Genomic DNA, 111,115 nt, shown 5'->3' on the forward strand with positions numbered 1-111,115 from the left:
CGTGCTGGATACTTTTACAACAGAGATCTCTGGGAACACGTTAGCGGTGAACGCGCGACCGAAACTGTCGGAGACAGTTCGGTCGCGTGCGTGCGCGGGGACGAGGAAACCGACCTCGATATCTGGTACTTCCCACCAAAATTACCGGAGCTCAATCCAGTCGAAGGATGCTGGGATCGTCTCAACGAGTGGTTCAAGCATCGACTCATCCCAGATCTTTCGACGCTAAAACAGCAAATCCAGCGAGGCCTTCCAACTGTTGATGAACCGAATATCTGGAAGTATCTCTGTCGTTAATTACCAGTAAAAACTAATGTACGACCGTATCAGGAAGCTTCTGCTGCCCTTGCGGATCTCCCGCCGAGTGTCAAACTCGTTTCGAAAACACTCGAATACGAGGGTGATTGTACGCAGTCGGAGCTAGCTGAGTCGACGCTTCTCCCGCCCTGAACCGTTCGGTATGCCCTCACGCAGCTCGAAGAGAACAAGATTGTCACCTCCCGTATATCGTTCTTGGATGCTAGACAGCGGATCTATTCCCTGGAATCGGGTGACGACTAACGTATTGGCACCGACGACTAGATCAGTCCCAATCCACCGCCGACGAGACGGAATCCGACGACAGTGAGGAGTCCCAAGACGACAAGTCTGCGTGCACGCTCGCTGGCGGTAACTCGCAGGCGCTTCCCGACTGCGACTCCGATGACGGCCGGGATGGCAGCGACGACGGATGCGAGTATGATTATCCGGCTCGGATACAGCCCCAATAGACCTGCCACACCAACGCGGATCCCGTTGAGTCCCAGGAATACGAGCGCGACGACGCCGACGAACAATCCGTGTGAGAGATCGAAGCTCCGAAGATACGCGATGAGCTGTACACCGACGTTTGTTCCGCCGAACAGCAGTCCAGAGATGCCGCCGACACCGAGCATTCCGACTCGCGTTTGAGCGAACGCACCGATCCCACCTGACGACCATTCCGGGAGGGGGATCCGTTGCTGGGCTGTCGCGACGAATCCGAGAGTCAACAGTCCCAGACCGACACGCAATGGGCCATTGGGAATGCTGCTGAGAACGACCATCCCGACAACCGTGCCGACCAGCGCTGCACCGATGAGTGGTCCAAACCGTCGACTACAGGTTCGAAGCTCTTCCCTGGAGAGATCACGTACCAGCGAGAGATTCACCGCGAGAATTGGGATAATCATGAACACGACTGCCGTCGCCGGATCGATTACCGTCGCAAGTGCCATCGTCCCGACGAGAGCGAACCCGAAACCAGCGAGTCCGTTCGTCGTTCCGGCAATTAGAATAACGAGCGTCATCAGCGCGACTGTCGTCCCCCCAATAGCTGAAATCATACATCAGCGCTCGTGAGTTGCTCGTAGAGGGCTGGGAGCGTTCCGAAACTGATGGCGTTTCGAACCAGGGCCTCGGTCGTCGTGTATTCGTCAGTTCCATGCGCCGTCTGGGTGCCGAAACCGAACTCGACCGTCGGTATCCCGTTGTGCCGAAGGACCTTGGCATCGCCACCACCGGTCGCGCTCCGTCGGTAGACCTGGTCGTCGACGACGCGTTCGGCCGCCCACGCGCTCGCTTCGACGATTGGACTCCCAAGTGGTTCGTACGACCCACGGGTCCACGAGATGTCCGTAATCTCGATGCCGTCCATCCCGGTCAAGCAGTTCCGTATCCCGCCGAGTACCTCCCTGGTATCGACACCTGCGGTCAATCGGACATCAACTCTTGCACACGCTGAGGCCGGTACCGTATTGATCGCCGTTCCCCCCTCGATGATGCCGAGATTGATGGTGGGATAGCGGTACAGACGGCGGGTCGAGTCGGCACCGGCCTCCGGTTCGTAGAAGTCGACGGACTCCTCGATGATCTCATCCATCGATGAATCGACGGACAGTTGCTGCTGTCCGAAGTCGTTGCGTAACTGCTCGATTCCCTCCGTCAGTCGGTCGATGGCGTTCTCCCCGATCATCGGCCGCGAGCCGTGAGCGGCAGTGCCCGACGCCTCGAGCGTGAGCCAGATGTTCCCGCGATCGGCGACAGAGACGGAATAGCGCCCGTTCCGAGCGGTCGTTTCGCCGACGACGCAGGCGTCGGGGTCGAACTCCGTGGTCTCCAGCAGCGTCGTGAGGCCGGCGTCGCCGCCCGCCTCCTCATCGCTGACGAACGCGAACTGGAGTGTTACAGGCGGCTCCGTCTCCGTACGAGCGTAGGCGAGCGCGACCTGCACCATTGCAGCGACGGCTCCCTTCATATCGGTCGCACCACGCCCATAGATGCGCTTGTCGTCTCGCTCACCCGACGGATCGTACGTCCAATCGCTCTCGTCGAACGGGACGGTGTCGAGATGGCCGTTGAAACACAGCGTGTGGTCGCTTTGTCCGGGGAGTGTGACGACGAGGTTCGGCTTCTCGGGATCGACCTCACAGCGCTCGACTGTCAGCGCCGGCTCGTCGAGCGTGGTTTCGAGCCACTCGACGATATCGACCGTCCGCCCGGGTGGATTCTGTGTCTCGTAGCCGACGAGCGTCTCTGTGATCTCGTACAGTTCTTGGCGATTGGTGGAGAGATACTCTGCGACGGCCGTCGGTAGATCGGATGTGTCCATGATTGGGTAGGAGGTGTCGCTAGCTCCGTTCTCGCTCCCACTCCTCGAGGGTGAAGTCGTCGTGGAGAGTGCGGTCGACGAGGGTCCACTCCGTCCGATCCCAGTCGGGGAAGTACGTATCGCCGTCGTATTCCCCCGGAATCCGGCTGAGTACCATCTGGTCGACGACAGGCTGGAACAGGTCGTAGATGCCCGCGCCGCCGACGACGTAGGCATGGTCGAACCCGAGTGACTCGACGATCTCGACTGTCTTGTCGATCCCGCTCGCGTGGAGCGCCGATTCGATGTCGTATTCGGACGTCGAACGGCTCAGAACGATCTGGGCAGTCCCAGGCAGGTCCTCGCGCATCGAATCGAACGTCCGTCGACCGAGGACCACCGGCGAGTCTGCGATCCGGGCCCGGTACTGTTGTTTATCCGCGGGAACGCTGGGCCATGGTATCTCGCCGTCCTTGCCGATGACGCCGTTCTCTGCCACCGCAGCGACCACGATCAGCTCAATTGTTGTATTCATCGTGTCTCACTCACAATCCAGTTCACAGCTGTACTCTCGGCTGTAGATCCAGTATCCGTCTTCGGTCGGTGCTGCCGGTTTCGCGTATTCGAGCGAGAGCCGTGGCTCGTCGTCGAGCGCGAGCGTCTCGACTGCGGTCCACTCCCCGCCGGGGCTGGAAACGGTGACGCGGTACTGCCAGACGCTGATCCGCTCGTCGGTCACGTGGATCGCGAACGTCTCCGGCGGCACGTCTGTTCGTTCCGGTGGGGCTGTCGATGACATCGTTTCGGTTCCCATGTGAGTATGTCACATCCCGAGGGGGTTTGATAGTTCGTCAGGTGTGTTACTCTACCGCGACTCTCCGATAGATTTTTAATTGGACCCGCCGCGTCGGGTCGACGCGACGCCGGCGTATTCGACGCCGGTCAAGTCGGCGATGTCCTTCTTCCAGGTCGTCAGATCACGGCGCTCGAACCCGGAGAGACTGTCGTGACCGCAGGCACGGGCCATCACCTTCATCAGTTCGACCGTCGCCTCGAAGAAGTTCTGTAGGCCGTCGGCCGCGGACTCGATCACGAGCCGGTTCCTGAGGTCCTCCCGCTGGGTCGCGATCCCGACCGGACAGTTATTCGAGTCACATGCGCGCATTCCGAGACAGCCGATGGCCTGCATCGCCGAGTTCGCGACCGCGATCCCGTCGGCGCCCAGCGCCATCGCCTTGATGAAGTCCGACTCCGTCCGGAGGCCGCCCGTCGCGATGAGCGTCACGTCCGATCGGTCGCGCGCGTCTAGGTGGCGGCGCGCCCGGGCGAGCGCAACCATCGTCGGGACGGAGATGTTGTCCTTGAAGACGTCCGGGGCGGCACCGGTCCCGCCGCCGCGGCCGTCCAGAATCAGGTAATCCGCGCCGGCCTCCAGGGCGAAATCGATGTCGTCTTCGACGTGCTGGGCGGAGAGCTTGAACCCGATCGGGATGCCGCCGCCGACGTCCCGCACCCGATCGGCCATCTCGGCGAAGTCCTCGGGCGTCTCCAGGTTGTCGAACCGGGACGGACTCACGGCGTCGGTCCCCGGTTCGAGGTCGCGAACCTCGGCGATCCGACCCTGTACCTTCTCTCCGGGGAGGTGGCCGCCAGTCCCCGTCTTGGCCCCCTGCCCGGCCTTGAAGTGGAACGCCTGGACGCGCTCAACCTTCTCGATGTCCCACCCGAATTTCCCCGTGGCGTACTCGTAGAAGTACCGGGAGTTGGCCTCCTGCTCTTCGGGGAGCATCCCGCCCTCACCAGAACAGACGCCCGTGCCGGCCTGGTCTGCCCCTTTCGAAATCGCGATCTTCGCCTCCTCGCTGAGCGCGCCGAAGCTCATGTCGCTGACGAAGATTCAGTCGATCACATCAAGAACTCTCTAATCGCTCCATTAGAGCGTGAATCTGCGTTTTCGATGCGTACTCAGCTTTGAACGTTAGCGTCGGCTGTTGAGTGAACGAAGAGGTGATCGATCTCCTCCATGAGGTCATCGACGCCACGATCATTGTTGTCTCGAACCCACGAGAGGAGGTTGTAAACGGCTTCTTTCAGGGAGTGCTCAAGGTTCGCTCGAAGCGATGACGCTTTCGAGCGAACCGTCCCCAAGGCGCTCGATTCGGGATCAAGACGAACGAGACTGTAGGCAGCCATCAGAAGGTGCCAGTGCCGACTGGCACCTTCGTCGGTCTGCATCTCGCAGTCTCCCAAGCCGAGATCCTGCTTCGAGTCCTCGAAGAACGTCTCGATGCGCCACCGCATCCCGTAGGAGCGAATAATGTGCTCGGTCGGTGCGTCGATCTTGTTCGTAGCGAGGTACTTGACCGGGTTCTCTTCGTCTTCTTTGTCGGTTTCTTTCTCAGCGAGGACCAGCTTCACGTCTCCCAACTGGGAGACGGGAAGCTTCTTCGTCCAGATGTGGTAGATTTCGTCCTCAACGTTACGCTCAACCGTGTCGATGCGCTCTTCCAGCGCATCGACGCGGATCACTTCTCCGCCGTAGGTCACCTGTCGATTGCTCCGGAGCGGGCCAATCCAGTCCTTGTCGTATGATTCGATGAGTTCAGGAAGGCCGGAGTCGTGGGCGAACCACGAGTCGAAGAGGTAGGTGTCCGCCGGGACACCTACCTCGTCTTCGAGTTCTGTGACGATATCGCGGGCGAGGTCGTACTTAGTGTCGTGGTCTTGGCGTCTCCATCCTGTTTTTCGTAGAGGCGGAAAGTGAGCGGATAGGCGGTTTTGTCGTCAGCGTAGAAGGCGTAGATGAGGTCTTGGCCCCAGACAGTGTCGCCTTGGGCGTGATCGTAGAAGCGACCGACGCCGGGGACGTCGTCCCCGGCTTTCTCGGTGATCGTGTCGTCGAGGATGATGTAGCCATCCTTCGACCAGCGCGTTTCACCGTGTTTTTGGAGTTCTTCGAGGCGTTCGTGGTTGAATTGCTGTTCGTCCCAGTCGTACTCGGTGAGGAACTTGTTGAGAGCGCGTTTGTCTCCAGCTGGAAGGACTTCGCGTGCGATACCTGCCACGGTCTTGTTGCTGGCCGCAACAAGACCTGTGGCGTAGGTTTTGGCGTGATAGCGTTGCGCCGGTGAGAGCGACTCGAACTCGTCGAACACACGCATACACGACAAGAAGTCCGTAATCGGCATCATCCGTCTTCGCTACCGCCTATGTCACGCTCCAACTTCAACGTTCAAAGCTGAGATGCGTAGTTAGTTCTCAAAATGACACAGACGGAGAGTCTCGGTAATTCGGAGTCGCTGTCGGCGGCAAATCGCCGCCGACGCGACGGTGTTGCCACTCACGACCACTGTCCTGATCGGCGGACAGCTACCGGAAGAACCGGTCGTCGAGTGGTTGGTTTGCTGGAACTGTCCTGCGCACACCGAGCGCTGTCCAGGCTGCTCGCAGCACCATCTCACAGAATTCCGTGAATGACCACTGCCAGAGGCGGCGCCCCCCTCGGCGGGGCGCCGCCACGTACATCCAGTGGAGATACCGCCAGCTGTTCTGGAGCAGGAGGCTCACTACAAACATCACCAGTCGCAGACCAGCGTCCTGAGAACTGGTGAACGCGAGGCTTTGCTTGGCTAATCGGTAGCTCGATTCGATGCCGAAGCGCTTGCTGTAGTGCTCTCGTGCATCTCGTGGTGTGTCGATAAACGGCGCGTCAGCGGCGTAGCCGTGACGCGCCACCCCGTGTTCGTCGTATCGTCCTTGCTGGTAGACGCAGTCGATGAACACAGGGAACGTCACCTTGCCGGCGAGATCGTGTTCGATCTCGCGGCTCCAGCCGCTGCTAAGTTCGTTCTGAATCGTCTCACCCCACTTGACAATCGGCATGGCGAAAGCGTAGTTGTGCGCGTACAGCAGGCTGAGACAGGTGCTATTGTAGAATCCGCGATCCAGGTAGACGGCCTTGACGCCGAGGTCAAGGCCGTCGAGGAGTTCGAGAAACTCGGCGAGGACATCGCTGGTGGTGTCGCCAGCGACCAGCTGGCGAACCGCCAGCGTGTACCGTTTGTTGCGTACCCGCGCATAGAGCGTTGCATAGGCGTGAAACGTCGTTGTTCCGCGTTTCGCTTGAGACGAGTACAACGCCTCTGTCTCATCTTCGTCGCCGTAGTAGGGATCGAGGTGGAGGTCGGCGACGACCTCCACCGATCGATCCGGCAGTGTTTCAAGAGCATCCCGTTGCAGGAGCGTGTCTCCGACCGCCTCAACAGAGTCAAGGTCGAACTGATCGGTGAGATATCCACGGACGGTATTGGCGTGCGGCGAGTCGTCGGTCGTTTCGCAGACGTGGTTGATCGAGGTCCCGCCGGCGCTGGCGCCGGCGAGGACCTCGTACAACGTCTCCGTCGTGACCTCAACGTCTTCGCCGAGATCTAACGCAAGCTCCTCGTCGAGGCTGTTAACGACAAAATTAAGCAGGTGCTCTTCCTCTATCTCGCTGTCTGCTTGGGTAGGCTTCACACCGCATCCAAGCAGACACTTCCTCTAACCCGATGTGATCGACTGATACTATGAGTGAGGAAGGCAACTCTGGTGACTCCGGATCCTCCGGAGACGGAGAAGCCCCCGACTTGGGGCAGTTCGGATCCAACGAGACATTCAAGGGCAGCGACAGCCCCGACAACACACGGTCCGACGACTCATCGGACGAATAGAATCGCTGGAGACTGTTCTCGAGTTTTTGAATACTGATTAGGAATACGGCGTGGAGGCGAGGTCTGATCCGGGACATAGAACACAAAATACTGCTTAGAAAATCCCTCCGGAGAGTCGGCCCTAGGACTCTAGCTTCACTTAACTAGGCCGATTAGCTGGGGGAGATACTTGCTTATTGAGATATTCTGTGGGGATATGCCCTTCCGCGGTCGTCGTGACGGTCGTCCGGTCGTCCCCGCCATTATCGACGATGGAGAAGAGGTCACCTGTCCGGTATGCGGCGGGACGATGTACCCGCGATCGGCGCCGGGCAGGTCTCGACATTTCTACCATGTATCAGACGATGCCAGCCAAAGCTGTTCGAACGGCGGCGAGTCGGAAACCCACGAACGCGCAGTCGCCCGTGTCGAGGTCGCTCTGCATCAGCAGTTCGGAGAAAACGCCCGCATCGAGACAGAGGTGGACGTCGACGTATCTGAGGAACCGACACCTGTGACTGAACGCCGCGCTGACGCCCTCGCGACGTTCGACGATTGGAACCCCTACTTTGGGGAAGGACTTGCGGTTGAGGTGCAGCACAGTCACGAGGACAAGGATGTTCAGCAGGTGACGCATGACTACTTGGCCGCTGGGTACTCGGTTGTCTGGATACGCGCGGCAACAGTCCTTCTCGATACGTTCAACTACGATACAATCGGTGGGCCGTGTTTAGACGCTAGTAAGAGCGGCTAAATGTCTAACTTACTAGGAAGTGAAGCGGGAAAAGCCGGTTGTGTCTACACAGCTCGCCCGCTTCACTGATCGGGTTGTCTCGCTTGCTCAAAAAGCCGTCGTCGGCGAACCGGATCCAGCGTACGAAGAAGGAGAAAACGGCTACGCAGATTGGGTGATCGTCACGCTTCACGGTCTCCGCGAGTATCTTGATCACACGTATCAGCGGTTGCTGGACGTGCTCCACGAAATGCATGGAATTGTCGCCAAACTCGGCCTAGCAGTGGCTAATCTGCCTGATTTCACGACCGTGTGTACACGCAAGCAGGACCTGGAAATGCGTATCTGGCGTGTCTTGCTGCGGCTGTCGGCGGAGTTGCACGATCTTGGCGATGTTCAGGCGATCGACGCAACCGGCATGGATCGGATAGCCGCCAGCCAACACTACGCAAAACGGACGAATTACACGTTCGAGGCGGTGAAAACGACCCTCCTCAGTGATTGCAAGACAGGTGCGATTCTAGATATACATTGCTCGATGAAACAACCGCACGATTCTAAGATCGGCTGGCAAATGGTCAAACGCAACCTCGACAAACTGAATATTCTTACAGCTGACAAGGGCTACGACTGGTGGCTCCTCCGCCAAAGGCTCCGTGCTGAAGGCGTCAAACCGGTGATTAAGCACCGCGAATTCGGCTGGCACGGCGTCGCCAACAATTTCTTGCAAGATGATATGATCTACCATCAACGCTCGAACGCCGAATCCACGTTTTTCGCGCTGCGACGCAAATACGGCGAGATCGTTCGGGCTCGAACCTGGTTCGGTCAGTTCCGCGAACTCGTTCTAAAATGTGCTGTCAGAAACATCGAACTCAGCGTCAGCCACTCATGACCGTGAAATCACGCGTCTGAACAAGGCCAAGCTGAGTTATACTGTTAGACTGTAGCACCCGATCCATATCAACGGATGCTTCATCCGAGCTTGCACCAACCGATGCCGTCATCCCAATGAGAGATGCAGACCCAGCAGCCGCAATGTTTCCTAGCACTTTTCGCCTGTTGAGGTTGTGATTATCTTCTATCATATCTAGAAATTATTCTCCTTATATATAAATATGTTATCTACCATAAATAATATAATATATTAGTATATAATCATCGGAAAATATCGAGATAAAAATAATAGATGTAGCTTGAACTGGCTTCTCGCGCATCGCTTGTTCCACCAGACAATCTCTCTACAGATTATATCGCATTGATAGGAAACAATCGATAATAGTGAATACACTCTAAGAGACGCTGGACATCAGCGTTCACAGACCGTCAACAATCGTGGAAAGGAACCAGAGATCACCCGTAGTGATGTCAAATCAGACACTGCTGACTTGAAAGACTCACACATCAACACCTTCGGAAGCGGATTCGAATCGTCCCCACTCACGCCCTCGACTACTGGCAGAGACCTTTATACAATCGCTCTTAATCTTGTAAAATTTTGATAGACGTTTGAATTGATTCTAAGTAACCCTGGTGGGACTGCTGCTGAACCAGATGGGTAGGGCCGTGTTTAGACGCTCCTCAACCGGCGAGTCACGGGCCGTTGCGGTTGATCTAAAATCTGTCCTGAGTGCCTCATCGTGTCGATCTGTTCGCGGAGCATACGCCGCAAGAGCCGATTTGTACTGCGTCTAAACAAGGCCGATGGGTAGTGTTCAGATAAGCTGATTCCATGCGAAGTTGAACACTACCGCGCGGAGAGTTTAGGTTGAAGTTCGTCTAGAATATTCCAGTTTCAGAACCGAATGCGTCCTTAAAGACCCTGTAGTTCGAACGTCCGTCCACGAAATATCCCTAAATAGAGATTTATTTAATGCTTAGGATTATGTGCGACGAAGATGTGTCTACCATCGTAGAACAACAGACACACGTGAGTATATCTGCAGAATTTCGAAACATACACCCACAACGATGGCACACAAGAAAGAAGATTGGAAAGACGAGATGTACGGTGACGAGGTCAGAGAGAAGCTCGTCGAGTTCGCCGAGCGCGGCTGGGACTCGATCCCCGAGGAGTGGTTCGCCCGGTTCAAGTTCTGGGGCGTGTTCCACCAGCGGTCGGGCCAAGAGTCGTACTTCATGCTGCGCCTGACCAACTGCGGCGGCGTCCTCGAACCGGGCCAGCTCCGGGCCATCGGCGAAGTCGCTCGGGAGTACGCACAGGGCCCCGTCGGAACCCCGAGTTCGGCAACGGCTACGTCGACCTCACGACGCGACAGTCGATCCAGCTCCACTGGCTCAAGCTCGAAGACATCCCCGAGATCTGGGAGAAGCTGGAGGGAGTCGGCGTCTCCTCCCGGTCTGCCGGCGGCGACACGATGCGAAACGTCTCGGGGTGTCCGGTCGCCGGCAAGGCCGAGGAGTACGTCAACTCCCGTGCGCTCCTCGACGAGATCCAGACGGACATCCGCGGCGACGACGAGCTCTGCAACATGCCCCGGAAGTTCAACATCTCGGTGACCGGCTGTCGACAGGGGTGTGCCCAGGACTCCATCAACGACATCGGACTGGAGCCGGCCCACACGTTCGTGGACGGGGAGGAAGTCGAGGGGTTCAACGTCCGCGTCGGCGGCGGTCTCGGCGGCCGCGAGCCCCGCCCAGCACGCCCGCTGGACCTGTTCGTCCGTCCGGAACACGCCAAGGAGACGGTCCGGGCGTTCGTCGAACTGTACCACGAGGAGGGCGACCGTCAGAACCGCTCGAAGAACCGCGCCCGGTTCTTCGTCGACGAGTGGGGCACGGACGAGATCCGGGCGGCGCTCGACGACCGGCTGGACTTCGAACTCGAACGTGCGGGGACGGACTTCCGGGGCGAGTACACCTACAACGCCGGCAAACCCAGCGAACGCGGCGCACACGATCACGTCGGCGTCTACGACCAGAAAGACGGCAAACAGTACGTCGGTCTCAGCGTCCCCGTCGGCAGGCTGCCCGCGGCCGACGCGATCGAACTCGCGGACCTCGCGAGCGAGTACGGCTCCGGCGAGATCCGGCTCAGCCGCCGGCAGAACCCTCTCGTCATGGACGTACCCGAGGCGGCCGTCGACGGGCTGCTCGACGAGGCGCTCCTCTCGAAGTACAGCCCCGAGCCCAACCCCTTCGTCCAGGGCGCGATGGCCTGTACGGGAACGGAGTTCTGCTCGATCGCCCTGACCGAGACCAAGACCCGGATGGCCGTCCTGTTGCGCTGGCTGAGCGACAACGTCGCCGTCCCCGACGACGTCGACCGAATCAAGATGCACTTCTCTGGCTGTACCGCCGACTGCGGCCAGGCCGTGACCGCCGACATCGGACTCCAGGGGATGCGAGCCCGTAAGGACGGAGAGATGATCGAGGCCGTCGACGTCGGCGTCGGCGGCGGTATCGGCGAGGAGCCCAGCTTCATCGAGTGGGTCCGTCAGCGCGTGCCCGCCGACGAACTGCCCGGAATGGTCCAGAACCTGATCGAGGCCTACGCCGCCCTGCGCGAAGAGGGCCAGACGTTCCGCGAGTGGGTCGACGCGACGGGCCACGAGACGATCGTCGAACTCGCGGAGCCCGAGGAAGTCGAGGGGTACGAGGACCCCTGCCTCTACGACGCCAAGGGCTCGTGGTACCCCTTCGCCGACGGCGAGAGTCCCGCACCGACGGCACCCGACGGGACGCCGCTGTCAGCGGACGACTGATCTCAGCGGCGCATCCGACGACCGCACATCGGTCGTCGACACCAGAGCCGGCGAGGACGACTGATCTCGTCGGCGCATCCGACGACCGCGTGTCGGTCGCTGACAATCGCCGACGGGATCGTGCGGAGAACAAGACGAGTGCAGATCGGACAGGTCGCGCCAAACTGGGGTGAGCGGCGTCGCACGTGACGTACCGTGACGGCGTGTCCGTTCTGGGACGGGTCCCGAGAGCCCGATCGACGATAAGTAGCGCCTACGGCCGCGGGAGGTGCCAGACGGGCACTACAGTAGATCGCTGGCCGTCGTGTCCTCTGCCACGTCGGTGTCGAGGTCGATGTCCTGAATCATCGCCACGAGGTCTTCGAGCTGGGGGAAGGTGTACACCGTCATGTCGATGTCCGCTCCCTCGGCGACGATGTGTGAGTCGACGACGAAGACGAGGTCGGAGTCGGGCCAGCCGCCCATGGAGTCGATGATCGTCGCCGTGTCGTCGACCAGCAGGCTCGGGGTCGTCATGTCGATGGTCGCGTCGAGGACGTTCGCCCACCCGTCGATGAAGCCGCTGGTCATGATGTTGCCGATCTCCTGGAGCGCCGACTCCTCCATCTCGGAGAACCCCTCGTCGGCCCCCTGGATACCGCCCATCATCTGTCCCGCCAGGCGCTTGCCGTGGTCGGGATCGAGGACGAACAGCACGTACCCGCCGGGAGCCTCGATCAACTCGACGTAGATACCGATTCGCTCGTCGTTTCCGAGGTGGGTCTTGACGTCGCCGATGTCGAGAAAGTTGATCTGGGAGGTTCGCACCGAGGCGTCGACACCGGTCAGTTGCGAGAGGTGATCGGCGACGGTGTCCGATCCCTCCTTGGCCATCTTGTTGAAGAGGTCGAGTTTCCGCACGTCGACTTGCAGGCTCATACGCTCGAATCGGGAGCCACTCGCTTAATCGCACCGCCGAGATTTCAGCGTCTGATACTCGGAGCCACCCGTCGTCGCGAGGACGGCACGCCGGTCGAACAGCGCGACGCCAGCGGCGTCGCGGACCGACGTTACTCCCCCTCGACGCGAAACTGCCCGTACTCCGTGACCGTGTTGAGCACGACAGACGTTTCGACGGCGGTGATGTCGTCGTCTGTCATCAGCTCCTTGATCCGTGCGTTCATCGCCGCGGTGTCCGTGAACTTCCCGATCGCGACCACGTCGTGGCTCCCCGTCACCTCGTAGACGCCGATCATCTGCTCGGCGTCGCCGAGTCGCTCCGGGACGCCGGGCAGTCCGTCGCCGTCGATCGTCAGCTGGAAGACGGCCGTCACGTCGTAGCCGAGCGACTCGTAGTCGATGCGGGGCTCGTACCCCTCGACAACGCCGCGGGTTTCGAGCTGGTCGATCCGCTGGGAGACGGTCGACTCCGCGATCCCGGTCGCCCCGGAGATGTCGCGGAGGCTGGCGCGGCCGTCCGCCAAGAGGGCGTTGACGATCCGGCGCTCGGTGTCGTCGACGTTCATCGAGCGATCAGACGGCGTCCGGTCCGCGTTCACCCGTTCGGACCTGGATTGCGTCCTCCACGTCGATCACGAAGATCTTCCCGTCGCCGGGCTCGCCGGTGTGTGCGCCCTCCTGGATCGCATCGACCACGTCGTCGGCCGGGATGTCGGCGACGACACACTCGATTTTGACTTTCTGGTGGAGATCGACGACGTACTCCTCGCCGCGCCACTGGCCTTTCTTGGCCGGCTGTGAACCGCGGCCGGAGACGTTCGTCACCGTCAGCGACGGCGCGCCGACTTCCGCCAGCGACTCCTTGACGTCGCCGAGCTTGTCCGGCCGAACCATCGCGACGACCATCTTGATCTCGTCAGTCATCGCTGGTCACCTCGTTGTACTCGACGGTGCCACCGTCGGCGACGGCACCCTTGCCGCTGCCGAACTCGGGGTAGGTCTCGACGCCGTGCTCCGAGACGTCCAGGCCTTCCTGTTCGTGCTCGGGCGTGACGCGTGCCTGTCCGACCGCCTTGAGAGCGCCCCAAATGAGGCCGGTCGCGGCGACCGTCCAGACCGTGATGATCGCGACGCCGATCAGCTGCGTGACGAAGCCGTCGATCATGAAGCCGACGTTGGCACCGCCGGCCCAGGCGTCGACCGCGACGAAGGAGTACAGCAGGGTCCCGAGGACGCCCGCGCTCCCGTGGACCGGGAAGACTGCACACACGTCGTCGATCTGCAGGCGCTTCTCGACGAACTCGAAGACGATCGGCAGCTGTGCACCGGCGAGCCCGCCGACCAGGAAGGCACCCCACCAGGTCGTCGTGTTGGGGATCGCGGTGATGCCGACCAGGCCGGCGAGGAGACCGTTGGCGACGTACAGCGTATCGACTTTGCTGGTCTTGACCCAGGAGATCAGACCGGCACCGATGGCCCCGCTGGCCATGGCGATCGTCGTCGTCATCGCGACACGCCCGACGTACGAGAAGTCACCGAGCGCGATCGCGCCCTCTTCGATGCTGAAGACGGTCGCGGCGGTGCCGACGTTGAAGCCGTACCAGCCGAACGCGAGGATCAGCGTCCCCAGCACGGCGAAGGTCATCGAGTGGCCGGGGATGACGTTCGTGCTGCCGTCCTCGTTGTACCGTCCCATGCGCGGACCGAGCACGTAGGCCGCCGTCAGACCGGCGATACCGCCCATGCCGTGGACGACCATGCCGCCGGCGAAGTCAGCGAAGCCCAGGCCGGCGAGCAGACCGCCGTCGTACCACGACATCCCGCTGACGACGGGGTAGATCACTGCCGCGATCAGGACCGTGTACGTGACGTACGCCCGGAGCTTCGCGCGGCCGGCGACGGCCCCGGAGACGATCGTCGCAGCCGTCATCGCGAAGACGGCCCCGAACAGCCACGTCACCCAGCCCGACGAGCTACCGTTCATCTGCCAGGAGAGGCCGGCACCGCCGACCAGTCCCTCGACGGTCGCCCCGACGAGGAAAAACAGCGCGACGCCGACACTCCAGGTCAGGAGGTTCTTCGTCAGCTGGTTCGCGACGTTCTTGGAACGGACCTGACCGGCCTCCAGCATCGCGAAGCCCGCGTGCATGAAGAAGATCAGGAACGTTACCACCAGTACCCACAGGAGGTTGACTCCCTCGACAATCGTTTCCGGGTTCGACTGTAGTAGTTCGTACGTCATTGTTTTGGATCGTGTTTGAATTGCGTCTGAATGTCCATCTTTATCTCCACAGCGCCCGTCATCGTCAACTTGCTCACGGAAGTGGTCTTGCCGTAGCCCTACATAAGGATTTGCTTTACAATAACAGAGATAGGAGGGTGTTGCGTAGACGATCGTCCAGATTAAGGTATGATATTATCGATATAAGGTTGTATTCCGTCCAGAAAACCGCCGCCTGTCCGCCCGGATTTCGAACGTTCGTCAACCGGACGAACGGCCGATTGCGGTGCTTCGGGGATATTTCGCTCGCGCGCACCCACTGATACGGTTTATTGTAGTTGCTTACCGGTGATCGTCTACTCCGTGGCGACGATCACCGGTAAATCGCTACAATAATCCGTATGACAGCAGTGTCGCCGCACCGGTCCCCAGTCGTGAGGTGAGCGGGTCGGCGCTGCTCGCCCGGGCTCACGACTGGGGCCGATCGGTCTCGCGGTCGAAGACCGACAGGATCGGCGGCGTCGCGGGGAGATGCGGGAGCAGGTACTCGTCGTCGGGCAGCTCGACGACGACCGTCTCGGTGCCGAGCAGCCGATCGAGGAGCGTCCGTTCGATCCGAACGGCCGTCTCGTCCCACGGCTCGACGCGCCACAGCGAGACGCCGAACAGCCGGTCGTACGCGACGAGGGCGCGCTCGCCCTGTGCGGCGCGGTACTCGACTGCGCCGTATCGCAGCAGGTGATCGACAGAGACGAGCGTCAGCGGAATCGCGACGCCGAGCGCGACCAGGAGGCCGACGACGAGCCAGGCGCTGCCGAAGGCAAACAGCGCCGCGACGGCCAGCAGAAAGACACCGAGAAAGGCGGCCCCCGGGTGCTGTGGGAGACGCGGCGCGCCACCGAAGACGCGACCCGCGAGCGTCGGTCGAACCCGGTCGGCCGCATCGGCGGGCACGCCCGCGACCGACTGGGGCTCGGGCGGGGCCTGGGACCACCCGTACGCCTCGTCGTACGAGACGAAGTAGACGGCGAGTCGGTCGCTGTACACGCCCAGGAAGTCAGAGGCGTACTTCAGACCGATAATCGCGATCAGCAGCGCCGGGCCGACCGCGGTGGGATCGAGCGACCCCAGCGTCGTGTCGGGTCCGGCGCTGACGATGCCGACCATCGAGAGCGTGAACATACCGACGAAGAACACGGTGAAGATGCGAAAGACGACACCGCTGATGGCGGTCTGAGAGTTGTGGTCCCGGTACTCGCCGCGCAGGAAGTAGGTCCGTATCGTCGACACACCAGTGGTACAGAAGATCGCGAGCGTGGCCAGGGTCACGCTCGCGACCGCGTCGTCGTCGAGTGCCGACGTGCCCAGCGGGCCGACGAGGAAGGCACCGGCGAACAGCCAGACCCCCGCGACGACCAGCACCGCGATCGGGAGGGTCAGCAGCGTCACGACGTGGAGGTGGAGGTCGGTCCACGGAACGGCGAGCGTCGGCCGGCGCTGTGCAACCGCCCCGATCAACAGCCCGTCGGTGTCGACCTCGGGCGGTCGGGCGGCAAACAGCGCACGCACGAACGCCCACACCGCGTCGACGCCGAGTTCGAACCAGTAGAGCACGAGGAGGGCGGCGACGTTCCACTCGAAGGCGACGACGCCGACGACCGGCACGGCGTTGGTGACGGTGATCTCTGCGAGTTCGAGCCGGCGACTGTCCGTCGACGGAACGATCCGGCGGAGGGCGACCATCTACGCGTCGGTAGCGACGCTCGATAAATGAATGGCCCGGTAGTCCGCCGTCCGATCTGGAGCCACGGCCGCGTCACAGAGAGCGAGAGCTGGCGAGTGTGGCGACCACACCGCTGGGCAGTCTCAGAGCCGCTGGGCGATGTCCTCGGCGAAGTACGTCAGGATGAGGTCCGCGCCGGCCCGCTTGATCGAGAGCAGCGACTCGCGGGCGACCGCGTCGAGGTCGAGCCATCCCTTCTCGCTGGCGGCGTGCAACATCGCGTACTCGCCGCTGACGTTGTAGGCGGCGACGGGGTGGTCGTACTCGCGGCGAATCGCGCTCACGATATCGAGGTAGGGCAGCGCGGGCTTGACCATCAGCACGTCCGCGCCCTGCTCTACGTCGAGGGCGACCTCCCGCATGGCCTCGCGGCCGTTCGCGGGGTCCATCTGGTAGTGCCGCCGGTCGCCGAAGGCGGGTGCGCCGTCGGCGGCGTCGCGGAAGGGACCGTAGAAGGCCGACTCGTACTTGGCCGCGTAGCTCATGATCGGCACGTCCGAGAAGCCGTCGTCGTCGAGCCCCTCGCGGATCGCCCCGACCATCCCGTCGGTCATGCTGGAGGGCGCGACCATGTCCGCCCCCGCGCGGGCGTGCGAGACCGCCGTCTTCGAGAGCAGTTCCAGGGTCGGGTCGTTGCGGACCGTCAGCGTCGGGTCGTCGACCGCGCCCTCCTCGACGATCCCGCAGTGGCCGTGACTGGTGTACTCACAGAGGCACACGTCGGTGATGACGTAGGCGTCGGTCTCGTCGGTGATCGACCGGACCGCGCGCTGGACGACGCCGTCGGTCGCCCAGGCTCGCGAGCCGCGCTCGTCCTTTGCCTCGGGGACGCCGAAGACGATCACCGCCTCGACGCCGGTCGCCAGCACCTCCTCGACGCGGTCGACGGCCGCCTCGACCGGGACGCGTTCGTGACCCGGCATCGTCTCGATGGGCACCCGCTCGTCGGTGGTGGCGTCGACGAAGATCGGCGCGATCAGGTCCGCTGGCGAGAGAGCCGTCTCGCTGACCAGCCCGCGGACGCCGTCGGTCCGGAGCCGGCGCGGTCGGCGTGTCGGTTGCATACGACAGTCTCGGTGGCTCGGCCCAATGAAGTCACCGCTCCCGGTGACCCAGCAGCGCCGGTCCGGCGAGCCCGTGGCGAACGTTTTCGGTCCCGTCGCCCGAACGGCGAGCTATGGCTGCTGGCACTGTGACCGTCGCGGGTAGCGCGCTCCTGGTGCTCGCCCTCGGCGTCCTGATCAGGTTCGGTCGCGTGACGACGCTGATCGCGGGCGTCGGCCCCGACGACAGCCCGGACCCGTCGGTGGTCGATCTCGTCGGCACGTACACGATCCTCGTCGGACTCGCTACGGGCGCGATGGCCGTCCTGACCTGGACCGGCGACGCGGGCGATCGGCTCTGGATCGCCTACACCGCAGCGATCGTCGCGAGTGCCGTGGTACTCGTCGGCTGGGTGGACCGCGCGCACCGCGGCATCGGCGGGTAACAGAAAGCATTTCCACCGCAGGATCGTTGCCCCTTTCGAATGGCCTCTCTGGCGTTCCCCGCTCGCTCGCGGCTCCGGACGTGGGTCGAGGAGTACGGCCTGCTCGCGATCGCGCTCTCGTTCGTCGTGCTGGCGGGAGCCGGCGTGGCGCTGTTCGTCGTCGGCGACGAGCAGCTGGCCCGCGAGCTGATCCAGCGCTACGGGCTCGCGGCGCTGCTCGTGATCTTCGTCCTCGAAGGGGCGATGTTGCTGTACTTCGCCCCCAGCGAGGTGCTCGTCCCCGCCGCCATCGGCGCGCTGGCGACGACCGACGGCGGCTACGAGTGGGGTGCGATCGTCGCCATCTTCGTGGTGGCCGTCGTCGGGGCGACAGCGGGCCAGACGACCCTGTTCGTGCTGGCCCAGCGGGGCGGCCGCGAGTGGCTCCTCCAGAAGCCGTGGTTCCGGGTCAGCGAGTCGAAGCTCGACCGCTTCGACGGCTGGTTCGATCGCTGGGGCCACGCCGCCGTCCCCGTCAGCAACGCGCTCCTGTTCACCCGCGGCATGCTGACGGTGCCGGCCGGCGTCGCTGAGATGCGTGTCCGTCGGTTCGCCGCGCTGTCGGCCGTCGGGACGCTGGTCTTCGAGACGTGGCTCGCGGTCTCGTTTTACTACCTCAACGAGGCCGGCCTCCTGTGGTTCCTGTGAGAGACCGGCCGCGTCAGGTCGACGACGAACTGGTCGGCTAACAAAGGTAAAGTGTCTCTGCGCTGGAGGTACGGGCATGAGCAATACGGACCTCGACGACGTGGACAGAGCGATCCTGTACGCGCTGCAGGAAGACGCTCGCGACATGTCCTCGGGCGACATCGCGGAACGAACCGGCACCTCTGACAGCACGGTCCGCAAGCGCATCCAGCGCCTCGAAGGCGACGAGATCATCAAAGGGTACAGCGCCGAGGTGGACTACCAGGAGTCGGGCTATCCGCTCCGAATGTTGCTTTTCTGTACCGCGTCGATCCCGGAGCGGGGCGAGATCGTCCCGGAGATCCTGTCGATCGACGGCGTCGTCTCCGTCCAGGAGCTGGTCACCGGCGAGGAGAACCTCCTCGTGACGGTCGTCGGGGAGTCCGACAGCGACATCACGCCGGTCGCACAGGAGCTGCTCGACATGGGCGTGACGGTCGCCGACGAGGTGCTGGTTCGAAGCCACGAGACGACGCCCTTCGGGGAGTTCGACCCCGAAGACGTCTAACAGAGCACGCGCTCGACGTCCAGCGCGGTCGCGCGCCGGACGACGCTCTCGACGGGGTGACGTGAGCCGGCCAGATTGTCCGAGTCGCCGTCGAGGACGGTCAGGGCCGCCCGCTTGCCGGGCGCGACGACGCCACAGTCGAGGCCCGCGATCTCGGCACCGGCCGTCGTCGCCATCCGCAGTACCTCGCGGGCGCTCACGTCGAACTGCCGGACCGTGTACGCCATCTCTCGGAACATCGACGGCGGGTTCAGCATGACGTTGTCCGTGCCGAGCGCGACGGTCGTGTGATCGAGCAGGTCTCGAATCGGCGGCCGGCCGACGCCGAGGACGGTGTTGGCGCGCGGGCACACCGCCACCGGGACGGACTGCTCGGCGACGCGTTCGAGGTGCTCCCCCGCGGCGTGGACCATGTGGACGAGCAGGTCCGGATCCAGATCGAGCGCGGGGTGGATGTCCGTCTGATCCGGTTCTCCGGCGTGGATGGCGAAGGGGACGCCCCGGTCGGCCGCCGCGTCGCGCTGTGGCCCGAAATCGTCGTCGTTGGCACCGCTAGCTCCGAAGCCGTCGGCCACGTCGAGGACCGACGCGTCTCCGCTCCCGAAGACGAACGGATCGATCGACAGCGGCTCGGCGGCCTCACGGAGCGTCCGCGCGCCCTCTCTCCCGAACTCCCGGAAGTCCAGCGTCGAGGCGGTCCCGGTCCGCTGCATGAACCGAAGCGTTCGGCGCATCGCGGTCACGAGCTCGGCCCGGTCGGCGTCGGCCAGTCGACGGTGCTTCAGGCTGTCGGGCGGTGCGACCGCCGCGTCGAGCGAGAGCCCGACGGCGGCGTCTTTCGCGACCGCGTCACCGAGGTGGGTGTGTGCGTTGACGAACGCCGGCAGGATGATGTCCGTCGACGCCGTGTCGGTCTCCTCGACCGCCTCGATCCGGCCGTCTTCGACGACGACACGGCCCGTAACGGGTTCGAACGACTCACCGACGAGAACGGTTCCCTCTAACGCAGGCATACCCGTGGTGGTGTACAGAGAACGATATGGTTTTCTATATGCGATATTCGAACGATTCGGTAGCGTTATGGGCCAAGGTGGGCAAGCCGACGGCAGCGCGGCGGGGAACGCGAGAGCGGTCTCCGCGGCGGTGACGACGTGTGCGAACCGCGTCGGTCCCGTGCTCGAAGCGTCCGAAAACCATCACGTTCTATAATTCACTTCTTCCAGAACGATCTGGTAGTATAGATAGATTTAATAGACAGTCTGTTCGTATATCTGGGTGAAGATGACCGGTCGCTGTGATCGCGTGTGCCACGCGAGGTCACGGTGATCGGTCGGAGACGGGCCAAACGATGACCGGACAAACGCAGGCGACGACCGTAGGACAGCTACCGACGCCAGACGGCGAGGACTCGCGCGTCGCGGCGACACTGACGCGAGTCGTGTGGTTCCTCTGTGTCGTGAGTGTCGGCGTGTTGGCGCTTGGGCTCCGGGGCGGCGGACCCTGGGAGATCGACGGGCTCGTCGCGGTCGACGGCCTGACCGCCGTGCTGTGGGTGACCGTCACCTTCGTCAGCGGGATCGTCCACAGCTACTCGCGACGCTACATGGCCGGCACCCGGGCGATCGATCGCTTCTTCGGACGCGTGTTCGCGTTCACGCTGATCGTGATGGTCCTGGTTGCCGCCGACGCCCTCGCGCTGTTCGTGGCCGCGTGGCTCGGGATGGGGCTGGTGATGGCCGACCTGATCGGCCACGTCGAGGGGTGGCCACAGGCACGCGCTACCGCCGCGCTCTCGCGCCGGTACTTCCTGGCCAGCACCGGCGCGCTCGCGGTCGCGCTCGGAACGCTGTGGTGGCACACCGGCGCGACGACGGTCTCCGGCGTCGCGTCGGCGCTGGGCGAGGCCTCCGGGACGGTCGTGCTGTTTGCCGCCACCGCGCTCGTGCTGGCGGCGATGATCCAGTCCGCGCTCGTCCCGTTCCACACCTGGCTCGTCGCTTCGATGACGGCACCGACGCCCGCCTCCGCGCTGATGCACGCCGGTTTCGTCAACGCCGGTGGCGTCCTGCTGGTTCGCTTCGCGCCGGTGGTCACCGTCGAGGGGTGGTTCATGCTGGCCGTCGCCGTCGTCGGTGCGACCAGCGCGCTGTCGGGAAAGCTCCTGAAGACTGTCCGCACGGACGTGAAGGGGCAACTCGGCTGTTCGACGGTCGGCCAGATGGGGTTCATGATCATGCAAGCCGGCCTCGGCTTTTTCGGGGCCGCCGTCACGCACCTCGTCTTGCACGGATTCTACAAGGGCTATCAGTTCCTGAGCTCGGGGAGTCAGGTGGCCCACGAGAGCCCGCAGTCGCCGACGGCCACCGATTCGGCGGGACCAGTCGGCGCGGTCGTGATCGCCGCCACCGCGCTGGCCGGTGGCGTCCTGTTCGCCGCCCTCACCGGGAAAGGGACGAAGCTGGACAGCGGGCTGGTGCTCGCGCTGCTGGTCGTGCTGACGGTGCTTCACGCCGCGCGCGACCTCGTCACGCGGTCGGCGCTGCCCGCGTCGGTTCGGTACGGAGCCGTCCCGCTGGTGGCGTTGCCGGCGATCGGGATCTACGGCGTCGTCTACGGGACGATCGAGGGACTGCTGGGCGGACTGCCGGGGGTCGGAGCGACCGCGGAGCTGACGGTGGTCCACGGCCTCGTCGCCGCCGCGTTCGTCGCCACGTACCTCGCGATCGAGCGCGGTGCCTACAAGCACAGCCAGCGCCTCTACGTGATGCTTTTGAACGCCACACAGCCACCGTCCGAGACGCAACTGACCGCTACGGAGGAGTACAATGAGTACTGACGACGCGATCCACGAGAGTATCGAGACGGCAGCACAGACGGTCGGCTCCCGCTGGCCGTTGCACTCGTTCGTGACGGCCAACCCCCTCTCGGGCTTCGAGGACCAGCCCTTCCACGAGGCCGTCGCGGCCGCAGCAGACACGCTGGGCAGCGACGGCTACCCCGACGCCGACGTGTTCCGCCGCGCCTGGGAGGACGGACGGATCGACCCCGATGCCCTCCGGACCACGCTGCGCGAACACGGGTACGAGAGCGAGCCCGAGGCGACGCTCGATCGCATGGCAAACGCGGAAGAGGTCGTCACCGCGGAGACCGCGACGACCGCCAGCGAGCGGGTGGACGCGGTGCTGACCAAGTGGCTGTCGGCGTTCCTCGATCAGGGACAGGCCAAGTGGCCGATGCCGGAACGCGAGGACGGCTTCTACGACGCGTTCCGCGCCGTCGCTCGCCACGACGGCGAGATCCCCGACGCCGAAGCGATCGCCGAGCTTCCGGACTGCCCGCTCGACGCCATCCGAGAGCAGCTCGTGAACGATCCCGTCGGAGAGTGGCCGGACATCTTCGAGTTCCACCTGGCCGCGCTACCGGGCTGGACCGGCCTGCTCAAGCAGCGGGCCGACGAGGGGGACGCCTGGCAGTCCGCGTACCCGATCACGATGGCCGGCTATCTGGCGGTCCGCCTGACGCTGGTCGACCTGTTCGACGCCCCGCGCACGCCCGCGGAGGCAGACGGGGACGACGCCACGGCGGACGGGGCCGTCCCGCTCCCCGAGATCTGGCTGACCGCCTGGGAGGCGACCTACCGCTCGGGGCTCGTCGCGGAGCTTACCGACGCAAGCGAGTCGATCGCGGAGACCGACGAGGGGGACAGACCGGACGCACAGCTCGTCTTCTGTATCGACACCCGCTCGGAGATCATCCGCCGCCACGTCGAGGCCGCCGGCGACTACGAGACCCACGGCTACGCCGGCTTCTTCGGGGTCCCGATGCGCTACGAGGGACACGACTCGGAGGTGGCCGTCGACGCCTGTCCGCCGATCCTCGACCCACAGCACCGCATCGCGGATCGTCCCACGGACGGCGAGGCGTCACGCCACGCCGAGCACGACCGCTGGACGGCGACGCGCGAAGCCGCCGAGAGCGTGATCGGGCGGCTCCGGTCCAACGCCGCGACGGCGTTCAGCTACGTCGAGACCACCGGCGCGGGGTACGGGGCCGCGCTCGCGGCCCGGACGCTGGTCCCCGGACGCGTCCACGACCTGCTCGACGCCGTCGACGATCGCACGCCCGACGACCACGCGGTCTGGGAGCCGGCCGTCGATCACGATCCGGACCACGCCCACGAACTCCCGGCGGGGCTGACGATAGAGGAGAAAGTCGAGTACGCCGCGACGGCGTTCGAACTCATGGGCTGGGAGCAGTTCGCCCGCCTGGTCGTGTTCACCGGCCACGCGAGCCAGACGGCGAACAATCCCTTCGACGCCAGCCTCGACTGCGGTGCCTGTGCCGGCAACCCCGGCGGCCCCAGCGCCCGCGTCCTCGCCGCTCTCTGCAACGACGAGGCCGTCAGAGAACGCCTGCGTGACCGTGGCATCGACGTGCCCGAAGACACCTACTTCCTGGCCGGCGAGCACAACACGACCACCGACGAGATCGAGCTGTACGCGGACGCCGTCCCCGAGACACACGCCGACGATCTCGACGCGCTCCGTGGGGATCTCGAAACCGCGCGTGCCGGTGCGGCCGCCGAGCGCGCCGACGACATGGGCGCGGACGGCGACGCGGGCCGTGATACGCACCGCCGCGCGGCCGACTGGGCAGAGACGCGCCCGGAGTGGGGGCTGGCGGGCAACGCCGGCTTCGTCGTCGGCCCGCGCGAACTCACCGACGGGCTCGATCTGGACGCCCGCGCGTTCCTCCACTCCTACGACTGGACGACCGACGACGAGGGCGACGCGCTCGAAGCCATTCTGACCGGGCCGATGGTCGTCACCCAGTGGATCAACGCCCAGTACTACTTCTCGACGGTCGACAACGCCGTCTTCGGCAGCGGCTCGAAGGTGACTCACAACCCCGTCGGCAACGTCGGCGTCTACCAGGGCAACGGCGGCGACCTGCTGACCGGCCTCCCGCTGCAATCGCTGATGGCTGCCGACGACGAACCGTACCACCAGCCGCTTCGCCTCTCGACGGTCGTCCACGCGCCCGTCGAGCGCGTCACCGACGTGCTCGCCGACAACCCCGAGGTCGCCGAACTGCTGGACAACGACTGGCTCCACCTCACCGTCGTCGACCCCGAGCAGGAGCACTGCGCGTTCCACTACGCCGAGGACCTGGAGTGGACGCCGATCTCGGAGGAGACGACACCGGCACAGGCGACCGCTGGGACGCCCTCGCCGGCCGACGACTGATCCGGTCGACTACTCGGGGCTGTCGACGCGTTGTGCGACCCACTCGGCGGCGGCCTCGACCGCTTCCGGGTCGGTCCCCGACACCTTCACCCGACCGTCCGCGTCCCCGTGTGCGGGATAGCTACCGACCGCCACGTCGAACCGCTCGCGAACGCCCGCGAGCACGTCCTTGAGCGCGCCCTCGGGCGTGACCGTCGGCACGGACTCGGCGACCGCGTCGCCACCGAACTCGTCGGCGACGCTGTCGAACATCGCCTGCAACTCCTCCGGGAAGCCGGGGAAGACGTAGACGTTCTCGACCACGCAGCCGGGGTTGAAGCTGGCCGCCGTCTGGAGCGGGCGGGCGTCTGCGGGAAGCGCCGCAGTCTCCTCGAAGTCCAGGTCGAAGTCGTGTTCCTCGTAGCGCTCGGGGTTCTCCTCGCGGTACTCGCGGGCCTTCTCCTCGACGCGCTCGCGGACGGCGGGCTGGACGGTCATCTCGCGGTCGAAGGCGTCGGCGACCGCTTCGAGCGTCACGTCGTCGGGCGTGTCGCCCAGGCCGCCCGTGACGATCACGGCGTCGAAGGCGTCGGCCCACTCCCGGACGTGGCTGGCGATCAGCGCCCGGTCGTCGGGGATCGTGAGCATCCGCGCGACCGTGACCCCGCGCTCGGTCAGCCGACGGGCCAGCCACCCGGCGTTCGTGTTCTCCGTGTCCCCCGAGAGGATCTCGTCGCCGACGGTGATGAGTGCGACCTGCATCGGGCCGTCGTTAGATCCTCGGGGAGGTAAGTGTTGGCGACGGTTAGGCCGCGCTCTCGGCGGCGATCGCTTCGGCCAGCAGTTCGGTGACGCCGACGATCTCGATGTCGTCCTCGTAGTCGCCGGTCTTGCGGCCGTCCTCGTACATCGTCATGCACATCGGGCAGGCGACGACGAAGCGGTCCACGGCCGCGCCCGCCTCGGTGTCCTCCAGGGCCTCGCGCAGGCGCTCCTCGCTGGGTTTCGCCTCCTCTTCGAGGTCCATCCAGAGGCCGCCCCCGCCCCCGCCACAGCAGAAGGAGTCGTCGCGGTTGCGGGGCATCTCGACGCGGTCGACGCCCGTCGCGTCGATCAGCGCCCGCGGGGCCTCGAACTCGCCGTTGTACCGCCCGAGGTGGCAGGGGTCGTGGTAGGTGACGGTGTCGTCGAGCGTCGCCGGCACGGCCAGTCGCCCGGTCTCGACGAGGTCGGCGACGACCTGCGTGTAGTGGGCCACGTCGTCTCCCTCCCACTCGCAGGCCTCGAACTCGGGGTACTCGTGTTTGAACGTGTTGAACGAGTGGGGGTCCGTACAGACGATCCGGTCGAACTCGCAGTCCTGGATGGCGGCCGCGTTGTCCTCGACGAGCATCTCGTAGAGCCCCTCCTCGCCGACGCGGCGCACGTCGTTGCCGTCGGTCTGCTCGTCCTCGTAGAGGATGCCGTAGGAGGCGTCGCTGGCTTCGAACACGCGGGCCAGCGCCTTGGCGATCTCCTGATTGCGGTCGTCGTAGCTGGGGTAGTCGCCGACGTACCAGCAGTAGTCGACGGGCTCCTCGCGGGCGTCGGGCACGTCGAAATCCAGTTCCTCGGTCCAGTCGGGCCGCTTGCGTTCGGGTTCGCCGAAGGTGTTGCCCTGCTGGAAGACGTTCATCATCGCGTCCTGGACGTGTTCGTCCATCTGGCCCGACTCCGTCAGCCGGCGGTTCATCTCGGTGAAGTGGGTGAGGTGTTCGATCTCGACCGGACAGGCGTCCATGCAGGCCATACAGGCCATACAGGACTCCATCGTCGCGCTGTCGATGACTGACGTGCCGCCATCGGCGATAATGTCGACGGTCTCGCCGCCGCCGTCTCGCCGTTCACGGTACTGTTTCAGGTCGAGGATCACGTCGCGCGGATCGAGCGGGCGGCCAGACTCCTTGGCCGGACACGCCGACGAGCAGCGGCCACACTTCGTGCAGGCGTCCTGGTCGAGCAGCTGTTTCCAGGAGAAGTCGTCGATCTCGCTTGGGCCGATCTCCTCGGGGCTGGCGTCTTCGGGGACGCCGGGGAGGCGCTTGCCGGCCTTCTCGTCGCGAGTGACGACGTTGGCAAAGGACGACAGCATGTGGAACGGCTTGGCGTAGGGGACCCAGGCGACGAAGGCCAGCGCCAGCAGCGAGTGACTCCACCAGACCGCGGGGTAGGCGGCGGTCGCCATCTCGGGGGTGACGCCGGCGGCGGCGAGCCACTCCTTGCCCGCCCAGCCGACGAAACTCCACGTCTCGAAGCTCACGTCCCGGACCGCGCTCGTTCCGAGGATGCGGACCGCTTCGGTGACGTACCCGCCGACACCGAGCAGGAAGAGCGCGCCGAGGAAGTAGTCGTCCTCGCGGGCGGTGTGACGGCCGTGGAGTCGGTCCGTCCGGCGAACGTACCGCCGCCACATCGCGACGCCGACCCCGACGACGAACAACAGTCCCATCGCGTCCATCACGAAGGAATAGGAGAGGTAGAAGGAACCGACGAAGAAGGACTCGCCGGTCAGGGGCCGGTAGAGGTCCATGTCGATGCCCAGAATCGTCGTTCCGATCAACAGCGTCAGGAAGCCCCAGAAGACGAACGTGTGCATCACGCCCGCGACGAGGTCGCGGTCGAACTGCTTGGCGTTGGTCAGCGCGAGGCGCGCGCCCGAGAGGATCCGCGAGGGGAGCGCGTCCAGGCGCGGGAACGGCTCGTCACTCCCGCGAGCGTAGCGTGTCAGACGCTCGTACACGCCGAAGGCGAACACGAGCAACGCCAGCGCCGCGAGGTAGTAGAACACCGCCTTCCCGACCGGTCCGATCTGCCAGAAGGTCGGTCTGGTGGTGGTCTGGAGTGGAACTGTCATGTGCTACCACGAACCGCGAGCCGCTTAAATTTTGCTCCGAACCCGCGCCGTCTTGCGAGAACGAGCCAGGCGTTTTGAGTTGTCGAGCTCGTCGGCGATCGCGGTCTTGCCACGTCGTCGACAGGTATAAACGGCAGAAGGCACACCTATACGGTCCGATGGACGAGAAAACCGAGGCACTCCGTGACATCTTCGTCGACGTAGCGGGCGAGGACACCGTCACCGAGCGCCAGGAGGCCGGCCACGGCTCGCTACTCTCCGACGAAGCGGGCGTCGAGGAGCGCCTGCTCGCCGTGATCGACCGCCTGCGCGAGCGCTTCGAGGTGGACACGCCGCTGTCAGACGAGGCACTCGTCACGGTCGTCCGTCGCTACTACGAGGGCGACGACGACGCGGCCATCGCCGACGCCGTCGACGCCGACACCGACGTGGTCACCCGTGCCCGCATCGACCTCCACCTGCTCCGAGACGAGGACACCGACGCCCCGTTCGACCTGGCGCGACTGCGCGAGGCCGACGCCGCCGAGACCGTCCGCGAGGCGTTCGATCTCACGGAGGCCGAACTGGCACGCTACCGGCGCGTCGTCACCGCCCAGACCCGCGCCCGGCAGGTCAGCGGTCGCTTCCAGAGCGAGTACGAAGACGTGCTCCACGACGCCGGGATCGGGACGGTGTTGACCGACGGCGTCCGTGACGACGGGCTCGGAGAAGCGACCGAAGACATCGGCTCGCTGGAGGAAGACGCGGACGTGGACTTCTAACTGCCCGAGATCGGCGACACCTCGACGTGCCCGTCGGCCCGAACCGTCACGTCGTGGCCCGCGTACGCGAACGTGAGCACGCCGAGCGTCTGGCGACCGCTGAACAGCGCGTCCAGCGCGTCCGGGTCGACGACTTCGTACAGCGGCGGGAGTTCCACCACCGGCTGTCCGGTGTGTGAACTGACCGCTCGGACGATCGCGGTACTTGGCTCCCACTCGTCGTCGATTTCGACACCGTTCCGACGTTCGGTCGCTGCCATGTTTCGCAGATATTCACACTAATTAATAAAAGTTCGTCAGACAGTTCAATGGATTGTACGGACGGGTCGGTGCCCGGACATTGTCTTCGAATTATCATTCAGGCAGACGATCGGCAGTATCAGTCCCCAGCCGCCGACTGCCCGCTTCCCGGCTGCCCCGAGGACAGCGGCGTCCGTTCCACGACGGTCCCGTCGTACGTCGGGTGCTGCTCGACGATCTCACCCTTCTCGACGTCGCCGTCCTCGACCATCTCTTCGAGGAGCCACCAGGCGAGTTCGACGTGCTCCGATTTCACGGCGTAGAACTCCTCGGGCACGCCCAGTTCCTGCAGGCGGTCCTCGCCGACCCAGGTCTTGCCGTAGACGAGCGTGCCGTCGTCGGTGACCTCGTCGAACTCGCGGCCGATGTTGCGGGCCATGCGCTTCATCCGGGAGCGGTGCTGGGCGGCGTCCTTGAAGACGCTCGTGCAGAAGTAGACTCGCTCGTGGTCGCCCATCGTCTCCAGGATCTCGTGGCTGCCTTCGACGGCGCTCATGTGGCCTTCCTTGCGCTCGAAGCCCTCCGCTTGCATCCGGCGGAAGTTCCCGTCGGACATCTCGAACTCGTTGATGTTACAGAAGTCGGCGGCTCCTTCGTCGAGAAAGTCGAGGAACTCCTCTTCGGCGCGGATGCCGGGGATCTCGAAGGCCGGGGTGAGACCTTCCTCGCGGGCGATGTAGAGGATCTCCTCCCACTCGGTGCCGTGGAGGTCGCCCCACTGTTCGAGGGGCGGGTGGAAGCGAATCTCGTCGAGGCCCGCCTCGCTGAGGCGGCGCATGTTCTCGCGCCCGCCCGTGATCCCGGTGTAGAGGTGCGTGTGGTGGTCCTCGCCGAATTCGTCTTTCAGCAGTTCGAGGTAGTGACACGTTCGGTCCAGCGCCTCCTGGGGCTCGCCGCCCGTGATGGAGGTCCCCAGCGCGTCCATCAGTTTCGCCTCGGCGATCACGTCCTCGTCGGACTCGACGGGGCGCTCGTTCGCGTACACCTGATCGACGTTCTTGCGGTTCTCGCCCAGCGGACAGTAGAAGCAATCGCGCTGGTCACAGTAGCCGTAGACGAACATGACCATCTTCCCGCCCTCGGCACACTGTTCACAGCCCTTGGAGATCATTCAGTGCCCGGTCTTGTTCGTCCAGCGGCAAAAAGCGTCCGAAACGCGATCGCAGCGCGTCGGTCTCGTATCCAACCATACCCGCCGTCGACAGCCGTATCTCAGCCGCACCCGTCACCTGATTCTCTCCTTCATGAATTTCTTTGTGTCAGCAAGCATCTTATTGCTATAGTCGGGAATAATATTTCTAGAGTGTAGATAAATATGAGTATTTACTACCAGTTTCGAGTTCTTTTTGTTCTTCTTACTCTAAATAGGGTTTTTTAAGACAGATATTTAGAATTACGCACCCAAAACTGTCGTAGTACTTCTGTATTATCCACCAATCGACACAGCGACCACCGCTATCGAACTATCCACAAATGCACAACTGAATCGTACACGAAGCTGGGGGACAGATCGACCACCGCGGATGTGGTGGAGAACGGTTGAGTGTGACGGCGTCGCGGGCCGCGTTACTCGCTGCGAGCGACGAGTTCGATCTCGACGCCGATGTCGATGGGGAGGCGGGACACTTCCATGGCTGCGCGGGCCGGGTACGGCTCGGACATGTACTCGGCGTACACTTCGTTGACCGCGTCGTAGTTGTCCATGTTGGTGACGTAGACGTTCGTCTTCAGCACGTCGTCGAGCGACGCGTCGGCGGCCTCCAGGATCGTCTCCAGATTTTCGAGGGTCTGTGCGGTCTGCTCTTTGATGTCTTCGGAGACGATCTCGCCGCTCTCGGGGTCGACCGGCCCCTGGCCGGAGACGTAGATGCGGTCGCCGTCCTGCATCGCCTGTGAGAACGGTCCGATCGCGCTCGGTGCGTCGTCCGTATGGATTTCTCGCATACCAGAAGCCAGTCACAACACGACATTGAATCTATCGATCTGGTCTGGTCGGGGGCTCGTCCGCGTGATAGATCTCGTTCTGGAAGGACATCGGCAGGCCACTCGTGAGCCCGCCGTCGACGACGATGTTCTCGCCCGTGATGAAGCCGGACCGCTCCGAGGCCAGGAAGAGCGCGGTGTCGGCGACCTCGTCGGGACGGCCGAACCGACCCAGCGGGTACTGATCGAGCCAGCGATCTCGGGCACTGGTCTCGTCGGCCCGCTCGTCGGTGTTTTCCATCTCCTCCTCGCGGCTCTCGGTCTCGATCGTGCCCGCCGAGAGGACGTTCGACCGGACGCCGTACTGGCCGTAGTGGCTCGCGATGTTGCGCGAGAGCGCCAACAGTCCGCTCTTGGCCTCGGAGTAGCCCGAGAGTCCGATGCCGAACAGTCCGTTGACCGAGCCGACGTGGACCATCGAGCCGCCGCCGGCCGCGGTCATCGCCGGCAGGGCCTCCCGAGCCAGCAGGTACGGTCCCTTCAGGTTGAGTTCGAGCATCCACTCGAAGGTCTCCTCGTCACACTGGTGGAGCAGCTCCGCCGACTCGGCGGCTCCCCCGGCGTTGTTGACGAGCACGCGCAGATCGCCGAACTCCTCGATCGCGACGTCGACGAGATCCCGCACCGCGTCGGGGTCGGTAACGTCACACTCGACGGGGACGACCCGACCGTCGTGTTCCGCCGTGAGCCGTTCGGCGACCGGAGCCACGTCCTCGTAGGATCGCGAGCAGATCGCGACGTCGCCGCCGGCCTCGGCGAAGGTCTCGGCGATCTGCCGCCCGATGCCTCGTGACGCACCGGTCACTATCGCTGGTCGGTCCGCGAGGGACAACTCGATCATATCGATCCGACACACGGTCGCGGGTCCCAAGAAGGTTCCCCCGGGCGGCGAGAATAGAGCGACGACCTGTCGACGACGACAGCTATCGGACGCGGTACTCCTCGACGGTGTCGAGGTCCACGTCGATCCCGAGGCCGGGTTCGTCCGGCACGGTCATCCGGCCCTCCTCGACCGTGAAGGGGTCCGCGATGACGTCGTCTTCCCAGCCGTAGTAGGTCGTGTCCGGCGGGAGGGAGAATCCGGGGAGCCCGTGGACCGCGTGCAAGATTGCGGCCGTCCGGATCCCGAGGTCGAACGCGCAGTGGTGGGTGAAGGGAACGCCGGCGTCCTCGACGATGGCCGCCTGCTGGCGCAGTCCCGCGATACCGCCCGCGGGTGTCAGATCGAGGACCGCCACGTCCATCGCACCGGCCTCGACGAGCGAGCGGAGGTTGTTGGGGATGTACGTGTCCTCGTTGGGAGCGATCGGCTGGCGGAGACGCTGGCGCAGTGTCGCCAGCGAGTCGTGGGCGTTAACGCGGATGGGCTGTTCCATGTACTGCAGGAAGATGCCGGACTCTTCGAGGGCGGCCCCGACGCGGACCGCCTGATCGAGCGACCACCCCTGATTGGGGTCGAGCCGGAACTCCAGTTGCCCGTCGACCTCGTCGTGCATCGCCTGGATGCGGGCCACGTCCTGTTGCCAGTCGCGGCCGGCCTTGGTCTTGAGGACGGAGAAGCCGGCGTCGAGGGCTTCCTGGGCCTTCACGCGAGACTCTTCGGGAGAGAGGATACCCAGGCAGAAGGCGAACTCGACCGCGCGGTCGTCGGCGGCGTCGGCACCGCCAGCGGCGGCGTTCATCGCGGTCGTCTGGTACGGTGCAGTCGCCCCGCCGAGCAGTTCGAAGACGGGCTTGTCGAGCGCCTTACCGGCGATGTCCCAGCAGGCCGTCTCGACGGCGGCGAAGAACAGTTCGATGTTGGTGTACTCGATGAACACCTGTCGGCGGAGCCGTTCGACCTCGAAGGGCGACTGGCCTTCGATCAGCGGGCCGATTCCGTCTTCGATGATCGACTCCGTGGCCGCCGGTGAGAGGAAGGTCCGCATCTCGCCCCAGCCGGCGACGCCCTCGTCGGTGTCCACGCGGACGAGGACACGTTCCATCGATTCGACGCGCCCGTGGTTCGTCACGTACGGGCCAATGCCCAGACGTTCGTCGAGGTCCACCAGCGGTACGTCGACAGTCGTCGCTGTCACGTCGGTGATCTCCATGCTCACGTATGCCAGCGGAGCCACAATGAACGTATCGGCTCTGGCCGGCGAGAGAAGGGGCGGGGTCGTTACTCCTTGACCGCGCCCGCAGTCATGCCCGCGACGATGTACTCTTCGAGGAAGGCAAACAGGACCAACAGCGGCAGGATGCCGATCACTGAGACGGTCAGCATCATCCGCCAGTCGGTCTGGAGTGCCCCGACCATCGAGAACACCCCGCGTGGGATGTTGTACTTCCCCGCGTCGGTGAGGAAGGTGAGCACGAACAGCAGTCGGTTCCACGCGTAGAGGAACGTGTAGGTGATGCTCGCGACCAGCGCGGGCTTGGTCAGCGGGAGCACGATCTTGGTGAGGATCTGTCGCTGGCTGGCCCCGTCGATCCGGGCCGACTCCTCCAGTGATTCGGGAATCGTCTGGAAGTAGCCATACAGCATCCAGACGTTGAACGGCAGCGTGAACGCGGCCGCCGGGATGATCACCGCGAAATACGTGTTGTAGATCCCGAACTGGGTGATGACGTCGAACAGGCCGACGATCAGCACCACCGGCGCGAACATCTGCACGACGAGGACGGCAAGCAGGAACGACCGCTTGCCGACGAAGTCGTTTCGCGCACAGGAGTACGCCGCCGGGATCGCCAGCAGCAGCGTCAGCGCGACGGTCCCCAGCGAAATGAGGAAGCTGTTCCCGATCCACAGCAACACGTCGGTCTGGGCCCAGACCTCGATGTAGGACTGGATTGACGCCTCCGCGGGGAACAGCGTCGCCGGACTGGAGAAGATCTCCGACTCCGGCTTGAACGTACTAGAGAACATCGCGTAGAAGGGGAACATCATGATCCCCAGCAGCGCGATCAACACGCCGTAGAGGCGAACTTTGCGGAGCTGGCTGCGCTCCTGGCCGGCCATCATAGTTCGTCACCTCCGCGGGTGTAGATCCGCAGGTAGATCACGGCAAACACCAGCAGGAACAGGAACCCGACGACGCTGTAGGCCGCGCCCCGGCCGAGGTTCCCGTTTTGCAGCCCGACCTGGTAGATCCAGATCACGAGCGTGGACGTGGTGTTGATCGGCCCGCCGCCGGTCATCGTCCAGATGGTGTCGAAGCTGACGAACGTCCAGATCGTCGACAGCAGCGTCGCGATCAGGATGACGCTCTTGAGCTGTGGGATCGTGATGTAGCGGAACTGCTCCCACTTCTCCGCGCCGTCGATGGCTGCGGCCTCGTACAGCTCCTCGGGGATCGACTGGAGCCCCGCGAGGAAGATGATCGCCATGAACGGCGTCCCGATCCAGATGTCGGCCACGACGACGCCGAGCCAGGCGACTTCCGGGTTGCCGAGGATACCGATCCCCTGGTCGATCACGCCCAGCTTGATCAGGATCGCGTTGAGGTAGCCGTACTGGGGGTGCTCGATCCAGCGGAAGACGACCGCCGAGATCGCGTACGGGATCCCCCACGGAATGAGGAACGCGGTCCGGAAGAACTTCCGACCGCGGATGTCGCCCTTGAGGTGAATCGCGATCAGCAGGCCCAGCAGCGCCTTGCCGGCGACGCCGACCAGCACCCAGCGGCCGGTCTGCCAGAGCAACTGATAGAAGATGTCGCTCTGGAAGATCTCCACGTAGTGCTGGAAGCCGACGTACGTCTCGATCGTCGAGTCCGCCGGTGACTCGTAGAACGACAGCCGGAACGTCTCCAGGATCGGCCACCCGACGACGCTCAGCAGGAAGATCGCGGCCGGCGCGATCAGGAGATACGCCTGCCTGTGCTTCCATAGGTACTGCAGTCCCCGTTCGAAACGGGAGCCGGCCGACGGCTCCGTGTACTCTTCTGCGATTCCCATCTGTTATTGCATCAGTTCTTCGAGGTCCGCCTGTGCGTCGTCCAGGGCCTGCTGGGGGGACTTCTGGTCGCCCACCGCTTCCTGGATGGCCTGGACCATGCGGTTGTTGAACTCGTTGAAGTTCGAGAGCTTCGGCCGAGCGCGGGCGTACTGACCGGCCTCGATGAACGGTGCCCAGTTCTCCGAGTCCTGGAAGTAGTCGCGCTCGCCGACCGCCTCGACCGTCGGCATGAACCCCTTGCTGCTCGCGTACTCGAAGTGGCGGTCCTCGTCGAAGTAGAACCGCAGCAGGTCCCGCGCGAGGTCCTCGACCTCGGTCTGGGCGAAGATCGAAACGCCGTCGATCGTGTTCAGGCTGTAGCGGCCAGCGGGCCCCTCCGGCACCTGTGCGATCCCGTAGTCGAAGTCGGCGTCGCTGTCGTCGATGTTGATGCCCGTGTAGACGTGGGCGATGACCATGCCCAGCGAGCCGGACTCGAACAGCTGGCGGATGTCCTGGCGCGTCGAGGACAGCGGCGAGGACTGCGTGACGCCGTGTTCGAGGTGCAGGTCCGAGTAGAAGCTCAGCGCCTCGACGGCCCCGTCGGAGTTGACGACCGGCTGACCCTCGTCGTCGATCAGGTCGGCACCGTGTGACCAGTGGTAGTGGTAGTACTGCGAGCCGGTCTCGATGGCGTCGGCACCGGCCAGCCCCAGCGCGGGGGTGTCGGTCTCCTCGGTGATAGTCTGGGCGGCCGAGAGCATGTCGTCCCAGGTGTCGAGCTGGGGGTCCTCGGGATCGAGGCCCGCCGCCTCGAACACGTCCTTGTTGTAGTAGAAGCACTTGTTGGATGCGGCCCAGGGAGCGGCGTAGTACTCGCCCTGGTACATACAGCCGTCGGCCATGCCCTGGTAGAACTGGTCACCGAACTCGCCTTCCATCATGTCGGTGATGGGGACGAGCGCTTCCTTGCCGACGAGCTGGGGGATCCAGCGGGCCGGCCAGCGACTTACGTCAGGTGCCTCGCCGCCGTCGACGCGGTTGTTGACCGTCTGCTGGGCGTTGCCCCAGGTGACGCTCGTGAAGTCCAGCGTGACGCCGAACTCCTCTTCGAAGGCCGCGTTGTTCTCCTCGAAGAACTCGGCGATGTTGTCGCCGACCCCCATCGTCAGGAACTGGATGGTCTGCTGATCGTCACCGCCGTCGCCGCCGTCGCTTCCACCGTCGCCGCCATCGCCGCCATCGCCGCCGTCGCCGCCATCGCCGCCGTCGCCGCCGTCGCCCATACAGCCGGAGATGGCGATGAGGCCACCGGCACCGATGGCTTCGAGCATTCGTCGTCGGTCGATACGTCCGTCCGAAAGTGAGTCTGGTTGTTCGCTCGGCATCTGACAGCATTGTTCACTCGATAGTATATAAATCCGCCGATTTATCAGGGTCGATTATTAAAAACAACAGCCAGCAAGCGGTCAAGCGTTGTGTTCGTGGATCGCGACCAGCAAGGCAGCGAGTTCGCTCGTGACGGCGTCGTAGATTCGGGCCCCCTTCTCGGCGCTGGCGAGCTCCGGCGCGCCGATGGCACCCGACTCGGAGTACTCGTCGAAGGACCGATACACCGAGACGGGACCGCCATCCAGGAGGTCGCCGCCGCTCCACTCGTAGTGTTCGTCCCAGAGAGTGCCCTCGCGCTTCGCGGCGTCGGCGACGAGGTCGGGCCGCAGGTGGAGCATCAGCGAGGTCTCGTACTCGCCGCCGTGGGCCATCCCGCCGTCCTCGCTGTCCCGCAGCGCTCCGACTTCGTCGGTGGCCAGCGTGAAGTACGTCGTCCCCAAGACCTCGGCGTCGGTCTCGGTGCCGACGGTGCTGACGACGGCGTCGACGAGCGCCGCGTTGCCGCCGTGGCCGTTGACGAAACAGACGGCGTCGAAGCCGTTCTGGATGCCAGTCAGCGCCACGTCTTCGAGCACCGCACGGAGGTGGTTGAGCTCCAGCGACAGCGTCCCACCGAACGAGAGGTGGTGGGGCGAGAAGCCCGTCCAGACCGTCGGCGTCACGAGGACGGGGACGTCAGCGCCCGTCTGTTCGGTGCCACCGTGGACGACCGCGTCGACGAGGATGGTGTCCGTCGCGACCGGGAGGTGGTGGCCGTGCTGTTCAATGCTGCCGATGGGGACGACGAGGACCGACCCGTCGCTGTCGGCGACCTCGCGAATCTCCGCGTACGGTTTGCCGGCCCACTCGCTGTCGGTCGCGCCGATTGAATCGTAGAGCATGCTCAGGCTGTCGGAATCGCTTCGGGTTCGTCGTCGATCGGGACGCGATCGCCCGTCTCGTCGAAGAAGTGGATGTCCTCGATATCGAAGCCCAGCGAAACCGTCTCACCGGGATCGGGGTGGTACTCGCTGTCGACGCGGGCGATGATCTCGCCGTCGCCCTCGGGCGAATGCAGATAGAGGAAGTTGTCCGAGCCCATCGGCTCGACGACGTCGACGGCGGCTTCGAGGTGGCCCTCGTCGGTGCCGACAGTCAGGTCCTCGGGGCGGACGCCGAGCGTGTAGGCACCGGCGTCGAGAGACACCCCGAGCGTCGTCTCGAACCCGTTGCCCGAGAGGTGGACGCCGTCGCCGCTTTCGGTCACGTCGACCTCGAAGAAGTTCATGCTCGGCGAGCCGATGAACCCCGCGACGAACTTGTTGTTCGGACGGTCGTAACACACCTCCGGTTCGGCGATCTGCTGGAGTTCGCCGTCGTTGAGGATGGCGATGCGGTCGCCCATCGTCATCGCCTCGGTCTGGTCGTGGGTGACGTAGATCGTCGTCACACCCAGTTCCTCCTGGATGCGCTGGAGCTCGGTGCGCATCTGGGTCCGCAGCTTGGCGTCGAGATTCGAGAGCGGCTCGTCCATCAGGAACACGTCGGGGTCTCGGACGATGGAGCGTCCCAGCGCCACGCGCTGTTGCTGACCGCCAGAGAGCTGCTTGGGGAGCTGATCGAGCAGCTCCGGGATTTCGAGGAGATCGGCGGCGTCGTTCACCCGCTCGTCGATCTCGGCGTCCTCGTACTCGTCGGAGAGGCGCAGCCCGAAGGACATGTTCTCCCGAACGCTCATGTGGGGATACAGCGCGTAGTTCTGGAACACCATCGCGATGTCGCGGTCCTGTGGTCGGACGTCGTTGACGATCTGGTCACCGATTTCGATCTCGCCCGAGGTGATCGTTTCGAGCCCCGCGATCATCCGGAGCGTCGTCGACTTCCCACAGCCGGACGGACCGACCATCACGAGGAACTCCCCGTCCCGGACGGTGAAATCTATCTCCTTGACCGCCAGAAGATCGTCGTACACCTTTGTGACATCAGAGAGACGTACCTTGCTCATGGCGACGTACACCACCCTGCGTTACTATGGTTAAAAAATCTATCGGCGGTCCGGAGAGCGACGGCGAGCGTGCCGACACAGGATGAAGCACGGTACAGCGGAGAACAGCGCCGTCTGCCGTCGCGTGAGAACGGCCCACAAGATATATTTGACAATGACAAACTTTACAGCCGATGAAGTGGTACGGAGTACATGACGAACGACCGGACGCCACGACGAATTCAGTCGGTGGAGCTGGCGTTCGACATCCTCGAAGTGTTACGCGATTCGGGAGGGGCGACGGTGACGGAGGTCGCCGACCAGATCGATCGCTCGCCGGGCACGACCCACACCTACCTCGCGACGATGGCAGACCGAGGGTACGTCCGAAACAGAGACGGAGAGTACCACGTCGGACTGTTCGCAGTGCCACTCGGAGAGTACGTCAGAGGTCAGTCCCAGCTCTACCGGGTCGGCAAGTCGGAGGTCGACGAGCTAGCACAGGAGACCGGCGAGGCCAGCCACCTCGTGGTCGAGAGCCACGGCCGCGAAATCCCGCTGTACGAGCGGTTCGGCCCAGACGCCGTCGGCGAGACGCTGTACGAAGAGAACAAGGGCCACCCGCGGTGGAACCTCCACTGCTCTGCCGCCGGCAAAGCGATTCTGGCTCACACGCCGCCAGAGCGGCGCGACGAGATCCTCCCGAACTACGAGTTCGCCGAACGGACGCCACAGACGACGACCGACGAGGCGTCGCTGCGCGAAGAGCTCGAAGCGGTCCGACGGCAGGGATTCGCACAGAACGACGAAGAGCAAATCACGGGGTTGCGCGCCGTCGGTGCGCCGATCCGATACGAGGGCCAGATTCGCGGAGCGATCAGTCTCTCGGCCCCGACGAGCAGGCTCCAAGGCCAACAGTTCGCCTCTGAGATTCCGGAGCGCGTCGTGCAGGCGGCAAACGTCGTCGAGATCAATCTCCAGTCCGCATGAGTGATCCATATTCGACAATAGTAAACAGCCGTGGTGACAACGGAATATAATTAACACCGGTACCGTCGTTAGATGAATTATTTATCATCGTATTCATTTCGGAGAGCGATATCGACCTGTATTCGGGGTGAAATAAACACGACGTTTTTTTGACGATGTCAAAGAACAGGACACGGAACGACGATGCCATCTCGCGTTGGCGAGCAAACAGTCACACGCCGCCACAGTGCTCTGAGAGCTGTCCCGGTTCCGCCGAGGGATCAGTTCAGCGTTACACCGTCTCCCCGGCCGAAGGTGCTACTACACCATCGATTTCGGGTTCATAATCCACGCACCTCTGATCGTATTGTCCCAGTTTTGCACTTTTGCGCCCATATTCTCAATACCTGGCCCATATCCGGTATTTCTATTCGCCTATAGGCACCTCTTCGCTACAAGTCCCGCATCTCTTTCGGGTGATAGCCACACGATCTACTGTTTGGCTCTTGTACCGACGAGACCGACACCCGTACTTGCAGCATCGCCGTCTCGACAGAGCCCGAGACGGCGTGCGTGTCTGACGCCGGAGACGATGACTGCGGGCGGAGCGACGGCGGACGACAAAAGTGATTATACGGGTCCCCCTCGTACTCCCGCTCGATGCTGCTGATACTGTGTGTCGACCTCGACGACGACCTCGGCCGCAAGACGGAGTGTGAGACGCCCGTCGTCGGCCGCGACGCCGTCGAGTCGGCCGCAGTCGAACTGGCGACTGCCGACCCCGAAGACTCCGACGTGAACGTGCTGTTCGAGGGCGTCCACCTCTACGACTCCATCGACGACGAGGCCGTCGAGGTAGCGGCCGTCACCGGCGTCGACGGGAGCGACGTGGCAGCCAACCGCGCCGTCGGCGAGGAGGTCGACACGGTACTCGCGTCGCTGACCGCCAGCGAAGACGTGCGCGCACTGCTCGTGACCGACGGTGCTCAAGACGAGTCGGTCGTGCCCGTGATCCGCTCGCGAATCCACATCGACGGCGTCCACCGCGTGGTCGTCCGCCAGGCACAGGACCTCGAATCGATGTACTACACCATCAAGCAGGTGCTCGATGATCCGGAGACCCGCGGGACGATCCTCGTGCCACTGGGGATCTTGCTGTTGATTTATCCGGTGGCGATCCTCGCGAACTTCCTCGAACTCCCGGGGTCCGCCATCGGGATCATCTCCGGTCTGCTTGGCCTGTACGTCCTCGCGCGCGGTCTCGGTGCCGAGGAGACGCTGGACCGGACCGTCGACCGCGTCCGCTCGGGACTGTACGCCGGGCGCGTGACGGTAATCACCTACGTCGTCGCCGCGGCACTAATGGTCATCGGCGGCGTCAGCGGCGTCCGGACCGTCGAGTCGATGGCCGTCGAATCGGTCGCCGAAGCCATTGCCGGCCTCGTCTTCGGCTCCGTCCGGTGGTTCGCCGCCGCCGGCATCACCAGTAGCTTCGGCCGCGTCACCGACAAGTACCTCTCGGACAGCTTCGAGTGGCGCTACCTCAACGCCCCGTTCTACGTGCTGTCGATCGCGGCCGTTCTCTACGGCGTCAGCTCCTACTTCCTCGGTACGGCCACGATCGAAGAACTGGCCGTGGCACTGACGGCCGGCACACTGCTCGGCCTGGGCAGCACGCTCGCGTTCGCCATCGCCGAGACCCGCTGGCAAGGAGCCGATCCGGTGTAGTCAAGCGCCTGGCGTGCCAGGCTGTCGGCATGTACGTCTCCAGAGCCGTCCGGTCGATCCGGGACGACCCCATCAAGGGGGAATCGGTCGGACTCGTCCTCGAACCCGACGACGAGACCGATCCCGACGCCGTCGCCGCGGCCGCTCGGGCCGCCGACGCGACCGTCGAGCGCCGACTCCAGTTCGGCGAACTCGAAGTGCGCGTCCCACACCAGCAGGTCGGCGACATCTGTGCCATCGACGGACTGGCCGCCGTCGAGACCACCAACGCGATCAGGATCCACCCCGACGAAGCCGAAGAAGACATCGACCAGGAAGGATGAGACGGCCGACCACCCGTCGCTGGTCACCGCCCCGGACGACGCGACGGCCACCAGTCCGAGTCGTACCGCTTTTGACTGCCCGGGGAGTACGCGGCGACGAGGGCACGTAGCTCAGTCCGGATAGAGCGTCGGACTTCTAACGCCGTCACGGCCGTGACGGTGGAAGCGATCCGACGGTCGTGGGTTCGAATCCCACCGTGCCCGTTCCAGAACCGTCGGTTCCGTACTTTTCCAGATAACACGGTTATCAAGCCGTTCGTCACCCTCTCTAGACTGTTCTCAGATTCGATTTGAGAGCCAGAATTTGGTGCCCAACACAGGTGCGAACGCACCCCTCCGCCGTCTGGTATACTCCGTTACCGGGAGGTGGTCGGCGTGATCTCTCCCGACGATGGCCCTTCCCGCGAGAGCTGGCCATTCGATCCCGACAAGTTCGTCCGCGCGTCTCGCCTCCTGGAAGCGACTGATCGAGAGGTTCGCCAGGCGATCGAGGAGGTCGAGGACGGTGGTTCCCGATGAACGGGACCGCCTACGTCTGCGACGACTGCGGTGTCACGATCGTTGAGCGTGATCCCGACCAGACTGATCTCTGCCCAGTCTGTCGAACTGGGGGCGATCCCGAGCAGTATCCGCCGCTCAACCAGGAGCGAGGTGACTACCGATGACCTGCTGGTCCGAGTACGTTCACTACGACTGCGAGGACTGCGGCGAGATCTGCATCAACCACGAGGAGAGCGATCCCGCCCAGCTGGGCAAATGTCGCGGCTGCCACATCGACGATCTCGTCGAGGACTACGAGCAGCGACTTCGTAGCCAACACTCGACGAACACCACGAGCGACCGGCCGGAGGGAGCGGCCCCCTCCCATGGGGGTCCGACCGACGCCGGGAGCGCACGCCCCCAAGCGAAGCGCAGGGGGCATTCGTCAGGCGGTCGCGGTAGCGGTCTCGTCTCCGAGGACTCTGCGAACTCTGATTCTTTCTAACATTGTCTACAGACGAACCCACCACCGGCGGCTCTCGGCATACCAACTTGAACAACTCTGTAAACGACTCTGACGGGGGTAACTCACCAAAAATCGGTTCGGAGTTACCTACTCCGTACGAGCGCGTTTCAGAGTTCCACGAGGAGTATTCCGACCGTGCTTACCTCCGCTTGTCGACTACCCACGGCGAACGGCTCCGGGAAGAGTACACCCGCGAATTCACGGAGAGCTACGAATCTCCCGGTCCGCGAGAGTGGGACGACCCGGTGAAAGGCCAGGAGGTCGTCCGCCGCGAGGCCGTCACCTGGGGAACCGTCGTACTTCGCACCCTTAAGGACTACGCCGATACGCGCCGGACGACGGTCAATCTCGAAAGGGGTCGTCCGTCTGATCCGGAGTATCAGGAGTGGTCCGTACAGGCTGAAACGCGCTGGTTCGCCAGCTACCAGAAGCGGTACTACGCCCAAATGATACAGTCGTGCGAAAGTATTTGCTAGTGTAGACTCAATTTGCGGTAATGGGACGGTTAGACGATATCACTCTGGAAGAGCTTCAGGAGCTCCGTGAACAAACAGAGGGTGAGGTTCCTCGAGAACGTGTTCTTGCTGCAATCGGCCGAAAGCAGGGCGATGAACACGAGACACTAGCTGAACGACATGGTGTCGTGGAGAAGACGATCCGCAACTGGCTCGATCGGTTCACTGAAGAACCGATCGAGCAAGCTCCCTACGACGAATCCAGACCAGGCCGCCCCTCGAAGCTCGACAAACACGAACGCAAACAGTTCTTCGAGCGGCTCCAACAATCGCCGACAGAACTCGGCTACGAGCAACAAGCGTGGTCGCCGAAACTGCTCCTTCACCATGTCAAACAAGAGTACGGAGTCGAATACAGCGAAGGCCACGCTCGGAAACTCCTGGGAAAGGCCGGGCTGTCCTGCCGGACAGCACGGCCGCGAAATCACGAGGCTGATCCAGAACAAGAAGCCGAATTTCAACAAACAGTCGAAAAAAAAACGGCCGAAACTGACCAACAAAACCGTTGTCGCTCTTGCTCAAGCTAGCGAAAAGACTCCGTTGGGCCGTGTTTAGACGCTCCTCAACCGGCGAGTCACGGGCCGTTGCGGTTGATCTAAAACCTGTCCTGAGTGCCTCATCGTGTCGATCTGTTCGCGGAGCATACGCTGCAAGAGCCGATTTGTACTGCGTCTAAACAAGGCCCTCCGTTGTATGGAAAGCATCCCGTCTCCTGCTATCAGCTGTGACCAAACAACCAGCATTCGGCGGGATGCTTCAGCAACTTGTATCGCTTGGCGCTTTGGAGTTTCGGCCCGAGCCGCTCGACGTCATCGTCGAGCGGCGTCTCAAGACCATCTGGGAACAGGCACCCTGTCCTGATTGTGGCGCGACAACCATCCGAACCTACGACGATCTCGACCGTATCTGGTGCCGTGGCTGCGGCTTCATGAGTACCTACACGCTCGGTACACCGTTCTACGACGCGGAACTCGCCCCCGGCGAGTTCCTCGTCGCCTTCGTCCTCTACGCTGATTCGTTGCTCAGCATCAATCAAATTGCTTCCCTACGGCCTTGTTTAGACGCAGTACAAATCGGCTCTTGCGGCGTATGCTCCGCGAACAGATCGACACAATGAGGCACTCAGGACAGATTTTAGACAACCGCTACGGTCCGTGACTCGCCGATCGAGGAGCGTCTAAACACGGCCCTTCCCTACTTGATCGGGCGTACAACACGATTCACTCGGCGATTCGTGACGTGGAAGCCGCGTTCCAGCGCGGCTTCCCCGTCGTCTGGGATCGCATCGATCACACTCTCGACGGGCCAACGCAGGTCGATGAAACCCAGCAGGTCTGCTCTGGGTACAAGGGACGCGACCCACCGCGGGACGGTCTGTCCCGCGGCGGGTCGCCAGAGGGCGGTCGCACACGCTGGAGCGGTGAGCAGGGTGATGAACTGACGCTCGTCGCGGCCTGCCGCGACGTGCTTCGCGTGGTTTCTGCTGAGGAAGGAACGAAGTTCAAGGACGAACTCAAGCCAGTGATCGAAGAAGCTGAAGACCTCTCCCAGCGACTGGGAGAGGTCTGGACGGATGAGTACCCGCCGTATCAACAGATGGAGCACGACCACAGAACGGTGGTTCACGACGAAGCATACGTCTCAGATGCGGGTGTTCGCACCAACCAAGCTGAGTGTCTCTGGTCGTTGTTGCAACCGTGGATCGAGAAATTTCGCGGCCTGTCCAAGCAGGGCTTGGAACAGGCCGCTCGTACCTACGGCTTCCTGCGGTCATTGAATCTCGCTGGCGCACCAATCCACGGACTCGTTGACTGCTTCGCTGCCGATATTTTTCGCCAGTCTGCGTAAGAGCGACCAGTAAAAACTAATGCACGACCGTATCATTCCGTCGCCGAATCCAGAACGAGACTACCAACGAGGACTATTGCCCCAATTCCGGCGATTCCGTAGATAAACAGCGGTGGATCGCGGGGTGCGTCTGCACCGTACACCATCTCGTAGTACATGGTCAGGTTAACGAATAGTATTAAGTACAGGAGTACGTCGGTGGTTCGGCTCATAATTGGTCAAATCGGGGCCACGTGTTGCCACTTTTGATTGTAGGGCCGTGTTTAGACGCTCCTCAACCGGCGAGTCACGGGCCGTTGCGGTTGATCTAAAATCTGTCCTGAGTGCCTCATCGTGTCGATCTGTTCGCGGAGCATACGCCGCAAGAGCCGATTTGTACTGCGTCTAAACAAGGCCGATTGTAGTGGATTCAGTATCTTCGCACACCTACTGAATGCCTATTTCATTCGACAATCAACCGATGGAATGGCGGTTCAACAGCACAACTCTCGTCTGCCTCGTCGACTCCTCCTCGGCTCTCACTCCGCTTTCGAGAACACCAGTGCGTAGCTGTGGCGGAGCCGTAGCCGAAGGTGCCGGTGAGGCCGTCGGTCGTGTGGCTGGGGTCCTCGTCGGGGTCGGTGTATCAGCACACGAGCCGCTCGGCCAGCGCCGGTGGCATCCGCACGTCGGCGTCGATGGCCGCCGGAAGGTCGCGGTCGTGTTCGTACGTGATACGGAAAGCTGTAGGTCTTTACCAGATCGACCGCACGCCGTCGTGCGGTTGACTGGGTAAACGCCTACAACCGTCCGTATGAGTCGCCAGACAGTCTCCATGCCCGTGGGGCGGGTCGCGGAGCAAGCTGCTTGTCTCGACCCCACCGTTTAACCCCGAGACGCTGGAAGGACTGGCCACATGACCGATATCGCACTCTCACTGGGGGGTATCGCGCTCGCGCTCTTTCTGGTCCTGCTGAACGGCTTCTTCGTCGCCTCGGAGTTCGCCTTCGTCCGGATCAGGGCGACCTCCGTCCAGCAACTGGTCGACGAGGGGGCCGCCGGTGCCGGCGTGCTGGACGACGTGATGGACAACCTCGACGACTACCTCGCGACGACGCAACTGGGGATCACGGTCGCGTCGCTGGGACTGGGGTGGGTCGGTGAGCCCGCCATCGCCGACCTGCTGAAGCCGGTGCTGACTCCGATCCTCCCACAGAGTGCGGTTCACGCCGTCGCCTTCGCCGTCGGGTTCACCGTCATCACGTTCCTCCACGTGGTCTTCGGCGAACTCGCGCCAAAGACGCTGGCCATCGCGGACGCGGAGAAGATCTCGCTGCTCGTGGCCGCGCCGATGAAGTTCTTCTTCTATCTCTTCTATCCGGGCATCGTCGTGTTCAACGGGACGGCGAACTACTTCACGCAGCTGATCGGCGTCGAACCGGCCTCCGAGAGCGAGGAGACGCTCGAAGAGGAGGAGATCTTGCGGGTGTTGCACCGGTCGGGGCAGGCCGGCCACGTCGACGCGAGCGAAGTCGAGATGATCCAGCGCGTCTTCGAGTTCGACGACCGGCCGGTTCGTGAGGTGATGGTCCCGCGGCCGGACGTGATCAGCGTCCCCGCCGCCATGCCGGTCGCCGAACTCCGATCGGTCGTCCTCGACGCGGGCCACACGCGCTACCCCGTCGTGGACGAGGACGACGAGGTCGTCGGCTTCGTCGACGCCAAGGACGTGTTGCGGGTCATCGAGACCGGCGACGAATCCTCGGCGACGGCGGGCGACATCGCCCGTGAGCTCCCGCTCGTGCCGGAATCGACCCGGATCGACGACCTGCTGGGCGAGTTCCAGGACCAGCAGCGCCAGATGGCCGTCGTCATCGACGAGTGGGGCGCGTTCGAGGGCATCGCGACGGTCGAGGACGTACTGGAAACGCTCGTCGGGGACATTCAGGACAACTTCGACAGCGACGAGCGCGAACTCTCGATCGAGCACCGCGACGACGGTTCCTACCGCGTCGGCGGCTCGGTTCCCCTCTCGGCAGTCAACCAGGAACTGGACAGCGACTTCCAGAGCGACGCCTTCGAGACGATCGGCGGGCTCGTGCTGGACCGCCTCGGTCGCGCACCGGAGGCCGACGACGAGATCGAGGCCGACGGCTACCGGATCTCCGTCCTGCGTGTCGACGGGGCACGGATCGCTGCCGTCGAGCTGTGGCCGTCCCAGTCGGTCGAGTAGCGCCCCACGTTCGGCCAGGTGGAAGCAGGGCTACTGGTGGGCGCGACCGGCGTCGAGTCGGTACCGGGTCGTCTGCTGGCCCTCGAACTGGGGGCCGGCCCCCTCGTTCTCGAAGCCGGCGTCCTCGATGGCCGTGCGTGCCGCGTCCTCGCTCGCGGGCAACAGGATCTCGACGCTCATCTCCTCGCGCTCGGCGAAACTGATCGGCTCCTCGATCAGCCGCGCACAGGCCGCCTCGTCGCCCCCGATCTGTGTCACGTGAACGGTGCTGTCCCGGGCGTCGAAGCTGACGAACCCGGCGACTCTCGTCTCCTCGTCCCCGTCGGCCGGTGTCTCCGCGACCCGCACCGTCCGGTCGTGGACGAGGTTGCGCATCACGTCCGGCGGGCTCCCCGATAGTTCGGCCATGCGCTCGGCGTCGGCCTCGACGGCGTCCCGGATCTCCATACCGGAGTGTCGGCGCGAACGCAAATAAACCGTGTGCCGCGCCAGATGAACACAGTTATCCCCGACCATGGGCTACGGCTCGGATAATGAGTCACGTACGCACGATCAGGGTGGTAGCATGCGCGTAGTCGCCAAGTTCGGCGGGACGAGCCTCGGCAACGGCGAGCGGATCAACCGGGCCGCGGACTCGATCGCGTCGGCCATCGAGAACGGCCACGAGGTCGCCGTCGTCGCCAGCGCGATGGGGAACACGACGGACGAACTCCTCGAAGAGATCGAGTACGACGCCGAGCCCGAGGACCGCGCACAGATCGTCAGCATGGGCGAGCGCACCTCCGTCCGGATGCTCAAGGGCGCGCTCGCGGCCCGCGGCGTCGAGGCGATGTTCCTCGAACCGGGGAGCGAGCACTGGCCGATCATCACCGACGAGTACGGCGAGGTCGACGTCGAGGAGACGACCAAGCGCGCTCACGCGCTGGCCGGCCAGCTGGAGGACGTGGTGCCGGTCGTCACGGGCTTTCTCGCACAGGACCTCGCGGGCAACGTCACCACGCTGGGGCGGGGCGGCTCGGACACCTCGGCGGTCATGCTGGGCAAACACATGGACGCCGACGAGGTCGTCATCGTCACGGACGTGGAAGGCGTCATGACGGGCGACCCCCGCGTCGTCGAAGGGGCACGCAACGTCGGCGAGATCTCCGTCGACGAACTGCGTTCGCTCTCCTTTCGCGGCGCAGAGGTCGTCGCGCCCTCGGCGCTGTCGTACAAGGACCGCGATCTGGGCGTCCGCGTCGTCCACTACCAGCACGGTGATCTGCTGTCCGGCGGGACCTCGATCGAGGGCGAGTTCCAGAACCTCATCGATCTGCAAGAAGAGCGCCTCTGCTGTGTCACTATCGCCGGTCGCGCGATCCGAAACAGTCCGGGCATCCTCGGCGAGCTCTCGACGGCGCTTGGCGACGAGGGGATCAACATCGACGGCGTCTCCTCCGGGATGGACTCGATCACCTTCTACGTCGACACCGACCACGCCGACGACGCGGAGGCGCTCTTGCACGATCACGTCGTCGACGACGACACCCTCTCCAGTGTCACCGTCGAGGACGACATCGCCGTCGTCCGCGTCACGGGCGGTGAGCTGCCGAACCAGCCGGGCATCGTCAAGCGCGTGATCGACCCGCTCTCGGACGCTCACATCAACCTCTACGACGTGATCACCTCCGCCACCTCGGTGTCCGTGTTCGTCCCGTGGTCGGACCGAGAGCAGGCCCTCTCGCTCGTTCAGGACGTGTTCTGATACGGACGGTTGTAGGCGTTTACCCAGTCGACCGCACGACGGCGTGCGGTCGATCTGGTAAAGACCTACAACTTTCCGTATGAAGCCGTCGGCTGTGTGACTTTCGACTACCGCCCCTGTGTCAGCCGGAACCCGATCTGTCGCGGTAGCCCGGCGTCCTCGACTGCCCGGATGACCGCGTCCGTGTCGTAGTCGACGCGTCGCTCCTCGACGGTCCCCTCGGCCACGTCGAGCACGGCGTAGGCCGCCGTCGGGTCGTCGTCCCGTGGCTGGCCGACGCTCCCGGGGTTCAGGACGGTCCCGTCGTCGTAGCGTTCGTGGTGCTGGACGTGGGTGTGGCCCATGATCAGCGCGTCCTCGTCTCCCAGCAGGTCCGGCCCGAACTCACCCGGCCGGGTGTAGTGGTCGGGATCGTCCGGGTGGCCGTGGACGATCTTCACTCGCCCGTCGAGCACGCGGCGCTCTGTCGGCAAGCCGTCGAGCCACGCCAGCTGGTCGTCGGTCAGCTGGTCGCGGGCGTGGTCGACGGCGGCCGCCGCCATGTGGTTGAAGCGTGGGGCGTGGTCCGTCGCGACGGCCCGGTCGTGGTTGCCCTGCACCGTCGGGAGCGTTCCGTCGAGCAACGCGGCGTCGCTGTCCGCGATCGGCCCGCTCTCCGGTGTTGCGATCGCGTCGACACACGCCGCGTGCCACGGATTGTACCCCACCACGTCCCCGGCACACACCAGTCCGTCGACGCTGGGCATGTCCGCGAGGACGGCCCGCAGTGCGACCTCGTTTCCGTGAACGTCTGACAGAACACCGAGCTTCATTGCTACTCTCTACGACGGTCAGAACTTAGTTCCCACTGACCCGTTTCACGAGCTGGACGTGCGGAAGCTTCGTTTGCCCGTCGCTCGGCGGGTTCGTCCAAACTGCGCGCGAGACCGGCCTACGTCCCGTGCTGCCAGGAGTCCATGTACTCGGCCTGGCTCTCGGTCAGCGAGTCGAAGTCGACGCCCTCCGCGTCGAGTTTGATCTCCGCGACCTCCCTGTCCAGTTCGTCGGGCACGTCGTGGACGCCGGCCGCGTACGCCTCGCCGCGCTCGACCAGTTCCCGGACACAGACGGCCTGGATGCCGAACGACTGGTCCATCACCTCGACGGGGTGGCCCAGCGCGATCGGGGTCGCGAGGTTGACGAGTCGCCCCTCTGCGAGGACGTTCAGTCGGCGACCGTCGGCCATCTCGTAGGCGCGGACGCCGTCGCGGGCCTCGTACGTGTCGACGGCCAGCGCCGAGAGCGCGTCGAGGTCGACCTCCACGTCGAAGTGGCCGGCGTTTGCCAGCAGGACGCCGTCCTGCATCGCTTCGAAGTGCTCCTCGACGATCACGTCGCGGTTGCCCGTCGTCGTGATGAACACGTCCCCCTCGGCGGCGGCCTCGGCCATCGGCATCACGTCGTAGCCTTCCATGTGGGCCTCCAGTGCGCGGCGAGGCTCGACTTCCGTGACGACAACGTCCGCGTTCTGGCCGCTGGCCTTCTTCGCGACGCCTTTCCCGCAGTTCCCGTAGCCGGCGACGACGACGGTCTTGCCCGCCCACGAGAGGTTCGTCGTCATAGCGATCGACGCGAGCGAGGACTCGCCGGTGCCGTGGACGTTGTCGAACAGTCGCTTCATCGGCGTGTCGTTGACGGCGAAGACGGGGTACTCCAGCGCGCCGTCGTCGTCCATCGCGCGCAGGCGGTGGACCCCGGTCGTCGTCTCCTCTGCGCCGCCGACGATGGTGTCGATCAGCTCGGGGTAATCCTCGTGGATCGCCGCCACGAGGTCCATCCCGTCGTCGACGGTGATCGTCGGCTCGTGGTCGATGACCGCCTCGATGGCGGCGTAGTACTCCTCGTCGTCGACGCCGCGTTCGGCGTAGCAGGTGACGCCGTCGACGGCGTCCAGCGCGGCCGAAACGTCGTCGTGGGTCGAAAGCGGGTTACAGCCGGTCATCGCCACCTCGGCCCCACCGGCGGCAAGCACTTCGGCCAGGACGGCGGTCTTGGCTTCGACGTGCATCGCCATGCCGATTCGCTCGCCCGCGAAGGGCTGGTCGGCCTCGAAGGACTCCCGGAGCGACGCCATGATCGGCATGTGCTGGACGGCCCAGTCCATCTTGCGGCGGCCCTCTTCGCGGGCCGTGGCCGGGTCGTCGAGTCGCGCGGTAATGGGGTCTGTCATACCCCAGATAAAGAGCAGGCCGCTGAAAACGCTACCGAACCGGGATCAGTTGCCGCCCGCGTTGGCGTGGTCCGGCGGACCGCCGTCGTCGTCACTCTCCGCTCCGTCTTCTTCGTCTTCCGACTCCTCAGTTTCTGCTTCGTCGTCGGTCTCGGACGCTTCGTCGTCGTCTTTCTCGTCCGCGTCGGGACCGGCGTGTTCGGGCGGGCCGCGCTCGCCGTCTCCGGTCTCGTTCTCGGCGTCGGTCTCGTCCGCGTCGGGACCGGCGTGTTCGGGCGGGCCGCGTTCGTTCTCGTCAGTCTCGTTCTCGGCGTCGGTCTCGTTCTCGTCCGTGTTCGGTCCGGCGTGTTCGGGCGGACCCGCGTGGGCGGGTGCGTCGCCGGGGTTGTTCGCCTGGACGAAGGCGGCGACCTGCGGACCGATGTGGCGTCGGTCACCGTCCAGCAGCGACTGGACGTAGGCAGACACCTGCTGGCCGAAGGCCCCGGTCTCGTTCGTTTCGAGGTACTCCTCGCCGAGCAGGTCGGCCGTCGTCGTGGCCGTCCGGTTGTCGGCGGTCGCGGTGACCGAGATGGTCTCGTTCTCCGCGGGCGAGTCCAGCTCTACTTCCCCGTCGTCGTCGGTCGTGTACGACCCGATTCCCTCGTAGGAACTCCCCTCTTCGCCACCCACGTCGACGGTGGCGTTCTCGACGGCGCTGTCGTTTGCCGTGACGCTGATCGTCACGTCCTCGTCCTGTGCGACACTGACCGACAGCGCCGCGTTCCCGGTCTCGTCGTCGGCCGCCGCGACGCCGGGGCCGACTGCGGCCCCGACCAGCGTGACGGCCATCGCCAGTGCGAATAGTTCGGTGCGCATCGTATCAGAGACGTGTGCTAACACCGGCATAAACCCCGAATCCGGTTCAGTCAGTTCGGAGCGGTTCGAAACTCTCTCAGACGGCGCGAGAACGTTTAGAAACAGTTCTCGTCGTTTAACTCCGCTCGGCGGCCGCCGCTACTCCGTCGCGCGCTCGACCAGCGCCGTCGCGTGCTCGTCTGCACGCTCGACGACGGCCGCTTCGTCGAACGGTCTCACGTCCCGGTCGCGCATCAGGACCGTCCCGTCACAGACGGTGTGGCGCACGTCGCTCGCGCTGGCGGCGTAGACGAGGTGGCTCACGAGGTCGTGGGCCGGCGTCAGGTGGGACTGGTCGAGGTCGACCACGGCGAGGTCGGCGTTCGCGCCCGCTTCGATCCGCCCGCTGTCGAACCCGAGCAGTTCGGCCCCGCCGGCCGTGGCGATCTCGACGACGCTCGCTGCCGCCATCGCGCTCGCGTCCTCGGCGGCGAGCTTGCCGATCATCGCGGCGTCGCGCATCTCGTCGAACATCGAGAGGTCGTTGTTCGAGGCCGCGCCGTCCGTCCCCAGCCCGACCGTGACCCCGGCATCGAGCAGCTCCTGGACGGGTGCCATCCCGCTGGCGAGCTTCATGTTCGAGGCCGGGCAGTGGGCGACGCCGGTGTCGGTGTCGGCCAGCAACTCGATCTCTCGCTCGTCGACGTGGACGCCGTGGGCGATCCAGGTGTCCGGCCCGAGCAGACCGATGTCGGCGGCGTACTCCAGTGGCCGCTTGCCGTGCTCGTCGACGATCGGGCCGACCTCGTCGCTCGTCTCGTTGGCGTGCAGGTGGATCGGCCGGCCGGCGTCGTTCGCCGCGGGGACGAACTCCCGGAGGAGCTCCTCCCCGACGGTCGTCAGCGAGTGGGGCTGGAACGTCGTCCGGATACGCCCGCCGGCCGCGCCGTCGAGGCGCTCTGCCACGTCGAGGCTCTGCTGGACGTCCTCGCGTGCGTCCGCCTCGTCCTTGCCGACGGTGACCGCGGTGTGGCCCAGCACGGCCCGCAGGCCGGCCTGCTCGACGGCCCCGGCGATCTCGTCGACGTGGAAGTACATGTCCGAGAGCGCCGTCGTCCCGGATTTGATCATCTCGACCAGGCCGAGTTCGGCACCGGCCCGCACGTCCTCCGGGGTCAACTCCGCCTCGACTGGCCAGATGTCCTCCTGCAGCCACGCGTCCAGTGGCTTGTCGTCGGCGTACCCCCGCAACAGCGTCATCGCCACGTGCGTGTGGGCGTTGACCAGCCCCGGCACGACCAGTCCCTCGCTGGCGTCCAGCTCGTCGTCGCCGGAGAGCGCGCCGGGCTCGCCGACGGCCGCGACGTCGCCGCTGTCCTGATCGACCAGTACGTCCGCGCGCTCGACGGTCAGGTCCGGTCGGAGGACCCGCCCGCCGGAAACGAGGAGTTCACTCATGCTCGGGGCTTCTGTCCGCGGGTGCCTGAATCCACCGCCTTCGCTCGCACTGCTGTCTCTCTCTCTCTCCCCGGACGGTCCCCGCGACCGGAGCGGCGAATCCCGGCGGACAGCGACGGCCGCCCACGACTCCGGAAGGGAAAAGCAATTGCGGCGGGCCGGCGAGGTGTCGGTATGCGCATCGCCGTCCCCAACAAGGGCCGTCTGCACGATCCGTCGGTCGACCTGCTGGAACGGGCGGGGCTCCACGTCGTCGACGGAGCCGACCGTCAGCTCTACGCCGAGACGGTCGATCCCGACGTGACGATTCTCTACGCCCGCGCCGCCGACATCCCCGAGTACGTCGCCGACGGCGCGGCCGACGTGGGCATCACCGGACTCGACCAGGTCCGAGAGGCCGGTCCCGACAACCTCACCGAGCTGCTCGATCTGGACTTCGGCTCGTGTCGGCTGGTGCTTGCCGCGCCCGAAGACGACGCCGTCGAGACGGTGTACGACTTCGAGGGGGGTCGCGTCGCCACGGAGTTCCCCAATATTACGCGCCGCTACTTCGAGGAGATGGACGTGGACGTTTCGATCACGGAGGTCTCGGGCGCGACCGAGCTCACGCCCCACGTCGACATCGCCGACGGCATCGTCGACATCACCTCGACGGGGACGACCCTGCGGATGAACCGTCTGGAGATCGTCGACGAGGTGCTGGACTCGTCGGTCCGCCTGTTCGCCCGAGAGGAGGTCGCCGACGACCAGAAGGTCGGGCAGGTCGAGACCGCCCTCGCGTCGGTCATCTCCGCTGAGGGCAAGCGCTACCTCATGATGAACGCTCCCGAGGAGGCCCTGGACGACGTGAAGGACGTCCTGCCCGGCATGGGCGGGCCGACGGTGATGGACATCGCCGGCAGCGACGACGTGGCCGTCCACGCCGTCGTCGACGACGCCGACGTGTTCGAGACGATCACCGCGCTCAAAGACGCGGGCGCGAGCGACGTGCTCGTCACCGAGATCGAACGGCTCGTGGAGTAATCTCGTCTCGGTGGTCTCTGGCGAGGGGTGCGATTGCTACCGACGCACCGAAAGCTCTCGGCTCGCCCTTTCGGTGTCCTGACGAACGAAGTGAGTGAGGGCGTGAAAGACGAGTGCAACGAGTCTTTCATACGGTTTCTTGTAGTTGCTTACCGGTGATCGTCGCCACGGAGTAGACGATCACCGGTAAATCGCTACAATAATCCGTATCAGTGTCTGTCCCTGGTCGGCCGCTGCTGCTCGGAACCCTACTCCCACCACTCGCTCCTGCGCTCGCCGTAGTCGGCGTCCCGGAACACCGCGGCGCGCTCGCCGCTTTCCAGCCCGAAGGCCGCTCCCAGCCAGTAGCCGGTGTGCCAGCCGACGGCGTCCTCGCCGACGGGACCGACGCAGACGACCATCCGGGTGTACAGCTCCGCGCGCTCGTCGGTGTCGAGAGTCCGGACCGAGCGGATGCCGCCCGATCCGTCGGTGACCGTACAGCCCCGCTCGCTGTCGTTGGTGACGACGACCTCGGCGACCTCCGGCTCGTCGCTCACGACGACGCTGACGTTCGTCGGCACGGTCTCGTCGGCCCCGTCGTCGTAGTACTCGACGGCGTGGCGGACCTGCTCTCGGACCACCGTCGGGTCCCCGTCGATGGTGTCGGGCTCGACCGCGACGTGGAGGGTGTCACCGTACCACGGGAACGCCCGGTCGGTGGCGTCGCGGATGTCGCCCTCGTAGCGCTGTGCCATCAGGTCCAGGGGCTCGTCGCTGTGGTTCAGGCCGACGAGGTGGCCGAACTCGTGGCGCGTCGTCGCCAAGACCCCCGAGTTCGAGCCCCGGCTCTCGACGGCGGCGACTTCGAGGTCTCTGGCCCTCGTCCCCTCGTGGAGGTACGCCGCACAGCCCGCGACGTTGGTCTCCCGACCGTCACAGCGATCGATCGACTCCCTGAACTGGACCTCGACGCGCGCGTCGTCGGGGTCCTCGGCCAGCGCGAAGCGGTACTCGAAGTCGGTGTAGCGCTCGACGTTGGCGTTCCAGTAGTCGATCGTCCGGAGCGTGAGCGCGGTGGTGTTGCGTCCGTCGTCGGCGCTGTCGTTGATCCGGACCGGAACGACTTCCTGGCCCCACGGGTTGTCCGACGAGAGCGTGTCGTCCGGCGTTTGCGTGGGCGTCTCTGTCGGCGATGGAGTGGCAGTTGCCGTCGGCGTCGGCGTCGTAGCCGCTGTCGGCGTGGCAGTCGAACGGGGCGTCGGCGTCGCGGTCTGAGTCTCAACGGAGGACGGCGTTGCGGTCGGCGTTTCCGTCTCGCTCACCGTCGGCGCGGCGTCCTCCGGGACCAGCAGCCCGCTACAGCCCGCGAGGGTCACGAGGACGACCACGACCACGGTGGCAGCTGTACGCGACATCGTATCCACCACCGTGTCCTGCCGTTGTAAGTCACTCGGCCACTCGCTGCCGGCCATTTATTTCGCCCCGCGACCAAGGAGCGGTATGTACGAGCGGGTCGCCGACCTGGATCTGACCGTCGACGAGTACGAGCTGGCCGATCGTCGCCGCGACACCTCCAGTGGGTTCACGCGCCGAACGACGACGGTCGCGCTCCACGGCGACGGCGAGGTCGGGCGCGGGGAGGACGTGACCTACGAGCCCGAGGATCACGACTCCATACACGCGCTCACGGCCGATCTGGCCGGCGAGTACACGCTGGATTCGTTCTCCGACCGGCTGGACGAGATCGATCTGTGGCCCGAGCCGCCGACGCGAGACGCCGCCCGTCACTACCGGCGCTGGGCCTTCGAGAGCGCGGCGCTCGACCTGGCGCTGAAACAGGCCGGCCGGACGCTCGGGGACGCGCTCGATCGGACGTACGATCCCGTCCGGTTCGTGGTCTCGACGCGCCTGAGCGAGGACGGCGACGGACGGCCGACGACCGATCGCGTCGAGGCGTGGCTCGACATCGACCCCGACATCGAGTTCAAGCTCGACCCCACGCCCGACTGGGACGCCGCGCTGATCGAGGCGCTCGCGGCGACCGACGCGGTCCGCGTCGTCGACCTGAAGGCCTACTACGAGGGGACCGACGTGGACACGCCGGTCGACGCGGAGTTCTATCGGCGCGTCGCCGAGGGGCTGCCCGACGCCGTCGTCGAGGACGCGGCGATCACCGACGAGACGCGATCGGCGTTCGAGGGCCGCGAGGAGCGGCTGAGCTGGGACTACCCGATCACGGGCATCGCCAGCATCGAGGCGCTGCCCGTCGAACCGTCGTGGCTCAACTGCAAGCCCTCCCGCTTTGGCACCGTCGAGTCGCTACTGGAGTCGATCGCCTACTGCGAGCAACGCGGCATCCAGCTGTACGGCGGCGGGCAGTTCGAACTCGGCGTCGGCCGCGGGCAGCTCCAGGCGCTGGCGTCGCTGTGCTACCCCGACGCGCCCAACGACGTGGCCCCGGGCGAGTACAACGCGCCCGAGCCACAGGCGGGGCTCCCGTCGAGCCCGCTCGAACCGACGGCGCGTCGCGGCTTCGGCTGGTGAGGATCGGGCGCGTCGCGGCCGTGTGGCCGCGCTGTCCTCGCCGCCGCCCTCGCCGACCGCCGGCTCCTCACTCCTCGGCCAGGTAGTCGTCCTGGACGGCGACGACCTCGCTCGAATCCGCACACGCGGCGTACCGCTCCAGTGGCTCCTCGTTGAGTTCGAGGAAGGTGTGGCCCCAGCTGAAGTGTTCGAGCAACCGCTCGGCGTGGTCGCGCTCGCCGAGGATACAGAGCGCCCCGGCGAAGGCTTCGACCGTGTTGAGCTGGAAGGCGGTGCCGTAGTTGACGGGGTTGCCGGCAACGAGGAAGGGCAGCGACCGGTGGAGCCCTTCGAGGTCGAACGCCTCCCGCTCGGCGGTCTCCCACGAGCAGTCCAGTGCCACCACTCGGTCGGTGCGAGAGCCGGAGCCCGCCCGATCCGCCGGTGAGAGGGCCTGGTCGGCGAAGGGGTTCAGCACGATCCCCGGCGGCGTCGACCGGCTCGCGCGGTGCAACTCGGCCTCGTCGAACTGCGCGAGCCGCCGGGCGCTGCACTTGTCGGGATCGTCGTCGCCCTCGTACCGGACGTGTAGTTCCACGGTCGCTCGTAGGCCGTCAGCCGACATAAGCGCCACGAGCTTCGATTTTGGACATACAGTTAAGTAGTCGAACGAGAAACTCTTCCGCAGTGATTTCCGAGGGCGACGAAGCGCCGCGGTTCGAGCTGCCGGCCGTCGTCGACGGCGAGCACCGTCGGGTAGCGCTCGACGAGTACCTCGGCGAGGACGTGGTCATTCTCGCGTTCTATCCCGGCGACTTCAACCCGGCCTGTGACGAGGAGTCGGACCTGGACGAACTCGACCTGTTCACGATGCAGAAAGACGTGAGCGTGCTGGGGATCAGCGCGGACACGCTGTACAGCCACGCCGCCTTCGCCGAGGCGTACGACCTGCACGTCCCGCTGCTGTCGGACACGCGCCGCGAGGTCGCCCGAGAGTACGGCGTCACCTTCGAGGACGCCGTCGGCCAGGCCCTGATCGAACGGGCGGTGTTCGTCGTCGACCACGACGGCGTCGTCCGGTACGCCTGGTCGACACAGAGTCCGCTGGCCCTACCCGACGTGGACGCCATCAAGGACACGATCGGCGACACCGGCGGTGACGACACCGCGTTCGCCCGCTATCGCGTCGGCCACGCCCACTACACAGAAGGCCGGCGGGCGTTCACGAGCGCCATGGGGTCCTACCGGGACTCGGAGTGGATGCTCGCTCAGTCAGACTTCGGGCGGGCACGAGAGACCTTCGAGGAGGCCGCCGACCACTTCGACAGCGCCGTTCGGTTCGTCGACGACGCGGACCTGTCAACGTACTACGAGCGCGCCGAGGAGAAGGCGACTTCGCTCTGGCAGGCCGCAGAGTGGCTCTCGGAGTCGGCCAGCGAGTACTCCAGCGGTGCCGGCGCGGCGGGCCAGCGGCTCCGGGACGACGCCGAGCGACCGCTGGAGACCGCCCGCGACATCGGCGAACCGATCGATCCCGACGACTGGCCGCCGGACCTCGACGCCGACGACGCCCAGAGCATCCTCCCGCAGGACGACGACGCCGAGGTCGAGCTGGCGATCGACATCGACGAGGCCGCGACCGGCGGCCCGGAGGCCGACGCGCCGTCGCTCGACGACACTCCGGCCGGCGAGGGGTCGAGCGACGAGACCGGCGGCGAGGAGGGGATCGACGACGCGGAACTCCAGGCGATCGAGGCGGAGTTGACCGCCAACCGGCCCGACGACCCGACCGGTGGACAACCGGAAGAGACGCCGACGAGCATGGTCGACGCACCCCCGGACGCCGACGACGGTGACGCCGGGGGCGACGACGATCCGGCCGAACTCGAAGCGGACCTGGAGACGGGCCAGTCGGCAGGGGAGGGCTCGCGGGCGGACGGCCCGGACGAGGAGCGAGCGGACTCCACGCCAGACACGCCCTCGCTCGACCCGGACGAGGCGGACGTTCCGCCGCCGGGATCGGGCTCGCTGGAACCCGGCGGGGGATCGGGCGACGGGGCCGCGCTCGACGATGGCGACGAGAGAGCGTCGCTCGACGACGGTTCGGACCAACGGGACCACCTCGACGAGACGGACGAACTCGACGAACCGGACGGGGCCAGCGACGAGGACATGGCCGCGATCCCGACCGAGGAGGAACTCGCCGAGGACGACGCGGACGACGAAGACGACGGCGAGCGGTACTGACGCGACCGATCGTAGTGCTCTCTCCGCTCGGTCACACACCGGCGTGCGATCGACCGAGCCATCGTCTCCACCCGTCCGACCGCCGGACCACCACTTTCTCGTCGCTGCCGGGTGAGAAGCCAGTCATGGATCGGGTGGCGACGGCACGCGCGTACTACCGGGCACTGGACGAGCACGACTACGACCTGCTCTCGGACGTGCTCGCGCCGTCGTTCGTCCACGAGCGACCGGATCGGACCTTCGAGGGGCGCGAGCGGTTCGTCCGATTCATGCGCGAGGAGCGCCCCCAGACCGACACCAGCCACCCGATCGACGCCGTCTACACGGGTGCGTCGACCGTCGCGGTCGAAGGACGGCTTCTGAACAGTGACGGAGCGGAGATCACGCAGTTCGTCGACGTGTTCGCGTTCGAGGACGGCGTGATCGCCCGAATCAGGACTCACACGCCCGCCGAGTCCTGATACTGCCGGCTGTACGTCTGTGAAGAATTTCGCGAGCCCGCATCGCGAATCTCTTGAAACAGTTACAGCAGGCAGTGTGAGCGTCAGAACACGATGCGCTCGAACAGTCGCCGGAGCAGCCCCGGCTGTTCGGACTCGTGTGCGTGGACCGTGATCTCGGTGCTGTCGGCCGGGCCGTCGGGCCGCCGGTCGAGCAGCGATCCCCGGAGTCGGTGATCGGCTCCCCGGCGGATCCGAATGTCCGGTCTGGTCTGGGCGGTCTCCGCGCCGGCGTCCGAGACCGGGACCGAGAGCAGGTCCGTCAGCTGTTCTCGGTACGTGACACCGGGGCCGTTCTCGTCGTCCGATTGGGCGGTGAACACGACGTGTCCGTCGTTCTCGGCCGCCAGTGCGTCCGTGATCGCGACGGTGTTGGGGTGGAAGGGGCCGCCGTCGTCCTCGACCGCGATGCGCTCCGGTCGGTCGTATCCCCTGTTGTCCACCAGCAACACGTCACAGGGCGCGTGGTCGACGATCCAGTCGACCGGATCACCGAGCAGGCGCGAGCGGAGCCGTCGGTGTTCGTGCTCCGCGACGATCGCGTCGACGCCGCGGTGGCGCGCGAAGTTGACGATCGCGTGTTTCGTGTCGTGGCTGACGATCTCGCCAGTGTCGACGGCCACGTTCAGGTCGTCCGCGAGGTCGTCGGTCTGCTCTTCGAACTGTACGTCTGCCGGCGACTGCGTCTCGGAGGCCGTTTCGAGGTCCATCTGGTCGGGCACCTCCTCGAACCAGACGGCGACGACGCGGCCGTCGTGTGGCCGCACGAGGTCGGCGGCGATCCGCAGCAGACCGGCCTCGCGCTCGCGGTCCATCTCTCGGGTGATCGCGACCAGCACCTCGTAGGGTTTGTTCTCCATCGCGGACTCGGTCTCGTCAATGAGCGCGTCGCCGATCCCCTGCCCGACCGCGTCGGCCGCGGCACCCTGTCGCTCGACGTTGGGCCGGGCGTAGAGGACGTACCAGAGCACGCTGCCCACGGTGATGACGACGGCCCCGACGATCGCGACCGGTCCCATCTGGGTGAGCAACACGGTGCCGCTGAGCACGCCAGCGACCTGCATCCAGGGGTACAGCGGCGACTCGAAGCTCGGCTCGTAGTCGCCCTCGCCCTCGCGGAAGGCCACGATCGCGACGTTGATCAGGACGAACACGAGGATCTGGAACGCGCTCGCCAGCTTCGCGATCTCGAGGACCGGGACAAACGCGATCAGGGCCAGCAGGACGATCCCGGTCAGCGAGATCGACAGCGACGGCGTCCCAAAGCGCTCGCTGACCTCCGCCAGCGAGGTCGGCACGAGGCCGTCACGGGCCATCGCGAAGGGGTACCGAGACGACGAGAGGATGCCGGCGTTGGCCGTCGAGATCAGCGCGAGGATCGCCGCCAGCACCACGGCCCAGACTCCCCACTCACCGAGCGTCGCTGCCGCGGCCTCGGCGACCGGCGTGGCCGAGCCGGCGACCACGCCCGCGTCGGTGACGCCGACGATGATCGCCACGATCAGGACGTACAGCAGCGTCGTGAACGCCAGCGAACCCAGGATGCCGAGCGGAATGTTTCGGTCCGGGTTCTCGACTTCCTCGGCGACGCTGGCGACCTTCGTGACGCCGGCGTAGGAGACGAACACCAGCCCCGTCGCGGCCAGCAGACCGGACAGTCCGTCGGCGTAGAACGGCTGGAAGTTGGCCTGCTGGACGCTCGCCCCGCTGCCGACGACGAACCACGACAGCGCCGCCAGCATCACCACGACGATCGCGACCTGCAGGCGGCCGGTCTGTTTCGCTCCCAGGAGGTTCACCAGGATCAGGACTGCCGCGAGCCCCAGCGCGACGGGCTTGACCGGGAGATCGAACAGGATCAGGAGGTAGGGGACGCCGCCGACCAGCGCGAGCCCGCCCTTGAACGCCAGCGAGAACCACGTGCCGACGCCCGCGACCGTCCCGAACAGCGGCCCCATGCCGCGCTCGATGTAGAGGTAGGTCCCGCCGGCCTCGGGCATCGCCGTCGCCATCTCCGACTTCGACAGCGCCGCCGGCACGACGAGGATCCCCGCGAGCAGGTAGGCGAGCACGACCGAGGGTCCGGCCGTCTTGAGCGCCAGCGCCGGGAGAATGAAGATCCCGCTGCCGATCATCGCGCCGACGCTGATCGCCAGGACGGTCGGGAGTCCCAGGTCCCGTTCCAGCTGTTTCATCTGTCTCGTCGCGTCCCGGCGGTGTGCGCTCGGTCGGACTCCGCGATGTCGGCCGTCCGGACGCCCGGCGGGGGATCGGTCGCCTCCGCTCGCGCGACGAGTGACCGACCGTCGACGGGGGCCGACGGTTCGAGCGCGACTGCTGTGCGAGTGTGACTGGGTGGTGACTGTCGAATCATGTGTTACCGTATCGACACCCTGTCCCTCCGGGTGTCCACGTTACCCGGCCGTTACAGACGGACGCCAATAAGCTAGCCGATGTAATTGACGATTCGATAGATTTGCTGTATCTATGTTTACGACCTGTCCTCACAGTCGGCGTCGAAGCCGTCGAACGCGTCCACGTGTTCGCTTCGGATGAGGTCCTCGTCGGCGACTTCCAGCCCGAGCTCGTCGAGGTCCCGACCGATGCGGCTGAGATCGTCGCCGTCCGCCCCGACGACGCTGACGTGGACGTTCTCCTCGCCGGTCATGACCTCCGTCACGCGGACGACGCCCGGCACTTCCAGAGCCGCTTCGGCCAGCTCCTCTCGCCGGGGGACCGGCGCGGTACAGATGATCAGCGTGTACAGCTGGTAGCCGGCGCTCTCGTACTCCACGTCGGCGTGGTACCCGCTGATGAGGCCCTGTTGTTCCAGTCGCTGGATCCTGTTTCGGACCGTGCTGGCCGAGACGTCGGCCGCGTCGGCGATCGTTCCGGAAGACGTGTGGCGCGCGTCGGTCTGTAGTTCGTGGATGATCTTTTTGTCCAGCTCGTCGAGTCCTTCGAGCGTCATGCGTTTCGGTCACGGACCGGATACAGATAGGCATTCCCCGTCACAGCGGCGTCAGCTTCCGATTCCGACTCCCACCCGACGCCGCCAGCGGACTCGCTCGTCGCCGGCCGTCCCCCCCTATCGGACGCTCGGACGACCGCTTCATACGGAACGTTGTAGGTCTTTACCAGATCGACCGCACGCCGTCGTGCGGTCGACTTGGTAAACGCCTACAACCGTCCGTATCAGGCGTCGCCGTCGCCTTCGCCGACGGCGCTCTCCCCGACGGGCTCGTGGCCTTCGATGACTTCCTGACCGCCCATGTACGGCCGGAGCGGTTCGGGGACGGTGATCGTGCCGTCGTCGTTCTGGTAGTACTCCATGATCGCAACCATCACCCGCGGGACGGCGACGCCGCTGCCGTTGAGCGTGTGGAGGTACTCCGCGGACTCGTGGCGCTCGGGCCGGTAGTGGATGCCCGCGCGGCGGGCCTGGAAGTCCTCGAAGTTCGAGACCGAGGACACCTCCAGCCAGCGCCCGCCCTCCTCGGGGCCGTCGTCCATGTCGTCGCCGGGTGCCCACACTTCGATGTCGTACTTCTTGGCCTGGGTGAACCCCATGTCGCCGGTACACATGTCCAGCACGCGGTAGGGCAGGTCCAGGCGGTCGAGCACTTCCTCGGCCTCGGAGAGCAGTCCTTCGAGACGCTCGTAGCTGTTCTCCGGCCGGACGAAGTTCACGAGTTCGACCTTGTTGAACTGGTGGACCCGGACGTACCCCCGGGTCTCGGTCCCGTGTTCGCCGGCCTCGCGCCGGAAGTTCGGCGAGAACGCCTGGTGTTTGATCGGGAGATCGTCGTCCAGCAGGATCTCGTCGCGGTACATGTTGGTCACCGGCACCTCCGCGGTCGGGAGCAGCCACAGGTCGTCGTCGTCGTGGTCGTCGTCCTGTCGGGCACCGATGCGGTAGGCGTCCTCGGCGAACTTCGGCAGCTGGCCGGTCCCACGCATCGACTCGCTGTTGACCGGCAGCGGCGGGAACACGTCGATGTACTCCTGCTCGCGGTGTACGTCGAGCATGAACTGGATCAGCGCGTACTCCAGCCGTGCGCCCTCGCCCTTGACGAACTGGAAGCCGCCGCCCGAAACCTTCGCGCCGCGCTCGAAGTCCAGAATGTCGAGTCGCTCGCCCAGCTCGTAGTGAGGGACCACGTCCTCGGGCAGGGTCCACAGGTCGTCGAACCCCTCGCGGTAGCGCTCGACGTTGTCGTCCTCGCCCTCGCCGACCGGCACCGACTCGTGAGGGACGTTGGGGATCTCCAGCAGGCGCGCCTCCAGCTTCGCTTCGAGTTCGTCGGCGCGGTCCTCGACGCGCTGGAGCTCCGCTTTCAGCTCGCTTGAGCGCTCGATTGCGTCCTGGGCCTTCTCCTCCTCGCCCTCGCGCTTGTACTCGCCGATCTCGCTGGAGACCTCGTTGCGCTGGTGGCGCAGGTCGTCGCCCTCCGCCTTCAGCTCGCGCCACTCCGCGTCGATCCGCAGGATCTCGTCGAGGTCGACGCCCGTGACGCCCTTCCGCTCGATGGCCTCTCGGACCATTTCGGCGTTCTCACGGACGAACTGTCTGCTCAACATGGACGGCGGTTGTCCACGCCCGGCCCTAATCATTCCGATCCACCTTTTTCCGCTGCGGGTGCGCCTCCGGCGCACCGCTTGCGCAAAAACGTGGGCGAAAAAGGCCGCGAGTCGCGCCTTCGGCGCGCTCGCGGTGAACCGGGCGACCTTCCGGGTCCTTCGGACCGCTCGGTCGCCCGGATGCTCACAGCAACGACGTGGCGCGCGCTGTCGCTCGCTCCGTCGAGCGACGGCACTGTGAGAGGTCTTCGCGAGCCACTGGCGAGCGAATGGCTCGACAGACGAGTGGGGTGAGGGCTTTCGGTACTCGTTGGCACCGCCGATCACTGTCTCGTCGACCCCTAGCGACACCAGGTACTACTGTTGGGACCGCCCGCCTATAAGACCGACCGGCAAGAACAGCCGCCAATGACCGAGCCGGAGACGGTCGTCGTCGGCGACGGGCGGCGGCTGGCCTACGAGGAGTACGGCCGCACCGACGGGCGGCCGGTGGTGTGTCTCCACGGCAACCCCGGTTCCCGGCTGCTGTGGTCGCTGTTCGACGAGACGGCCCAGCACCACGACGCCCGGCTGATCGCGCCGGACCGGCCGGGCTTTGGCGCGTCCGACTTCCGGCCCGACCGGGACCTGCTGGACTGGGCCGACGACGTGCGGACGCTGGCCAAGATGCTCGATCTCGACACCCTCTCCGTCGTCGGCTTCTCGGCCGGCGGTCCCCACGCGGCCGCCTGTGCTCACGCACTCGACCGCGTCGAGCGGGCCGTCCTCGTCAGCAGTCCCGGTCCGCCGGAGACTCGGGAGTACGCCACGGCGGCGAACCGCCGGCTGACGGCCGCCACCAGATCGGTTCCGGGGCTCTCGCGGGGGCTGTTCGGGCTGACGGGCTGGCTGGCGCGCCACTGGCTCGGACCGTTCCGCGAGGCCATCGAGAGCGGCGCGTCCGACGCCGACCGCGAGCTGTTTGCCGCTCCCGACGGCACCGTCGTCGTGGCCGACGCCGCCGAGGCGTTCGCTCAGGGCGGGCGCGGGCCGGCCCACGAGTTCCCGATGCTGGGGGATCCCTGGGGGTTCGACCTCGCCGACTGCGCCCGGACGCTGTCGCTGTGGCACGGCCGTCAGGACGAGCGAGTCCCGCTCCGGGTCGCCCAGGCCGTCGCCAGCCGACTGCCCGACACCGACGTGAGCGTCGTCGACGCGGGCCACTACTCGACGCTGGTCGAGCACTTCGAGGCGATTCTGCTGGACGCGACAAGATAGTGGTCTCGAACTGGCCGATGCCGGCCTACTCGTGTTCGAGCGCGTCGTAGATGTCCCGGTGTTCGTCCCGGTCTGCCGTGGCAACGCGCCGAACCAACTCGCGACGGATGTCCGCCATCACGTCGTCGAGCGGCGAGTCCGCCTCGGACGGTTCGTCTGTCGCCATAGTTGAATCTGTATCCCGAGAGCCGTTAATCGTTCGGATCCGATCGGTCCGTCGTCAACTCGCCGACCCCGTACCGAACGAGCTCCTCGCGCCACTGACTGATTTCACCTGCCAGATCGATCGGTGCGGTGTTCGTTCGAAGATACTCGGTTACCGCGTCCTCGTCGCCGGTCTCGGCGTCGGTCCCGAACGCTCGCAAGATCGTTCTGATCTCGTCGTCGTATGCGAACCGGTAACCGTTCAGGAAGTAGAACACGGCGGTCGTGTTGAGGGCAGTCCGTTTGTTGCCGTCCACGAACGGGTGGTTGGCGACCAGGAGTCGAGTGAGATGATAGGCTTTCGCGTGGAGTGTCTCCGGAACCGTCCCGAAGTTGCCGTGTTCGACGTAGTCGAGCGCGAACTCGATGTCTCCCTCGTTCTGGACGCCCGGGCTGGTGTCGTCGTACTCGCTGACGATGTCCTCGTGGATCGCGAGTACGTCTTCGACACCGGGGTACCAGTACGAATCGGCCATTCACTGGCAGTCCACGCGCGAACGATTTGATCTTTGGCATCGGCAGGCATCATTCGTTCCGCAACTCCGTGCAGTGCGACCGCCGTCGACGCGGGCCACTACTCGACGCTGGTCGAGCACTTCGAGGCGATTCTGCTGGACGCGGTCGAGTGATTCCGCCGGCTGCCGTCGGTGACCGGTCTCGCCGCTCCGGGGCGGTGACGGGACGGCCGCAGTACGGCGGTCGATTCGGCGGCAAAACGGGACGTTCGGCTAGACGCGTTTCGACTGGGCGTCGACCGTCCAGCCGGGATCTTCGCCGGTCTCCGCGATGTGCTCGGACCGACACGCCGGACAGTAGTCCGGCACCGTGGACTCGCTTCTCGGAACGTAGACCGCGCCGCCACACTCCACGCACGCGTCCTCGACCACTGTCGTACAGTCGACACAGAGGTTGAAGTCGTCGACCGTCAGCTCGCGCAGGGGTTCGAGGTGTTTGTCCAAGAGGTACTCGTCGATAGCCGCCTGGCAGTTGTGGCACGGTTGCATAGCGATCCACTGCACACCATGTGATACCGACACATAGTCCTACCGCCTGCAGTGAGTTCTGCCAGCGATCTGTCGTGAAACGAACTCGGCGCGTCACTCCAGTGCTCCGGCGACTGCGAAAAGTGGCTGTCGTCTGCTCGATCGCGCTCCGGCCCGTGTCTCGGCAGGCACGGACGGGGGCTCTATTCGGGGTCGAAGCGGTCGGCCTGCATGACCTTCGTCCAGGCCTCGACGAAGTCCTCGACGAGCTGTTCCTCGCCGTCGTCGGCCGCGTACACTTCGGCGATCGCCCGCAGTCGGGACTGGGACCCGAAGATCAGGTCCGCGCGGGTACCCGTCCACTTGTGCTCGCTCGTGTCGCGGTCGTACCCCTCGTAGACCTGGGTTCCCTCGCTGGCTTCTTCCCACTCGGTGTCCATGCTGAGCAGGTTCGCGAAGAAGTCGTTGTCCAGCGTCCCCGGTTCGTCGGTGAAGACGCCCAGATCCGAGCCGTCGTACGTCGCGCCGAGCGTGCGCATGCCGCCGACCAGCGCGGTCATCTCGTCGGGACCCAGATTCAGGAGGTCGGCCTTGTCGACCAGCAGCGTCTCGGCCGGCTGTTCGAGGCCGTCCCGGATGTAGTTGCGGAACCCGTCGACCTTCGGCTTCAGCGCCTCGAAGGAGTCGGCGTCTGTCTGTTCGGCGGTGGCGTCGGTCCGGCCCGGCTCGAACGGCACGTCGACCTCGTAGCCGGCCGCGGCCGCGGCTTCCTCGACGGCCGCGTTGCCACCGAGGACGATCAGGTCCGCCAGCGAGACGCGCACGTCGTCGGATCGGCCCTCGTTGAACTCCGCCCGGATCTCCTCGTAGGTTTCGAGGATCGCTTCGAGTTCCTCGGGCTGGTTGACCTCCCAGCTACGCTGGGGTTCGAGACGGAGTCGGGCACCGTTCGCGCCGCCGCGCTTGTCGCTGTCGCGGTAGGTCGAGGCCGACGCCCAGGCGGTCGTGACCAGCTGAGCGGTCGAGAGGTCCGCGTCGAGGAGCTCTCCTTTGAGGTCGGCGATCTCCGCGTCCCCGATCAGTTCGTGATCGACTTCCGGGACCGGGTCCTGCCAGACCATCGTCTCGTCGGGCACTTCCGGGCCCAGCAGCCGCTCGGGCGGACCCATGTCGCGGTGGGTCAGCTTGTACCAGGCCTTCGCGAAGGCCATCCCGAACTCCATGGGGCTCTCCTGGAACTCCTCCATGATCTCCCGGTAGTCGGGGTCGCGCTTGAGCGCGATGTCGGTCGTCAGCATCATGGGGGTCTGGGTCCCGTCCGGGTCGTGCGCGTCGGGCACGCTGTCTTCCAGCTCTTCGCCTTTCGGTGCCCACTGCCACGCGCCGCCGGGGCCGCGCTCGGGCTCCCACTCGTAGTCGAGCAGGTTGTCGACGTAGCCCATGTCCCACCAGGTCGGGTCCTGCGTCCAGGGGCCTTCGATCCCGCTGGTGATCATCTCGCCGCCCTTGGAGCCGCTCTCGTTTTTCCAGCCGAGGCCCTGCTGTTCGATGGGGGCCGCTTCCGGCTCGGGACCGAGGTTCTGATCGGGATCGTCCGCGCCGTGGACCTTCCCGAACGTGTGGCCGCCGGCGATCAGCGCCGCCGTCTGCTTGTCGGTCATCGCCATCCGCGAGAACGTCTGTCGGATGTTCTTGGCCGACGCCTCGGGGTCGGGGTTACCGTCCGGGCCTTCGGGATTCACGTAGATGAGCCCCATGACGGAGGCACCGAGCCCCTCCTGGATCTCGCCGGGCTCCTCGAAGCGTTCGTTGGTCTCCATCTCCTCTTCGGGACCCCAGTTGACCGCCTTGTCGGTGTCGAAGGCGTCCTCGCGGCCGCCGCCGAAGCCGACGGTCTTGAAGCCCATCGACTCGATGGCGACGTTGCCCGCCAGCACGATCAGGTCAGACCACGAGAGGCGCTTGCCGTACTTCTGCTTGACGGGCCACAGCAGGCGTCGGGCCTTGTCGAGGTTGGCGTTGTCGGGCCAGCTGTTGATCGGGGCGAAGCGCTGTCGTCCGCCTGCCGCGCCGCCGCGGCCGTCGTAGGACCGGTAGGTCCCGGCGCTGTGCCAGGCCATCCGAATCATGAACGGACCGTAGTGGCCGTAGTCGGCCGGCCACCAGTCTTTCGAGTCCGTGAGTACGTCCTCGATGTCCGCTTTCACTGCTTCGAGGTCGAGCTTCTGGAACTCCTCGGCGTAGTCGAAGTCCTCGCCCAGCGGGTCCGCGTCGCGGACGTTCTGGTCGAGAATCTCCAGGCTCAGCCGCTCGGGCCACCACTCGTCGTTCGACGTTCGCTCGGGCCAGGCGGTCGATCCGCTCGTACTCAGTTCTGTTCCGGATGTTGGACTGTTGTCTGCCATCTATTAGTCCCGTGCAGAGCCTCCTCAAAAACAGTTGTTTTGGCATATGCCAAAGTGGCGGTGGCTTTAACGCGTCGCCGCTCCCCACTCGTCGTATGGCAATCGGCGACGCCGTTCGAGCACGAGCGGTACACGACGACTGCTGGTACGTCGACACCGGCATGTACGATGTCGAGGAGTACGGCTCCGTCTACCTCGTCGACGGCGACCGGCCGGCGCTGGTGGACACGGGTCTGGGAACCAACGTCGAGCGCGTCCTCGATCTCCTCGAAGCGGCCGGCGTCGCTCCCGAGGCGCTCGACGTGATCGCGCTCACGCACGTCCACCTCGATCACGCTGGCGGCGCGGGTCCCCTCGTGGAGGCGTGCCCGAACGCGACCGTGTTCGTCCACGAGTCGGGGGCGCGCCACCTCGTCGATCCCGCTCGCCTCTGGGCCGGCACGAAACAGGCCGTCGGCGACCAGATCGACTACTACACCGAGCCGACGCCGATACCCGAGTCGCGTATCGAGACGCTGACCGACGGCGACGCGATCGACCTCGGCGACCACCGTCTCCGTGCCCGTCACGCGCCCGGCCACGCACCCCATCAGGTCGTCTTCGACGCGCCGGAACTGGACGCCGTCTTCACCGCCGACGCGGCCGGTATCTACACGCCCTCGACCGACGAGGTCCACGTGACGAGCCCGCCGCCGAACTTCGATCTCGACGGTGCCCTCGACGACGTGGCGATGCTCGCCGACCTCGATCGGACGTGGCTCTGCTACGCACACTACGGCCCGGCCCGGACCGACGCCCGCCTCGACGAGTACGCCACGGCCCTCGAAACGTGGGTCGAGGCCGTCGAGACCGCACGCACGGACTACGCCGCCGACGAGGCGGTCGTCGACCACTTCGTCGAGACCGTCGAGACGCCCGCCGTCTGGAGCGACCACAAGGCGCGGGCCGAGGTCGCCATGAACGTTCGCGGCGTCCTGACGTATCTCGACCGCCGCGGCGAGGACGCGTAATCGCCAGACCGGTGTGTGATGTGACACTGCCGCGAGTGAGTGCGTTTATACGGACCGACTCCGTGCATTCGTGTAGATGGCGGCTACTGAACTGATACTTCTCGTCGCAGGGATCACTGCGATCGGCGTCCTCGCTCAGCTGCTCGCGGACCGCCTCCAGATCCCGACCATCATCTTCTACATCGGTGCCGGCCTCTTGCTGGGCCCTATCTCGGGCTATCTGTCCGACTCTCTCCCCTTCCTCGGTGGCCGGGTCATCGACCCGGCGTCGTTCGGTGACGCCCTGCCGGCGATCGTCGGCCTGTCGGTCGCGATCATCGTCTTCGAGGGGGCGTTTCACCTCAGGGTCGAACGCATCAGAGAAGCACCGGCAGCGGCGTTGCGAGTCGTCACGGTCGGTGCGCTCATCGCGCTGCTCGGGACCGCTATCGCGGTCCGGTTCGCCCTCGGAGCCTCCTGGGCGCTCTCGCTGACGATCGGCGCGCTGTTGACCGCGACGGGGCCAACCGTCGTCACGCCGATCCTCGACATCGTCCCGGTCCGTGACCGGGTCGCGGCCACCCTGGAGACCGAGGGGATCGTCAACGACGTGAGCGCCGCCATTCTGGCCGTCGTCTTCTTCGAGATCGTCAATCCAGCAGGCAGCTTTCAGGGGCTGTTACGGGGGTTTGGCGGGCGACTCGGGATCGGCCTCTTCTTCGGGGTCGTCGTCGCCGGTGTGCTGTACTACCTCGTCCGGTACGTGGATCTCGCACCAGGAGACGCACCGCGCAACGCCCGACTGCTCGTCCTCGCGGGGGCGCTGGTCGCCTACGCCTCGGCTAACTCGGTCGCGAGTGAGGCCGGCGTCGCCGCCGTCGCGACAGCCGGCTTCCTGCTTGGCAACGCCGACATCCCCTACGAGGAAGACATCGAGGACTTCAAGGGCGACATCACGCTCATCGTCCTCTCCTTTGTCTTCATCACGCTCGCGGCCCTGCTGGAGTTCTCGACTCTGCAGACGGTCGGGCTCGCGGGCGTCGCCGTCGTCGTGATCATCGCGCTCGTCTTGCGCCCGCTCCTGATCTTTATCTCGACCGTCGGCGACCGCTTCACGCTACAGGAGCGGACGTTCATGAGCCTCGTCGGTCCCCGCGGGATCATTCCCGCGTCGGTCGCGACGCTGTTTGCCGTCCAACTCCGATCCGAAGGGCTCCCAGAGGAGGCCAGTCTCCTGCTGGGGGTCGTCTTCCTCGCGATCCTGCTGACGGCCATCTTCGAAGGTGGCCTCGCGCGCTACATCGCAGAATACCTGGACGTGATACCAATGCGAGTCATCATCGTCGGAGGCGGTAAGGTGGGCCGGTCGCTCGCCGAACGCCTCGAAGACCGCGGCGAGAACATCGTCATCATCGAGAAGAATCAATCAGTCGTCGAATCGGCGCGCAACGCCGGCTACACCGTCGAGTACGGCGACGGAGCCGACACGGACACGTTACGTTCCGCCGGGGCCGACAACGCCAAGATCGTCGCCGCCGCCACCGGTGACGACGACGTGAACCTGCTCGTGTCACAGCTGGCGTCCTCGAAGTTCGACGTGGAGAGAGTCATCGCACGGGCCAACAACCCCGACAACGTCGAGGCGTTCGAGGATCTGGGCGTTCGGACCATCTCCTCGTCGATGGCGACGGCCTGGGCGATGGACAACCAGATCGAACGCCCGGCGATCGCCAACTGGATGACCGACATCGGCCACGAGGGCGACGTACAGGAAGTCGAGGTCTGTGGCGGGACGTTCGTCGGGAAACCGATTAACGAGATCGGCTCCATGCTGCCCGACGCCTGCCTGATCGCCCTGGTCACTCGGGACGGCGAGACGACGGTGCCCACAGCCGACTTCGTCATCGAGAAAGGCGACATGATCACGCTGCTGGGCGGTCGCGAATCCGTTCGCGAGGGGATGCAGATGGTCGACTCATCGGTTGAATGATACTTCTCTCTCGTCGTCCTGTGTTCAATCGCCGTTGAACACAGAGACATCACTAAATGCTAATGGCTCCCTGCTTCGTACGACCAGTATGTCGCTGTTGCCCTCCTCGCGCTCGGAGACCGAGTCGTCCCAGGACGGACCGCTGCGGTTGCTCGATGTCGACGACGAGGAAGCCGACGCGGTCTTCGACGCGCTCTCCTCGCAGACGACGCGGACGGTGCTGGCGGAGATCCACCGCACGCCGGGTACGCCCGCGGAACTCGCAGAGCGAGCGGACACGACGATCCAGAACGTCATGTATCACATCGAGAAGCTCGAAGCGGTGGATCTCGTCCGGGTCACCGAGACGCGGTACTCCGCTCGGGGCAAAGAGATGGCGGTGTACGGCCCGTGTGATAACCCGGCCATCGTGTTCCTCGGCACCGACGACCGCAAACAGGGTCTCATCGCGAAGCTCAAACGATTTCTCGGTGGCTTCCTCGCCTTCGGGCTCCTGTACGCACTGTTCGAGACAGCGACGGAACTGGTCGGCGGTATCGAGCAGTCGGCCGTGTCGGGGGCCTCGAACCCGAAGACGATACTCGTTCCGGCGACGGGGGCCGTCACGACCCTCATCGTGACGTACGCTTCCACCGACGGCGAACGCAGCTTCCCGTTCGACCCCCGCCGGCTCTCTCAGTTCAACACGATGCAACGACGAACACTCCTCGCGTCGTGCATACTCCTCGTCGGCGTGTGTACGACACCGGTCGCCCTGGCGTACAGTCCAGCCGTTTCGAACGACTACTTCCACCACACTTCGGCGGCGTCGGTCTCCGCGACGCCGGCCGACGCCGGTGTCCCGGACCTCCCGAACCAGACCGTCCACCTCGTCGTCACCGGCGACAACGACGTGCTGGCGGCCCCACTCACCGAGCGACTTTCCGCGACGCTTCGCGACCGGGGTGCCACCGTCGAACACCGCGACGAGGTCGGAGCCGTCTCCGGCAGTCTCCTGGTCGTCCGCTTCGAGACGACGACGTTCGATCCCGGCGGTCTCTCGCGGGACGCAAACGTCACGACGCAGTTCGCCTACGTCGAATCGGGCGACGGGGCAGCCGCCGAACGGATCGTCGCCAGCAAGCAGCGCTCGTTCCGTGGTGGGGCCGACTTCCCGCAGAACACGACCGGGCAGGCCGCTGGCGGTGCGTTCGTCTTCGAACGGGCCGGCGGCATGGGGTCGCCGCTGACCACGATCAAGCGCACGAACAGTAGCGCCGGGGCGTTCACCAACGAGACTGCCGCGCTCGTCGGCGATCGAGTCGTGTCGGACGCGTTCGGGGACATCTGGGACTGACGCTGCTGGCTGTCACCGTCGTCGGCTCTCTCCCGTCCCGGAGTGCGACGTGTGTCACTCCTCGGATCGCTGTTCCGCGCGGTTGCTGGCTGGCTCGACGTCGGTCCCGTCGGTCCAGGGGGTCTCCTCGCCCTGGCCGCCGGTCTTGTAGACGCCGCGGGCGCTGGCCACGTGGTGGTCGTCGGCGTCGTACACCTCGATGTCGACGGTCGCCACGCTCGCTCCCGACCGGATCACGTCGGCGACGGCCCGCAAGTCCGCGGTCGCCGGCGCGAGGTAGTCGATCCGCATGTCGATCGTCGGCGAGACGGACTCGGACTTCGAGACGACGGCCGCGCCGCCGACGGTGTCGGCCAGTGAGAACGTGACGCCGCCGTGGGCGATCTGCCGGCCCGGGTTCGAGGAGTGCTCCTCGCGCAGCGGCAGGCGGCCCTCGGCGTGGCCGTCCGCCACCTCGTCGAATTCGATACCCAGCTCCGCGGCGAACGGGATCTGCTCGAACATCGCTCCGATTTCCATACCGCTCTCAGCGTCGCCGAACAGATAAACCTGCGAGAACGCCCCGAAACTGGCGCTCTGTGGTCTCTCACTGATCGGCGACCTGCCGGACCGCTCGCTCGCCGGACGCCGGTGCTACTGGGGCAGACGGAACTCGATGGCCTGGCCCTCCACCTTTTTCCGCTGCGGGTTCCCTCGTTCGCTTTGCTCACGGGTCGTCCCTCCCCGTTCGCCTCGAGGCCCGCCTTCGGCGCGCCTCGCACCGCTCACTGCGGGAACCACTTGCGCAAAAACGTGGGCGAAAAAGGCCGAACGCGAGCTATCGGCTCGCGTTCGGAGAACCGGCGACGCGGTCGCCGGACGCCGGTGCTACTGGGGCAGACGGAACTCGATGGCCTGGCCCTGTCCGAAGCCGACACACTCGGTCGCCAGCCCGAGTTCCGCGTCCCGTTTGTTCATCTCGTGGATCAGCGTCACCGGCAGGCGTGCGCCGCTGGCTCCCAGCGGGTGGCCGATCGCGATGGCCCCGCCGTTGACGTTGAAGCTGTCGTCGTCGAAGCCCAGTTCGCGCTGGCAGTACAGCGTCTGGCTGGCGAAGGCCTCGTTGAGTTCGACCAGATCGTACTCCGCTGGGTCGCGACCGGTCCGCTCACACAGCGACTCGACGGCCGGGACCGGACCGATGCCCATGACCGTCGGGTCGACGCCGGCCACGGAGTGGTCGCCGACCTCCGCCAGCACGTCGAGCCCGTGTTCCTCGGCGAAGGCCTCCGAGGTGAGCATGAGGCCGGCAGCGCCGTCCGACACCTGCGAGGCGTTGCCGGGCGTGACGGAGCCGTCGGACTTGAAGACGGTGGGGAGTTCGCCCAGCTTCTCCAGCGTGGTGTCGGGGCGAATACCCTCGTCGGCGTCGACGGGGCCGTCGTCGGTCTCGATCGGGACGATCTCGTCGTCGAACCGACCGGACTCGGTGGCCTCGGCGGCGCGTTGCTGGCTCCGCAGGGCGTACTCGTCCTGTTCCCGTCGAGCCACGTCGTACTCGTCGGCGACCTTCTCGGCGGTCATCCCCATCTGTAGCTCGCCGATGTTGTACAGTTCGGCGAGCTTTGGGTGGACGTTGTGGGTGTTCTCGCCCATCTTGACCCGGGACATCGACTCGACGCCGCCGGCGATCACGCACTCGCGCTGTCCGGCGGCGATGGCGTCTGCGGCGGTCGTGATCGCCTGTGCCGAGGAGGCACACCAGCGGTTGACCGTCGTCCCCGGCACCGACTCGCCGAGGTCCGAGAGCAGCGCGATCACGCGTGCGAGGTTGTTGCCCTGCTCGCCCCGTTGCTGGGCACAGCCCCACACGAGGTCGTCGACCTGCGCGGACTCGACGCCCGTGCTCGCGAGCATCTGGTTGATCAGCGGCACCGAGAGGTCTTCGCTCCGCGTGTCGGCGTACACGCCGTCTTCTTTGCCCTGGGGCGTCCGTACCGCGTCGACGACGACTGGTGTCCGTGTCATACACCCACCGTGGAGCGCAGCCGTGTTAAAATCTCACAAACTCGGAGGCCGGTGTCGTCCGTTTACCCCTCGCGAGGACCTCCCACGGACGCCCGGGTTCGATTCACTTATCCCCGTGCCCGGCGTACGTGGTTGGGAATGAGTGATCCGGAGCTAGATATCGTCGAGTTCTTGCTGACGACGAAGATCTACACCGAACAGCGTGATCTGGAACCCGACGATCTCCCGCCGGGATACCGGGCCGCGTTCTGGACCGACGGGGAGATCGAGCGACCGCTGACGCCGACCAGCAGCGCGGCCACGACCGCCACCGGCATCGAACGGCCCTGGGAAGCCGTCTCGGAGCTGATGTTTACCGACCGTGACGAGTTCTCCGGCGCGATCTCCTTTACCGACCGAGAGATGGCCGAGGAGTGGTACGAGAAGCGCACCGACGCCGAGTGCCTCCAGCGCAACCCGGTCATGGCCGCGGCCTTCGAGGACCGCGTCGACGGCGTCGACTACGAGAGCGCGCGCCAGCAGAACCGCCCCGCCCGCGCCGACCGGGCGCTGATCGACGCCTTGCTGGACGAAGCCTTCGACGAGGAAGAGGAAGAAGAGGGGATGCTCGACCTCGTCGAGGTCCGAGCACCCGAGGAGGTCGACATGACGATGGACCAGCTCGTCCTCACGCCCGACCAGGAGGCCGAGATCCACAAGATCGTCAAGGCCATCGAGCACCGCGACTACCTCGCCCAGATCGGGCTGCGCGAGATCGGGAAGCTCCTCTTTGTCGGGCCGCCGGGCACCGGGAAGACGAGCGTCGCCCGCGCGCTCGCACAGGACCTCGATCTCCCCTTCGTCGAGGTGAAGCTATCGATGATCACCTCCCAGTATCTCGGCGAGACCGCCAAGAACGTCGAGAAGACCTTCGAGGTGGCCAAGCGACTCTCGCCGTGTATCCTCTTCATGGACGAGTTCGACTTCGTCGCCAAGACCCGCTCGTCGGACGAGCACGCGGCGATCAAGCGCGCGGTCAACACCCTCCTGAAGTCGATCGACGAGGTCAGCCTCATCCAGGACGACGTGCTCCTGATCGGCGCGACCAACCACCCGGACCAGCTCGACGCCGCGGCCTGGCGGCGCTTCGACGAGATCGTCAACTTCCCCAAGCCCGACCGCGACATGCGCTCGGACATCCTCCGGGTCGTCACCCAGGAGATGGACATCGTCGACTTCGAACCGGACGAACTGGCCGAACTCACCGAGGGCCTGACCGGCAGCGACCTCCGGCTCGTCCTCCGCGAGGCAGTGCTGGAAGCGCTGACCGAGGAGCGGACGACGCTCACCCAGCAGGACCTCCGGGACGCCGTCACCGACTTCGAGGAGCGGGACAACCTCAAGAACATGGACATGATCGACGGCGATCACGACGCGCTCGTCGCCGGGGGCGATATTTCCGGTGCGGATTCCGACGAGAACGCGGAGAGCGCGACCCCGGACGGCGGCCACGATCACGATCACGACCACTGACCGCCACGCCTTTGTCTGCGAGGGACCCATCCGGGGACGATGCAGGTCACGCTGCTGGGCACGGGGAACACGACGGGGACGCCGACGGTCGGGTGTGACTGTGCCACCTGCGAGCGCGCCCGCGAGCGCGGCGTCGAGCGAACTCGCTTTTCGGTCCACGTCGAACGCGCGAGCGGCGAATCGCTCCTGATCGACTTCAGTCCCGACTTCCGCCAGCAGTTCCTCCGCGAGTCGGTCCCGCTGCCCGACGCCGCAGTGGTCACGCACGTCCACTTCGACCACCTCGACGGGCTGGGCAACGTCTACCGGCTGGTCGACTCGCTGCCGGTGTACGCCGCCGACGAGACGGACCCCCAGACCGGCACGAGCGTCGCCGGGACGATCCGGGACCGCTATCACTACCTCGATCGGATCTCCGTCCGCGGACGGACTCCGTTCCAGCGCTTCGAGGCGGCGGGCTTCGAGGTGACGCTGGTGCCGGTCGTCCACCCGCCGCTCGTCTCGTACGGCCTCCGCGTCGACGATCCCGACAGCGGCGCGAGCCTCGCGATCTCGGGCGATACGAGCTACGCGATCGACGAGGACGCCCGCGAGGTGTTACGGGGCGCGGACCTCGCGCTCGTCGAGGGGATCGTCCACGCCGACCTCTGCTCGCAGCACCCGGCCGGGGGCGATCACTACGACGACGCCGGCCGACCCCGGACGTTCGGGACCAAACACATGACGCTGACCGGTGCCCGCGCGCTGGCCGACGACCTCGCCGCCGACCGGTATCGGATCGTCCACACCGCCCACTTCGTGCCGCCCGAGCGGGCCTTTTGCGACGACATCGCGGTTGACGGCCAGCGCTTCGAGCTCACGGGGGCGAAGCGATGAGCGACGCCGCAACGCCCACGCCGCCATCGGACCGGATCGTGAGCCTCGACGCCATCCGCGGGCTGGCAGTGCTCGGCATCCTCCTCATCAACGTCTGGGTGTTCGCGATGCCCGAGTTGGTGCTGCTCAACCCCCAGACGTACGGCGACCTCACCGGCGCGAACTACTGGGCGTGGCTGGCCGCCCACGTCTTCGCGAAGTCGAAGTTCATCACGCTGTTCTCGGCGCTGTTCGGCGCTGGCATCCTGCTGTTTACCGACAGCAAGCGCCGGGACGGCGAGGCGGCGATGGGGCTGTACTACCGCCGGATCGGCTGGCTCCTCCTCGCGGGGCTCGGCCACGCCTACCTCCTGTGGTACGGCGACGTGCTGGTCGCCTACGCCCTCTGTGGCCTCTTGCTCGTCTCGTTTCGTAACCGCGAGCCCGCGGTGCTCGCCCGCCTCGGCGTGCTCTTCCTGCTGGCACCGTTCGCCACCGAGCTGTTCGCCGCCATCGCTCAGGGGCCGTCGGTGATCGCCCAGCAGTGGCAGCCCCCGGCGGCGACCCTCCAGCGGGAGGTCGCGACCTACCGCTCGGGGTGGCTCGCACAGATGGACCATCGTGTCCCGACGACGTTTTGGCGACAGACCTCCGGCTTCGTCGGGTCGACGCTGTGGCGTGCCGGCGGCTCGATGTTCCTCGGGATGGCGCTCTATCGCTGGGGCGTGCTGACCGGCGAGCGCTCGACGCGGTTTTACCGCCGGCTCGTCGCCGTCGGCGTCGTCGGCCTCCTGGTCGTGCTGGCCGGCGTCTGGTACATCGAGGCCAACGACTGGTCGGCCGGGGCCGCGATGTACTGGCGACAGTTCAACCACTGGGGGAGCCTGCTCGTGGCCGGTGGCTACGTCGGCGCGGTGACGCTGTACACGCGCTGGCGGCCGACGGGGATCGTCACCCGGACGCTGGCGGCCGTCGGTCGCACTGCCTTCACGAACTACCTGTTCCAGACGGTCCTGGCCACGTCGATCTTCTACGGCCACGGGCTGGGGCTGTTCGGGCGGCTCGATCGCGTCGAACTGCTGGGCGTGGTCGTCGCGATCTGGGCCGTCCAGATCGGGCTGTCGGTCGCGTGGCTCCGATTCTTCCGCTTCGGTCCGGTCGAGTGGTGCTGGCGGACCCTGACCTACGGCGAGCGCCAGCCCGTGTGGCGCTGACTCCGTGCCTCTGTCGTCACAAGAACCGGTCGAGTCCCGACTGTCGGCGCGCTCTCCCTTCCGGATCGGGGTCCCAGGGCGTCCGCTCGGCCCGCAGCCGGTCGGCGTCGACCTCGGGGGGCTCGGCGGGCTCGAACCCGCCACAGTCGCTGTCGCACTCGCTGTTGGCCTGGACCGGTCGCTCCTTCCACTCGCAGTAGGGCAGGCCGTCGTCGTCGGGCGAACAGCGCTCACACGGCGGCAGGTCGTAGGATCGCCACCCCTTCCCGTAGGCCCGCTCGGCGATGCGGCGGCGGAGCCGCGCCTTCTCTTGGGCGCTGACGATCCGGATCCCCGTCCGTCCGGGCTCCTGGGCGACGAGTTCGACGCCGGGCTCGTCGACCGGGAGCTGGGCGGGCTCGCGGCGCACCTCGCGGTCGCCGGTCTCGGGATCGAACCGCCAGACGCCGACTTCCGCTGGCAGCCGGTTGAGGTGGGCGCGGGTGACGTGGGAGGCCGTCGCGAGGACGACCGCGTCGACGGCCGCCAGCGACACGTCGGTTCGCAACTGGCGCTCCAGATCGCCCGGCCGATCGAGGTCGGGCTTGTTCTCGACGGCGACGAGGCGGTCGAACCAGTCGGGATAGCGCGTCGTCTGGCGGACGTACGTGCGACCGTTGTGTCGCTCGCGCTCGAAGAAGCCGCGCTCGCTCGCCAGTTCGAGGGCGCGCTCGGCCCGCTCCGGGTGGCAGTCGAAGGCGTCTTTCCAGTAGCGGGCCCGGCCCGGCCCCACGTCGGCCTCGACGGCCGCACTCGGGAGGCGTTCGGGCGTGATCGCCGCACGGTCCTCGAATGCCGGACCGGGCTCGATCTGGACGACGTCGAGCACGCGTCGGCCGTGGACGCTCGCCCCGAGCTGGCGGGCCACGATCCCGTCGCGCTCGATCGCTCGACAGAGCCCGACCTCGAAAGCAAACTCGCGCACACCGTCGTCCAGGGCGGCGACGGCCAAAAACGGCGCGGCGACCGCTCTAAGCAGCATGGTATTTTATACCGTGGCGGGGAATAGTTGGGGGGAGATGGCATCCGTGGGTGACGGCGGTGGGAACGCGAGAGCGATCGACGTACTGGTGGTCGACGACGAGCCACAGATGGCAGAGCTGGTCGGGACCTATCTCGAACGGACCGGCGACGACCTCCAGGTAGCGACGGCGACCAGCGTCGGCCAGGGGCTCGACGCGCTGGACGACCGTTTCGACTGCGTGGTCAGTGACTATCACATGCCACAGATGGACGGGCTGACCTTCCTCGAACGCGTCCGAGAGCGGGTCCCCGACGCCGTCCGCATCCTCTATACGAGCGACGGCGACGCCGAGCTGATGATCGAGGCGCGCGACGCGGAGGTCGACTACGTCCACAAGCAGGTCTCGACCAAACAGTACGCGGCGATGGCCACACACATCCGTCGGCGCACGGCCGCCGACTCCGTCTGACAGCCGCGTCCGGTCGAATCGTGCGTCGTGCTCCCAAGCGACCGCTGTGTGGCCGAAACAGTAGGTTTATCACTCGCAGGGGGCGAACCTCTACCAAGATTACTCCCGAGATGACATCGCACAACCAACCGGAGGTGAACATCGGACTCGTCGGCCACGTCGACCACGGGAAGACGACGCTGGTCCAGGCTCTCTCAGGCGAATGGACGGACCAGCACTCAGAGGAGATGAAGCGCGGTATCTCTATCCGTCTGGGCTACGCGGACGCCACGTTCCGTCGCTGTCCCGATGCCGACGAACCCGATGCGTTCACCGCGGCCGAGCACTGTGAAGAACACGGCGTCGACACCGAGCCGTTGCGGACGGTCTCTTTCGTCGACGCGCCGGGTCACGAGACGCTGATGGCGACGATGCTTTCGGGTGCTGCCATCATGGACGGTGCCGTCCTCGTCGTCTCCGCGACTGAGGACGTGCCACAGGCACAGACCGAAGAGCACCTGATGGCACTGGACATCATCGGCATCGACAACATCGTCATCGCTCAGAACAAGGTCGACCTGGTCGACCGCGAGCGCGCCCAGGACAACTACGAGCAGATCGAGGAGTTCGTCTCCGGCACCGTCGCCGAAGACGCGCCGATCGTCCCGATCAGCGCGGGCCAGGAGGTGAACCTCGACGTGCTCATCGACGCGATCGAACGCGAGATTCCGACGCCGGAGCGCGACCCCGACGCCGACGCGCGGATGCTCGTCGCACGGAGCTTCGACATCAACCGTCCGGGAACGACCTGGGAGAACCTCAAGGGCGGGGTCCTCGGTGGCTCGCTGGTCGACGGCCAGCTCGAAGCCGACGACGAGATCGAACTCCGCCCCGGCCGCGAGGTCGAGGAGGGCGGCCAGAGCGAGTGGCAGCCGGTGACGACCGACGTGCGATCGCTCCAGGCCGGCGGCGAGTCTGTCGACGCCGCCACCCCCGGCGGGCTGCTGGGCGTCGGTACCGGACTCGATCCGTCGATCACCAAAGGTGACGCGCTGGCCGGCCGCGTGGCCGGACCGCCCGGCACGCTCCCGCCGACCCACGAGCGCTTCGAGATGGACGTCGACCTGCTCGAACGCATCGTCGGCGAGGACGGCGGCGAGGTCGAAGCGATCTCGACCGGCGAACCGCTCATGTTGACGATCGGGACCGCGACGACGGTCGGCTCGGTCACGAGCGCTCGCGGCGGCGAGTGCGAAGTCGCACTCAAGCGGCCGGTCTGTGCCGAGGCCGGCGCGAAGATCGCGATCAACCGACGTGTCGGCGCTCGATGGCGGCTCATCGGCGTCGGCACGCTCCGGGAATGATCCTCCTGGACACGAACGCACTCATGATGCCGGTCGAATGCAACGTCCGTCTGTTCGCGGAACTCGATCGCCTCGGATTCGACGAGACCGACTGTCTCGTCCCTCGGTCCGTCCTCGCCGAACTCGACAAACTCTCGGCGGGCGCGGGGGCGGAAGCGACCGCGGCCAGCGTGGGCCGGGATCTCGCGGACCGCTGTTCGGTCCGGGAGGCGGCGGCCGACTACGCGGACGACGCGGTGGTCGAACTGGCCGGCGACGACGACGTGACACACGCCGTGACGAACGACGCACCCCTCAGACGACGGTTGCTGGACCGTGGCGTTCCAGTAATTAGTTTAAGGGGCCGGAACAAACTCGCCATTACTCAACCATAACATGTACAAACGGGTTCGACTCCGCGACACGGTCGAAGTGCCCCCGCGGCACCTCGCAGACGTGTCTCCGGATCTGGTCAAGAAGCTCCTGCAGGACAAGCTCGAAGGACGAATGGACGAAGACGTGGGCTCGATCGTCTCCGTCATCGATGTCACGGACATCGGTGAAGGGGCAGTGCTCCCGAACAAGCCCGGCGTCTACTACGAGGCAGAGTTCGACGCGCTCACCTTCGACCCACAGATGCAGGAAGTCGTCGACGGCGAGGTCGTCGAAGTGGTCAACTTCGGTGCCTTCGTCGGCATCGGGCCGGTCGACGGCCTGCTCCACGTCTCCCAGATCTCTGATGAGTATCTGGCCTACGACGAGGAGGGACAGGCGCTCGCCTCCCGCGAGTCCAACCGGACCCTGGGGACCGGCGACGCCGTCCGCGCACGCATCGTCACCAAGAGCATCGACGAGCGCAACCCCCGCGACTCCAAGATCGGCCTCACGGCCAAGCAGGTCGGGCTGGGCAAGCACGGCTGGCTCCAGGAGGAACGGGAGAAACGCGCCGCCGAGGCGGAAGCCGGTGATAGCTGATGGCTGATCGCCTCGTCTGTCGTGACTGTCACCGCGTCCAGCCCTCCGAAGCCGAAGAGTCCTGCGAGATCTGTGGCTCGACCTCGCTGACCGAAGACTGGGCCGGCTACGTCGTCATCGCCCACCCCGAGACCTCCGAGATCGCCGAGGAGATGGAAGTGACCGAGTCCGGCCAGTACGCACTGAAAGTCCGCTAACGTGTCTTCGCTCCGCCTCGACCTCCCGTCGTCGCTACGCCACGAACTCAAGGAGCCGCTGGGTCCGATCTACACCGACGCCGACGAACTGCTGACGGTCGCCGCCGAACCGATCGTCGCCGTCGGCGACATCGTCACCTACCACCTGCTGGAGGCCGGCTACACGCCAGCGGTCGCGTTCGTCGACGATCGCACCAAGCGCACCGCGGTCGATCCGGAGGTTCGAGACGCCGTCGGCGGGTTCGACCACTGCCGGACCGTCGACAACCCGGCTGGGACGATCACCGGCCCCCTGATCGGCGCGCTCAGCCGGGGGCTCGGCGAGGACGGGACGACGCTGATCCGGGTCGACGGCGAGGAGGATCTGGCGGCGCTGCCGGCGGTGCTCGCCGTTCCAGAAGGCGCGAGCGTCGTCTACGGCCAGCCCGACGAGGGGATGGTGCTGGTGACCGCCGACGCGGCCGCCCGCGAGCGCTGCCGGGACCTCATCGGACGGATGGACGGACCCGCCGACGAGCTGCTGGCGGCGCTGTCGTAGTCGCTACTCCGCGTTCGCCGCGTGGACGGCCCGCATCGCCCCGCCACACGCCTCACACTCCTGCGGTGCGTGTTCCGTGTGGACGCGCTGATCACAGCGGCGGCACTCGTGGACGTGTTCGCCGTCCTCGTGTGGTATCTATCTGCTCTGTTGAGTCTGCAGACAGTACTGGGATGGTGACTGAAGACACAGTCATCAGACTCCTGTGGTGAGCGACGTAGATCTAAAGATCAGAGGATACTTGACTAGAAAACTCAGCTTTGAACGTTGAAGTTGGAGCGTGACATAGGCGGTAGCGAAGACGGATGATGCCGATTACGGACTTCTTGTCGTGTATGCGTGTGTTCGACGAGTTCGAGTCGCTCTCACCGGCGCAACGCTATCACGCCAAAACCTACGCCACAGGTCTTGTTGCGGCCAGCAACAAGACCGTGGCAGGTATCGCACGCGAAGTCCTTCCAGCTGGAGACAAACGCGCTCTCAACAAGTTCCTCACCGAGTACGACTGGGACGAACAGCAATTCAACCACGAACGCCTCGAAGAACTCCAAAAACACGGTGAAACGCGCTGGTCGAAGGATGGCTACATCATCCTCGACGACACGATCACCGAGAAAGCCGGGGACGACGTCCCCGGCGTCGGTCGCTTCTACGATCACGCCCAAGGCGACACTGTCTGGGGCCAAGACCTCATCTACGCCTTCTACGCTGACGACAAAACCGCCTATCCGCTCACTTTCCGCCTCTACGAAAAACAGGATGGAGACGGCCAAGACCACGACACTAAGTACGACCTCGCCCGCGATATCGTCACAGAACTCGAAGACGAGGTAGGTGTCCCGGCGGACACCTACCTCTTCGACTCGTGGTTCGCCCACAACTCCGGCCTTCCTGAACTCATCGAATCATACGACAAGGACTGGATTGGCCCGCTCCGGAGCAATCGACAGGTGACCTACGGCGGAGAAGTGATCCGCGTCGATGCGCTGGAAGAGCGCATCGACACGGTTGAGCGTAACGTTGAGGACGAAATCTACCACATCTGGACGAAGAAGCTTCCCGTCTCCCAGTTGGGAGACGTGAAGCTGGTCCTCGCTGAAAAAAAAAAACCGACAAAGAAGACGAAGAGAACCCGGTCAAGTACCTCGCTACGAACAAGATCGACGCACCGACCGAGCACATTATTCGCTCCTACGGGATGCGGTGGCGCATCGAGACGTTCTTCGAGGACTCGAAGCAGGATCTCGGCTTGGGAGACTGCGAGATGCAGACCGACGAAGGTGCCAGTCGGCACTGGCACCTTCTGATGGCTGCCTACAGTCTCGTTCGTCTTGATCCCGAATCGAGCGCCTTGGGGACGGTTCGCTCGAAAGCGTCATCGCTTCGAGCGAACCTTGAGCACTCCCTGAAAGAAGCCGTTTACAACCTCCTCTCGTGGGTTCGAGACAACAATGATCGTGGCGTCGATGACCTCATGGAGGAGATCGATCACCTCTTCGTTCACTCAACAGCCGACGCTAACGTTCAAAGCTGAGGACAAAATTAAGCAGGTGCTCTTCCTCTATCTCGCTGTCTGCTTGGGTAGGCTTCACACCGCATCCAAGCAGACACTTCCTCTAACCCGATGTGATCGACTGAGGATCGACGCCCGCTAGATGAACTCCGAATTTCGCGGGCCGTTCGTGATGTGGACCTCGAAGGGCTGGGTCCCGACGTCGTCCCGCTCGACGATGTGCCAGTAGGTCTCGGCCATCTCGTCGGGATCGAGGAACGTGTCGTCGTCGCGGTCGCCGAACCGCTCGCGGACGCCCGGCGTGTCGATCTGGCCGTCGACGACGACGTGGGCGGCGTGGACCCCTTCGGGACCGTACTCCTGGGCGATGTCCATCGCCATCCCACGAGCGGCGAACTTCGCCGCCGTGAATCCGACCGCACCGCCGAGGCTCCGCACGGACGAGGTCGCGCCGGTGAAGATCACGGTTCCGCCGTCCGCACCGAGCATGTCGCCGACGGCTTCCTGCGAGCAGACGAACGCACCGCGACCGTTGAGTGCCCACACCTGCTCGAACTCTGCTTCGTCGATGTCCATGAGCCCCTTCCAGGCGGCAGCGCTCGCGTGATTGACGAGGGCGTCGACGGACCCGAAGGCGTCACGGACTGCGTCGAACCCGTCTCGAATCTGGTCGACCTCGGCGAGGCCGGTCTGGACGGCTAGCCCCTCGCCCGGTTCAGGGAGGTCGTCCGCCAGTTCTTCGATGTACGCCGCGGACCGGGCAAAGAGAGCGACTCGACACCCTTCAGACGCAAATTTTCGTGCAAGTGACGCTCCAAGGCCTGGTCCGACGCCAGCGATGACTGCTGTGCGGGTCATACATCCGATTCGGCATCCGGGCTGAAAATCGTGGTCCCAGTCGGTGTGAACCTTCCATTTTTGACCGGCCAACCGATGCGTCACCCGGTCAGTCCGAACTGCCGAACCGCCGTGCGAGCCCGGCACTGGTCGCCATTTCGACGACACCGAAGTCGACGGCTGGGAGTGACGCGACCGTCGGGAGTCCCGCCGCGATGATCAGTGCCGCAGCGACGGCGAAACCCCGAATCTCGACTGACAGAACCGCATTCCGTGACAGTAGGTCCTGGATATCCATGTCTGACCCTGGTGACGGCTACCTCGTCGTCACGGAGATTCGCGTTACCCGCGTGAAACCAGGTCCCGGCGGCGTTACAGCCCATTTAATAAGGGAAGTGACGACAGGATTACTAGAGGTAACCGGATGCGAATCCGGACGCAAATCATGGTTAGCATACTCAGCGGTTTGGTCAGCGGATTGGTCGCAACGATCGTTATGACGATGTTCATGATGGCACTGGGCGACGACTCCCCGCCACCCACTGCGTCGCTGTGGGCGAAGTACGTCGGTGACGAGGGACCGGAGTCGTACATGATGCAGGGGATGGTGTTACACCTGCTGTACGGGATCGGTGCCGGTGTGGCCTTCGCCGTGGGCGTGACCGCGCTCGGGCTCGGCGTTGGGGCAGGCGCGCTCGGGACGAGCCTGCTGTGGGCCGTCGTCTTCGCGCTCGGACTGACGGTCGTCGGTGCGATCTTCTGGATGCGCGTCGTGCTCGCAATGGAGCCAGAACCCGGGATGGTAGGAATGTTTGCGCTATTTCACTTCGTATACGGTCTCGTTCTCGGGGCGATGATGACGTACGTGCCGCTCTAGAGCGTCGACACGGGCCGGCGGTCCGAGAGTGACGGTGACAAAACGCCACAACCGATACGGCTTGTCGTTGTTGCTTCCCGGTGATCGTCGCCACGGGAGAGACACTCACCGGTAAATCGCGACGGTGCTCCGTAACAGGAGGGTGCGGAAGACACGGGCAGTAAGTGGATGGATACCGGCCGAGAGAACCGCTACTCGTCGCTCGTCCACTCGACGGCCTCGGTTCGGTTCTCGGTCGTCAGCGTCTCGAGATCACCCGTGTCGATCTTTCCCCGCAGGGAGATGGCCTTGATGCCGTCGGCGACGACCGCCCAGCGGTCAATGCCGGCGTTGTCGGCGTACTCGGCCGATCGTTCCCAGATATCGAACACCTCCGGAGTGAACGGGTCGTCCAGTTTGACGACAGTCATCATCCCGGTGATATCATCGCGAGCGAGCAGTTCCTCGAAGGTTTCGAATGCCTCGTCGCCGAACACTGAGAGTTCCATTCCCGGCAGGAACTCCCAGATCATCGTTCCGTCAGTCACTTCGACTGTCCATCCGTCGCCGCTTTTCGTATCGTTCACGTCCACTTGTTGGTGAGGACGTATTTAATCGTATTTTTCAATGCCGTAACCCGATGAGCAGCGGGTAACTGCCCACGGGGGACGGGGACGAGAGGCATAGAACGGATCACAGACTGTCGAGGTTACCGCGGCGTTACGGTAGTATTTAGTACTGATACGCGTGGTTTGCTGATAATGTTGGAACTCGGAGATACCGCACCGGATTTCACGCTCCAGGGGATCCGGGGAGCCGAGTCGAGCGACATCGAGACCGTCACGCTTTCCGAGCGCCTCGAGACTGGGCCGGCGGTACTCAATTTCTACCTGTTCGACTTCCACCCCGAGTGTCGTCGTAACGTCTGTGAGCTGCACGACCTCGCGTGGTTCGACCTCGACGAGCAGGTCCACACGTTCGGGATCTCGACCGATAGCGTGTTCAGTCACGGCGAGTTCGCTCGACAGGAAGGGCTCGAGTACCCGCTGCTCTCCGACAACGACGGGAGCGTCGCCGAGTCCTACGGCATCCTGACCGACGAGCGGCAGGGGCACCGTCGCGTGGCCAGACGGGCCGTGTTCGTCGTCGACCAGACCGGATCAGTCCGGTATCGCTGGGTCGCAGACGCGCCCGACGAGCAGCCCGAGTGGGAGGCAATCAAAGACGTCGTCGACGACGTGAAGGGGGACTCGTGAGAACGCGAGCCCGCGCCCACCCTGTTACGCTCGGGTGAGCTACGGTTATGAAACCCGATCGCGTTCGGTGGAGTATGACGCGACTCGACCTGCTCGATATCGAGGACATCCCTGAGGAGTATCACTATCTGTTCACCGACGACTATCTCGGCGATCGGCACATCTTCCGGGTGTGGGCCCACAATCCGGAGGTCCTCAAGGCGACCCTCGAGTACCTGAACACGCTCTACGACCAGCTGACCCCGCGGACGAAGGAGCTGGTAATCCTCACGGTCGCCGCCACAAGAGGCGCACGCTACGAGTGGCACCAGCACGTCGATATCGCCCGCGACAAGGGCGTGACGACCGCGGAGATGCGTGCCATCGGCGGCGGGGACTTCTCCGTGTTCGACGACGAGGAGTTCGTCCTGCTGCAGTACGCCGAGGCCGTCGCCGCCGGCGACGTCACCGACCAGATCCACGCGGCGCTCGAAACGGCCTACGACCCGGACGAGATCGTCGCCGTGGGGCTGCTGGTCGACTTCTACGTCGGCCTGTGTAACTACGTCGCGGCGGTCGAGCTGCCCTTCGAGGGCGGGGAGTTCGTCGGCTGGACCCCCGACGACGAGACGATCGCCGATCTGTTCGCCTGACGTATGGCGGTGCCAGTCGACGCCGGCCGCTTCGTCGGCCTCGCTGCCGCCGGAACGACGGCGATGGCAGTCGTTTCGGGACAGTTCCTGTCGGCCGGGTTCCCAATGGACCAGTTCCTCGCCCACTGGTGGATCTTCCCGGCGTCGATCGTCTTCGCGACGGTCGCGCTCTCGGCTGGCGTCTCGGGGGCGCTGTTTTTCAGCCCGTTCTTTATGCTCGTCGTCGGGCTGACGCCCTCCCAGGCGATCGGGGCCGGCCTGCTCACCGAGGTGTTCGGGATGGGCAACGGCCTGCGCTCGTACGTCAGGCAACGCGTCGTCGACTTCCGGACAGCAAAGTGGCTGCTCTTGGGGTCGGTACCGGCGATCATCATCGGCGCCCTGGCCGCCCACTACGTCGATCCGACGATCCTCAAGATCCTCTTCGGCGTCGGCCTGCTGTCGCTCGGTGGCTTCCTGATCTACTACGAGTCCCCCGAAGACTACGAACCGGGCCAGGCTGAGGGTGCGTTCCTCAGGGAGAAAAACAGCGGCCACGGGACCACGACCGTCGAGAGCGCCGACGGCGAGACGTTCATCTACGACACCTGTTGGCGGGTGCCCGGCGTGGCGCTGTCGACGCTGGGCGGGTTCGTCACCGGCCTGATCAGCGCCGGCCTGCCGGAGATCGTCACCACGCAGCTGATCGTCCGGTGTCGGCTCCCGCCCCGCGTCGCCGTCGCGACGAGCGTGTTCGTGCTCGGCATCACCGCAGTCGCGGGCGCGGTCGTCCACGCCCTGACGGCGACGCCGGTCTGGTACGTCGTCGCGTGGTCGATCCCGGGCGTGCTGGTCGGTGGAACGATCGGTACCCGCGTGGGGAAGTACGTCCCGAGCGAGCTGATGGAGACCGGTCTCGGCGTCGTCTTCGGGCTAGTTGGCGGGATCGTCCTCGGACTGGAGGTGCTGGTGTAATGGGACACGGCGCGGTCGGCGGGAACGGGGAGTTCGCGAACGTTCCGACGGATCGGTCGTCCGGGACGCGATCGGGACCGATAGGGATCGTCGTCGCCAGTCGGGGGGAACGGGCAACCCCGACCGGTCGAGGGCTTCGATGCGCCCGAGCGAGCATCGAGGGACGATGATGACTGCCGTCGCCGACGGCAAGTGGCGTGCGCTCGTCCTCGTCGGGACCGCGGAGCTGTTCGCGATGACGCTGTGGTTCAGCGGCACGGCGGTCGGTCCGGAGTTGGCCACGGCGTGGGACCTCTCAGCCGCCGAGACAGCGTGGCTGACCAACGCCGTCCAGCTCGGGTTCGTCGTCGGTGCGCTGCTGTCGGCGTCGCTCACGATCGCGGACGTCGTCCCGCCCCGATACCTCTTCGCCGGCTCTGCGCTCGCCGGCGCCGGTGCGACGGCACTGATCGCCGGATTCGTCTCGAGCGGCGTCCCGGCGATCGTGCTCCGGTTCCTCACCGGCGTCGCCCTGGCGGGCGTCTATCCGACCGGGATGAAGATGATGGCCGCGTGGTTCGACGAGGGGCGCGGGTTCGCGATCGGGGTCCTCGTCGGCGCGCTCACCGTCGGCTCGGCGTCCCCGCATCTCCTCCGGTGGATCGGTGGTGTCGGCAGGCCCGACCTCGTCCTCTACGGAACGGCGGGACTCGCGGCGCTCGGCGGACTCCTCGTCCTCGCCTACGAGGACGGCCCGTACCAGCCCGAGACGGCGCCATTCGATCCAGGCGCGATCCGGCGCGTCGTCACCGATCGTGGTGTCGTCCTGGCCAACACCGGGTACTTCGGACATATGTGGGAGCTGTACGCGGTCTGGACCTGGATACCGATCTATCTCGCGGCCAGCCTCGAGGCCGGCGGCGTGGCGAACGCGCAGCGACTCGCGGCGCTGCTCGCGTTCGGGACGATCGCGATCGGCGGAGCGGGGGCCTGGCTCGCGGGCTCGGCCGCCGATCGCTGGGGACGGTCCCTGGTGACGAGCGTCTCGATGGGGATCTCGGGCGCTGCGTGTCTGCTCGCCGGGGTCGTCTACGGCTCGTCGCTGCTCGTCGTCGTCCCGTTCGTCCTCGTCTGGGGGTTCTTCGTCGTCGCCGACTCCGCGCAGTTTTCGGCCACCGTCTCGGAACTCGCCGACGGGAGTTACGTCGGCTCCGCGCTGACCCTGCAGACCGCCGTCGGCTTTCTCATCACGATCGGCTCCATCCAGCTGATCCCCGTCGTGCAGGGCGTCGTCGGCTGGCGATGGGCTTTCGCACCACTCGTTCTCGGCCCGCTCGTCGGGACGGCCGCGATGCTGTGGCTGCGGTCGCTCCCCGAGGCCGACCGGCTGGCTGGCGGCCGGGGATAATCAGACTGCCGGCCGTAACCGGTTCGAGATATTCGCAACCCGGGGGATCGCGACAGCCGTCGCAGACGTACAGCCGGTAGTATCAGTCCCCGCCCCGCTCGTCGACGATCTCGACGTCCGTGAACTCGAACCGCGTCCCCGGCGGGTCCAGGGGCGCGTCGTCGATTTCGGCGCCCGCGCTGACGCCGACCTCCCAGTCGTGGGCCTCGGCGATGCGTCGCACGATCGACAGGCCGAGTCCGGTCCCGCCCGGGCGGCTGGAGTACCCCGGCTCGAAGATTTGATCGCGCTCGTCGGCCGGGATCCCGGGGCCGTCGTCGACGACGGCGAAGCCACCCTCAAGCGTGCTCACGGCCACCGTCACCGGGTCGTCGCTCTGCTCCACGGCGTCCTGATGAGCCTGTGAGTCAGAGCTCGATGAGCTCTGCTCATCGGATACTCCGTGTTCGACGGCGTTCCGGAAGAGGTTCTCCAGCAGTCGGACGAGCCGGGTGTCGTCGGCCCGGATCGTCCGGTCGGTCTCGACGACGAGGCGTGCGTCTCCCGTCTCGACGTTGTTCCAGCACCGCCGGGCGACCGCCTCGAGGGTGAGCGGCTCGACGCTCTCGACCGCCCCACTCTCACTCGCGCCCGCCAGCAGGTCCTCGATTAGCCGCTCCATCCGCTCCAGAGCCCGCTCGATCGCCTCGAGGTGCTCGCTCTCGTACTCGTCTCGGACGACATCGAGGCGACCGATTGCGACGTTCATCGGGTTCCTGAGGTCGTGCGAAACGACCCGCGTGAACCGGTCCAGGCGCTCGATCTCCCGGCGGAGTTCGGCCCGGTACGCGTCCCGCTCGGCGGTGTCCCGGAGGATCGCGACCATCGTCCGCGCCCGGTCGCTGTCGGGTGCCGTCTCCAGCATGGCCGCGGAGATCTCAGTCGGGATCTCGACGCCGCCCTTCGTGAGACAGGTCAGATCGGTCGTGAAGCCGACGCCCTCCGAGCGGACCGCCGCGATGAACTCCTCGCGGAGCCGGTCGATGTCCCCCGGGTGGATGTCGGCGGGAGCGAGCGACAGGAGTTCGGCGCGGTCGTACCCCAGCATCTCACAGGCCGCCGGGTTGACCTCGAGGAACCGTTCCCGGTCCACGTCGACGACCATGATCGCGTCGTTGCTGTGCTCGAAGATCTTCGCGTAGCGCTCGTCGGTCCCGTCACCGCCTCCCCGACGGCTGCGGATCGCCGCCGAGACCGCCTCTCCCAGCACGAGCTGTTCCGCGTCCCCGTCGTTGACGACGTAGTCGGTCACGCCCCCACCGATGGCGTCGGCCGCGAGCGCCTCGTCGCCCGCGTCCGTGACGAGCGCGAACGGGAGCGATCGATCCCGCTCCCGGACGCGCTGAAGTAACTGCAGGCCGTCGCCTTCCGGGAGCCGGTACCGGCTGACGAGGCAGTCGACCGGCTCCTCGGTGATCCGATCGGGGACGTCGGCGGGATCGGACACGGCCGTCACCGCTCCGACGGCGAGATCTCCCGCCAGCGACACCGGCGGCGGCTCGCCCTCCCGCCCGACGTACAGCACGCGAACCGGCCGCCCCTCCGCAGGCGCTGGCTCCTCTCCTGTCATAGCAATTGTACGCACCTCACTGCCCACACGGAAATCAGTAACTGTGGTCCAGGTAACGAAGGCGGCGCCCGAGCGGTCACGGGACGAGGAACAGCTGACCGGTCGTGCCGCCGACCACGAGGAGGTAGAACAGCGTGCCGGCGGCGGCGTTGGTCGCCACGACGAGCGCCGGATCCCGGCTGGGGAGCGAGTGGTGCAACAGCGGGATGGTGGTCAGTTCCGGCCGCGTCAGGAGGATGTTCATCGCCACGCCGAATACGCCGACCAAGAGGGGCCCGACCAGCGCGCTGTTGAACGCCCGCACCAGCCAGCCGGTCGTCGACTCCGTGAGCGTCAGCGTCGCGAGCGGCCCCAGTACCGACGCCGGGTGTGGGACCCGGGGAACGACTGCGCCGTAGCTGGCGTAGAGGAACAGCGCGATCGCGACACCGATCGCGCCGATCTTGATCGACCCCGCCAGCCGGGCCGGCGCGAACCGCGGGAGGACGAACACACCCAGCAGGATCGTCCCGTTCAGCGCGAGCCAGGGGCCGAGACGCTGGATGGCGAGCGGGAGTCCCGTCGCCAGGATCCCCATGCTGAACCAATCGAGACTCATCAGCCGGGTGTTCGGACACGACCCGGCGAGGATCTGGGCCCGGTGGGTCGGATGGAGCAGGTGGATGATCACGCGCGTCAGCAGGAACACCGGCACGAGCAGGAGGTACGCCACCAGCCGAACCTGGAGGCCGGCGGGCGACGTGACGGCGCCGATCGCGACGGCCGTCGAGAAATCGAGGATCCCGTTGACCAACCAGAACGTCAGTAGCGACGGCGCGAACAGGCACGTGTTGAGGATCGCCGTCAGATGCCCCGTCGAGTACTCGAACTCCTGATCGACCAGTTCAGCCACCGCTCGTCGGAGGTTCGAGCCGCGTTCGACCAGCGTGTGTCCGCTGTCGCTGTCCCATTCGGTCATCGACTGTGCTCCGCGGTGAGCGTTCCCGCGCCCCGTCGACGCCGGATTTGTCGGGGCCGTCCGAGCGGCTGGGCGGAGCCCGGTACCGCCCCGACGAGCCTAGACGCTCGCGAACGACGGGACCGTCCGCAACGAGCCACGCGGCCGGTCCGGTCGAAGGGGACGCGCTATCCTGCTCCGCGCTCTCGGTGGGCGTTCGCTGACCCTTATTATAACTGTTTCATACGCCCGCGTGATCCGCTAACCGGTCGGTTACCTGGGCGAGCGACGATCAGGCGGCACCGGAGCCACTGGAATTGCACTTCCCGAATACGAACCAACGGCCGTGACGGAGCAGAGCAGGCGATTGCGAAGTCCGATATCGGAGCCCAGCGGACCAGTATCGACACGGACCTCGCCGGTCGAATCGGTACCGGGCCGCTGGTCGGGACGACAGACGTTCGGTCGGGGACGGGAAGCGAGACAGAAACCAGACCGCTGGTCGACGTGGGCCTCTGCCTGAACGGGCGATGGCGGACCGTCACGGCCAGTATTACTGACCGGGCGGAGATGACCTATCCCGTCCTGCTCGGTCGAGATGTCCTCGAAGCCTACACGCTCGAGATCAGTAAGATGGTGGAGGAATAGGGTGCGTGAGATGAGTATCACGAGACGGGCCGTTCTGGAACAGCTCGCCGCCGTAAGTGATGCGGAGCGAGCAGAGACGATATCCACCGAAGCACTCGCAGCGACACTCGAAGCCGACAGATCGACAATCGAAGCACACCTGAGCGGGTTGGAAGCCTATGAATTAGCTCGAAGAGAGCCCAGTGGGCGTGTGTGGTGGCGGTTACCGGCGAGCAACTGCCTGCACTCGATACCGCCGAGGTGGTGATCGTCGACGCCTCCACGTCGCACCAGCAGTAACGAGAGAGGAACAGTATTAATTCGCACTCCGCGCAACTAGCACCCAAATGGAGAGAGATGATTAATGACAGATCAAGAGGCGAGTCAGTCCGAAAAAGAACAGCCCGACGAGGTACAGTACGATCCGACGTCCAGCCGCTACGATCTCTACGAGTGTCCCGACTGTGATAACGTGGTCCTCGCACTCGGCCGGGACGAGCCTCCGATGTCCTGTCACGATAGGCCGATGGAGCGCGTGACCGACGTGGAAATGAGCGTCAAGCCGCCGGACGTCAAGCAGGTACTGCTTCAGGCCTTCGGGCTGCCAAAGGCGGGACTCGATATCTGTCTCTGTGTCATCGGTGAAGGCCCCTTGTCGGCGAACGAAGTCGCCGAGTCGCTCGAATACGATCGGAGCACCGTCACGCGATACCTCAACACCCTCGTCGAGCTGGGACTGCTTCGCCGCTCCGAACTGAACCGCGAGGAGGGCGGCGTGGTCAACGTCTATCACTCGGTCGATCTCGAACGGATGCGACGCGAGACCCTGATCGGCTTCTACGTCTGGGCTGGCGAGGCCGCCGCCCTCATCGAGGACGCGAACCTGACCAAACAGGACTATCTCGAGGAGAACCCGGATCAGGAGCTTCCGGAGATGTTCTGGGAGTCGTTCGACGGGGAGTGATACGGTTTATCGTAGTTGCGTACCGGTGACCGTCGTCACGGGGGAGACGATTACCGGTACATCGCTACAACAATCCGTATGAAGCGGGGACCGCCGAGAGGGCCGGGGAACTCTCCCCCCGGCGCTCCGACTGCGCCTTCGCCGGCGGTGTGACGCTACTCGCCGCTCGCCGCGGAGAGTCGGTCGACGACCTCGTCGGTCGTCGCGGTCTCGTGGGCGATGAAGCCGTAGTTCGTGAGCGCGGCCTCGAGTGCCTCCTCACCGGCCGCGGCGGTCGCGTCGGTGACGGTCAGCACCTCGAAGCCGTTCTCGACGGCGTCGCGGAGGTGTGACTCGACACAGAGATTCGCGCTCATGCCCGCGAGCACGAGCGTGTCAATCCCGCGCTGGCGGAGCTGTATCTGCACGTCGTTGCTCCAGAAACCGGACAGTTGCTTGTGCGGCGAGAGCACGAACGTGTTGTCGTCGGGTTCGAGCTCCGGAACGAAGTCCGCACCCTCTCCCGCGACGTCGAACATGCGCGTGTCGAACATGATCTGGTCGATCGTGTTCAGGTGTTCCCAGCTCTCGTACTCCGCGTCCTCGTACTCGTGGGGCGAGTAGACGACCAGAACGTCTCCCTCGCGTGCGGCCTCGCGGAGTCGCCGGAGCTTGTCGACGACCGCGTTCTCCTCAACGGTCTCGCCGACTTTGTCCCAGATGACGCTCTCGGGCTTCAGGAAGTCGATCTGCGGGTCGATGATCAGTACGGCCGTGTCGTCCGCGTTCAGTTCGAGTTCGCTCATAGTTATCCATCGGCCTTGTTTAGACGCGTGATTTCACGGTCATGAGTGGCTGACGCTGAGTTCGATGTTTCTGACAGCACATTTCAGAACGAGTTCGCGGAACTGACCGAACCAGGTTCGAGCCCGAACGATCTCGCCGTATTTGCGTCGCAGCGCGAAAAACGTGGATTCGGCGTTCGAGCGTTGATGGTAGATCGTATCATCTTGCAAGAAATTGTTGGCGACGCCGTGCCAGCCGAATTCGCGGTGCTTAATCACCGGTTTGACGCCTTCAGCACGGAGCCTTTGGCGGAGGAGCCACCAGTCGTAGCCCTTGTCAGCTGTAAGAATATTCAGTTTGTCGAGGTTGCGTTTGACCATTTGCCAGCCGATCTTAGAATCGTGCGGTTGTTTCATCGAGCAATGTATATCTAGAATCGCACCTGTCTTGCAATCACTGAGGAGGGTCGTTTTCACCGCCTCGAACGTGTAATTCGTCCGTTTTGCGTAGTGTTGGCTGGCGGCTATCCGATCCATGCCGGTTGCGTCGATCGCCTGAACATCGCCAAGATCGTGCAACTCCGCCGACAGCCGCAGCAAGACACGCCAGATACGCATTTCCAGGTCCTGCTTGCGTGTACACACGGTCGTGAAATCAGGCAGATTAGCCACCGCTAGGCCGAGTTTGGCGACAATTCCATGCATTTCGTGGAGCACGTCCAGCAACCGCCGATACGTGTGATCAAGATACTCGCGGAGACCGTGAAGCGCGACGATCACCCAATCTGCGTAGCCGTTTTCTCCTTCTTCGTACGCTGGATCCGGTTCGCCGACGACGGCTTTTTGAGCAAGCGAGACAACCCGATCAGTGAAGCGGGCGAGCTGTGTAGACACAACCGGCTTTTCCCGCTTCACTTCCTAGTAAGTTAGATATTTAGCCGCTCTTACTAGCGTCTAAACACGGCCGTGAGAGAGTATATTTCGAACGGGTGAATACCACCCGATTGTATCGCACTATTAACAATCAAATAAATATTAAAACTAATGTATGAGTGAGAAAATGGGCGGGGTTTTTGAAGAAACACTGCAGGTGAACAAGTACACAATTGTCGGTGGATTCCTCGGTGCGGTTAACGTCGCGTTCCTCCTCTACGCACACTGGAACATCGACCCGCAGATGTTCTCTGATGGAGGCGTCGTCCTCGTCCTCACGGCACCGATCGTGTTTCTCGGCCCGTTCCTCCTGGGAGCAGTGCCCGGGTACCTGCTGGTGCGCTATCGGATCGTGTCACCGTTACCGATCAGCGGGTTCCTGACGTGGTACGCGTTTGTCGACCGCGGGAGTATGGAACCGTTCATCGTACTGTACTCGAACCCGATCGTCCACGCGTACAGCCTCGGCGTGCTCGTCGTCGTCGGCTTCGGGGAGTACCTCGTCCGCGATCAGGTCCCGTACGTCTCTCACGACCCGATACTGTAGGACGAACGACTAAACTATGAGAGATACATTCCACATCGATTCGTACGTCATCCTGAGCACGGTATTCGGTATCGCGAATGTCGCTTTCCTCCTCTACGCGCGATGGCAAATCGATCCGCTGGATTTCTCAGACGGGGGACTGTTACTGGTTATCACGACGCCGTTAGTGTGGCTCGGACATTTCGCGCTGGGCGCTGTTCCCGCGTACCTGCTGGTTCGGTACCGACTCCTGTCACCGCTCCTCCTCAGTGGGTTCCTGTCCTGGGCCGCGTTCGTCGACCGCGGGAGCATGGAGCCATTTATCGGTCTCTACTCCAGTCCGATCGTCCACGCGTACGTCCTCGGCGCGCTCGTCGTCGTCGGCTTCGGGGAGTACCTCGTCCGCGATCAGGTCCCGTACGTCTCTCACGATCCGCTCCTGTAGGACGAACCGGCCGTACTACGGAGGTGTGTCGTCGCGCTCCGAGGGCCGCCGCCAACGCACGTTACGGGGGAGCGTCACTGAGTCACCGCGCTGACGGCTTCCCAGTTCTCGGCGACCGGCACAATCATTATATATTCCGACAGAGTTGTACCCGCTGAGACCATGCTCCAGCCTGATAGCTCACACCTCGAGGAGTGGGCGTCGCTCCTCGGCGAGGATGTTTCGGAAGAACTGCTCGATGACGAATCGGGTACGTGGCTCCCGTCGGAGTCGGAGTACCGCGGTGATCACGCGGAGTGATCCTCACTGGCGCTTCCCATGTGGCTCCTCTCCCTGCCGTACCAACATTTGAACGGACAACAAATACTGTCTGGCTCAATTCTACATTCTCAGAGATATATTTTTGACTTACAAGACGAAATACTTCCGTCGTGACCGTCTCTCTCTCCAGGCTGGATTCCAGTCATACGAGATCGGCACTCCGTTTCGGCCTCTCGTACGGGACCGTCGGAGGCATCGTGATGACGGCCCAGGCGACGCGAGACCCGGTTGCGACGTTCGTCGCCTCACCGCTCGGAATGAGTGTACTGTCGCTGCTACATATCCTCTTCCTCGTCGAAATTGCGGCTCTCGTCGGCTATCTGTGGACGAAGTATTCCCTCGTGGCACCCGTCGTCGTCATCGTGATTCTCTCGTTCAGCATCGTCCAACCTGACCGGCTGTCTCCCGGGGTCTCGTACGTGCGGAATCTGTTCAGTCTGTTGGCCGCACTCGGATTGATGACCGCTCTCGGTGTCGCCGAATACGTGCTCCGGTCTGTGACTGGGTCACCCATGGCCGGCCAGTGACGTATCACCATCGCGGTCGATCACCTGGTCGACGCCGACTACTCGGTCACTGTTCACAGAACGAGACACCGCCGAGACGACCGGACGACGCCGTTATCCGATCTTGTCGTACTGTTCGGCCAGTTTCTCGCTCGCCTCGGCCATCAGATCCTGCTCGTAGTCGTCCAGGTCCCACTCGACGACTTCCTCGACGCCGTCGGAGCCGAGTTTGACCGGGACGCCGAAAGCGGTGCCCTCGTGGCCGAACTCGCCGTCGAGGACGACCGAACCGGGGAGTACTTCACCCGTGTCGCGCAGGACGGCCTCGACCATGTGGGCCACGCCGGTCGCCGGCCCCCACTCGGTCGCGCCTTTGCGCTCGATGACGTCCATCGCACTCTCCTGCAGTTCGCCCAGAATTTCCTCGCGCTCGTCCTCCGAGAAATCGGGGTCCTCGCCGTCGATGCGGACCTTCGAGAAGACCGGCACCTGTGCGTCCCCGTGCTCGCCGAGGATCGTCGCCTCGACGTTCTGAACCTCCGTGTCGAAGCGTTCGGCGAGCACGTAGCGAAAGCGCGCGGAGTCCAGCCGACCGCCGAAGCCGATCACCGTCTCGCGGGCGCGATCGCCGGTCTCGTAGAGGTGACGGTTGAGCAGGTCCACCGGATTCGAGGTGGTGATCGTCACGAAGTCGTCGTTGTGCTCGGCCAGCGACGAGCCGATGTCGTCCATGATCGGCGCGTTGTCCCCGGCGAGATCGATCCGGGTCTGACCGGGCTGGCGAGGGATGCCCGCCGTGATGACGACCACGTCGGAGCCGGCGGTGTCCTCGTAGGTGCCCTGTCGAATCGTCGTGTTCGAGTCGTAGGCGACCCCGTGGTTGGTGTCGGCGGCCTGCCCGATCGTCACGTCTTCTTGATCCGGGATGTCGACGTAGACGAGCTCGTCCGCGATGTCGCGCAACGCGATGTTGTACCCTGCTGCGGCACCGACCGTTCCGGCTGCGCCGACCACGCTTACCTTTGTCATGACACCTAGTACCACCGAATGGCTGGACGAAAAGCGTGTCGGACACGCGTCGACCATTCATCGCCGTGGTCGATCGGTCGCGTCGAGTGGTTCCCACAAGCCCTTTTCTCCTCGGTGGCCTCCCTACGGGTATGAGCGACTTCGACAAAGAGGCCGAACGCGAGAAGCTCCGCGAGAAGTACGGCGACGCACAGTCCGATCGCGAGGCCACCGAGCAGATGAGCGACCTCCTGTTGAAAGGCGCGACGATGACCAACGCCCACTGCAACAACTGCGGCGATCCCATCTTCCGGTACGACGGGCAGGAGTTCTGTCCCACCTGCCAGCAGCCGGTCGACCGCGGCGACGACGCGGGCGACGACACCGGCGACAACATCGAGGTGACGACGCCGAGCGACGACGCGACAGTCCAGTTCGGCGACGCCGACGACCAGCAGTCAGCGTCCGAAGCGGGCAGCCGGCAGCAAGCCGCTGACAGCGCCGGCCAACAGCCGGGAGGATCGGAGGCGGGCAGCCAGCAGCCACCACGTGCGTCCGAAGCCGACAGCCGGCAACCGACTGGCGGTAGACCGTCGAGTGCCGGAGCTGGCCAGAACCAGCGCGACGCTCCGGTCGACGGTCGACACGATGCCACCGGGCCGGCACCCGAAGAGTCCGCCGACCCGCGGAACGCACCGTCGGTCGATCCGGCCGCGACGGGCACGCAGCCGGCTGGCCGCTCCGGCGGAGCCGCCGACGACCCTCGTTCGGCGGCTCCCGACTCGGTCGACGAGCAACTGCAGACCGCACGCGGGCTCCTCGTCCAGACCGTCGAACAGTACGCCCAGCGCGCTCGCGACGCCGACAGCCCGCGACAGGCCCGCGAGTACCTCGAAGCCGCTCGCGAGGCGGCCGAGACGCTCGACGCGACCCGGTACTGAGTACCGAATTCACACGTCGACGACGCCGTCGGCGTGTCAGTGACGACCGCAGGTGCGTCAGTGACGGCCGTAGGTGTCCGCTCGCGGCCCGACCCGCTGCCCGGTCTCGCCCCGGTCGTGGGACTCGATCTCGCTCAGTAGCTCCTCGATCGACGGAAACGACTGTCGACCGTCGGTACCGACGGTCTCGATCAGCCTGAGTTCGTCGCCGTCGGTCCGGAACAGCGCACCGCCGGGGAGCGACTGGAGATAGTCAGCGTAGGGCTCGAACGTTCCGAACGACGGCGAACTCGAAGCCGCTTCGTCGTCTCCCGACTCCGACTCGCCGGGATCGGCCAGGACGGAAAACGGCAACTCGTAGCGTCGCTGCCACACCGCTCCCCGCTCGACGCTGTCGGGCAACACCGCCACGACGGCTGTCGACCGAGACGCGAACGACCCGTACTCGTCCCGGAGCGACTGGACGATCTCGCGACTCAGTGGACAGTAGTGACTTCGCAACAGGACGACGAGGACCCGCTCGTGTTCGCGTGCCAACGTCTCGGAACGGCGCTTCTCTCCGCCGACGCTCGCATCGGGTAGTGTAAATACGATCGATTCGTCTCGTCCGACGCGACACTTGCTCACGCTCTCGTGACCCCCGCGTCCAACTCCAGACCAGACGATAATAAGCCTAACTCACGTATACCTCAGCCGAAATGACGCGGTGGTCCGAGCCCTCCGTTCGTCGTGTTGCGCGTACACGAACACGCTCGCTGGGCGAATCAGTCCTCTCTCGCAGTGATCCGCTGCTCGCGCACGAACACGCTCGCTGGGCGAATCACTGCTCGAACTCGCTCCCCACCACGTCCCGGAACCGCTCGGCTGTCACCTCGCCGACGCCGTCGACGTCCATCAGGTCGTCCTCGCCGGCCGTCATGACGGCCTCGACGCTCCCGAAGTGCTCCAGCATCGCCCGCGCGGTCACGGGGCCGACTTCCGCCACCGACGCGACGACGTACTCCTGTTGCTCGCCCAGCGTCTTGGCCTGTTTCTCGCCGTGGACGCTGACCTCGCGGTCGGACTCTTCTTGCTCGCGGCGAGCGACGGTCTCCAGCAGGTCCGCGGTCTCCTCTTCGTCGGCCGTCTGGAGGACGCTCGCGCCGAAGTCGACCGAGAGCGAGGCCAGCGCCCCCTGAATCGCCTTGTGGTGGACGTTGCGTTCGCCGTAGAGGTCGCCGCCCTCGATCACGACGACGGGGCGGGCGTAGTGGCGCGTCGCGTCGCCGACCTGCTCGAACATCGAGCGGTCGCCGCCGGTCAGCGTATCGAGGAAGTCGCTGACGGTCTTGCGCTCGACCACGACTCGATCCGAGAGCACGTAGTCCCCGACCGCCAGCGTCTCCAGTTCCGTCTGGACGCCCTCGCGGGTCGAGAGATCACGTGCGATCGTCGAGTCGAGTTCTCGCTGGTCGGCGACGATCGCGACGGTTTCGTCGCCGTCGGCGTGTGGCTCCGGCGTCGACCCCTTCGTTTCGTCTGGAACGCCGACTATCTCATCTTCGTCTGCTCTCGTCGCGCCGTCGTCGGCGAAGGCGTCGAGACCGGCCTGTCCGTCACCGTCGGCCGTCTGGCCGTCGGCTTCGGATCGTTCGCCCGTGTTCGACGCTTTCGAGGGCTGGCGCTCGGCGTCGGACGGACCGCCGTCGTTTCCACTCGAAGCGGTGGGTTCGTCCCCGTCGAGACCGTCTCCTCCGGGTTCTCCATCCCGCTCGTCGCCGGTCTGGCCGTCGTCGAACTCACCGACGCCAGTCTGCCCACCCCCCAGTTTCGACTCTAGCTGGCCGGCGACGCCCTTCAGCGTGCGGAGTTCGTCCTCCATGCGTTGCTCGTCCTGTCGGGACTTCCAGAAGTACGCCTCGTCGCGGGTGTCCTCGGCCAGCAGGACGACGACGCGACCCTCGGTCTGGCGGCCGGTCCGTCCTTTACGCTGGATCGAGCGGATCGCCGTCGGCACGGGCTCGTAGAACAACACGAGATCCACTTCGGGCACGTCCAGTCCCTCCTCGGCGACGCTGGTCGAGACCAGCACCTCGAACTCCCCGGCGCGGAACCGGTCGAGCGTCTCCTGTTGCTGGGTCTGTGTCATCCCCTCGCTGCCGTCGGTGTCGCTCTGGCCGACGAACTTCTCGGTCTCGAAGTGGTCGGAGAGGAAGTCGGTCAGCGTCTCGGCGGTGTCTCGGGACTCGGTGAAGACGATGACGCGCTCGCCGTTCTCGATGCCCAGCGTCTCGGCCAGCAACATTCTGGTCCGGCGGAACTTCGGGTGGAGGTCGGTGAAGTTCTCGGCTTTCCGCATGGCTTCCATCACCGTCGGGTCCGAGACGAGTCGCTGGTCGGCCTTGGAGGCTCCCGACGAGCGGGCGGCCTCCTTCTGGCGCTCGAAGTACCGACGCAGCGCCTCGACGCTCTGGGTCTCGGCGTAGGTGACGGCCGTGCGGAGCTTTCGGACCTCGGCGAGCAGGCTCATCCCGCTGTACCCCTCGCTCTGGTCGTTGTCCATCAGCTCGGACAGCTTCCCCTGGATCTTCTGGATCTCGCGCTCGGACACGTCGGGCTGGGTGGTCGAGGTGACGCCCAGCTCTTTGAGCTGTGCGAGCCGGTCGCTGACGACCTCGTTGATCGCGTCCCGGATCTCGATGACGGTCTCGGGCAACTCGATGCGCTTCCACTCGACCTCGGTGTCGTGGGTGTGTTCGGCCACGTCGGCGTCGTCCTCGGTCATCACCGCCACCTCACGCAGGCCGAGGTTCTCACACACCGTGAGGATCTCCTCCTCGTCGCCGCCGGGCGAGGCCGACATCGCCGTCACGAGCGCGTCATCCGCGTCCTCGTGGTAGCGCTCGGCGATGTAGTTGTAGGCGTAGTCGCCGGTCGCGCGGTGACACTCGTCGAAGGTACAGTGGGTCACGTTCGACAGCGAGATGCGATTGCCCACGAGGTCGTTCTCGACGACCTGTGGCGTCGCGATGACGACGCGGGCGTCTTCCCAGAGGTCCGACCGCTTGGCTGGCCGGACCTCGCCGGTGAACACGACGATCTCGTCGTCGGGCACCTGCAGGGCCTCCCGGTAGAACTCGGCGTGTTGCTGGACGAGCGGCTTCGTCGGCGCGAGCAGGAGGGACTTCCACTGCGCGTCCTGTATCCGTTCGGCGGTCACGAGCAAGGAGACCGTCGTCTTGCCCAGGCCGGTCGGGAGACAGACCAGCGTGTGGTCGGCCAGCGCCGTATCGGCCAGCTCGCGCTGGTAGCGCCGCTGTTCGAGTAGTCCCGGCGTCACCAGCGGGTGATCGACGTGGCCGTCGGTGCTCCCCGGATCGGCGTCGGACTGGGCCATCTGTCCGGGTTTTGGCCGGGAATCTGTTTAAGCGTTCGCGTACCGCGGTGAAAGTGGTGCGGCCACTGTAAAGAATATACAGTATGAAAATAAGCGCGTTCGGAGGGTGAAGTATGTCTCATAGTAGAAGGAATCTGCTTACGTCCGTCGGTATGGCGCTGACAGGTTTGTTTTCAGGGTGTACTGGCGACTCTCAGCAAACTCGGGAGCGGCACAGCCAGACAAAATCTGAAATGAGCGTGGAATACGACCCGACGGTGATAGACTTTTCAGCCGAGGTAGCCAGCCAATCGACGAGCGATTCTCCTGCTAGTATCGAAGCGACGCTGACGAATACGGCATCTGAAGCCGTTGAAGTGATATTCGGCCCCACCCTGCTGTATACGCCGGAGTCTGACTCATCACGTTTCGAGTGGTCTAATCAGCTGATCCTGGATCCGAGAACGTCTATCGGTCCGTGGGCCACTCCGGTCGAAACCGACGACGGGTGTCATCGCTTCCCGAGAAACGGAGACCGGTACGTCCGTTCCGAGGTCTGGGGACGGACACTCGATTCGGGAGAATCTGTCCCAGAGGTGTACGACGTGTACACCCACGGTAGTGACCTGCCCTGTCTTCCTGCTGGCAGCCATCGGTATCAAGACGAAATATACGTTGGCGACCGATCAAATCCGGGGATCATCACTCTCGGTCTGAGAGTCGCAGAAAACGGAACGATTACGATAGCAGAATCGTCTGTCGAAGACGCATAGCGGGACAGCATTCCGCTCGATCATCGCAATGTGGCGTTTGGCACGCCCAGCGGGACCTGGACCGCGATCACGATTGTCGAGATCGCCGGACGATAACGTGAGTTCTGAACGTGACCGAGGTATCTGGCGGGGTCTTGCGTCTCCCTCGGAGTTCGCCGTCCAACCGTGATGTGCGTCTCGGGCGACGGTTCTCGCATGACGATTATACGAGGTGGCGGTACCCCATGTGTTCGAACTCGAATTCGACGGCACACCGGCGTCTCGTCGGCCGCCGTCGGCGTCGGACTGGGCCATCTGTCCGGGCTCTGGCCGGGAATCTGTTTAAGCGTTCGCGTACCGCGGTGAAAGTGGACTACGCACACAATTAAGGACCCGACGAGCGAATCTCGACCCATGACTATCTACGAGGCCGAGGTGCCGGGGGTCGGCCACAAGTTCGAGTTCGAACTGGAGGGTGACGCGCGCCTCGTCGTCATCATCCACCACGACGGTAAGCGGGACGTGTACCGTCGGCCCGATCCGGACGCCGACAGCGAGCGGCTGTTCTCGCTGTCGGACAAGCAGGCCCGGCAGTTCGGCTCGATCCTCGAAGGGGCACACTTCCAGCCGGTCGACCTCGACGAGGTCCAGGTCCCGCTGGGTGATTCGCTGATCGAGTGGTACGATATCGCCGATCTCGACGAGGGGCCTCCGATCGTGGGCGAGACGCTCGCGGAGTCGAACCTCCGAGAGGCGATCGGTGTCTCGGTCGTGGCGATCCAGCGCGGGGAGGAGACGATCGCGAACCCCGAAGCGACCGAGACGGTGCGTGCGGGCGACACGCTCGTCGTGCTCGGCACCCGCGAGCAACAGCACGAGTTCGAGGAACTGCTGGACGCATAGATGGCGGCACTGCTCGTCGAACTCGGCGTCGCACTCGTCGCACTCGCGCTTGCCGGTATCGCTGCCAACCGACTTTCGCTGTCGGTGATCCCCGCGTACATCCTCGTCGGCATTCTCGTCGGTCCGAACCCGCCGACAGAGGTGGCTGGGCTCTCGCTCCAGATCGTCGGCTACGGAGAGTTCGTCGAACTGGCCGCCGAGCTGGGGGTCGTCGTGCTGCTCTTTTTCCTCGGGCTGGAGTTCAGCGTCGGTCAGTTGCTGGACGACCGCCGCCGGATCGCCAGTGCCGGAGTCGTCGACTTCGTGCTGAACTTCGGGATGGGGATCGTGATCGGTCTCTCGTTCGGCCGGACGCCACTGGAGACGGTCCTGCTCGCGGGAATCGTCTACATCTCTTCGAGTGCGATCGTCACGAAGACCCTGATCGAGCAGGGATGGATCGCGAACCCCGAAGCCGATCCGGTGCTGGGGACGCTCGTCTTCGAAGACATCCTGATCGCGGTGTATCTGGCGGTCGTCGCGGCGCTCGTCACCGGGACCGGCGGGCTCTCCGGGGCCGTCGTCGACGTGGGCGTCGCCTTCGCCTTCCTGGGGGGGCTCGCTCTCGTGGCGTGGTACGCGACCCGATTCGTCGAGGCGACGTTCGATCTCCCCTCCGACGAGCTGTTCCTCCTGTCGGTGGTCGGGACCGCGACGCTGATCGCCGGTGTAGCGCTCTCGATCGGCGTGAGCGAGGCCGTCGCCGCCTTCTTCGTCGGGACGGCGTTCAGCCAGACGAGCCATACCGAGCGCATCGAACACGTGATCGCACCCGCTCGGGACCTCTTTGCGGCGTTTTTCTTCTTCTCGATCGGGTTACAGACGGACGTGACGCTGCTTGCTGGCGTCGCGGGACTGCTGGCCGTCGCCGTGGTCACGACGACGGTGACGAAACTCACAAGCGGCGCGATCTCGGGTCGGATCTACGGGCTCTCGCCGACCCGGTCGCTGCGGACCGGGCTGGCGCTGATCTCTCGCGGCGAGTTCTCGCTGATCATCGCCGCGCTGGTGGTCAGCGCGGCCGGTTCGGGGAACGACGCCCTCGCCGATTTCGCACCGGTCGTCACGGCCTTCGCCGTGGGCTACGTGCTCGTCATGAGCGTCCTCGGGACGGTCCTGGTCCAGTACGCCGACGTCATCACCGGCCGGCTCGTTCCGTTGCTGGATCGGTAGGCCGACTACAGCGAGAGGGTCGCCATCAGCTCCATCCCGGCGACCATCGCGACGGCCGCCGCCGGTGGAATCGTCAGATTGTCGTCGAGGACGTACCCCGCGACGACGGGCTTGAGGCCGTCGGCCGCGGTCGCGGCCAGGCCGCCGAGCACCGCGGGCACCCAGTGGACGAAAAACGAGGCGATCCCGGTACAGACGCCGAACATCGCCAGCAGGACGTAGGTCTCTTTGGTCAGGCTCCCCGAGCCCAGCAGTCCGCTGATCGGGTCGCCGATCGTCAGCATCAGGATCGCCGGGATCGCGACGTGTTCGGGTGCGAGCAGACCGACGGCGGCGGCGCTGACGAGATAGAGCGCGTAGCCGGCGAGGTTGTCCTGCTCGTACTCGCGAGTGAGCCGGTCGTAGATGGCCCAGTCGAGGCCGACCACCAGGCGGATCACCTCCAGTGCGAGCCCGACCGCCGCGCCCACCACCAGCAGGTACTGGACGGTCCGCCAGTCCGTCAGTTCCAGCAGGTGCAGTGCCGGCAGCCCGGTCCCGCTCGCGTGGACGAGTCGCCTGGCGATCTCGTCGGCCATCTACAGGTCGTCGAAGGTGCGCTCGCCGTCCCGGAGCGCCCTCAGCGTCTCGGGGAGATCGGCGACCGGAACGCGTTTCTGTGCCGTCGTATCTCGCTCGCGGACCGTGACGGTGTCTGGCGCTGCCGGTTCGCCCTCGTCGTCGCGGGCCTCCCCGAGCGTCGCGTAGTCGACGGTGACACAGAACGGCGTGCCGACCTCGTCCTGGCGGCGGTAGCGTCGGCCGATCGCGCCCGAATCGTCGTAGGTCACTGCGAGGCCGGCCGCGCGCAGCTCCTCGACGAGGTCGCGGGCGTACTCGCCCATGCCGTCTCGGTCCATCAGCGGGAAGACGCCGACGGTCGTCGGCGCGACCTCCTGTGGCAGTGCCAGATAGGTGCGTTCCTCGCCGTCGACCTCGTCCTCGCGATAGGAGTGATCCAGCGCCGTGTACAGCGCCCGGTCGATGCCCAGCGAGGGCTCGACGACGTGGGGCGTGATGTGTTCGCCCGACTCGGTGACTTCCTCGACGCCGAAGTCGGTCTTCTCGACGGGGACCGCGTGTGACTCGCCGTCGACCTCGACGACGACCTCCGATCCGTCGAAGGCGTCGGGATCGCGCTCGGCGAGCGCTTCGAGGGCGTCGGCGACCGCGCCGGCCGAGCCGCCAAACTCCGGTCCGAGGTAGCTCATGTCCGGGTCGACCGTCGCTCGCTCGACGGTGACCGGCTCGTCGTACTGCTTGAAGACGGTGAACTCCTCGTCGGAGTAGCTGTCGTGTTTCGAGAGGTCGTAGTCCGAGCGGTAGGCGAAGCCGCCCAGTTCGATCCAGTCGCCGTCGACCTCCGCTTCGGCGTCCCAGCAGTCCGCGGCGTAGTGGGCTCGCTCGCCCGAGAGGTGCTGGCGGAAGCGAAAGCGGTCCATGTCGACGCCGATCGACTCGTACCACTGCTTGGCGACGCCGAGGTAGTAGGCGATCCAGGGCTTGCCGACGACGCCGTCGTCGACGACCTCGCGGATCGTGGCCTCGTAGGGCTGGCCGTCCGCGGCCTCCTGCTCGCGTGCGGGGTAGAAGGGAGCGGTCACGTCCGTGACCGCGGCGAGGTCGGGCTCGTCTTCTTCGGGATCGACGAACAGTTCGAGCTCGGCCTGGGTGAACTCCCGGACTCGCAGCAGGGACTTGCGCGGGCTGATCTCGTTGCGGTAGGCCCGGCCGATCTGTGTGACGCCGAAGGGAAGCTGGTTGCGGGCGTACTCGGCCAGCTGTGGGAACTCGATGAAGATGCCCTGGGCGGTCTCCGGCCGGAGGTAGCCCGGATCGGCGGAGCCGGGACCGATGTTCGTCTCGAACATGAGGTTGAAGTCCTCGATGGCCTGGCCGGCCAGCCCGGTGCCACAGGTCGGACAGACGAGTTCGTACTCGGCGATCAGCTCCTCGACCTCGGCGACCGGGATCGACTCGGCCTCCTCGATGTCGGTGTTGTCCTCGACGATGTGGTCGGCCCGGTGGCTCTCGGCACACTCCGGGCACTCCACGAGCATGTCGTCGAAGCCGTCGAGGTGGCCCGAGGCCTCGAAGACGGGCTCTGGCATCACGGTCGGGGCGTCGACCTCCATGTTGCCCTCCTGGATCGCAAAGCGGTCGCGCCAGGTGTCCTCGATGTTCTGTTTGAGCGCGGCCCCGGAGGGGCCGAAGGTGTAGAACCCAGAGACGCCGCCGTACGCGCCGGCCGACTGCAGGAAAAAGCCCCTGCGCTTGGCCAGCTCGACGAGGTCGCCGCCGTCGCTCATAGGCCCTCCAGCAGATCCATGTCGCGGACGATGCCCACGAGGTCGTCGCCCGAGACCAGCGGGATCTGCTCGATCTCGGCGTCGATCATCAGCTGTGCGGCGTCTCTGGCCGTCTCGCGCTTGCTGACCGTCAGCACGTCTTCGGTCATGAACGCTCGGACGGGCTCGTGTGGGATCTCGACGTTGCGGGTGGGCATGTAGCGGCTCCCGACGGCCTTGACGCTCTCCCACTTCCAGTCGTCGTCGTCACTGGCCATGTTCTCGCCCGTCTCGGCCTCGCCTTCGACCACGCGGGCCACGTCGATGATGTCGACCTCGGTGAGCATGCCACACATCTCTCCCTCGTCGCCCAGCACGACGCCGTAGGGGACCTCCGCGTAGTCGAGTTCGCGTTCGGCGACCGTCAGCGGCGTCCCCGCGTAGACGCAGTTCACGTCTCGGCGGGCCAGCTCGTCCACGCTGGTCGCACCGTCGACGTCGCCGGTGGCGATGGCCCGGATCACGTCCGTGACGGTGATGATCCCTTCGAGGCGACCGTCGACGACGGGGATCCGGCGGGCTCGCTCTTCGACCATCAGGGCCGCGACGGCCTGGATACTGGCGTCGGCGGTGACGGTGGGAACCTCCTCGGTCAGGAGCGCGAGCTGGTCCTCGTCGGGGTTGTTGATCAGGGCGTCACGGGAGACGATTCCGCGGAACGCCTCGCCGTCGTCGGTCTGCTTGATGACCGGTACGGAGGAGAAAGAGCGTTCCTGGAGGTACTCGAGTACGTCGTCACGAGTGCCCGGAATCTCGACGGTGACGACGTCCGAGCGCGGCGTCATGGCGTCTGCGACGTTCATACTATCCCTTGTCCCGTCCCACGTACTAAGTCCTGCCCTTCGGCTTCTCCGGACGGCGACTCCCACCGACCCCCAACACGCACACGCGGAAAATGAAATATAACCACTCACTACGGCCTTCGACGCCTCCCAGATCTAGAAGCGGACACTATCGCCGCTTTTGTTGTTCGCTTACTAACCATATTCCCGGCTTCGTCCGTCGGTTTCGGCACGTTTATATGTGATTGTTACATATTGTCATGCATGGAGCCGGACACGGTCGCCAAAGCGGAGGTGGCAGCGGACGCAGAAGTCATGGGTTCCGTCGAACACGGCCAGACGGACACGTACATCATCGCGGACGTAACGACCGACGACGCCTACCTCACGCTCGATCTCGAAGACGCCGCCTCGCTGCCCGCCTGGCGGTAGACGACGCAGTTCGCGGTACCGACGGCTTTTCGATCACTTCGCTCACCAGTATCTCTTTCCGTGTGAGTAGTCCGCGAGCGCAGCGAGCGAATTCGAGGGGGAGACGGTGGTGTGTCTATTGTGTCATCTGCGTCGCGGTGAGAAAACAAACGTTATCCCCGACGGCGCGAATCGAGAGGGTATGAAGGTACTCGTGACAGACCCCATCGCAGACGCGGGTCTCGAACGGCTCCGCGAAGCGGGCCACGAAGTCGAGACGGCGTACGACGTCGAGGGCGACGCGCTGTTAGAGGCCGTCGCCGACGCCAACGCACTGATCGTCCGATCCGGCACCGAAGTGACCGACGAGGTGCTGTCGGCGGCACCGGACCTGGTCATCGTCGGCCGGGCCGGTATCGGCGTCGACAACATCGACATCGACGCCGCGACCGAACACGGCGTCATCGTCGCCAACGCCCCGGAAGGCAACGTCCGGGCCGCGGCCGAACACTCCGTGGCGATGGCCTTCGCGACGGCGCGTTCGATCCCGCAGGCCCACGAACGGCTCACCGGCGGCGAGTGGGCGAAAGGCGACTATCTCGGCACCGAGGTCAACCACAAGACGCTGGGCGTCGTCGGCTTCGGCCGCGTCGGCCAGGAGGTCGCCAAGCGACTGGGCAGTCTCGGGATGGACATCGTCACCTTCGATCCCTACATCAGCCAGGAGCGAGCGGACCAGTTCGGCGCGGAACTCGTCGACGAACTCGACGAGTGTCTCGCCGCCGCCGACTTCCTCACGATCCACACGCCGCTGACCCCCGAGACCGAGAACATGATCGGCGAGGAGGAGCTCGCACAGCTCGAAGACGGCTACGTCGTCAACTGCGCCCGCGGCGGGATCATCGACGAGCCGGCGCTCGCAGAGGCCGTCGAGGACGGCATCCTCAAAGGCGCTGCCGTCGACGTGTTCGCCGAGGAGCCGCTGCCAGACGACAGCCCGCTGCTGGATGTCGAAGACATCATCGTCACGCCCCACCTCGGGGCCTCCACCGAGGCCGCACAGGAGAACGTCGCCACCTCGACGGCCGACCAGATCGTCGCCGCGTTCAACGACGAGCCGGTGATCAATGCGCTGAACGCGCCGTCGATCGACGAGAGCATCTTCCCGCAGATCCGCCCCTACATCGAACTGGCCGACACGGCCGGCAAGATCGCCGTCCAGCTGTTCGACGGCCAGATGGGCAGCGTCGAAGTCACCTACGCCGGTGACATCGCGGACCAGGACGTGGAACTGGTCACCGCCAGCGCGCTGAAAGGCGTGTTCGCACCGTCGGAGCTGCAGGTCAACGCGGTCAACGCCCCCCAGATCGCCGAGAACCGCGGTATCGACGTGACCGAGTCCAAGACTCGCCAGTCCGAGGACTTCCAGAGTCTGGTGACGGTGACCGTCGGCGACGGCGAAGACAGCGTCAGCGTCTGC

At 65.2% G+C, this 111,115-nt stretch carries 110 protein-coding genes, 1 tRNA gene and 7 pseudogenes (1 of these 118 cut by a window edge); 58 read left to right on the top strand and 60 right to left on the bottom strand.

Annotated elements, in window-relative coordinates; genetic code table 11:
- Both HALKA_RS20300 and HALKA_RS21875 read left to right on the top strand, forming a co-directional pair.
- Positions 1–297, top strand: a 297-nt coding sequence (locus HALKA_RS20300; RefSeq protein WP_080505805.1) for a transposase, incomplete at its 5' end; no start/stop codon positions are given.
- A gap of 42 nt (positions 298–339) precedes the next feature.
- Positions 340–561: pseudogene (locus tag HALKA_RS21875) on the top strand (winged helix-turn-helix domain-containing protein); the annotation flags it as partial.
- A gap of 17 nt (positions 562–578) precedes the next feature.
- Here the strand turns inward: HALKA_RS21875 and HALKA_RS0107355 are convergent.
- The 7 genes and pseudogenes from HALKA_RS0107355 to HALKA_RS0107385 form a co-directional block, all read right to left on the bottom strand.
- On the bottom strand, positions 579–1,328 hold the full coding sequence (locus HALKA_RS0107355; RefSeq protein WP_018257373.1) for a sulfite exporter TauE/SafE family protein: 750 nt from the start codon (positions 1,326–1,328) through the stop codon (positions 579–581).
- Positions 1,329–1,360: 32 nt separating this feature from the next.
- Entirely contained in the window at positions 1,361–2,629 is a 1,269-nt protein-coding gene (locus tag HALKA_RS0107360; protein ID WP_018257374.1) for a M20 family metallopeptidase, read from the bottom strand.
- A 19-nt stretch (positions 2,630–2,648) separates the two neighbouring features.
- Positions 2,649–3,131 carry a dihydrofolate reductase gene (locus HALKA_RS0107365; RefSeq protein ID WP_026190202.1) on the bottom strand — a complete coding sequence of 161 codons (483 nt, stop codon included), beginning with the start codon at positions 3,129–3,131 and terminating at the stop codon, positions 2,649–2,651.
- Between the two features lie 18 nt (positions 3,132–3,149).
- On the bottom strand, positions 3,150–3,422 hold the full coding sequence (locus HALKA_RS0107370) for a hypothetical protein (protein WP_018257376.1): 273 nt from the start codon (positions 3,420–3,422) through the stop codon (positions 3,150–3,152).
- 75 nt (positions 3,423–3,497) lie between these two features.
- Entirely contained in the window at positions 3,498–4,490 is a 993-nt protein-coding gene (locus tag HALKA_RS19350; protein WP_018257377.1) for an FMN-binding glutamate synthase family protein, read from the bottom strand.
- A gap of 83 nt (positions 4,491–4,573) precedes the next feature.
- Positions 4,574–5,799, bottom strand: a pseudogene (locus tag HALKA_RS19355) (IS701 family transposase).
- Between the two features lie 178 nt (positions 5,800–5,977).
- A complete protein-coding gene (locus HALKA_RS0107385) occupies positions 5,978–7,123 on the bottom strand; it encodes an ISH3 family transposase (RefSeq protein WP_018257378.1) in 1,146 nt (381 codons plus the stop codon).
- A gap of 390 nt (positions 7,124–7,513) precedes the next feature.
- On the opposite strand from HALKA_RS0107385, the gene HALKA_RS20310 reads away from it, so the two are divergent.
- From HALKA_RS20310 to HALKA_RS19360, 3 genes and pseudogenes are all read left to right on the top strand, one after another.
- On the top strand, positions 7,514–8,050 hold the full coding sequence (locus HALKA_RS20310; RefSeq protein WP_211206017.1) for a competence protein CoiA: 537 nt from the start codon (positions 7,514–7,516) through the stop codon (positions 8,048–8,050).
- Positions 8,051–8,069: 19 nt separating this feature from the next.
- Positions 8,070–8,924, top strand: a complete 855-nt coding sequence (locus HALKA_RS0107395; protein ID WP_026190203.1) for an IS5 family transposase — start codon at positions 8,070–8,072, stop codon at positions 8,922–8,924.
- A 1,076-nt stretch (positions 8,925–10,000) separates the two neighbouring features.
- Positions 10,001–11,754: pseudogene (locus HALKA_RS19360) on the top strand (nitrite/sulfite reductase).
- 282 nt (positions 11,755–12,036) lie between these two features.
- On the opposite strand, the gene HALKA_RS0107405 reads toward HALKA_RS19360, so the two are convergent.
- The 6 genes from HALKA_RS0107405 to hemB all read right to left on the bottom strand — a co-directional run bounded on the left by HALKA_RS0107405 (position 12,037) and on the right by hemB (position 17,761).
- Positions 12,037–12,672, bottom strand: coding sequence for a chemotaxis protein CheC (locus HALKA_RS0107405; RefSeq protein ID WP_018257382.1), 636 nt, complete (start codon positions 12,670–12,672; stop codon positions 12,037–12,039).
- 131 nt (positions 12,673–12,803) lie between these two features.
- On the bottom strand, positions 12,804–13,259 hold the full coding sequence (locus HALKA_RS0107410) for an Lrp/AsnC family transcriptional regulator (RefSeq protein ID WP_026190204.1): 456 nt from the start codon (positions 13,257–13,259) through the stop codon (positions 12,804–12,806).
- A gap of 7 nt (positions 13,260–13,266) precedes the next feature.
- On the bottom strand, positions 13,267–13,617 hold the full coding sequence (locus HALKA_RS19365; protein WP_018257384.1) for a nitrogen regulatory protein GlnK1: 351 nt from the start codon (positions 13,615–13,617) through the stop codon (positions 13,267–13,269).
- Positions 13,610–14,935 carry an ammonium transporter gene (locus HALKA_RS0107420; protein WP_018257385.1) on the bottom strand — a complete coding sequence of 442 codons (1,326 nt, stop codon included), beginning with the start codon at positions 14,933–14,935 and terminating at the stop codon, positions 13,610–13,612. The genes HALKA_RS19365 and HALKA_RS0107420 overlap by 8 nt, the downstream gene beginning before the upstream one ends.
- A 447-nt stretch (positions 14,936–15,382) precedes the next feature.
- A complete protein-coding gene (locus HALKA_RS0107430) occupies positions 15,383–16,657 on the bottom strand; it encodes a DUF6498-containing protein (RefSeq protein ID WP_018257386.1) in 1,275 nt (424 codons plus the stop codon).
- A 123-nt stretch (positions 16,658–16,780) separates the two neighbouring features.
- Positions 16,781–17,761: a porphobilinogen synthase gene (gene hemB / locus HALKA_RS0107435; RefSeq protein WP_018257387.1), complete on the bottom strand. Its 981-nt coding sequence runs from the start codon at positions 17,759–17,761 to the stop codon at positions 16,781–16,783.
- A gap of 113 nt (positions 17,762–17,874) precedes the next feature.
- Here hemB and HALKA_RS0107440 point away from each other — a divergent pair, with 113 nt between their 5' ends.
- The 3 genes from HALKA_RS0107440 (at position 17,875) to HALKA_RS0107450 (ending at position 19,420) form a co-directional block, all read left to right on the top strand.
- Positions 17,875–18,186 (top strand): hypothetical protein, encoded by a 312-nt coding sequence (locus tag HALKA_RS0107440; protein WP_018257388.1) that lies wholly within the window; start codon positions 17,875–17,877, stop codon positions 18,184–18,186.
- Positions 18,187–18,225: 39 nt separating this feature from the next.
- Entirely contained in the window at positions 18,226–18,873 is a 648-nt protein-coding gene (locus tag HALKA_RS0107445; protein WP_018257389.1) for a DedA family protein, read from the top strand.
- A gap of 76 nt (positions 18,874–18,949) precedes the next feature.
- Positions 18,950–19,420 (top strand): Lrp/AsnC family transcriptional regulator, encoded by a 471-nt coding sequence (locus tag HALKA_RS0107450; protein WP_018257390.1) that lies wholly within the window; start codon positions 18,950–18,952, stop codon positions 19,418–19,420.
- On the opposite strand, the gene HALKA_RS0107455 is transcribed toward HALKA_RS0107450, so the two are convergent.
- Positions 19,417–20,433 (bottom strand): amidohydrolase family protein, encoded by a 1,017-nt coding sequence (locus HALKA_RS0107455; RefSeq protein WP_018257391.1) that lies wholly within the window; start codon positions 20,431–20,433, stop codon positions 19,417–19,419. The genes HALKA_RS0107450 and HALKA_RS0107455 overlap by 4 nt on opposite strands.
- A 335-nt stretch (positions 20,434–20,768) precedes the next feature.
- Between HALKA_RS0107455 and HALKA_RS0107465 the strand changes: the two genes are divergently transcribed.
- The gene (locus HALKA_RS0107465) at positions 20,769–22,256 is read left to right on the top strand and encodes a proton-conducting transporter transmembrane domain-containing protein (protein ID WP_026190205.1); all 1,488 of its coding nucleotides are present in this window, start codon (positions 20,769–20,771) and stop codon (positions 22,254–22,256) included.
- Positions 22,246–24,666, top strand: a complete 2,421-nt coding sequence (locus HALKA_RS0107470; RefSeq protein WP_018257394.1) for a DUF2309 domain-containing protein — start codon at positions 22,246–22,248, stop codon at positions 24,664–24,666. The genes HALKA_RS0107465 and HALKA_RS0107470 overlap by 11 nt, the downstream gene beginning before the upstream one ends.
- A gap of 9 nt (positions 24,667–24,675) precedes the next feature.
- Here the strand turns inward: HALKA_RS0107470 and HALKA_RS0107475 are convergent, their stop codons facing one another.
- Together HALKA_RS0107475 and HALKA_RS0107480 are read right to left on the bottom strand one after the other, a co-directional pair.
- Positions 24,676–25,407, bottom strand: coding sequence for a competence/damage-inducible protein A (locus tag HALKA_RS0107475; protein WP_018257395.1), 732 nt, complete (start codon positions 25,405–25,407; stop codon positions 24,676–24,678).
- Between the two features lie 43 nt (positions 25,408–25,450).
- On the bottom strand, positions 25,451–27,538 hold the full coding sequence (locus HALKA_RS0107480) for a (Fe-S)-binding protein (protein ID WP_018257396.1): 2,088 nt from the start codon (positions 27,536–27,538) through the stop codon (positions 25,451–25,453).
- 158 nt (positions 27,539–27,696) lie between these two features.
- Here HALKA_RS0107480 and HALKA_RS0107485 point away from each other — a divergent pair, with 158 nt between their 5' ends.
- Positions 27,697–28,299: a hypothetical protein gene (locus HALKA_RS0107485; RefSeq protein ID WP_018257397.1), complete on the top strand. Its 603-nt coding sequence runs from the start codon at positions 27,697–27,699 to the stop codon at positions 28,297–28,299.
- Here the strand turns inward: HALKA_RS0107485 and HALKA_RS0107490 are convergent.
- The 10 genes from HALKA_RS0107490 to HALKA_RS0107535 form a co-directional block, all read right to left on the bottom strand.
- Positions 28,296–28,559 (bottom strand): DdfA family disk-determining factor, encoded by a 264-nt coding sequence (locus tag HALKA_RS0107490; RefSeq protein WP_015761911.1) that lies wholly within the window; start codon positions 28,557–28,559, stop codon positions 28,296–28,298. The two genes, HALKA_RS0107485 and HALKA_RS0107490, sit on opposite strands and share 4 nt — an antisense overlap.
- Positions 28,560–28,678: 119 nt before the next feature.
- A complete protein-coding gene (locus HALKA_RS0107495; RefSeq protein WP_018257398.1) occupies positions 28,679–29,710 on the bottom strand; it encodes a radical SAM protein in 1,032 nt (343 codons plus the stop codon).
- A gap of 455 nt (positions 29,711–30,165) precedes the next feature.
- Positions 30,166–30,543, bottom strand: a complete 378-nt coding sequence (locus HALKA_RS0107500; RefSeq protein WP_015761915.1) for a Rid family detoxifying hydrolase — start codon at positions 30,541–30,543, stop codon at positions 30,166–30,168.
- Between the two features lie 31 nt (positions 30,544–30,574).
- Positions 30,575–31,423 (bottom strand): SDR family NAD(P)-dependent oxidoreductase, encoded by an 849-nt coding sequence (locus HALKA_RS0107505; RefSeq protein WP_018257399.1) that lies wholly within the window; start codon positions 31,421–31,423, stop codon positions 30,575–30,577.
- An 82-nt stretch (positions 31,424–31,505) separates the two neighbouring features.
- A complete protein-coding gene (locus HALKA_RS0107510) occupies positions 31,506–32,675 on the bottom strand; it encodes a mandelate racemase/muconate lactonizing enzyme family protein (protein ID WP_018257400.1) in 1,170 nt (389 codons plus the stop codon).
- 68 nt (positions 32,676–32,743) lie between these two features.
- A complete protein-coding gene (locus tag HALKA_RS0107515; RefSeq protein WP_394324983.1) occupies positions 32,744–33,586 on the bottom strand; it encodes a carbohydrate ABC transporter permease in 843 nt (280 codons plus the stop codon).
- Complete coding sequence (locus tag HALKA_RS0107520; RefSeq protein WP_018257402.1) at positions 33,583–34,521, bottom strand: carbohydrate ABC transporter permease; 939 nt, start codon at positions 34,519–34,521, stop codon at positions 33,583–33,585. The genes HALKA_RS0107515 and HALKA_RS0107520 overlap by 4 nt, the downstream gene beginning before the upstream one ends.
- A gap of 3 nt (positions 34,522–34,524) precedes the next feature.
- On the bottom strand, positions 34,525–35,835 hold the full coding sequence (locus HALKA_RS0107525) for an ABC transporter substrate-binding protein (protein ID WP_211206018.1): 1,311 nt from the start codon (positions 35,833–35,835) through the stop codon (positions 34,525–34,527).
- A gap of 135 nt (positions 35,836–35,970) precedes the next feature.
- Entirely contained in the window at positions 35,971–36,774 is an 804-nt protein-coding gene (locus HALKA_RS0107530; RefSeq protein ID WP_018257403.1) for a creatininase family protein, read from the bottom strand.
- A gap of 2 nt (positions 36,775–36,776) precedes the next feature.
- The gene (locus HALKA_RS0107535) at positions 36,777–37,877 is read right to left on the bottom strand and encodes an ABC transporter ATP-binding protein (protein ID WP_026190207.1); all 1,101 of its coding nucleotides are present in this window, start codon (positions 37,875–37,877) and stop codon (positions 36,777–36,779) included.
- Between the two features lie 192 nt (positions 37,878–38,069).
- Between HALKA_RS0107535 and HALKA_RS0107540 the strand changes: the two genes are divergently transcribed.
- From HALKA_RS0107540 to HALKA_RS0107570, 7 genes are all read left to right on the top strand, one after another.
- Entirely contained in the window at positions 38,070–38,846 is a 777-nt protein-coding gene (locus HALKA_RS0107540) for an IclR family transcriptional regulator (protein ID WP_018257405.1), read from the top strand.
- 639 nt (positions 38,847–39,485) lie between these two features.
- Positions 39,486–40,553, top strand: coding sequence for a DUF373 family protein (locus tag HALKA_RS0107545; protein ID WP_018257406.1), 1,068 nt, complete (start codon positions 39,486–39,488; stop codon positions 40,551–40,553).
- Positions 40,554–40,582: 29 nt separating this feature from the next.
- Positions 40,583–40,876: a hypothetical protein gene (locus tag HALKA_RS0107550; RefSeq protein WP_018257407.1), complete on the top strand. Its 294-nt coding sequence runs from the start codon at positions 40,583–40,585 to the stop codon at positions 40,874–40,876.
- A gap of 100 nt (positions 40,877–40,976) precedes the next feature.
- Positions 40,977–41,080, top strand: a tRNA-Arg gene (locus tag HALKA_RS0107555).
- Positions 41,081–41,251: 171 nt separating this feature from the next.
- Complete coding sequence (locus HALKA_RS20870; RefSeq protein WP_155119378.1) at positions 41,252–41,395, top strand: hypothetical protein; 144 nt, start codon at positions 41,252–41,254, stop codon at positions 41,393–41,395.
- Positions 41,392–41,541 (top strand): hypothetical protein, encoded by a 150-nt coding sequence (locus HALKA_RS21325; protein ID WP_015761926.1) that lies wholly within the window; start codon positions 41,392–41,394, stop codon positions 41,539–41,541. Before HALKA_RS20870 ends, HALKA_RS21325 begins: the two co-directional genes overlap by 4 nt.
- Positions 41,538–41,861: a hypothetical protein gene (locus HALKA_RS0107570; RefSeq protein ID WP_018257409.1), complete on the top strand. Its 324-nt coding sequence runs from the start codon at positions 41,538–41,540 to the stop codon at positions 41,859–41,861. The genes HALKA_RS21325 and HALKA_RS0107570 overlap by 4 nt, the downstream gene beginning before the upstream one ends.
- Before the next feature lie 128 nt (positions 41,862–41,989).
- Here HALKA_RS0107570 and HALKA_RS21605 read toward each other — a convergent pair whose 3' ends face one another.
- Complete coding sequence (locus tag HALKA_RS21605) at positions 41,990–42,328, bottom strand: hypothetical protein (RefSeq protein WP_155119379.1); 339 nt, start codon at positions 42,326–42,328, stop codon at positions 41,990–41,992.
- Positions 42,329–42,378: 50 nt separating this feature from the next.
- Between HALKA_RS21605 and HALKA_RS20315 the strand changes: the two genes are divergently transcribed.
- From HALKA_RS20315 to HALKA_RS19375, 3 genes and pseudogenes are all read left to right on the top strand, one after another.
- On the top strand, positions 42,379–42,924 hold the full coding sequence (locus HALKA_RS20315) for a helix-turn-helix domain-containing protein (RefSeq protein WP_080505806.1): 546 nt from the start codon (positions 42,379–42,381) through the stop codon (positions 42,922–42,924).
- Between the two features lie 224 nt (positions 42,925–43,148).
- Positions 43,149–43,439, top strand: a pseudogene (locus HALKA_RS19370) (IS1595 family transposase); the annotation flags it as partial.
- A 152-nt stretch (positions 43,440–43,591) separates the two neighbouring features.
- Positions 43,592–44,245 (top strand): annotated as a pseudogene (locus HALKA_RS19375) (IS1595 family transposase); the annotation flags it as partial.
- Between the two features lie 32 nt (positions 44,246–44,277).
- Here HALKA_RS19375 and HALKA_RS0107595 read toward each other — a convergent pair.
- Positions 44,278–44,457 (bottom strand): hypothetical protein, encoded by a 180-nt coding sequence (locus HALKA_RS0107595; protein ID WP_018257414.1) that lies wholly within the window; start codon positions 44,455–44,457, stop codon positions 44,278–44,280.
- 683 nt (positions 44,458–45,140) lie between these two features.
- Here HALKA_RS0107595 and HALKA_RS0107600 point away from each other — a divergent pair.
- The gene (locus HALKA_RS0107600) at positions 45,141–46,457 is read left to right on the top strand and encodes a hemolysin family protein (protein WP_018257415.1); all 1,317 of its coding nucleotides are present in this window, start codon (positions 45,141–45,143) and stop codon (positions 46,455–46,457) included.
- 30 nt (positions 46,458–46,487) lie between these two features.
- Here HALKA_RS0107600 and HALKA_RS0107605 read toward each other — a convergent pair whose 3' ends face one another.
- On the bottom strand, positions 46,488–46,904 hold the full coding sequence (locus HALKA_RS0107605; RefSeq protein ID WP_018257416.1) for a hypothetical protein: 417 nt from the start codon (positions 46,902–46,904) through the stop codon (positions 46,488–46,490).
- A 118-nt stretch (positions 46,905–47,022) separates the two neighbouring features.
- Here HALKA_RS0107605 and HALKA_RS0107610 point away from each other — a divergent pair, with 118 nt between their 5' ends.
- On the top strand, positions 47,023–48,201 hold the full coding sequence (locus HALKA_RS0107610; RefSeq protein WP_018257417.1) for an aspartate kinase: 1,179 nt from the start codon (positions 47,023–47,025) through the stop codon (positions 48,199–48,201).
- A gap of 107 nt (positions 48,202–48,308) precedes the next feature.
- Here the strand turns inward: HALKA_RS0107610 and HALKA_RS0107615 are convergent, their stop codons facing one another.
- The 4 genes from HALKA_RS0107615 to HALKA_RS0107630 form a co-directional block, all read right to left on the bottom strand.
- The gene (locus tag HALKA_RS0107615; protein WP_018257418.1) at positions 48,309–49,013 is read right to left on the bottom strand and encodes a metallophosphoesterase family protein; all 705 of its coding nucleotides are present in this window, start codon (positions 49,011–49,013) and stop codon (positions 48,309–48,311) included.
- 119 nt (positions 49,014–49,132) lie between these two features.
- Positions 49,133–50,410 carry an adenosylhomocysteinase gene (locus HALKA_RS0107620; protein WP_018257419.1) on the bottom strand — a complete coding sequence of 426 codons (1,278 nt, stop codon included), beginning with the start codon at positions 50,408–50,410 and terminating at the stop codon, positions 49,133–49,135.
- A 45-nt stretch (positions 50,411–50,455) separates the two neighbouring features.
- A complete protein-coding gene (locus HALKA_RS0107625) occupies positions 50,456–51,268 on the bottom strand; it encodes a hypothetical protein (protein ID WP_018257420.1) in 813 nt (270 codons plus the stop codon).
- 138 nt (positions 51,269–51,406) lie between these two features.
- Positions 51,407–52,705, bottom strand: coding sequence for an amidohydrolase (locus tag HALKA_RS0107630; protein ID WP_018257421.1), 1,299 nt, complete (start codon positions 52,703–52,705; stop codon positions 51,407–51,409).
- Positions 52,706–52,879: 174 nt separating this feature from the next.
- On the opposite strand from HALKA_RS0107630, the gene hisG reads away from it, so the two are divergent.
- Positions 52,880–53,728, top strand: a complete 849-nt coding sequence (gene hisG, locus HALKA_RS0107635; RefSeq protein ID WP_018257422.1) for an ATP phosphoribosyltransferase — start codon at positions 52,880–52,882, stop codon at positions 53,726–53,728.
- Positions 53,729–53,976: 248 nt separating this feature from the next.
- Here the strand turns inward: hisG and HALKA_RS0107640 are convergent, their stop codons facing one another.
- On the bottom strand, positions 53,977–55,125 hold the full coding sequence (locus HALKA_RS0107640) for a matrixin family metalloprotease (protein WP_026190209.1): 1,149 nt from the start codon (positions 55,123–55,125) through the stop codon (positions 53,977–53,979).
- Positions 55,126–55,210: 85 nt separating this feature from the next.
- On the opposite strand from HALKA_RS0107640, the gene HALKA_RS0107645 reads away from it, so the two are divergent.
- Positions 55,211–56,254, top strand: coding sequence for an enolase-like domain-containing protein (locus HALKA_RS0107645; RefSeq protein ID WP_018257423.1), 1,044 nt, complete (start codon positions 55,211–55,213; stop codon positions 56,252–56,254).
- 67 nt (positions 56,255–56,321) lie between these two features.
- Here the strand turns inward: HALKA_RS0107645 and HALKA_RS0107650 are convergent, their stop codons facing one another.
- Complete coding sequence (locus HALKA_RS0107650; RefSeq protein ID WP_026190210.1) at positions 56,322–56,831, bottom strand: DUF367 family protein; 510 nt, start codon at positions 56,829–56,831, stop codon at positions 56,322–56,324.
- An 89-nt stretch (positions 56,832–56,920) separates the two neighbouring features.
- Here HALKA_RS0107650 and HALKA_RS0107655 point away from each other — a divergent pair, with 89 nt between their 5' ends.
- Both HALKA_RS0107655 and HALKA_RS0107660 read left to right on the top strand, forming a co-directional pair.
- On the top strand, positions 56,921–58,480 hold the full coding sequence (locus tag HALKA_RS0107655) for a redoxin domain-containing protein (protein WP_018257425.1): 1,560 nt from the start codon (positions 56,921–56,923) through the stop codon (positions 58,478–58,480).
- Between the two features lie 125 nt (positions 58,481–58,605).
- Positions 58,606–58,941 carry a nuclear transport factor 2 family protein gene (locus tag HALKA_RS0107660; protein WP_018257426.1) on the top strand — a complete coding sequence of 112 codons (336 nt, stop codon included), beginning with the start codon at positions 58,606–58,608 and terminating at the stop codon, positions 58,939–58,941.
- An 83-nt stretch (positions 58,942–59,024) separates the two neighbouring features.
- Here the strand turns inward: HALKA_RS0107660 and HALKA_RS0107665 are convergent, their stop codons facing one another.
- The 4 genes from HALKA_RS0107665 to serS all read right to left on the bottom strand — a co-directional run bounded on the left by HALKA_RS0107665 (position 59,025) and on the right by serS (position 63,561).
- Positions 59,025–61,175: an amino acid permease gene (locus HALKA_RS0107665; RefSeq protein WP_018257427.1), complete on the bottom strand. Its 2,151-nt coding sequence runs from the start codon at positions 61,173–61,175 to the stop codon at positions 59,025–59,027.
- Positions 61,172–61,354, bottom strand: a complete 183-nt coding sequence (locus HALKA_RS0107670; RefSeq protein WP_018257428.1) for a hypothetical protein — start codon at positions 61,352–61,354, stop codon at positions 61,172–61,174. Before HALKA_RS0107670 ends, HALKA_RS0107665 begins: the two co-directional genes overlap by 4 nt.
- 117 nt (positions 61,355–61,471) lie before the next feature.
- Positions 61,472–61,951, bottom strand: a complete 480-nt coding sequence (locus HALKA_RS0107675) for an Lrp/AsnC family transcriptional regulator (protein WP_018257429.1) — start codon at positions 61,949–61,951, stop codon at positions 61,472–61,474.
- Positions 61,952–62,175: 224 nt separating this feature from the next.
- Positions 62,176–63,561, bottom strand: a complete 1,386-nt coding sequence (gene serS, locus HALKA_RS0107680; protein WP_018257430.1) for a serine--tRNA ligase — start codon at positions 63,559–63,561, stop codon at positions 62,176–62,178.
- A 408-nt stretch (positions 63,562–63,969) separates the two neighbouring features.
- On the opposite strand from serS, the gene HALKA_RS0107685 reads away from it, so the two are divergent.
- Entirely contained in the window at positions 63,970–64,818 is an 849-nt protein-coding gene (locus HALKA_RS0107685) for an alpha/beta fold hydrolase (protein ID WP_018257431.1), read from the top strand.
- Positions 64,819–64,843: 25 nt separating this feature from the next.
- On the opposite strand, the gene HALKA_RS21335 is transcribed toward HALKA_RS0107685, so the two are convergent.
- The 4 genes from HALKA_RS21335 to katG all read right to left on the bottom strand — a co-directional run bounded on the left by HALKA_RS21335 (position 64,844) and on the right by katG (position 68,410).
- Positions 64,844–64,984, bottom strand: a complete 141-nt coding sequence (locus tag HALKA_RS21335) for a hypothetical protein (protein WP_018257432.1) — start codon at positions 64,982–64,984, stop codon at positions 64,844–64,846.
- A gap of 25 nt (positions 64,985–65,009) precedes the next feature.
- Positions 65,010–65,498, bottom strand: coding sequence for a type II toxin-antitoxin system death-on-curing family toxin (locus HALKA_RS0107695; RefSeq protein ID WP_018257433.1), 489 nt, complete (start codon positions 65,496–65,498; stop codon positions 65,010–65,012).
- 252 nt (positions 65,499–65,750) lie between these two features.
- On the bottom strand, positions 65,751–66,026 hold the full coding sequence (locus HALKA_RS0107705; RefSeq protein ID WP_015761721.1) for a DUF7571 family protein: 276 nt from the start codon (positions 66,024–66,026) through the stop codon (positions 65,751–65,753).
- Between the two features lie 182 nt (positions 66,027–66,208).
- Entirely contained in the window at positions 66,209–68,410 is a 2,202-nt protein-coding gene (gene katG / locus HALKA_RS0107710; protein WP_018257435.1) for a catalase/peroxidase HPI, read from the bottom strand.
- A gap of 95 nt (positions 68,411–68,505) precedes the next feature.
- On the opposite strand from katG, the gene HALKA_RS0107715 reads away from it, so the two are divergent.
- The 3 genes from HALKA_RS0107715 (at position 68,506) to HALKA_RS0107725 (ending at position 72,725) form a co-directional block, all read left to right on the top strand.
- A complete protein-coding gene (locus HALKA_RS0107715) occupies positions 68,506–69,420 on the top strand; it encodes an MBL fold metallo-hydrolase (protein WP_018257436.1) in 915 nt (304 codons plus the stop codon).
- Between the two features lie 76 nt (positions 69,421–69,496).
- The gene (locus HALKA_RS0107720; protein WP_018257437.1) at positions 69,497–71,389 is read left to right on the top strand and encodes a cation:proton antiporter domain-containing protein; all 1,893 of its coding nucleotides are present in this window, start codon (positions 69,497–69,499) and stop codon (positions 71,387–71,389) included.
- Positions 71,390–71,477: 88 nt separating this feature from the next.
- The gene (locus HALKA_RS0107725; RefSeq protein ID WP_018257438.1) at positions 71,478–72,725 is read left to right on the top strand and encodes an ArsR/SmtB family transcription factor; all 1,248 of its coding nucleotides are present in this window, start codon (positions 71,478–71,480) and stop codon (positions 72,723–72,725) included.
- Between the two features lie 54 nt (positions 72,726–72,779).
- Here the strand turns inward: HALKA_RS0107725 and HALKA_RS0107730 are convergent, their stop codons facing one another.
- Together HALKA_RS0107730 and HALKA_RS0107735 are read right to left on the bottom strand one after the other, a co-directional pair.
- On the bottom strand, positions 72,780–73,244 hold the full coding sequence (locus tag HALKA_RS0107730; protein ID WP_018257439.1) for a PaaI family thioesterase: 465 nt from the start codon (positions 73,242–73,244) through the stop codon (positions 72,780–72,782).
- Between the two features lie 348 nt (positions 73,245–73,592).
- Positions 73,593–74,732, bottom strand: coding sequence for a thiolase family protein (locus HALKA_RS0107735; protein ID WP_018257440.1), 1,140 nt, complete (start codon positions 74,730–74,732; stop codon positions 73,593–73,595).
- A gap of 138 nt (positions 74,733–74,870) precedes the next feature.
- Between HALKA_RS0107735 and HALKA_RS0107740 the strand changes: the two genes are divergently transcribed.
- Genes HALKA_RS0107740 through HALKA_RS0107750 form a run of 3 tightly spaced genes read left to right on the top strand, consistent with a single transcriptional unit; the run spans position 74,871 to position 78,313 of the window.
- Entirely contained in the window at positions 74,871–76,244 is a 1,374-nt protein-coding gene (locus HALKA_RS0107740) for an ATP-binding protein (RefSeq protein ID WP_018257441.1), read from the top strand.
- A 39-nt stretch (positions 76,245–76,283) separates the two neighbouring features.
- On the top strand, positions 76,284–77,120 hold the full coding sequence (locus tag HALKA_RS0107745) for an MBL fold metallo-hydrolase (RefSeq protein WP_018257442.1): 837 nt from the start codon (positions 76,284–76,286) through the stop codon (positions 77,118–77,120).
- On the top strand, positions 77,117–78,313 hold the full coding sequence (locus HALKA_RS0107750; protein ID WP_018257443.1) for a DUF418 domain-containing protein: 1,197 nt from the start codon (positions 77,117–77,119) through the stop codon (positions 78,311–78,313). The genes HALKA_RS0107745 and HALKA_RS0107750 overlap by 4 nt, the downstream gene beginning before the upstream one ends.
- Positions 78,314–78,329: 16 nt before the next feature.
- On the opposite strand, the gene HALKA_RS0107755 is transcribed toward HALKA_RS0107750, so the two are convergent.
- On the bottom strand, positions 78,330–79,277 hold the full coding sequence (locus tag HALKA_RS0107755) for a DUF5787 family protein (protein WP_026190211.1): 948 nt from the start codon (positions 79,275–79,277) through the stop codon (positions 78,330–78,332).
- Positions 79,278–79,371: 94 nt separating this feature from the next.
- On the opposite strand from HALKA_RS0107755, the gene HALKA_RS0107760 reads away from it, so the two are divergent.
- The 6 genes from HALKA_RS0107760 to HALKA_RS0107785 all read left to right on the top strand — a co-directional run bounded on the left by HALKA_RS0107760 (position 79,372) and on the right by HALKA_RS0107785 (position 82,817).
- Positions 79,372–79,785, top strand: coding sequence for a response regulator (locus tag HALKA_RS0107760; protein ID WP_018257445.1), 414 nt, complete (start codon positions 79,372–79,374; stop codon positions 79,783–79,785).
- A 110-nt stretch (positions 79,786–79,895) separates the two neighbouring features.
- On the top strand, positions 79,896–81,128 hold the full coding sequence (locus HALKA_RS0107765; RefSeq protein ID WP_018257446.1) for a translation initiation factor IF-2 subunit gamma: 1,233 nt from the start codon (positions 79,896–79,898) through the stop codon (positions 81,126–81,128).
- Positions 81,125–81,502: a DUF188 domain-containing protein gene (locus HALKA_RS0107770; RefSeq protein ID WP_018257447.1), complete on the top strand. Its 378-nt coding sequence runs from the start codon at positions 81,125–81,127 to the stop codon at positions 81,500–81,502. Before HALKA_RS0107765 ends, HALKA_RS0107770 begins: the two co-directional genes overlap by 4 nt.
- A gap of 1 nt (position 81,503) precedes the next feature.
- Positions 81,504–82,082 (top strand): DNA-directed RNA polymerase, encoded by a 579-nt coding sequence (locus HALKA_RS0107775; RefSeq protein WP_018257448.1) that lies wholly within the window; start codon positions 81,504–81,506, stop codon positions 82,080–82,082.
- Positions 82,082–82,279: a transcription elongation factor subunit Spt4 gene (gene spt4, locus HALKA_RS0107780; RefSeq protein WP_015761706.1), complete on the top strand. Its 198-nt coding sequence runs from the start codon at positions 82,082–82,084 to the stop codon at positions 82,277–82,279. The genes HALKA_RS0107775 and spt4 overlap by 1 nt, the downstream gene beginning before the upstream one ends.
- Position 82,280: 1 nt before the next feature.
- Entirely contained in the window at positions 82,281–82,817 is a 537-nt protein-coding gene (locus HALKA_RS0107785; protein WP_018257449.1) for a GTP-dependent dephospho-CoA kinase family protein, read from the top strand.
- 3 nt (positions 82,818–82,820) lie between these two features.
- Here HALKA_RS0107785 and HALKA_RS22355 read toward each other — a convergent pair whose 3' ends face one another.
- The gene (locus HALKA_RS22355) at positions 82,821–82,955 is read right to left on the bottom strand and encodes a rubrerythrin-like domain-containing protein (RefSeq protein ID WP_155119435.1); all 135 of its coding nucleotides are present in this window, start codon (positions 82,953–82,955) and stop codon (positions 82,821–82,823) included.
- A gap of 167 nt (positions 82,956–83,122) precedes the next feature.
- Here HALKA_RS22355 and HALKA_RS19380 point away from each other — a divergent pair.
- A pseudogene (locus HALKA_RS19380) lies at positions 83,123–84,351 on the top strand (IS701 family transposase).
- A gap of 117 nt (positions 84,352–84,468) precedes the next feature.
- On the opposite strand, the gene HALKA_RS0107795 reads toward HALKA_RS19380, so the two are convergent.
- Positions 84,469–85,188, bottom strand: a complete 720-nt coding sequence (locus HALKA_RS0107795) for an SDR family NAD(P)-dependent oxidoreductase (protein ID WP_018257451.1) — start codon at positions 85,186–85,188, stop codon at positions 84,469–84,471.
- A gap of 88 nt (positions 85,189–85,276) precedes the next feature.
- Positions 85,277–85,435: pseudogene (locus HALKA_RS0107800) on the bottom strand (bile acid:sodium symporter family protein); the annotation flags it as partial.
- A 177-nt stretch (positions 85,436–85,612) separates the two neighbouring features.
- Between HALKA_RS0107800 and HALKA_RS0107805 the strand changes: the two are divergent.
- Entirely contained in the window at positions 85,613–86,044 is a 432-nt protein-coding gene (locus tag HALKA_RS0107805; protein WP_026190213.1) for a hypothetical protein, read from the top strand.
- A gap of 191 nt (positions 86,045–86,235) precedes the next feature.
- On the opposite strand, the gene HALKA_RS0107810 is transcribed toward HALKA_RS0107805, so the two are convergent.
- Positions 86,236–86,610 (bottom strand): hypothetical protein, encoded by a 375-nt coding sequence (locus HALKA_RS0107810; RefSeq protein ID WP_018257454.1) that lies wholly within the window; start codon positions 86,608–86,610, stop codon positions 86,236–86,238.
- Positions 86,611–86,784: 174 nt separating this feature from the next.
- Between HALKA_RS0107810 and HALKA_RS0107815 the strand changes: the two genes are divergently transcribed.
- The 4 genes from HALKA_RS0107815 (at position 86,785) to HALKA_RS0107830 (ending at position 90,252) form a co-directional block, all read left to right on the top strand.
- Entirely contained in the window at positions 86,785–87,279 is a 495-nt protein-coding gene (locus tag HALKA_RS0107815) for a redoxin domain-containing protein (protein ID WP_018257455.1), read from the top strand.
- Positions 87,280–87,353: 74 nt separating this feature from the next.
- Positions 87,354–87,911 (top strand): carboxymuconolactone decarboxylase family protein, encoded by a 558-nt coding sequence (locus HALKA_RS0107820; RefSeq protein ID WP_018257456.1) that lies wholly within the window; start codon positions 87,354–87,356, stop codon positions 87,909–87,911.
- A gap of 3 nt (positions 87,912–87,914) precedes the next feature.
- Positions 87,915–88,865, top strand: coding sequence for a sulfite exporter TauE/SafE family protein (locus HALKA_RS0107825; protein ID WP_018257457.1), 951 nt, complete (start codon positions 87,915–87,917; stop codon positions 88,863–88,865).
- Between the two features lie 169 nt (positions 88,866–89,034).
- Positions 89,035–90,252 carry an MFS transporter gene (locus HALKA_RS0107830; RefSeq protein WP_026190215.1) on the top strand — a complete coding sequence of 406 codons (1,218 nt, stop codon included), beginning with the start codon at positions 89,035–89,037 and terminating at the stop codon, positions 90,250–90,252.
- 82 nt (positions 90,253–90,334) lie between these two features.
- Here the strand turns inward: HALKA_RS0107830 and HALKA_RS0107835 are convergent, their stop codons facing one another.
- Both HALKA_RS0107835 and HALKA_RS0107840 read right to left on the bottom strand, forming a co-directional pair.
- Positions 90,335–91,861 carry an ATP-binding protein gene (locus HALKA_RS0107835; protein WP_018257459.1) on the bottom strand — a complete coding sequence of 509 codons (1,527 nt, stop codon included), beginning with the start codon at positions 91,859–91,861 and terminating at the stop codon, positions 90,335–90,337.
- Between the two features lie 76 nt (positions 91,862–91,937).
- The gene (locus tag HALKA_RS0107840) at positions 91,938–92,819 is read right to left on the bottom strand and encodes a hypothetical protein (RefSeq protein ID WP_018257460.1); all 882 of its coding nucleotides are present in this window, start codon (positions 92,817–92,819) and stop codon (positions 91,938–91,940) included.
- Here HALKA_RS0107840 and HALKA_RS21610 point away from each other — a divergent pair.
- Both HALKA_RS21610 and HALKA_RS0107855 read left to right on the top strand, forming a co-directional pair.
- Positions 92,709–93,446 carry a putative ATP-dependent zinc protease gene (locus HALKA_RS21610; protein WP_245545359.1) on the top strand — a complete coding sequence of 246 codons (738 nt, stop codon included), beginning with the start codon at positions 92,709–92,711 and terminating at the stop codon, positions 93,444–93,446. The genes HALKA_RS0107840 and HALKA_RS21610 overlap by 111 nt on opposite strands.
- A gap of 343 nt (positions 93,447–93,789) precedes the next feature.
- Positions 93,790–94,389: a helix-turn-helix domain-containing protein gene (locus tag HALKA_RS0107855; protein WP_018257462.1), complete on the top strand. Its 600-nt coding sequence runs from the start codon at positions 93,790–93,792 to the stop codon at positions 94,387–94,389.
- A 155-nt stretch (positions 94,390–94,544) separates the two neighbouring features.
- Here HALKA_RS0107855 and HALKA_RS0107860 read toward each other — a convergent pair whose 3' ends face one another.
- Positions 94,545–95,174: a cysteine hydrolase family protein gene (locus tag HALKA_RS0107860; RefSeq protein ID WP_018257463.1), complete on the bottom strand. Its 630-nt coding sequence runs from the start codon at positions 95,172–95,174 to the stop codon at positions 94,545–94,547.
- A gap of 39 nt (positions 95,175–95,213) precedes the next feature.
- A complete protein-coding gene (locus HALKA_RS0107865) occupies positions 95,214–96,068 on the bottom strand; it encodes an IS5 family transposase (protein WP_026190217.1) in 855 nt (284 codons plus the stop codon).
- A 145-nt stretch (positions 96,069–96,213) separates the two neighbouring features.
- Between HALKA_RS0107865 and HALKA_RS0107870 the strand changes: the two genes are divergently transcribed.
- The 4 genes from HALKA_RS0107870 (at position 96,214) to HALKA_RS0107885 (ending at position 97,905) form a co-directional block, all read left to right on the top strand.
- Positions 96,214–96,633, top strand: a complete 420-nt coding sequence (locus tag HALKA_RS0107870; protein WP_018257466.1) for a hypothetical protein — start codon at positions 96,214–96,216, stop codon at positions 96,631–96,633.
- A 166-nt stretch (positions 96,634–96,799) separates the two neighbouring features.
- Positions 96,800–97,057: a hypothetical protein gene (locus HALKA_RS21880; protein WP_245545361.1), complete on the top strand. Its 258-nt coding sequence runs from the start codon at positions 96,800–96,802 to the stop codon at positions 97,055–97,057.
- Between the two features lie 162 nt (positions 97,058–97,219).
- Positions 97,220–97,357: a hypothetical protein gene (locus HALKA_RS21340; protein ID WP_018257468.1), complete on the top strand. Its 138-nt coding sequence runs from the start codon at positions 97,220–97,222 to the stop codon at positions 97,355–97,357.
- Positions 97,358–97,488: 131 nt separating this feature from the next.
- Positions 97,489–97,905, top strand: a complete 417-nt coding sequence (locus HALKA_RS0107885; RefSeq protein WP_018257469.1) for a hypothetical protein — start codon at positions 97,489–97,491, stop codon at positions 97,903–97,905.
- Positions 97,906–97,998: 93 nt separating this feature from the next.
- On the opposite strand, the gene mdh is transcribed toward HALKA_RS0107885, so the two are convergent.
- Positions 97,999–98,913, bottom strand: coding sequence for a malate dehydrogenase (gene mdh, locus HALKA_RS0107890; protein WP_018257470.1), 915 nt, complete (start codon positions 98,911–98,913; stop codon positions 97,999–98,001).
- Positions 98,914–99,044: 131 nt separating this feature from the next.
- Here mdh and HALKA_RS0107895 point away from each other — a divergent pair, with 131 nt between their 5' ends.
- Complete coding sequence (locus HALKA_RS0107895) at positions 99,045–99,833, top strand: Sjogren's syndrome/scleroderma autoantigen 1 family protein (protein WP_018257471.1); 789 nt, start codon at positions 99,045–99,047, stop codon at positions 99,831–99,833.
- Between the two features lie 57 nt (positions 99,834–99,890).
- Here the strand turns inward: HALKA_RS0107895 and HALKA_RS0107900 are convergent, their stop codons facing one another.
- Both HALKA_RS0107900 and HALKA_RS0107905 read right to left on the bottom strand, forming a co-directional pair.
- Positions 99,891–100,460, bottom strand: a complete 570-nt coding sequence (locus HALKA_RS0107900) for a redoxin domain-containing protein (RefSeq protein ID WP_018257472.1) — start codon at positions 100,458–100,460, stop codon at positions 99,891–99,893.
- 193 nt (positions 100,461–100,653) lie between these two features.
- The gene (locus tag HALKA_RS0107905) at positions 100,654–103,209 is read right to left on the bottom strand and encodes a DEAD/DEAH box helicase (RefSeq protein WP_018257473.1); all 2,556 of its coding nucleotides are present in this window, start codon (positions 103,207–103,209) and stop codon (positions 100,654–100,656) included.
- Between the two features lie 233 nt (positions 103,210–103,442).
- On the opposite strand from HALKA_RS0107905, the gene HALKA_RS20885 reads away from it, so the two are divergent.
- The 3 genes from HALKA_RS20885 (at position 103,443) to HALKA_RS0107915 (ending at position 106,055) form a co-directional block, all read left to right on the top strand.
- The gene (locus HALKA_RS20885) at positions 103,443–103,961 is read left to right on the top strand and encodes a hypothetical protein (protein ID WP_155119380.1); all 519 of its coding nucleotides are present in this window, start codon (positions 103,443–103,445) and stop codon (positions 103,959–103,961) included.
- A gap of 393 nt (positions 103,962–104,354) precedes the next feature.
- Entirely contained in the window at positions 104,355–104,843 is a 489-nt protein-coding gene (locus HALKA_RS0107910; protein ID WP_018257474.1) for a cation:proton antiporter regulatory subunit, read from the top strand.
- Positions 104,844–106,055, top strand: a complete 1,212-nt coding sequence (locus tag HALKA_RS0107915; RefSeq protein WP_018257475.1) for a cation:proton antiporter — start codon at positions 104,844–104,846, stop codon at positions 106,053–106,055.
- 5 nt (positions 106,056–106,060) lie between these two features.
- Here the strand turns inward: HALKA_RS0107915 and HALKA_RS0107920 are convergent, their stop codons facing one another.
- The 3 genes from HALKA_RS0107920 to HALKA_RS0107930 are packed head-to-tail and all read right to left on the bottom strand — an operon-like array spanning position 106,061 to position 109,245.
- Positions 106,061–106,633, bottom strand: coding sequence for a hypothetical protein (locus HALKA_RS0107920; RefSeq protein ID WP_018257476.1), 573 nt, complete (start codon positions 106,631–106,633; stop codon positions 106,061–106,063).
- Positions 106,634–108,403, bottom strand: coding sequence for a glycine--tRNA ligase (gene glyS, locus HALKA_RS0107925; protein WP_018257477.1), 1,770 nt, complete (start codon positions 108,401–108,403; stop codon positions 106,634–106,636). It lies immediately after the preceding gene.
- Positions 108,400–109,245 carry a CBS domain-containing protein gene (locus HALKA_RS0107930; protein WP_018257478.1) on the bottom strand — a complete coding sequence of 282 codons (846 nt, stop codon included), beginning with the start codon at positions 109,243–109,245 and terminating at the stop codon, positions 108,400–108,402. Before HALKA_RS0107930 ends, glyS begins: the two co-directional genes overlap by 4 nt.
- Before the next feature lie 243 nt (positions 109,246–109,488).
- Between HALKA_RS0107930 and HALKA_RS21345 the strand changes: the two genes are divergently transcribed.
- Together HALKA_RS21345 and serA are read left to right on the top strand one after the other, a co-directional pair.
- Entirely contained in the window at positions 109,489–109,656 is a 168-nt protein-coding gene (locus tag HALKA_RS21345) for a DUF7556 family protein (protein ID WP_015761773.1), read from the top strand.
- Positions 109,657–109,837: 181 nt separating this feature from the next.
- Positions 109,838–111,115 carry the 5' portion of a phosphoglycerate dehydrogenase gene (serA, locus tag HALKA_RS0107940; RefSeq protein ID WP_018257479.1) on the top strand. Its footprint extends 312 nt past the window's final position, so only the first 1,278 of its 1,590 coding nucleotides appear in the window; it begins with the start codon at positions 109,838–109,840; its stop codon lies beyond the right edge, outside the window.

Source organism: Halomicrobium katesii DSM 19301 (assembly GCF_000379085.1).
GTDB lineage: Archaea > Halobacteriota > Halobacteria > Halobacteriales > Haloarculaceae > Halomicrobium > Halomicrobium katesii.

What these genes read in the sequence shown, in the direction of transcription:
- HALKA_RS0107355 (WP_018257373.1), bottom strand. Translation starts at nt 1,328, where the DNA reads ATGACGCTCGTTATTCTAATTGCCGGAACGACGAACGGACTCGCTGGT.
- HALKA_RS0107360 (WP_018257374.1), bottom strand. Translation starts at nt 2,629, where the DNA reads ATGGACACATCCGATCTACCGACGGCCGTCGCAGAGTATCTCTCCACC.
- HALKA_RS0107370 (WP_018257376.1), bottom strand. Translation starts at nt 3,422, where the DNA reads ATGGGAACCGAAACGATGTCATCGACAGCCCCACCGGAACGAACAGAC.
- HALKA_RS19350 (WP_018257377.1), bottom strand. Translation starts at nt 4,490, where the DNA reads ATGAGCTTCGGCGCGCTCAGCGAGGAGGCGAAGATCGCGATTTCGAAA.
- HALKA_RS20310 (WP_211206017.1), top strand. Translation starts at nt 7,514, where the DNA reads ATGCCCTTCCGCGGTCGTCGTGACGGTCGTCCGGTCGTCCCCGCCATT.
- HALKA_RS0107405 (WP_018257382.1), bottom strand. Translation starts at nt 12,672, where the DNA reads ATGAGCCTGCAAGTCGACGTGCGGAAACTCGACCTCTTCAACAAGATG.
- HALKA_RS0107410 (WP_026190204.1), bottom strand. Translation starts at nt 13,259, where the DNA reads ATGAACGTCGACGACACCGAGCGCCGGATCGTCAACGCCCTCTTGGCG.
- HALKA_RS19365 (WP_018257384.1), bottom strand. Translation starts at nt 13,617, where the DNA reads ATGACTGACGAGATCAAGATGGTCGTCGCGATGGTTCGGCCGGACAAG.
- HALKA_RS0107420 (WP_018257385.1), bottom strand. Translation starts at nt 14,935, where the DNA reads ATGACGTACGAACTACTACAGTCGAACCCGGAAACGATTGTCGAGGGA.
- HALKA_RS0107430 (WP_018257386.1), bottom strand. Translation starts at nt 16,657, where the DNA reads ATGGTCGCCCTCCGCCGGATCGTTCCGTCGACGGACAGTCGCCGGCTC.
- hemB (WP_018257387.1), bottom strand. Translation starts at nt 17,761, where the DNA reads ATGCAACCGACACGCCGACCGCGCCGGCTCCGGACCGACGGCGTCCGC.
- HALKA_RS0107440 (WP_018257388.1), top strand. Translation starts at nt 17,875, where the DNA reads ATGGCTGCTGGCACTGTGACCGTCGCGGGTAGCGCGCTCCTGGTGCTC.
- HALKA_RS0107445 (WP_018257389.1), top strand. Translation starts at nt 18,226, where the DNA reads ATGGCCTCTCTGGCGTTCCCCGCTCGCTCGCGGCTCCGGACGTGGGTC.
- HALKA_RS0107450 (WP_018257390.1), top strand. Translation starts at nt 18,950, where the DNA reads ATGAGCAATACGGACCTCGACGACGTGGACAGAGCGATCCTGTACGCG.
- HALKA_RS0107455 (WP_018257391.1), bottom strand. Translation starts at nt 20,433, where the DNA reads ATGCCTGCGTTAGAGGGAACCGTTCTCGTCGGTGAGTCGTTCGAACCC.
- HALKA_RS0107465 (WP_026190205.1), top strand. Translation starts at nt 20,769, where the DNA reads ATGACCGGACAAACGCAGGCGACGACCGTAGGACAGCTACCGACGCCA.
- HALKA_RS0107470 (WP_018257394.1), top strand. Translation starts at nt 22,246, where the DNA reads ATGAGTACTGACGACGCGATCCACGAGAGTATCGAGACGGCAGCACAG.
- HALKA_RS0107475 (WP_018257395.1), bottom strand. Translation starts at nt 25,407, where the DNA reads ATGCAGGTCGCACTCATCACCGTCGGCGACGAGATCCTCTCGGGGGAC.
- HALKA_RS0107480 (WP_018257396.1), bottom strand. Translation starts at nt 27,538, where the DNA reads ATGACAGTTCCACTCCAGACCACCACCAGACCGACCTTCTGGCAGATC.
- HALKA_RS0107485 (WP_018257397.1), top strand. Translation starts at nt 27,697, where the DNA reads ATGGACGAGAAAACCGAGGCACTCCGTGACATCTTCGTCGACGTAGCG.
- HALKA_RS0107490 (WP_015761911.1), bottom strand. Translation starts at nt 28,559, where the DNA reads ATGGCAGCGACCGAACGTCGGAACGGTGTCGAAATCGACGACGAGTGG.
- HALKA_RS0107495 (WP_018257398.1), bottom strand. Translation starts at nt 29,710, where the DNA reads ATGATCTCCAAGGGCTGTGAACAGTGTGCCGAGGGCGGGAAGATGGTC.
- HALKA_RS0107500 (WP_015761915.1), bottom strand. Translation starts at nt 30,543, where the DNA reads ATGCGAGAAATCCATACGGACGACGCACCGAGCGCGATCGGACCGTTC.
- HALKA_RS0107505 (WP_018257399.1), bottom strand. Translation starts at nt 31,423, where the DNA reads ATGATCGAGTTGTCCCTCGCGGACCGACCAGCGATAGTGACCGGTGCG.
- HALKA_RS0107510 (WP_018257400.1), bottom strand. Translation starts at nt 32,675, where the DNA reads ATGGAGATCACCGACGTGACAGCGACGACTGTCGACGTACCGCTGGTG.
- HALKA_RS0107515 (WP_394324983.1), bottom strand. Translation starts at nt 33,586, where the DNA reads ATGATGGCCGGCCAGGAGCGCAGCCAGCTCCGCAAAGTTCGCCTCTAC.
- HALKA_RS0107520 (WP_018257402.1), bottom strand. Translation starts at nt 34,521, where the DNA reads ATGGGAATCGCAGAAGAGTACACGGAGCCGTCGGCCGGCTCCCGTTTC.
- HALKA_RS0107525 (WP_211206018.1), bottom strand. Translation starts at nt 35,835, where the DNA reads ATGCTCGAAGCCATCGGTGCCGGTGGCCTCATCGCCATCTCCGGCTGT.
- HALKA_RS0107530 (WP_018257403.1), bottom strand. Translation starts at nt 36,774, where the DNA reads ATGCTCTACGATTCAATCGGCGCGACCGACAGCGAGTGGGCCGGCAAA.
- HALKA_RS0107535 (WP_026190207.1), bottom strand. Translation starts at nt 37,877, where the DNA reads ATGAGCAAGGTACGTCTCTCTGATGTCACAAAGGTGTACGACGATCTT.
- HALKA_RS0107540 (WP_018257405.1), top strand. Translation starts at nt 38,070, where the DNA reads ATGACGAACGACCGGACGCCACGACGAATTCAGTCGGTGGAGCTGGCG.
- HALKA_RS0107545 (WP_018257406.1), top strand. Translation starts at nt 39,486, where the DNA reads ATGCTGCTGATACTGTGTGTCGACCTCGACGACGACCTCGGCCGCAAG.
- HALKA_RS0107550 (WP_018257407.1), top strand. Translation starts at nt 40,583, where the DNA reads ATGTACGTCTCCAGAGCCGTCCGGTCGATCCGGGACGACCCCATCAAG.
- HALKA_RS21325 (WP_015761926.1), top strand. Translation starts at nt 41,392, where the DNA reads ATGAACGGGACCGCCTACGTCTGCGACGACTGCGGTGTCACGATCGTT.
- HALKA_RS0107570 (WP_018257409.1), top strand. Translation starts at nt 41,538, where the DNA reads ATGACCTGCTGGTCCGAGTACGTTCACTACGACTGCGAGGACTGCGGC.
- HALKA_RS20315 (WP_080505806.1), top strand. Translation starts at nt 42,379, where the DNA reads ATGGGACGGTTAGACGATATCACTCTGGAAGAGCTTCAGGAGCTCCGT.
- HALKA_RS0107595 (WP_018257414.1), bottom strand. Translation starts at nt 44,457, where the DNA reads ATGAGCCGAACCACCGACGTACTCCTGTACTTAATACTATTCGTTAAC.
- HALKA_RS0107600 (WP_018257415.1), top strand. Translation starts at nt 45,141, where the DNA reads ATGACCGATATCGCACTCTCACTGGGGGGTATCGCGCTCGCGCTCTTT.
- HALKA_RS0107605 (WP_018257416.1), bottom strand. Translation starts at nt 46,904, where the DNA reads ATGGAGATCCGGGACGCCGTCGAGGCCGACGCCGAGCGCATGGCCGAA.
- HALKA_RS0107610 (WP_018257417.1), top strand. Translation starts at nt 47,023, where the DNA reads ATGCGCGTAGTCGCCAAGTTCGGCGGGACGAGCCTCGGCAACGGCGAG.
- HALKA_RS0107615 (WP_018257418.1), bottom strand. Translation starts at nt 49,013, where the DNA reads ATGAAGCTCGGTGTTCTGTCAGACGTTCACGGAAACGAGGTCGCACTG.
- HALKA_RS0107620 (WP_018257419.1), bottom strand. Translation starts at nt 50,410, where the DNA reads ATGACAGACCCCATTACCGCGCGACTCGACGACCCGGCCACGGCCCGC.
- HALKA_RS0107625 (WP_018257420.1), bottom strand. Translation starts at nt 51,268, where the DNA reads ATGCGCACCGAACTATTCGCACTGGCGATGGCCGTCACGCTGGTCGGG.
- HALKA_RS0107630 (WP_018257421.1), bottom strand. Translation starts at nt 52,705, where the DNA reads ATGAGTGAACTCCTCGTTTCCGGCGGGCGGGTCCTCCGACCGGACCTG.
- hisG (WP_018257422.1), top strand. Translation starts at nt 52,880, where the DNA reads ATGCGCATCGCCGTCCCCAACAAGGGCCGTCTGCACGATCCGTCGGTC.
- HALKA_RS0107640 (WP_026190209.1), bottom strand. Translation starts at nt 55,125, where the DNA reads ATGTCGCGTACAGCTGCCACCGTGGTCGTGGTCGTCCTCGTGACCCTC.
- HALKA_RS0107645 (WP_018257423.1), top strand. Translation starts at nt 55,211, where the DNA reads ATGTACGAGCGGGTCGCCGACCTGGATCTGACCGTCGACGAGTACGAG.
- HALKA_RS0107660 (WP_018257426.1), top strand. Translation starts at nt 58,606, where the DNA reads ATGGATCGGGTGGCGACGGCACGCGCGTACTACCGGGCACTGGACGAG.
- HALKA_RS0107665 (WP_018257427.1), bottom strand. Translation starts at nt 61,175, where the DNA reads ATGAAACAGCTGGAACGGGACCTGGGACTCCCGACCGTCCTGGCGATC.
- HALKA_RS0107670 (WP_018257428.1), bottom strand. Translation starts at nt 61,354, where the DNA reads ATGATTCGACAGTCACCACCCAGTCACACTCGCACAGCAGTCGCGCTC.
- HALKA_RS0107675 (WP_018257429.1), bottom strand. Translation starts at nt 61,951, where the DNA reads ATGACGCTCGAAGGACTCGACGAGCTGGACAAAAAGATCATCCACGAA.
- serS (WP_018257430.1), bottom strand. Translation starts at nt 63,561, where the DNA reads ATGTTGAGCAGACAGTTCGTCCGTGAGAACGCCGAAATGGTCCGAGAG.
- HALKA_RS0107685 (WP_018257431.1), top strand. Translation starts at nt 63,970, where the DNA reads ATGACCGAGCCGGAGACGGTCGTCGTCGGCGACGGGCGGCGGCTGGCC.
- HALKA_RS21335 (WP_018257432.1), bottom strand. Translation starts at nt 64,984, where the DNA reads ATGGCGACAGACGAACCGTCCGAGGCGGACTCGCCGCTCGACGACGTG.
- HALKA_RS0107695 (WP_018257433.1), bottom strand. Translation starts at nt 65,498, where the DNA reads ATGGCCGATTCGTACTGGTACCCCGGTGTCGAAGACGTACTCGCGATC.
- HALKA_RS0107705 (WP_015761721.1), bottom strand. Translation starts at nt 66,026, where the DNA reads ATGCAACCGTGCCACAACTGCCAGGCGGCTATCGACGAGTACCTCTTG.
- katG (WP_018257435.1), bottom strand. Translation starts at nt 68,410, where the DNA reads ATGGCAGACAACAGTCCAACATCCGGAACAGAACTGAGTACGAGCGGA.
- HALKA_RS0107715 (WP_018257436.1), top strand. Translation starts at nt 68,506, where the DNA reads ATGGCAATCGGCGACGCCGTTCGAGCACGAGCGGTACACGACGACTGC.
- HALKA_RS0107720 (WP_018257437.1), top strand. Translation starts at nt 69,497, where the DNA reads ATGGCGGCTACTGAACTGATACTTCTCGTCGCAGGGATCACTGCGATC.
- HALKA_RS0107725 (WP_018257438.1), top strand. Translation starts at nt 71,478, where the DNA reads ATGTCGCTGTTGCCCTCCTCGCGCTCGGAGACCGAGTCGTCCCAGGAC.
- HALKA_RS0107730 (WP_018257439.1), bottom strand. Translation starts at nt 73,244, where the DNA reads ATGGAAATCGGAGCGATGTTCGAGCAGATCCCGTTCGCCGCGGAGCTG.
- HALKA_RS0107735 (WP_018257440.1), bottom strand. Translation starts at nt 74,732, where the DNA reads ATGACACGGACACCAGTCGTCGTCGACGCGGTACGGACGCCCCAGGGC.
- HALKA_RS0107740 (WP_018257441.1), top strand. Translation starts at nt 74,871, where the DNA reads ATGAGTGATCCGGAGCTAGATATCGTCGAGTTCTTGCTGACGACGAAG.
- HALKA_RS0107745 (WP_018257442.1), top strand. Translation starts at nt 76,284, where the DNA reads ATGCAGGTCACGCTGCTGGGCACGGGGAACACGACGGGGACGCCGACG.
- HALKA_RS0107750 (WP_018257443.1), top strand. Translation starts at nt 77,117, where the DNA reads ATGAGCGACGCCGCAACGCCCACGCCGCCATCGGACCGGATCGTGAGC.
- HALKA_RS0107760 (WP_018257445.1), top strand. Translation starts at nt 79,372, where the DNA reads ATGGCATCCGTGGGTGACGGCGGTGGGAACGCGAGAGCGATCGACGTA.
- HALKA_RS0107765 (WP_018257446.1), top strand. Translation starts at nt 79,896, where the DNA reads ATGACATCGCACAACCAACCGGAGGTGAACATCGGACTCGTCGGCCAC.
- HALKA_RS0107770 (WP_018257447.1), top strand. Translation starts at nt 81,125, where the DNA reads ATGATCCTCCTGGACACGAACGCACTCATGATGCCGGTCGAATGCAAC.
- HALKA_RS0107775 (WP_018257448.1), top strand. Translation starts at nt 81,504, where the DNA reads ATGTACAAACGGGTTCGACTCCGCGACACGGTCGAAGTGCCCCCGCGG.
- spt4 (WP_015761706.1), top strand. Translation starts at nt 82,082, where the DNA reads ATGGCTGATCGCCTCGTCTGTCGTGACTGTCACCGCGTCCAGCCCTCC.
- HALKA_RS0107795 (WP_018257451.1), bottom strand. Translation starts at nt 85,188, where the DNA reads ATGACCCGCACAGCAGTCATCGCTGGCGTCGGACCAGGCCTTGGAGCG.
- HALKA_RS0107805 (WP_026190213.1), top strand. Translation starts at nt 85,613, where the DNA reads ATGGTTAGCATACTCAGCGGTTTGGTCAGCGGATTGGTCGCAACGATC.
- HALKA_RS0107815 (WP_018257455.1), top strand. Translation starts at nt 86,785, where the DNA reads ATGTTGGAACTCGGAGATACCGCACCGGATTTCACGCTCCAGGGGATC.
- HALKA_RS0107820 (WP_018257456.1), top strand. Translation starts at nt 87,354, where the DNA reads ATGACGCGACTCGACCTGCTCGATATCGAGGACATCCCTGAGGAGTAT.
- HALKA_RS0107825 (WP_018257457.1), top strand. Translation starts at nt 87,915, where the DNA reads ATGGCGGTGCCAGTCGACGCCGGCCGCTTCGTCGGCCTCGCTGCCGCC.
- HALKA_RS0107830 (WP_026190215.1), top strand. Translation starts at nt 89,035, where the DNA reads ATGACTGCCGTCGCCGACGGCAAGTGGCGTGCGCTCGTCCTCGTCGGG.
- HALKA_RS0107835 (WP_018257459.1), bottom strand. Translation starts at nt 91,861, where the DNA reads ATGACAGGAGAGGAGCCAGCGCCTGCGGAGGGGCGGCCGGTTCGCGTG.
- HALKA_RS21610 (WP_245545359.1), top strand. Translation starts at nt 92,709, where the DNA reads ATGCCCCGTCGAGTACTCGAACTCCTGATCGACCAGTTCAGCCACCGC.
- HALKA_RS0107840 (WP_018257460.1), bottom strand. Translation starts at nt 92,819, where the DNA reads ATGACCGAATGGGACAGCGACAGCGGACACACGCTGGTCGAACGCGGC.
- HALKA_RS0107855 (WP_018257462.1), top strand. Translation starts at nt 93,790, where the DNA reads ATGACAGATCAAGAGGCGAGTCAGTCCGAAAAAGAACAGCCCGACGAG.
- HALKA_RS0107860 (WP_018257463.1), bottom strand. Translation starts at nt 95,174, where the DNA reads ATGAGCGAACTCGAACTGAACGCGGACGACACGGCCGTACTGATCATC.
- HALKA_RS0107870 (WP_018257466.1), top strand. Translation starts at nt 96,214, where the DNA reads ATGGGCGGGGTTTTTGAAGAAACACTGCAGGTGAACAAGTACACAATT.
- HALKA_RS21340 (WP_018257468.1), top strand. Translation starts at nt 97,220, where the DNA reads ATGCTCCAGCCTGATAGCTCACACCTCGAGGAGTGGGCGTCGCTCCTC.
- mdh (WP_018257470.1), bottom strand. Translation starts at nt 98,913, where the DNA reads ATGACAAAGGTAAGCGTGGTCGGCGCAGCCGGAACGGTCGGTGCCGCA.
- HALKA_RS0107895 (WP_018257471.1), top strand. Translation starts at nt 99,045, where the DNA reads ATGAGCGACTTCGACAAAGAGGCCGAACGCGAGAAGCTCCGCGAGAAG.
- HALKA_RS0107905 (WP_018257473.1), bottom strand. Translation starts at nt 103,209, where the DNA reads ATGGCCCAGTCCGACGCCGATCCGGGGAGCACCGACGGCCACGTCGAT.
- HALKA_RS20885 (WP_155119380.1), top strand. Translation starts at nt 103,443, where the DNA reads ATGAGCGTGGAATACGACCCGACGGTGATAGACTTTTCAGCCGAGGTA.
- HALKA_RS0107910 (WP_018257474.1), top strand. Translation starts at nt 104,355, where the DNA reads ATGACTATCTACGAGGCCGAGGTGCCGGGGGTCGGCCACAAGTTCGAG.
- HALKA_RS0107915 (WP_018257475.1), top strand. Translation starts at nt 104,844, where the DNA reads ATGGCGGCACTGCTCGTCGAACTCGGCGTCGCACTCGTCGCACTCGCG.
- HALKA_RS0107920 (WP_018257476.1), bottom strand. Translation starts at nt 106,633, where the DNA reads ATGGCCGACGAGATCGCCAGGCGACTCGTCCACGCGAGCGGGACCGGG.
- glyS (WP_018257477.1), bottom strand. Translation starts at nt 108,403, where the DNA reads ATGAGCGACGGCGGCGACCTCGTCGAGCTGGCCAAGCGCAGGGGCTTT.
- HALKA_RS0107930 (WP_018257478.1), bottom strand. Translation starts at nt 109,245, where the DNA reads ATGAACGTCGCAGACGCCATGACGCCGCGCTCGGACGTCGTCACCGTC.
- HALKA_RS21345 (WP_015761773.1), top strand. Translation starts at nt 109,489, where the DNA reads ATGGAGCCGGACACGGTCGCCAAAGCGGAGGTGGCAGCGGACGCAGAA.